Below are 115,343 nucleotides of genomic sequence, written 5' to 3'. Positions count from 1 at the left end.
TCATCATACTTATAAGTTCCCTCATAAATATAGCCATACATCATACCCATAGGCAATCCTACCTGAGCAATGTAACTGGGCTGTGAGTTATAATTCTGGTCAAATGAGGCTGCCGTCAGTAAGCTGTTCTGCCCTTCAGACAATGCTAATACTTCATTCTTATTGAACGCGATGTTAAAATCGGTTGACCAGGTAAAGTCCTTTGTCTGAATATTCACTGTATTCAAGCTCAATTCCAATCCGTCATTACGTACCTTACCAATATTCTTCGTTGCACTGTAGAAACCGGAAGTCAACGGAAGAGAAGCCTCTAAGAGCAAATCTCGCGTAGTTTTACGATAAATATCTGCTGTAAAATTCAAACGTTCCTTGAAGAAACTTAAATCCAATCCCACATTCCACTGTTCCGTGGTTTCCCATTTCAAGTTGCTATTACCAATAGAAGTAGGAACCGTTCCTACATTGGTAGTACTACCATTAATAGGATAAACACCACTTGGAATACTTCCGTTAGAAATATAATCTCCCACTTTCGACTTCAGCGCCTGCAACAAGGCATAATATTCATATTCACCAATTCGGTTGTTACCGGTCAATCCCCAGCTCGCACGAAGCTTACCAGCATCAAGTACCTTTTTCAACGGTTTCATAAACTCTTCTTCCATAAAATTCCAGGCCAAAGAACCAGAAGGGAAATAACCGTAACGGTTCTTTTTACTAAATTTAGAAGAGCCATCGGCACGGAATGAGGCCGTTGCATAGTATTTCGATTTGTAATTATAATTAAAACGGGCAAGATAAGACATCATTGACCATGAAGTCTTGTATGAATTGGTCGTACTTGCCTGTCCTTCATTCATACCCGCCATACCTAATGACTCGTTAGGTATATGAATGGTCTTAAATGAATAATATTCATAATCCGAATTCTGGAATGTAATACCGACTAATGTATTAAAGAAGTGTTTTTTCTTGATATTAGTCTGATAAGTCAATGTATTTTCGTTCAACCAGGTCAGACGTTCATTACGAACAACTTGGGCATTTACCTTATCTGTTGAAGTAGGACCACCATAACGTGTCTTGGAGTTATTAAACTGGTCATTCTTACGTGCATCATATGTATAACCACCCGAAACTTTCAACTTCAAGCCTTTAATAAATTCATATTCCACAAAACCGTTCAACTGCAAGTTATTGATATAATTTTTGCGGTATTCGTTCTTTAACGACATAATCGGGTTGAAACGGTAGTCGTTGCTGTTATCCACTGCATCATCCATTACGTTATCCATCAAAGAGCTAAGCGGTTTGTTCGGGAAAGTAACCGGACGATACCCCCACACGCTATAGAACAAGTTGTTCATACCACTGTAAGAGTTCTCTGAAGGAGTGGAACCAGTCTGAATAGAACGAGAATAGTTGGCTGTCAAACTCATATTCAGTTTGTCACGACGAACTACCGTGTTCATACGGCCCTGCAAACGCTCATAACCAGAATTCAGCAATATACCCTCCTGATTATAATAAGAAAGAGAAGCATTATAACGAACTCCTTCCGTACCACCACTCAAACGCAGGTTGTGGTTGTGCTGCAAAGCGGTACGGAAAATTTCATCCTGCCAGTTATACTGGTCAATATTACGGTAATCTTCCAGTGTCCATTGTTTACCCTCCCATTCCATCAAATAACCACCATTGGATGAAGTCATCTGTTCCGGATACATTTCGGCTTGCAATTTTACAAATTCGTATGCATCCATCATCGGAATAGTACGCGTTACATGTTGCATGGTTACGCTACCATCATAACTCAATTGCGCCTTACCAACCTTTCCTTTCTTTGTAGTAATGATAACAACACCATTCGCACCACGGGCACCGTAAATAGCCGTAGCTGATGCATCCTTCAAAATATCCAACGATTCAATATCCGAAGGGTTGATAGTGCTGGCAATAGCTGCATCTTCTACGGGGAAACCATCAATCACATAAAGCGGAGAGTTATCCTGTGTCAACGAGTTGTTACCACGAATCACGATGTTCATGGTTCCGCCCGGCGTACCTTCGCTGGAAGACACGTTCACACCGGCAATACGTCCTCCCAGGTTCTGGTCGAACGAGCCGACCGGCGTATTCAGCAATTCATTCATATCTGCCTTAGCCACGGAACCGGTCAAGTCTTTCTTTCTTACTTCCTGGTAACCTACTACTACTACTTCATCCAATACCTTCGTATCTTCTTCCAATACGATAGACATCGGCTTAGAGGTATCCACCTGCAGTTCTTTTGTGGCATAGCCAATAAAAGAGACCACAATAACGGATTTTTTGTCGGGTACTCCCAATGAGAACTTACCATCAATATCAGTAATAGTTCCCTGAGTAGTCCCTTTCACTTGGATACTGGCACCAATAACGCTTTCACCCGTCTGGTCAACCACAGTACCCCTCACGAGTACCTGGGCCATAGCCACAGTTACAGAGAACAAGACGAACAACATCATGCTCAATCCCCTTCTCCATAGAATAGTTCGGAATTCGGTTTGCATACAAGAATTTAGATTAAATTTAGATTTTAAAGTTTTCGTCACAAATGTACAGTTTAATTATAGAAAGAGGTGACAAAATAGTTCATTTAAGGGTGCAAAAATATTCATCACCTTAATTTCTATAAAAAAGAAAAAATCATAAGATATTAATTTACAATGACATACAAAATATAATATGATAAAGAACATCTATTAAACGCCACTAATTTCACCTTTCAAAAAACGCTTCGACGTTTAGTCCAAAACGCAAGTACGTTTTAGTTAAAACGCAAGTGCGTTTGACTTCAAACACAAGGACGTTTTAATCCAAACGCACTTGCGTTTTCAAAAGATACCAAAAATCATCTTTTTTTCCTCTTTTAAAAGAGGAAATACGTATTCGGAATAGTTTTTCTGTTTCTATTATTTGCAGAGTTCTCAAATTAGCCCTATCTTCGCACGATAAAACATTCAACTTTGTTATGACCCGAATGAACAAAATAAAGAAACTAAAAAAAATCCGTCTCCATCATGAAGGAACTCCCATTCTGATTACCAGTGCAATCTTGCTGCTTCTTGTAAACGCTGCTTTATACTGGGGGATAGAGTGCCGGATTCCATTTTATATTGTGGCAGCAGTAAGTATCGTAGTGTACTTGCTGATGGTCAATTTTTTCCGCTGTCCCATCCGATTGTTCAAAGGAGATACGGAAAAAACCGTAGTCGCTCCTGCCGATGGACGTATCGTGGTAATTGAGGAGGTGGATGAGCATGAATATTTCCATGACCGCCGACTAATGATTTCCATCTTTATGGACATCACCAATGTACATGCCAACTGGTATCCTGTAGACGGGGTGGTAAAACATGTAGACCATCATAACGGACGGTTCATGAAGGCGTGGCTTCCCAAAGCCAGTACGGAAAACGAGCGTTCTATGGTGGTAATTGAAACGCCTGAGGGTCATACGGTTATGGCACGGCAGATTGCCGGTGCGGTGGCAAGACGCATCGTAACATACGCCGTACCGGGTGAAGACTGTTACATTGACGAACACATGGGATTCATTAAATTTGGTTCGCGAGTGGATGTGTACCTGCCGTTAGGTACGAAAGTTTGCGTCAGCATGGGGCAAAAGACAACCGGTAACGAAACGGTAATTGCCCGCTTGCCTTAATCCTGCAATACAATATTTACACCTTATTATATTTATACCTTTTATATATAGGATATGGCTAATGTGATAACCCGGAATATTCCCAATACGATTACGAGCTGCAACTTGTTTTGCGGATGCATAGCCAGCTACATGGCTTTCCATAGCAAATATGAATTAGCCCTGCTTTTCATCGTGTTAGGAGCTACATTCGACTTTTTCGACGGGATGACTGCCCGTCTGCTGCGTGTTTCTTCTCCCATCGGAAAAGAACTTGACTCTCTGGCAGACGACATCACGTTCGGACTGGCACCGGCTGCCATTGCTTTTTCCTTGTTTAAAGAGGTACATTACCCGGATTTTCTACAGCCGTTGTCAGGAATCATGCCTTATACGGCTTTCCTGATAGCAGTCTTCTCTGCCCTACGACTGGCCAAGTTTAACCTGGATGAACGGCAGACCTCTTCCTTTATCGGAATGCCAACTCCGGCTAACGCATTATTCTGGGGCTCACTGACCGTAGGTGCACACAGTTTTTTGGTGTCCGACCATTTCAACGCTTTATACTTGTTCATCTTGGTAGTAGTCATGTCACTGCTGCTGGTGGCAGAACTCCCGATGTTCTCTCTGAAGTTCAAGGACCTGTCGTGGGGACATAACAAGATAAGCTATATATTCCTGATAGTCAGCATTCCTCTGTTAATCATCTTCCAACTGAGCGGATTTGCAGCTGTCATTGTCTGGTATATCATTCTGTCATTACTGACATATAAGAAATAGCTGAGAAATCGTATGGCACATTTTTTGCATATATCACATTAAAAACAAAAGACAATGTTCCATATTTTAGGCTTTCTATTTTTTATCATACTGGTTGTTCTGGTGATTGGATTGCTCATTCTTTCCAAAGTCGTCAGTCTGGTATTCGGATTCAAGCGTCGTATGCAAGGTAAGAATTCGGGTCAGAGAACAACTTACTCTTCTCAAAATTATCAGTCGAACCCTCGTCAGGAAGAGACAACAGATTCTTACTCCACACAAGGAGATGTACCTGTGCGTCAACGCAAAAAGATTTTCGATAAAGACGAAGGGGAATACGTGGAATTCGAAGAAATCAAATAAATCTTCATCTTCTCTTTCGGAAGAAATCTTTCATCAGCCCGGCACATTCATCGGCCAGCACTCCTTTCACGACCACGGTCTTCGGATGCAGGGCTTGAGGTGCATAGCGCTGGTAACCTCTTTTCTCGTCTTCTGCACCGAAAACGAGGCGACCGACCTGTGACCAGGCAATGGCACCGGCACACATCACACAAGGCTCCACCGTAACGTAGAGCGTGCAATCAGTCAAATATTTTGCTCCTAACGAATTGGCAGCGGCAGTAAGTGCCTGCATCTCGGCATGAGCTGTCACATCGTGCAGTGTTTCGGTCAGGTTATGCGCACGTGCCAGAATACGGTCACGACAGACCACCACGGCTCCCACCGGAACCTCTCCTCTTTCGGCTGCCCGTGCGGCCTCAGCCAGAGCCTGTTTCATGTAAAAAGAATCGTCTGCCATAACTTATCTGCGCATATCGTGTTCCTTGAAAAGTGTAGGATAATCTTCCTCCATATTCTGATGGATAAAAGCCAATACGGTCTCGCGAAGCCAACGTGCCTTGTTGGTTATCTGGTATTTCTCCAGATAACGGTCTACAATTCGCACCTCTTCTTCGCTCATCAGACAAACCATCCGCTGGCGGCGGGGAGGATCACTGACTGGTACTTTTTTTCTTTTTTTTCCGCTATTTACCATCTTCGGTGCAAAATTAGCGTATTCTGTTAAAATGGAAGCATAAAAATGCGTATTTTTGCGAAAAAGCGGAAAAATGGCATCACATAATGAACTGGGAAAAGAAGGAGAAAATGCGGCCGTGAAGTACCTGCTGGAAAAAGGATATGAAATCAGGCACCGAAACTGGCACTCCGGACACCGCGACCTGGACATCGTGGCACAGAAAGACGGTGAGCTGGTCATTGTGGAGGTAAAGACGCGAAGCGATGCCTGTTTCGGACAGCCGGAGGATGCGGTGGACAGGCGTAAGATAAGAAGCATCGTAGCCTCTACGGATGCGTACGTCCGAAAGTTTGCCATTGACCTTCCGGTTCGCTTTGATATTATCACGGTAGTAGGAAACCGCCCTCCCTTCCACATAGCACACATTGAGGACGCCTTTTTCCCGCCCGTGTGGAACTAACTTTGAAACAGAAAAGAACAATGACATATCCTGAACCTATTGTATTGGCAGAAACGACTTCTACCAACACGTATCTGGCGGCACTCTGCCAGAAAGAAGCGTGTGCGGAACTGACCACCGTGTATTCATCTTTTCAGTCGGCTGGGCGCGGCCAGCGCGGCAACAGCTGGGAGTCGGAAGCCGGAAAGAACCTGCTCTTCAGTTTTGTAGTTTATCCGGAGTTTCTGGAGGCACACCGCCAGTTCTATCTTTCACAGGTGACTGCCTTGGCACTACATGATGTATTGTCCTCTTACACGGAGGGCATTTCCATCAAATGGCCTAACGATATTTACTGGAAAGACAAAAAGATTTGTGGCACACTGATTGAGAATGACCTGACAGGCATCCATATCAGCCGTTCCATTTCGGGTACGGGCGTAAACCTGAACCAGGAACGTTTCCTCAGCGATGCTCCCAATCCGGTCTCATTATGCCAGATTACGGGCAACCAATATAACCCGAGGGAGATACTGGAACAGATTATGGAAAAAGTGACGGAGTACTATCAACTTCTGAAAGAGAACCGGACAGAGGTACAGGAAACACGCTACAAGGAGGCGCTTTACCGAAAAGAAGGACTGCATCTGTTCCGCGATAAAGACGGTGACTTCCGGGCACGCATTGCCGACATTGAACCGAACGGACGACTGATACTGGAAGACGAGGACGGACAGACAAGGGGGTATTTATTTAAGGAAGTGGAATACATCTTATGACACGTACTGACCGACAGATTCTTCACATCGCCCTTCCTTCCATTGTTTCTAATATTACGGTTCCCTTGTTAGGCCTGATTGATGTCAGCATTGTAGGGCACTTGGGAGCCGCATCTTACATCGGTGCCATTGCAGTGGGAGGCATGCTGTTCAATATGATTTACTGGTTGTTCGGTTTCCTCCGCATGGGAACCGGGGGATTGACCGCACAGGCCTACGGCAGACATGACCTGCAGGAAGTGACGCGTATCCTGCTTCGTTCACTGAGCATCAGCCTGCTGCTGGCGCTTGCCTTGCTGTTACTGCAATATCCGATACGAAATATCGCATTTATGTGCATGGACACCAGTAAGGAAGTCCGGCAATTAGCTACATTGTATTTCCACATCTGTATCTGGGGGGCACCGGCCACTTTAGGCCTCTATGGCTTCACGGGGTGGTACATCGGCATGCAGAATTCCCGCTTTCCGATGTTCATCGCCATCACCCAGAACATTGTTAATATTGCGGCCAGCCTGTTCTTTGTATTCGTACTGAAGATGAAGGTAGAAGGCGTGGCCTTAGGCACGCTCGTGGCACAATATGCCGGACTGGGCATGGCCTGTCTGCTCTGGCTGGCTTATTACCGTCCACTCCGGAAATACCTTCGCCAGAAAGCCTTGTTCGACCGTATGGAAATGAAGCGTTTCTTCCAGGTAAACCGGGATATTTTTTTCCGCACGCTCTGCCTGATTGCAGTTACCGTCTTCTTCACTTCCACAGGTGCGGCTTACGGGGATGTGGTATTGGCCGTGAATGCCCTGCTGATGCAGCTATTTACACTCTATTCTTATTTCATGGATGGATTTGCCTACGCAGGAGAGGCACTGACCGGGAAATACATCGGGGCCAAAGACAACCAGTCGCTAAGACTGACCATACGGCATCTTTTCAAGTGCGGAATCGCCTTGTCACTGCTGTTCACGTTACTCTACGGAGCAGGAGGAAAAAGCTTTCTCGGCTTGCTCACCAACGACACTTCTGTCATTTCGGCTTCTGAAGAATATATCTATTGGGTACTGGCCATTCCGCTGGCAGGATTCTCAGCCTTTCTGCTCGATGGAATCTGTATCGGTGCCACAGCTACTCGCGTAATGCTCCGCTCCATGTTAGTGGCTTCGGCCAGCTTCTTCCTACTCTATTATGGATTCCATACCACGTTAGGAAATCATGCATTGTGGATGGCTTTTATTGTGTACCTGGCATTACGAGGCATTGTGCAGGGAGGAATACTCTACCGGATGCCACACACCAACCTCCACCGACAGGTATAGTTTTAACGACAAGCCTCGGGATATATGCAAATTATTACTAACTTTGTAGCAATCTAAAAACAAATACGATTATGGCAAAATTCAAACGCATCCTGTTAAAACTCAGCGGCGAAAGCTTGATGGGAGAAAAGAAATACGGTATTGACGAAAAACGTCTGGGCGAATATGCACAGCAAATCAAGGAAATCCACGACATGGGGGTACAGATTGGTATCGTGATTGGTGGCGGTAACATCTTCCGCGGATTGTCTGGAGCCGGAAAAGGTTTCGACCGTGTGAAAGGTGACCAGATGGGTATGCTGGCTACGGTTATCAACAGCCTGGGATTAAGTTCTGCCTTGGTAGCAGCCGGTGTAAAGGCCCGCGTGCTGACAGCCATCCGCATGGAACCCATCGGTGAGTTCTACACCAAATGGAAAGCCATTGAAGCCATGGAAAACGGAGAAGTAGTGATTATGTCAGCCGGAACAGGTAATCCGTTCTTTACTACAGACACTGGTTCTTCTTTGAGAGGTATTGAAATTGAAGCCGACGTGATGCTGAAGGGTACGCGCGTGGACGGTATCTATACTGCCGACCCGGAAAAAGATCCGACTGCCACCAAGTTCGATGACATCACTTACGATGAAGTACTGGCAAGAGGACTGAAAGTAATGGACCTGACCGCTACTTGTATGTGCAAGGAAAACAACCTGCCGATTATTGTATTCGACATGGATACAGTGGGCAACCTGAAAAAGGTAATGTCTGGCGAAAACATCGGTACGCTGGTACACAACTGATTATTCATTTGAATCAAAAAATATACGGCAAGACTGGAAACGCATCCTGGTCTTGCCGTTTTTGTTTATTCACGTGTCAGTTCATAACGGTGAAGTTCTGCATTTTTCATCAGTGGAACCGTACGCAGTTCCTCCAGCGGAACGCCTGTAATACGGGCTTCCAGGCAACGGTTGATTTGTCCGTGTGCCACCACTAATACCCGCTTCCCGTCATAATGCTGCCACAGATAGTCCAAGAAAGCACCGGCCCGGTCGTACATCATCTGGCGAGTTTCCACTCCAGCAGGAGGATTGCTTAAATCGACACTCCCCACGGGCAGCCCGGTCCAAGGTCCCCAGTCTATTTCCCTCAACAACGTAGTCTGCTGCCAAGGCAGCTGCCGGTCGCCTACAGCCAGTTGCACGGTATCCACCACCCGTTGCAGATCACTGCTGACCACTGCATCCAGTGCAATATTCCGCAGGGACTCTCCTAAATCCATCGCCTGCTTTTTTCCTTCTTCTGTCAATGTGCCGGGCAAGTGCCCTTGAAAAATACGGCTCAGGTTTTCCACCGTCTGCCCGTGGCGCGCCAAATAAAGTGTAATCATACAACCGTGCTGTTTTATAGTGATAAAACAAAGATAAGAAGTTTTTCAGGATATTTCCGAAACCGGAAGACACAAACTTATTTTCAGAAGTATTGCAAGGAAATAAAAAATAGCTTATTTTTGTTCACATAAATACTTATCAACGAATATAAAACCTATAAATGCAAGAAATATATGGCAGATTCTAAAACAATTATCAGCGAAGCTGAAGAGAAAATGGATATGGCAGTCATGTACCTGGATGAGTCACTGGCTCACATCCGTGCCGGAAAGGCTGACGTACGTTTGTTGGACGGTATCCGCGTAGATTCTTACGGAAGCATGGTGCCCATCAACAATGTAGCGGCAGTAACTACTCCTGATGCGCGCAGCATCGCCATCAAGCCGTGGGACAAGAGCATGTTTCGCGTAATTGAAAAGGCTATCATCGACTCTGAACTGGGTATCATGCCGGAAAACAACGGTGAAATCATCCGTATCGGTATCCCGCCGTTGACAGAGGAACGCCGTAAACAGTTGAGCAAGCAGTGCAAGGGTGAAGGTGAAACTGCAAAAGTAAGTGTGCGCAACGCACGCCGCGACGCCATCGACGCTCTGAAAAAGGCTGTGAAAGATGGTATGCCGGAAGATGAACAGAAGAACTCGGAAGCCAAACTGCAGAAAGTACACGACAAGTACATCAAGCAGATTGACGACATGCTGGCTGCCAAGGACAAAGAAATCATGACAGTATAATCTTATTCACCATACACGAGGAGAGAGGAGGCCTTATGGTCTCTTCCCTCCTCTTTTTAATTTTGCACATATTCATTTTGGAAAAAGGTCTGGTCATTAAAAATACGGGAAGCTGGTACCTGGTCAAGACGGACGAGGGAAAGCTGATTGAATGTAAGATAAAAGGAAATTTCCGCCTGAAAGGAATACGCAGCACGAACCCCATTGCGGTGGGCGACCGTGTACAAATCAATGTCAATGCGGAGGGAACCGCATTCATTACTGAAATTGAAGACCGGAAAAATTACATCATCCGCCGTTCTTCCAATCTTTCCAAACAGTCACACATCATTGCAGCCAATCTGGACCAGTGCATGCTGGTGGTTACGGTGAACTATCCGGAGACTTCGACAGTCTTCATCGACCGCTTTCTGGCCTCTGCAGAAGCCTATCGTGTACCAGTATGCCTGGTTTTCAACAAGGTAGACCGCTATACGGAAGAAGAACTGCATTACTTGGATGGCTTGACAAACTTATACACGCACATCGGCTACCCGTGTTACCAGATTTCTGCCTTGGACGGTACGGGAGTAGACGAAATCAAACAGGCATTAGAAGGAAAAGTAACCTTATTTTCCGGCCATTCTGGTGTGGGAAAATCCACCCTCATCAATGCCATCCTGCCCGAACAGAACATCAAGACGGGAGAAATCTCTACCGCACATAACAAAGGTATGCACACCACCACATTCTCAGAAATGTTTCCGGTGGCAAGCGACGGTTACATCATTGATACACCGGGTATCAAGGGGTTTGGTACGTTCGACATGAAAGACGAAGAAGTGGGACACTATTTCAAGGAAATCTTTGAATTCTCTGCCCAATGCAAATATGGCAACTGTACCCACCGCCATGAACCGGGATGTGCCGTACGGGAAGCCGTAGAAAATCACTACATCAGTGAATCAAGGTATGCTTCTTACCTGAATATCTTAGAAGATAAAGAAGAAGGAAAATACCGTTCCGCATACTAATATGCCACTAAAATACACAGCCCCGCTCTGACGCCAACGACTGTCAAAGCGGGGCTATTTTTTTATAATAAAGAATGGTATCAGAAACGTCCTCCTCCCAAAGAACGGTAAAGAAGAGTATGAAGCTGACAATAAGCTACATTCAAGTCGATACGTTCCAGCTCGCAATCCAGATAACGTTCATCGGCAGACAACACATCCAGATAGCCCACAAAACCGGTACGGAACAATTCGTTCGCATTCTCAATGGAACGGCGATGCACGCGACTTTCCTTGGCTTTCAACAATTTACGTTCGTCCATCCGTTCAGATGCCTCCAGCAAATCGGCTACTTCCTGATAAGACTTCAACGCCACCCGGTGATATTCCAGCAATGCCATACGCTGACGTGCTTTCGATTCATTCCACAAAGCCCTGATTTCATGCCGCTTGAATAAAGGAGCACTGATACCAGCTGCTAAGTCGTAGACCAAAGAGGCCGGTGAGACAAACCATTTGCTCAAATCAAAGGCATTGAATCCGCCTCCTCCCCCGATAAGCAAGGAAGGGAAGAAAGTCTTACGGGCTGCAGAAGCATCGGCCTTACAAGCCAACAGTTCCAGTTCGGCCGCTTTCACATCCGGACGGTTACACAGCAACTGGGCCGGTATACCGGAAGCAGCAGGGAGCTGCGATGCAGAAATTTCCTCAAAAGTGGAACGTTTGATTTCAAAAGGCAGCTTTCCCAGCAACAATGCCAGTGCGCGTTCTGCTTCTGCAATCTGCTGACGCGTGTCGAGAAGCATCTCTTCCAGCTTCAGTCCACGCGACTGGAACTGGTCGACTGACAAACGGAAAACTTCGCCTTCCTTCATCAGCTCATTGGTCAGTTCATAAGCTTCCTGTGCCTTATGGATTTCTTCTTTCAGAATGACACATTTCTTATCCAGTCCTACCAAGTGATAATACTGTACGGCCACTTCGGAAACCAACATGGCTTGTGCCAAGCGTGCAGCCTCCACCGAGTTCATCCAGCGAAGCGCTGCTGCACGTTTTTTATCTGTCAGTTTTCCCCATACGTCGGCTTCCCATTGAAAGCTTACGCCTAAATTCAGATTTTTATAAGGATCAGGGATATGCTTGTCTTTAGCCAAATCGGGGGTATTGGTCGTACTGTTTCCTACCCCATCCATGGTGTATTCACCAAAACGCTGTACACCGGCACTCAAGCCTAAAGATACTTCAGGCAGCAAAGCTCCCCGGCCCACCCGTAATTGTTCACGGGCAAGCGACACCCTCTCCAACGTTTGCAAGAAACTATGATTTCTTACCAGTGCCGTATCGATATACGCCTTTAAATAGGTATCCGGAAAGAATTCTTTCCATGACAAATTGGCCATACTCAGCGTGTCCGAGGTTCCCCCGACAAAAGTCTCAGGCAGAGTCGCCTTCTCTTCCGAAAGGAGAGAAGGCGACTTACAGCCACTAGACAACAGTATAACAACGGCAATTGCGATATAATTTCGTAAATGATTAGTCTTCATCTTCATCATATTTTTTATCGGTCTTTAAACGAGACGACCAGGTTTCAAACAAGATATACAAACCGGGGACTAGGAAGATTCCTACAAAGGTTCCAATAAACATACCTCCGGCAGCGGCTGTACCGATAGAACGGTTTCCTAACGCACCTGCTCCAGTGGCTACTAGCAACGGAATCAATCCGCAGATAAAAGCAAACGAAGTCATCAAGATAGGACGCAGACGGCTTACCGCTCCCTTTACTGCGGCCTCCATAATCGAAAGTCCGCTCTGACGATATTGGTTGGCCATCTCGATAATCAAAATCGCATTCTTACCCAACAAACCAATCAACATGACCAGAGCCACCTGTGCATAAATATTGTTCTCAAGTCCGGCCAGTTGCAGGAAGAAATAAGAACCGAAGATTCCCGCAGGCAACGAAAGGATGACAGGGAAAGGCAACAGCAGACTTTCGTATTGTGCCGCCAACAGCAAATACACGAACAACAGACAGATTCCGAAAATCAATATGGTCTGTCCGCCCGAATCCTTTTCCTCACGGGTAATACCCGACCATTCCACGTCGTAACCACGGGGAAGCACTTCCTTGCTGATTTCTTCTACGGCCTGTATCACCTCACCCGAACTGATTCCTCCTTCTCCTTCACCTGTAATCAAAGCAGAAGTAAACATGTTGTAACGGGTAATCTGGCTGGGGCCGAACACACGGTCCATGGTCATGAAGTTTGAATAAGGTACCACATTACCGTCGTTGTTCTTCGCATACAGGCGATACAAATCCTCCGGATTCATACGATACTCCGGTGAAGCCTGAATCATCACCTTATACATCTGTCCGAAACGGATAAAGTTGGACGAATAGAAACTTCCGATATACGCCTGAAGTGTTTCCATGGCCTTATCCAAGTCTACACCTAACTTGGCAGCTTTTGCCAAATCCACTTTCAACAAATACTGTGGGAAGTTCGGATTAAAACCAGACGTCACTCCCTGAAGACGCGGGTCGGCATTCAACTTCTCCACCAATGTATTGGCCACTTCCGCAAAATCATGGAAATCGCCTGCCGTCTTGTCCTGCAAACGAAGCTCAAAACCACTGGCGTTACCGAAACCGGGCACGGAAGGTGGCAAGAAGAACTGTATGTCGGCGTCTTTGATATGAGAAGTACGCTCCTTATACAGTTGCATCAACTCCTCTACTCCCTTATCACGCTCATCCCAAGCTTTCAGGTTGATCATACCCATACCGTAACTGGCTCCTTCTGTCTCCGTCATCAAACTGTAGCCGGCCAGTGTAGAGATGCTTTCAATCTCATCAAAAGGCAGCAAAGCAGCCTGAATCTGATTCAGCACCTTTTCGCTTCGTTCCACTGTCGCTCCCGGAGGAGCATCCACGTTTACATAAATCATACCCTGGTCTTCATTCGGAATAAATCCGGTAGGAAGCACTAAATTGATGCCATACGTAGCCAGGAAGAACAACACTAACGTAGCGTAAGTAAAAGATTTCCGTCCTAAATACTTGTGTAATCCTAACTGATAGCTGCGTTCAAAGCGGTCGTAACGGCGGTTGAACACCACAAAGAACTTACGGAGCCAGGTAGCTTTCTTGCGTCCGTGACCTGCCGGTCGGAGCAGCAAGGCACAAAGTGCAGGCGAAAGCGTAAGCGCATTGATACCCGAAATCACAATAGCCACAGCCAGGGTCAAAGAGAACTGACGGTAGAAAATACCTACCGTACCTTCCATAAAGCCCACCGGCACAAATACCGCCGACATGACCAGTGTAATGGCAATGATAGCTCCACCAATTTCTTTAATAGCGGCCACAGATGCCTTATAAGGACTCAGCTTTTCTTCGTGCATCTTGACATGGACAGCCTCGACCACCACAATCGCATTATCGACCACAATACCAATGGCCAGTACCAGTGCAAACAAGGTCAGCATGTTAATGGAGAAACCTAACATCTGCATGAAGAAGAAGGTTCCAATCAAAGACACCGGTACGGCAATGGCCGGAATCAGTGTAGAACGTAAATCCTGCAAGAAAAGATACACCACGACAAATACTAACAAGAAAGCTTCCAGCAAGGTCTTCAACACGGAAGTAATGGAAGCATCCAGAAAGCGGGATACGTCGTATGCAATATTATAGTCCATACCGGGAGCAAAACTGCTTTCCTTGATTTCCTCCATGCGCTGCTTAATGTTTTCAATGACTTCACGTGCATTGGAACCCGGACGCTGCTTAATCATAATAGAGGCAGAAGGACGTCCGTCGGTCATGGACACCATGTTATAGTCTTCTGAGTCAAACTCGATGGTAGCCACATCCCTCAGACGCAGCAACGAACCGTCGGGTAAGGCCTTGAGCACAATTTCCCCGTACTCTTCGGGGGTGCTGAACTTCCCAGTGTACTGCAATACGTACTGCAACTGCTGGGGTAATTTATCGGAACTGATACCTGTCTTTCCGGGAGCCGCCTCAATGTTCTGCCGACGGATAGCATCTGTCACATCCTGGGGCACCAGATTATAGGCCGCCATACGAGCCGGATTCAACCATACACGCATGGCATAGTCACGGCTTCCCATGATTTCTACCAGCCCCACTCCGTCAATACGTTTCAACTCACGAAGCACATTGATGTCGGCAAAGTTATACACAAACTTCTCCGTATGCGTGGTATCTGTACTGAACACATTCAAGTACATCAACATACTGTTCACTTCTTTCTCTGTCACCACGCCGGCACGAATTACCTCTTCGGGCAATTCATCCAGTACGGTGGTCACACGGTTCTGCACATTTACCGCAGCTACATCAGGGTCGGTTCCAACCTTGAAATAAACGGTTGTGAGCGACATACCGTCATTCGTACATACCGTGGTCATATAGGTCATGCCCGGTACGCCATTGATGGCACGTTCCAGCGGAGTAGCTACCGTCTTCGCCATCACATCGGCACTGGCTCCTGTATAACGGGTTGTCACTGTTACCGAAGGAGGTACAATATCCGGGAACTGCGTAATAGGCAACGATACCAATGCCAGTCCTCCCAAACAAACGATGATGACAGAGATAACTGCCGAAAGAATCGGGCGACGAATAAACAACTTAAACATAGGCCCTTATCTTTGCAACATGTTCAACTTCAATTCCTTTCTCACATCTTCAAACGGAATGGTGTCTGCCTTAATCTGCATACCGTCCTTCACCAACTGTACGCCCTCGTACACGATTGTCGTACCCGCCGGGAAATCCTGCGTCACATAATAGTTCTGGAAACGCTCAATCGGATTAAAGCTGCGCACCTCCACCTTTCCTTCTTCATTAAACAAATACACATACGTAAAGTCCTGAATTTCAAAGGTAGATTTCTGAGGAATCATGTACACATCCTCCATGTGAGTCATCATACGTACCTTTCCGGTTACTCCATGTTTCAACAGTCCGTCTGGATTCGGAAAGCGTACACGGAATGCGATAGAACCGGTTCCCCGTTCAAAGTCCCCTTCCACGGTTTCCTGCTTTCCTTTATGTGAATACACCGAACCATCAGGCAAAATCAGTTCCACGTTATCCAGCTGCTGCAGATTTTCTCCGCTTAACTGCGCACGCTTCAAGCGCAAGTATTCGCTTTCGTTCACTTTGTAATAGGCAAAGATTTCCGAAATATCACTCACGGTAGTCAACAGACTTTCCGGGTTCACCAGACTTCCCACTTTATAAGGTATACGGTCTACATAACCGGTAAAAGGAGCGGTAATCGTGGTGTAACTATATTCCATCTGTGCCCGTTGCATCTCTGCACGTGCCTGCTCCACTTTCATCCGAGCCACTTCCCGTTCACGCCTCACCTGGTCCAAACGGATAGAAGAAATAATCTGCTTGTCGACCAGACGTTGCACGCGTTCCGTTTCATAATTGGCCATCTCCAGCTGCGCCTGGGTCTGTTTGTAGTTAGCCTCGGCTGCTTTTAATACTTCCATATAATTCTCTGAATTCAAACGGAACATGGGTTGTCCTTTTTTTACCAACTGACCTTCGTCAACCAGTACCTGCTGAATAAAGCCCTCTACACGAGCTTTTATTTCTACAAACTGAATCGCCTGAATATCGGCCACATACGACCGTGGCAAGTCAATGGTAGTAGGCTGAAGTACCGTCACCGGTATGGTTTCCTTACTCTTTACTTGTTTTTCGCCTGATGACTGACAGGCAGGCAACAGTCCGGCCACACATGACCAGATTGCAACCTTGTGAAGAAAATTTTTCATAAGATGACAAAATAAAGATTACTATGTAATTTGATTTTTAAAAACAAGAATAACCTTCCGATCAGGTATCACACCAAACCGGAACAGACTTTTTTTTTACGCAGTGTGCGAAAAGACTAAATCAATAAGGTACAAAAAGTCACATACGGGCGTACAGGAAATACGCGTAAGGATACAGTACGGACTATTACAGAAATATCAGCAATAAAGTTTCGAAAGCAAATGAAAAATAAAGGAAGCGAACCTAATATAAACCACCAGAAAAAAGAACGCACAGAGGTTTTTGAATAAGATAAATCTTCCCACTCAAGGACATTCACATCTTCTTCCTGAAAAGTATCAGCAGCAGAAGGTATCGCCATTTCGTCCTGTGTATCAACCTGGCATGCACTGATTACCTCATACGCATACGCATCCAAATGTATGAGTAACAACATCATCATACATAAGGCACGGAAAAGCTTATTTTTTCTGACAATATGAGATAACATAGTATAAATACACAATCGGTATGCAAAGATAGTAGTACAATAACTAATATAAAAAAGCCTTTCTCAGTTTTCCATAAAATTAACAACCTAAGCCTCTGTTTTTTACAAATCCCTTTCCGATAATTATGATTTCGCTTCTCTAAAAGGGTTCTTTTAACTATAAAAAATATAAAAAACATGGTATTCTTTCAATAAATCAATATGTTTGCCAAATAATTAATTAACCAGACTCTAATAAACACATGGACAAACGAATTAAATGGGGAATTATCGTTTTGGCAGGTGCAGGGCTGACCGCCTTGGGCATTCATACATTTACTCCCGGAGAGAACAAGGAACTGGCTGCTGCCGAGAAGAAATCGCCAGTCGACAAAAATAAGGCGCTAAATGTAAATGCGAAGATTATCAAGCCTCATCTGCTTACGGACCAGTTGTTCGTAAGCGGAAAGCTGATGCCGGACGAAGAGGTGGACCTTTCATTTGAAACCTCCGGAAAAATTACCAGCATCGAATTTACAGAAGGTAGTTTCGTATCAAAGGGACAGTTGCTGGCCAAGGTGAACGACAGTCAGTTACAAGCTCAATTGAAACGCCTGGAAGCTCAGATGCCACTGGCCGAAGACCGCGTGTTCCGTCAAAATGCCTTGCTGCAACGCGATGCGGTCAGTAAGGAAGCCTACGAACAGGTAAAAACGGAACTGGCCACCCTCAATGCCGACATCGAAAATGTGAAGGCCAATATTGCCATGACGGAACTCCGTGCCCCATTCGACGGCATCATCGGATTGCGACAGGTCAGCTTGGGAGCCTACGCCTCTCCGACTACAGTCATTGCCAAACTGACTAAAATCACCCCGTTGAAAGTAGAGTTTGCCGTGCCGGAACGTTATGCCCGACAGATTCAGAAAGGTACCAACCTGACCTTTAAAATTGAAGGCCGGCTGGAAACCTTCAATTCGCAAGTATATGCCACTGAGTCACGTATCAACGAGGAAACACATACCCTGACCGTACGTGCCCTCTATCCGAACCGGAACGGAGAATTGCTCCCCGGACGTTATGCGGACATCGCACTGAAACAACAGGAAATTCAAGATGCCATTGCTATCCCCTCGGAAGCCATCGTGCCGGAAATGGGAAAAAACAAGGTATTCTTGTATCGTTCGGGACTGGCTGAACCGGTGGATGTAGAAATAGGTATCCGCACGGAAGCAGAAGTACAAGTCTTGAAAGGCCTGTCTGCCGGAGATACCATACTGACCTCCGGTACCCTGCAGTTACGTACCGGCATGCCGGTAATTCTTGACCAAATCAACTAACCTTCTGCCGTATGAACATATCCGAACTTAGTATACGAAGGCCGGTACTGGCCACCGTACTCACCATCATCATCCTGCTATTCGGACTGATTGGTTATACAACTTTGGGAGTACGTGAATATCCGTCGGTAGATAACCCGATTATCTCTGTGACATGCAGTTATCCGGGAGCGAATGCAGAAGTTATTGAAAACCAGATTACTGAACCTCTGGAGCAGAACATCAACGGTATTCCTGGTATCCGTTCCCTGTCGAGTACCAGCCAGCAGGGACAATGCCGTATTACGGTAGAATTTGAGTTGTCTGTAGATCTGGAAACAGCCGCCAACGACGTGCGTGACAAGGTATCACGTGCGCAGCGTTACCTGCCACGCGACTGTGACCCTCCTACCGTTTCCAAAGCCGATGCGGATGCCAGCCCCATCCTGATGGTAGCCATCCAAAGCAATACCCGCTCACTGCTGGAGCTAAGTGAAATAGCCGATTTAACGGTCAAGGAGCAGTTGCAGACCATTCCGGATGTCAGCAGTGTATCCATCTGGGGAGAAAAACGTTACTCCATGCGTCTGTGGCTGGACCCGGTAAAAATGGCTGGTTACGGAATCACGCCTGTAGACGTCAAGAATGCCATCAACGACCAGAACCTGGAACTTCCTTCAGGAAGTATCGAAGGAAATACCATGGAACTTACCCTGCGTACCATGGGACAGATGCACACGGCTAAAGAATTCAACAACATCATCTTAAAGGAACAGAATGGACAGGTAGTACGCTTCAGCGACATCGGTTATGCCGAGTTGGGACCGGCCGACATCAAAAGCTACATGAAGATGAACGGTGTGCCCATGGTCGGTGTGGTAGTTATCCCTCAGCCGGGTGCCAACCACATTGATATTGCAGATGCCGTATACGAACGTATGGAGCAGATGCAGAAGGACTTGCCTGATGACGTGGAATATACCTACGGCTTCGATAATACCCGTTTCATCCGCGCCTCCATTGCGGAAGTAGAGAGCACGGTATACGAAGCTTTTGTACTGGTTATCATCATCATTTTCCTTTTCCTGCGCGACTGGCGCGTGACACTGATTCCTTGTATCGTAATCCCAGTCTCTCTGATTGGAGCGTTCTTTGTGATGTACGTGGCAGGCTTCTCCATCAATGTGCTTACGATGCTGGCTGTCGTACTGTCCGTGGGACTCGTAGTGGATGATGCCATTGTTATGACGGAAAATATTTATATTCGCATCGAACGGGGAATGAAGCCTTTTGAAGCCGGTATTGAAGGAGCCAAGGAAATCTTCTTTGCCGTCATCTCTACTACCATTACGCTGGCGGCTGTATTTATCCCGATTGTGTTCATGGAAGGAACTAGCGGACGTCTGTTCAGGGAATTCAGTTTCGTGGTAGCCGGTTCGGTTATCATCTCTTCTTTTGCAGCCCTGACATTCACCCCGATGCTTGCTACCAAGCTTTTGAAGCACAGGGAAAAACAGAACTGGTTCTACCGGAAGACAGAGCCTTTCTTTGAAGGAATGAACCGTGTCTACTCCCGTTCACTCAACGCCTTCCTACGAAAACGTGTCATTGCTATTCCGTTTACCATCATCACGCTCGTGCTCATCGGTTATTTATGGGGAGAAATACCTGCCGAAATGGCCCCATTGGAGGACCGTTCGCAAATCAATATCCGAACCCGTGCGGCGGAAGGTTCCAGCTATGAATACATACGCGATTATACGGAAGAAATCAACACATTAGTAGATTCTATCGTACCGGATGCCGCTTTCGTCTCTGCCCGCGTATCCAGTGGTAGCGGAAACATTCAGATTACCTTGAAAGATATCAAAGAACGCGACTATACACAGATGCAGGTGGCCGAACAGATTTCGAAAGCTATCCGTACCCATACCAAAGCACGTTCTTTCGTGCAGCAGCAGTCTTCTTTCGGTGGACGAAGAGCCAGTATGCCGGTGCAATACGTACTGCAGGCTGTCAGCATCGAAAAGCTACAGGAGGTACTGCCGGAGTTTCTGGCACAAGTGTACGACAACCCGACCTTCCAAATGGCCGACGTAGACTTGAAGTTCAGCAGTCCCGAAATGCGTGTCACCATCAACCGCGACAAGGCGGGTACCATGGGAGTAAGCGTACGCGACATTGGAGAAACCTTACAATACGGATTGAGCGGACAGCGTATGGGATATTTCTATATGAACGGGAAACAATATGAAATTCTCGGTCAGATTAACCGACAGCAACGCAACCAGCCTGCCAATATCAAATCCATCTATATCCGCAGCGACAAGGGTGAAATGATTCAGCTGGATAACCTGGTGGAATTCATAGAAGCCGTAGCGCCTCCCAAACTGTATCACTACAACCGTTTTATCTCAGCTACGATTTCTGCCGGACTGGCTGAAGGAAAAACCATTGGTGACGGTCTGGACGAGATGGACAAGATTGCAGCCAACGTACTGGATGATACCTTCCGTACGGCTTTGTCGGGCGACTCAAAGGAATACCGTGAAAGTTCCTCTAGTCTGATGTTCGCCTTTATTCTGGCACTCGTGCTGATTTACCTGATACTTTCTGCACAGTTTGAAAGTTTCAAGGACCCGTTCATCATCATGCTGACTGTCCCTCTGGCCATTGCCGGAGCATTGGTCTTCATGTATTTTGGAGACATTACCATGAACATTTTCAGTCAGATTGGTATCATCATGCTGATTGGTCTGGTAGCCAAGAACGGTATTTTGATTGTAGAGTTTGCCAACCAAAAACAAGAAGCAGGCGAAGACAAGATGCAGGCCATCCGCGATGCCGCCCTTCAGCGTTTACGCCCCATCCTGATGACAAGTGCTTCTACCATCCTGGGCTTGCTGCCGCTGGCTTTTGCCTCGGGAGAAGGAGCCAATCAGCGCATTGCCATGGGAGTAGCTGTAGTGGGTGGTATGTTGGTATCTACCTTCCTGACCATGTACATTGTACCTGCTATCTATTCGTATATTTCGACAAACCGTGCTAAAAAAGAAAGAAAATGAAGAAACGGCTTATTTATTTCATGATATGTCTGCTGGGAGGTGGAATAACCGCACAAGCCCAGTACACCTATACGCTAAAACAGTGCCTGGAAGAGGGACTGGCAAACAACTATTCACTCCGCATCACCCGCAACGAGGAGCAGATAAGTAAAAACAATGCGACGTTAGGGAATGCCGGCTACTTGCCCACGGTGGATTTGACTGCCGGATATACCGGAAATGCAGACAACAGCAATACGAAGGCACGGGCAACGGGTGAAACCACCAAGCTTCGTGGCGTGTATGACCAGACCTTGGATGCTGGAGTAGATTTGAACTGGACCATCTTTGACGGTTTCAATATCAGCACCACTTACAAGCAATTGAAAGAACTGGAACGTCAAGGTGCCACCAATACCCGAATTGCCATTGAAGATTTCATTGCCAGTCTTACTGCGGAGTATTATAATTACATCCAGCAGGAAATCCGTTTGAAAAACTTCCGCTATGCCGTGTCGCTGTCCAGAGAACGCCTGCGTATCGTAGAAGAACGTTATCATATCGGGAATTTCTCCCGACTGGATTATCAGCAGGCCACCGTCGACTTTAATGCTGACCGGGCACAATATATCAAACAAAGGGAACTGGTGCACACTTCACGCATCAACCTCAATGAACTGATGGCCGCCAAAGACATGGACCGCCCACTCAGTGTAAAAGATTCTGTGATTGACGTAAACGAGAACTTGGAATTCAATGACTTGTGGGAAGGGGCTCTTCAGACCAATGCTTCTTTATTGCAAGCGGACCAAAACACCGTATTGGCTCAGTTGGATTATAAAAAGGTTTTGTCGCGCAATTATCCGTACGTACGACTGAATGCAGGTTACGGATACACCCTCAACAAATACGACGTAAATGCCACACGCCAACGAAGCAACTGGGGGTTCAGCGGAGGCGTCACTATCGGATTCAATATCTTCGACGGTAACCGGAAACGGGAAAAACGAAATGCCAGCCTGGCCATCCGCAATGCACAATTTGCCCGCGATGAACTGGAACAAAGCTTACGGGCCGACCTGAGCAACCTGTGGCAGGCTTACCGAAACAACCTTCGCCTGCTGGAACTGGAACGCCAAAACCTGGTTTCTGCCAAGGAAAACCATGAAATCGCCAAGGAACGCTACCTGCTGGGCGATTTATCAGGTATTGAAATGCGTGAAGCACAAAAAAGTCTGCTTGACGCCGAAGAACGCATTCTTTCTGCCGAATACGATACCAAGATGTGCGAAATCTCTTTACTGCAGCTCAGCGGAAAGGTTACACAATATCTGAAATAAGATATTCAGTAATTTTTCCTACCTTTGTCGGACAATAAAAAAACAGACAAAGAAATGGGGCTTTTTATTCGAAAAAGTATAGAGGCTTTACAAGCAGAAGCCAAAGAAACTGGAAGTGGTACCCTTAAACGAGTGCTGGGCCCTGTCAGCCTGGTAGCTCTCGGGGTAGGTGTAATTATCGGAGCCGGATTATTTTCCATTACCGGAACCGTAGCTGCATCGTATACCGGACCAGCTATCACACTTTCCTTTATCATTGCAGCCATCGGCTGTTGTTTTGCCGGACTCTGTTATGCAGAATTTGCTTCCATGATTCCGGTATCCGGGAGTGCCTATACCTACTCCTACGCCACCATGGGAGAACTTATTGCCTGGATTATCGGATGGGACTTAGTATTGGAATATACCGTAGCAGCCACTACTGTCAGTATCAGCTGGAGCCGTTACATGACCGTATTCCTGCAAGGAGTAGGCATTGAGCTACCCCATGCATTTACAGCATGTCCATGGGATGGAGGTATTGTCAACATTCCAGCCATGATAATTGTGGTCCTCATGAGCTTGATTCTGATGCGAGGCACCGCCGGAAGTTCTTTCTTTAACGGACTGATTGTATTTCTGAAAATAGCTGTCATCCTGATTTTTGTGGTACTCGGCTGGCAGTTTATTCAAAATGACAACTATACTCCTTACATTCCAGCTAATACCGGTACATTGGGAGAGTTCGGAATTTCCGGCATTTTCCGTGGAGCAGCGATTGTCTTTTTTGCCTTTTTGGGATTCGATGCGGTAAGCACGGCAGCTCAGGAAACCAAAAATCCGAAACGGGATATGCCCATCGGTATTTTAGTATCCTTGCTGGTCTGCACCATCTTATATATTCTCTTTGCCCATGTCATGACAGGAGTAGCCCATTACACTGACTTCAGTGGACAGGTGGGTATTGCTCCGGTAGCTGTAGCCATTGAAAAGATGGGGCATCCCGATGCTGCGGGTGTCATACAACCCGCTTATCCGTGGTTGAACAAGGCCATTATCCTGGCCATTCTGTTCGGATACTGCTCGGTAATCATGGTCACCCTGCTCGGACAAAGCCGTGTATTCCTGAGTATGAGCCGCGACGGTCTTTTGCCACCGTTCTTTTCCAAAATCAACCAGCGTTTCCGTACACCGGTACACAGCAACTGCTTGTTTATGGTACTTGTCAGCCTGTTGGCCGGATTTATCCCGGCACAAGTAGCAGGTGAAATGACTAGTATCGGTACACTTCTGGCATTCACCTTAGTCTGTGCAGCCATCCTGATTGTACGCAAGACCATGCCCGATGTGCCCCGTGCCTTCAAGACTCCCTTCGTACCCTTCGTTCCGATTATGGGTATCCTCACCTGCTTGTGCATGATGAGCTTCCTTCCGGCCGATACCTGGATACGTCTGGTGCTGTGGATGCTTATCGGACTGGATGTCTATGCTTCATACGGAATTCATCACAGCAAACTGGAGTATGGTCAAAAACACCGGAAGGGAGATATTGTATTAAACCTGACCGGACTTATTTTGTCTATTCTGAGTGTGATTACCGGACTATGGCATCAGCAGACCGTAGGATGGGACGCAGACAAGACCCTGCTGACCATCTCTTTTGTGTTTGCCTTCACACACTGCGCTTTTTACATGTGGCGAATCTGGAAACATCCGCACAATCGGACCAAGGTTTCTTAAAAGAAGTTATAAAAAATCGTCAGGAACAGAAAAAACGAATAATAAACCACAACCAACATATAAAAAAGCAGTTATTTTACAGCGATTTATACTATTATGGATAAGAATATATTGTACACGGCCATCCAGGCCGCCCTTGCTGCGGGAGCAGAAATTATGTCTGTCTACACAGACCCGAAAGCAGATTTTGAAATAGAAAAGAAAGCGGACAATTCTCCGCTGACCATTGCCGACCGCAAGTCGCATGCAATTATAGCCCAAGCACTGGCTGCGACTCCTTACCCCGTTTTGAGCGAAGAAGGGGCTAAAATCGCTCCAGAAGAAAGACAACAATGGAAAGAGCTGTGGGTAGTCGACCCACTAGACGGCACCAAGGAATTCATCAAGCGTAATGGAGAATTTACCGTAAACATTGCCTATGTGAAAAATGGTTGTCCTGAAGCGGGAGTCATTTACATTCCGGTAAAGCAGGAACTCTATTTTGCCGACATTGAGCTGGGAGCCTACAAAATCAAAGACATTACCGATACAAAAGCTTATCCGTCACTGGATGCACTGATGGAGCAAGCCGAACGTCTGCCGTATGCCAACCGGACAGACGATACGTTCGTTATCGTGGCTTCACGTTCACACCTGACTCCCGAAACGGAAGCTTACATCCATGAAATGCAGCAAAAACATGCACACGTGGAAACAATTTCAAAGGGAAGTTCGTTAAAGCTGTGTCTCATTGCCGAAGGAAATGCCGACGTATATCCTCGTTTTGCTCCTACTATGGAGTGGGATACAGCAGCCGGACATGCCATTATCCGTGCTTCCGGGAAGGAAGTATACCAAGCAGGAAAGACAGAACCGCTACAATACAATAAAACAGACCTGCTGAACCCCTGGTTCATCGCAGAATAACCCACTAATTTATGTCTATCGAGATTATCATCGTACTTCTTTCACTTGTGGCCATGCTGACCGCATTGATTATGGATAAGATGCGTCCGGGAATGATTCTGTTCTCGGTGGTCGTCATTTTCCTTTGCACGGGTATTCTTACCCCAAAAGAAATGCTGGAGGGCTTCAGCAACAAAGGAATGATTACCGTTGCCATGCTGTTCCTGGTAAGTGAAGGTGTCCGCCAAAGCGGTGCCTTGACCCAGCTTATCAAGAAACTGCTTCCTCAGGAAAAGACTTCCGTATTCAAGGCACAAGTACGCATGTTGCCCAGTATCGCCTTCATCTCGGCCTTTCTGAACAACACACCGGTTGTAGTCATTTTTGCCCCTATCATCAAACGGTGGGCCAACTATGTCAAGCTTCCGGCTACCTACTTTCTGATACCTCTTTCGTATGTAACAATTTTAGGAGGTATCTGTACCCTGATAGGAACCTCTACCAACCTGGTGGTACACAGCATGATTCTTGATGCGGGAATGAAAGGATTCAGCATGTTCGAATTAGGAAAGGTCGGTATCTTCATTGCATTGGCAGGTATTATCTACCTATTTCTGTTTTCCAAGAAACTATTGCCCGCCACTCGTCCGGAAACGACAAATGAAGAAGATGGCGATTCCTCCCTACACCTTGTAGAAGCCGTTATCGGTCCCCGATTTCCAGGTATCAACAAGACAGTCGGTGAGTTCGATTTCAAGCGCCATTATGGAGCCGAAATCAAGGAACTTCGCCGTAGCGGACGTACCTATACCAACCTAAGCGAAGTCAGCTTCCGAGAAGGAGATACACTGGTGGTACTGACCGACGACAGCTTTATCCAGACATGGGGAGAATCATCCGTCTTCCTGATGCTGGCCAACGGAAAGGAATACGAACCCGCCGGAAAAAAGAAGCGCTGGTTTACCCTTTTCCTGCTCTTGTTCATGATTGTGGGAGCCACGGTAGGTGAACTGCCGGGCATCGAGAAATACCTTCCTGAAGGCATCAAGCTGGATATGTTCTTCTTCGTATCCATCACGACGGTCATCATGGCCTGGAGCAAGATATTCCCTCCGCAGAAGTATACCAAATATATTTCATGGGATATTCTGATTACGATTGCCTGTGCTTTTGCCATCAGCAAGGCCATGGAAAACTCGGGAGTCGCGGATTTACTGGCCGGATACATCATCAGCCTGAGTCACGACTATGGCCCCTATGTATTGCTGGCCGTATTGTTTATCATTACGAATATCTTTACGGAGCTGATAACCAACAATGCAGCGGCGGCACTGGCTTTCCCTATAGCCTTGTCCCTGTCCACCCAGTTAGGTGTCAACCCGATGCCTTTCTTCGTGGTCATTTGCATGGCAGCCTCAGCCAGTTTCTCCACCCCTATCGGCTATCAGACCAACCTGATTGTACAAGGTATCGGAAACTACAAGTTCACCGACTTCGTCCGTATCGGATTGCCGCTGAACATCATCACGTTCCTGATTTCCGTTTTCCTCATCCCGCTGATATGGCCGTTTTAAAACAGATTTAAATACGCTTTAAAATATGAACAACCAAGAAACAAATCATATCTATCCGATATTCGACCGCATGTTAGGGCGTGCCGACAAAGAAGAATTGCTGAAACAACACGGACTCATGATCTGGTTTACCGGACTGAGCGGTTCTGGTAAAAGTACCATCGCCATTGCCCTGGAACGTGAGCTACAGCAGCGCGGCCTGCTGTGCCGTATTCTGGATGGCGACAACATCCGCAGCGGCATCAACAATAACTTAGGATTCTCAGCAGAAGACCGAGTGGAAAACATTCGCCGCATTGCAGAAGTCGGCAAGCTGTTCGTCGATACCGGTATCATCACTCTGGCTGCTTTCATCAGTCCCAACAATGAAATACGTGAAATGGCTGCCGGAATTATCGGAAAAGAAGATTTCTTAGAAATCTACGTCAGCACGCCGTTAGAAGAGTGCGAGCGCCGCGACGTAAAAGGCCTTTATGCCAAGGCACGCCGTGGAGAAATCAAAAACTTCACCGGTATCTCTGCTCCGTTCGAAGCTCCGGCTCATCCGGCTCTTTCGCTTGACACATCAAAATTATCCCTTAAAGAATCTGTCGACCAGCTGCTCGACCTGATTCTTCCGAAAGTAATCAAAAAATAAACATATATAACCATGCAAGAAGAATACAATTTAAGCCACCTGAAAGAACTCGAAGCCGAGTCTATTCACATTATTCGTGAGGTGGCTGCCGAATTTGAAAATCCGGTGATGCTCTACAGTATCGGAAAAGACTCATCCGTCATGGTCCGTCTGGCTGAAAAAGCCTTCGCTCCGGGAAAAGTACCTTTCCCACTGATGCACATCGACTCCAAATGGAAATTCAAGGAAATGATTCAGTTCCGCGATGAATATGCCAAGAAATACGGCTGGAACCTGATTGTAGAAAGCAACATGGAAGCTTTCAAGGCAGGCGTAGGCCCCTTCACTCACGGAAGTAAGGTACATACCGACCTGATGAAGACACAGGCCCTGCTCCATGCCCTCGACAAATATAAATTTGACGCTGCCTTCGGTGGCGCACGCCGCGACGAAGAGAAATCACGTGCCAAAGAACGTATCTTCTCTTTCCGTAACGAATTCCACCAGTGGGACCCCAAAAACCAGCGTCCTGAACTCTGGGACATCTACAATGCCCGCATTCGCAAAGGAGAAAGCATCCGTGTGTTCCCGCTAAGCAACTGGACAGAACTGGACATCTGGCAGTATATCCGTCTTGAAAATATTCCAATCGTACCGCTGTATTTCGCTAAAGAACGCCCGGTAGTCAACATGGACGGACAGCTGATTATGCCCGACGACGACCGTCTGCCGGAAAAATACCGCGACAAGATTGAAATGAAGAAAATCCGTTTCCGTACCTTGGGATGCTGGCCGCTGACAGGAGCTATTGAAAGCGAAGCCGATACCATCGAAAAGATTGTAGAGGAAATGATGACCACCACCAAGAGTGAACGTACTACCCGTGTCATCGACTTCGACCAGGAAGCCAGTATGGAACAAAAGAAACGTGAAGGATATTTTTAATTACGCAACAACATGGAAGAATTAGATAAAAGTAAATCAGGCAACCCGATGGAAGGAGAAGCCAGAGGCAAGATGTCCATCGAAGAATTCCTGGCAAAAGATGAACAAAAAGACCTGCTCCGTTTCCTGACCGCAGGTTCAGTAGACGACGGTAAATCTACACTAATCGGTCGCCTGCTGTTCGATAGTAAGAAATTGTATGAAGACCAGCTCGACGCTTTGGAACGCGACAGCAAACGTATGGGAAATGCCGGTGAACACATCGACTATGCCCTGCTGCTCGACGGGCTGAAAGCTGAACGTGAACAAGGTATCACTATCGATGTGGCTTACCGTTATTTCTCTACCAACAACCGTAAGTTCATCATTGCCGACACTCCGGGACACGAACAATACACCCGTAACATGATTACCGGTGGTTCTACCGCCAACTTGGCAGTCATCCTGGTCGATGCCCGCACCGGTGTCATCACACAGACCCGCCGCCACACTTACCTGGTATCTCTGTTAGGTATCAAGCACGTGGTATTGGCTGTCAACAAAATGGACTTGGTTGACTACTCAAAAGAAATATTCGACAAGATTGTAGCCGAATATACCGCTTTCATCTCCCCGTTAGGAGTTCCCGACGTACAGTGCATTCCGCTTTCAGCCCTTGAAGGTGACAATGTAGTAGAAAAATCAGACCGTACTCCATGGTACGAAGGCCCAGCCTTGCTGGAATTCCTTGAAACCGTACACATCGGTAACGACCATAACCTGAACGACTTCCGCTATCCGGTACAGTATGTACTCCGCCCAAACCTCGACTTCCGTGGTTTCTGTGGGAAGGTAGCTTCCGGCGTCATCCGCAAAGGCGATGAAGTGGTAGCTCTTCCTTCCGGCAAGCGTTCTCATGTAAAAAGCATCGTGACCTACGACGGCGAACTCGACTATGCCTTCCCGCCTATGTCTGTAACCCTGACACTGGAAGACGAAATCGACGTATCCCGTGGCGAAATGCTGGTACACCCGGACAACATGCCGCTGATTGGACGTAACTTCGAAGCCATGCTCGTATGGATGGACGAAGAAAAGATGGACATGGAAAAATCTTTCTTCCTGAAACAAACCACCAATACCAGCCGTACCCGTATCGACAGCATCAAGTACAAGGTAGATATCAACACCATGGAACACCTGTCAGTAGAAAACGGACGTCTGACCAAGGAAGATGTTCCTATGCAGCTCAACCAGATAGCCCATGTGGTACTGACTTCTTCCAAGGAGCTGTTCTTTGATCCTTATACCAAGAACAAAGCTACCGGTGCCTTCATCCTGATTGATCCGATTACCAACAACACCAGTGCAGTAGGTATGATTATCAATCAGGTGGCCGACAAAGACATGCACAACCAGATGGAACTGCCTGTCCTCAATCTGCCGAAACTGGGAATCGCTCCAGAGCACTACGATGCCATTAAACGTGCCGTAAAAGAACTGGAACGTCAAGGTATCGCAATTGAATTAAAAGTTTAATTGACAAGTTGAGTTATTCAACCGTCAATTGCCAATTATTAATTATCAATTAAAAGAAATGGGATTACTTGAATTCAACAAACTCCCCATCAATACTTTAGTGGGAGCCGACTGGAAGACCTTCAACCAGATAACCGCTGGTCGTACCATTGATTCTGCGTATAAAGGAAAATACCGCCTGACCAAGGCTGTATGCCGCTTGTTATCTACACTGGCTCCTCTGCAGGACAAACGTTACGAAAAGCTGTTGGTCAACAAGCCACTGGAACACGATCCTGTATTTATCCTCGGGCACTGGCGCAGTGGAACCACGTTCATGCACAACGTATTCTCTTGCGACAAGCACTTCGGCTATAATACTACCTATCAAACAGTATTCCCACACCTGATGATGTGGGGACAGCCTTTTTTCAAGAAGAACATGAGCTGGCTGATGCCGGACAAACGCCCGACCGATAACATGGAACTGGCCGTAGATCTTCCGCAAGAAGAAGAATTTGCCTTGGCTAACATGATGCCCTACACGTACTATAACTTCTGGTTCCTGCCTAAACACATGCAGGAATATGCCGACAAGTACCTGTTGTTCGATGACATCAGCGAGGCCGAATTGAAAGTGTTTGAAGAAACCTTTACCAAACTCATCAAGATTTCTTTGTGGAACACCCACGGTACACAGTTCCTCAGCAAAAATCCGCCGCATACCGGACGCGTAAAAGAGCTGGTAAAAATGTTTCCTAACGCTAAATTCATCTACCTGATGCGTAACCCGTACACCGTATTTGAATCTACACGCAGCTTCTTCACCAACACCATCCAGCCACTGAAATTGCAGGACATCAGCAACGAAGAACTGCAAGAGAACATCCTTTCGGTTTATGCCAAATTGTACCACAAGTACGAAGCCGATAAGAAGTTCATTCCGGAAGGCAATCTGGTAGAAGTCCGCTTCGAAGACTACGAAACCAATGCTTTTGACATGACGCAGGAAATCTACCAAAAACTCCAGATTCCAGGCTTTGAGGATGCTCGTGCCGACATTGAAGCTTACGTCAACAAAAAGAAAGGTTACAAGAAAAACAAATACCAATACAAACCTGAGACGGTAGAACTGGTGGAAAAGAACTGGTCATTCGCTTTGGAACAGTGGGGGTATAAATTGTAAGACTAAACTCAATAGAACAAAAAATGCGGGACATACGTTCCGCATTTTTTGTTACACATTCTCAATCTGTTTACTTACATACGATTCGGAATCCTACAGCTGTTTTCAGATGAGCAGAATCAGGATAAACAATACTCAATCCATCAGCCTCTTGCTTCCATTCTATCTTATTCTTCTCTCCCAACAATTCCACAGAAGTCACCTGCTTTTGTCCTGTACCCGCATCACTTCCTAAAGAAAGGATTTTCAGTTTATCACCAGCCTTTGGCACAGTCATACACCAAGCATAGATTGCTCCATCTTTGCCTACTGTAAAACGAAAGTCGGTGGTATAGAAGCTTTCCCCATCGATCCAGCGTCTTATTATAAAAATCCGCTATTACCCGTTGCATGGCATCACATTTGTATCCAGTACCTGTTCCTGAGCCACTGAAAGGTTGCTGGTCCGTACCGTCTGTATAAATGAAATCCGGATTGTATTTATCTACGGCATCCATCATTCTCAACGCCCACCATTTGGCATACCATTCGGCATACTCCAGATGGCCGCTAAAGATACCAGCCTGAGGAGGAGACCATCTTGAGTTAGCCGCCTCAGCCACCGTTTCATACTCCCTCAAATTAATCCCATAGAGATATTTAGGGTCTAATCCTTCCCACCATTTACCTTTGCCGTCGGCCAGTGTCAGGTTTCCGTCGTATGGCACTCCTTTCTTATCACCTTTTGTATCACTTTGAAAAGCTGTCTGCCACCACCAGGAATACTCATGATGGAAGGTAAGACCAAAACGGATTCCAGCCTTTCTTGCAGCCTTCTCCCATTCGCCAATCAAATCACACTTCGATCCCAGACGCGTGGAGTTCCAAGGCTGATATTTAGAATTCCACATATCAAACTGGTCATGATGCACACTGCGGGTTAAACTTCTTCGGATTCCAGTCGCGCAATGCCTCCTTGTATCCCACTTCCGAGGGATTCTCATAATTTTTCAGATGATTTTCATACGCCGGTATCCCCTCCACGTACATTTTTCGGGCATACCAGTCGCCACTTTCTCCTCCGACTGCGGTCCAAAATGTATCCAGATTCCGAATTTGGAATCCCGCAACCATTCCGGTGTAACCCGGATAATTTGTCTCAATCGACCTCCACGTAGGTTCATACGGTCCGGAAGTTATCGGCAAATCTAATTTTACCTCTTCAAAAGTCTGAATATTCCCCATCGGAACAGAATTTTCCGCCAGCGGTTTATGCACTGACGGTATCGGTCCTAACTGATAATTCACTCCATTAGTCTGCTGCTGGGAAAAAGCCGTCGCACAAGCCCCCAACCACAAACAACCTAACATTATAAATTGGTTCATATCTATTCCTATTTTTATAAAATCACATAATTCCTTTTACAAATATAGATGGGAAATTAAGCGAAAAATAGGATAAAAATGTAGGATTATAGGAAGAAATCGATGATTTAATATAAGTAAGGTATATTCAGAATCGAAATTCTTAGAAACAAACATAACCACTCCATAAACCCGACAATCTCATAATCAAGGCATACGATTAAAATCCTCCGCGTTTATAACCCATGAGCCATCTTGTGGAAAACCGGGAAACTTTCCAGCAGAACCATCCCATCCCTCGACCATCATGGCTATAGCTGTCAGCAAAGCCCCATTGGAAGGCAGATACGGGAAAGGACCTCCAGTAGCCAGTCCATGCTCATCAAACTGAAAATTAGGAGATGGGTGCAACAAATACTCTAACGCTAACTGAGGTTTTCCGCATCGAGCTGCTGCCATAGCCAACATTGGAAAATCCCATCCCCATACATGATTAAAATTCCATGAGGAAGAAACCTTCTCCAGCGTATTCAGGAAAATCTGTTTATCTGAACCGCACCCAAAAAGTTAAGCACAAAACTTTTTGAGTGCAGTTCACTTTTAGAGGTCATCACTTCAAATCAAAATGGACTTTTCTTTTATCATCTACTGTTCATTCAACAAACTGATAACTCTTTTAATATCCGAAGATGCTGTTCCTTCTTTTGCCAAATCTTGTATATTAAAAGCATTTATACATTGTTCAACTTTACGTATAAGATGTTTATTCCTTTTAAAGTCTTCTCTTAATTTTTGAAGTTTTTCATATTGTTGGATTCCTTCAATCATTTTCTCAAATCTAACAGAAGAACGAAAACCTGGATAAACTAAATATGTATCTCCAGCAGGCCATTGCCGAAATCGTGAATCTCGTAAAGGATCTTCTCCCCAACTATTATATGCCCATCTTAAGTACCCACAAAGTCCCAGCTTTATCGAATATAATGGAATCCATGCGGCTTCTGCAGGATCCGAAAATGTAAATGTGTTAGGCTTACAATCAGCACAATATGTATAATATGTGGTAACAAGATGTTGTTTCTTCCTTTTTTCTATTACATTTTTAGGTAGCACTTGATCAGTTGAAATACAATAATCATACAATTCCGGTTCTATTTCTTCATAATATAATCCAGCAAGAGCAACTTTAAACTCTTTATCTGCTTTACGTATCAAATCAAGAACTGTTTTCATTATAGGCAAAGGCCTCTCATCCATAGCAATACAAGTCTTTGAGAACCAACCTTTTTCTTTTAAGTGACTAGAGAACTGAGTCAGAAAGGCAATCCACATATCATTATACTCTTTATCACCAGGTTTAGTTTTAATATATTCCATAGAATTAGTTCGTTCATCAAAATATTTAAAAGAATAATTCCAAGGAACCATAGAATAGCAATTTATCTGTTTATCAATTCCTAAAGACATCATAAAATTCACCCACTTATCAAAGATATCAAAGCCAAATGTCCACTCTCCATCCAAAGTTCTTTTCCATGTAACCATAGACTCAAAATAATCATAGGTCTGTCCATTCCATGGTTTATGCATAATACTTGCTGTTATAACTTTCTGCCCAGCTTCTGCCAAAGCTTTCATAATAGGGCGCATAACTTCAAAGTGTTTCTCAGTCCAAACACTAACATTATAATATCGAGCTACGGCATACGGATTTTGCCACAAATCCAAATGAAATTTCCATTGAGAAACAACAGGAAGTTCACGGTCTACAATCTGAGTTTGAAGTTTCAGTCTTTTATATTCTTTTCCATCAAGGTTGACTATAATTTCACCATAATATTTACCAGCCGTAATATCACGAGGTACATTTATACTAACCCATACTGGAGTAACATGCATCTTGCGCAACAAAAAATCTTTTTTTATATCTATTACATCTGCCACTAAAGAAGAATCCCATTCTGTTTTATCATATCGAAAGCCACAGCTCGTTTTTCCTTCCCTCACAAACTCATCAGTCATCACATATCTTACAAAGCCAACAGAAAGATTCTCTTTAGAAATAATACCTCCATTTTTTTGATGCAAATCTGTTATCTCAACTGATACATTACAATCCCGTAATTTACTCCATATTAAAAATAATGCATTCAATTTCTCTCCTTTCCATCCCTTTAGTTTATGCTTCAAACAAATAGGCACATCTGGAACGTTTTGAGAAGAATAGTGTTTATTTGCATCCCCCCATGAAATACACAAATCGTCCTTTTGTTTCCTCCAAACTTCTAAATCAACATATTTACTATCTGATAATTCGTTATAATCATCCTGTCCAAACAATAAAAATGAATTTAAAACGACACAGCACAAAAATATAAATCTCATATTATTCATAATATATAAATATAAATCAGAGATGGCAGTAAGAAACCACCATCTCATTAAAACCCCACTTAAATCTCATTCTGTACAAGATTACCTTGAGCGTTAATCTGATTCAATGGAATAAGTTCAATAATATTCTTATCTGACCACTTTATTTCCTTGTAAGAATCTTTATTCACTAAATGACTTCCTGGATAATTCCGATTAAGATTTCTCTTATTTCTAAACAAATCCAAAGCTCGATGCCCTTCATATGCTAATTCTATACGTCTTTCCTCCAACAATATATCTAACAAATCAGTATATCCTCTACCACTAATAACATCATTATTATAATCAGGACAATCTCTATTAGCCCTTATAGAATTTAAAATAGTAATAGCCTCAGAGTTTCTATCCAATTTACAAAGAGCCTCAGCCTTATTTAATAAGACTTCTGAATAACGAATAATACACGGAGACCATGCATGATTCTTTTCTTCTTGTAATGAGCATTTTGTAATAAAATATAATGGATAATTACCTCTTTTTTTCATTTTTTTATCAACATATACAACATAAGTTTGACCAGCATCTTGGAATGAATATTGTACTACACCTGTAGGAGTTATAGTTTTATCCAATACGACCTCACTATTATCTTTTGTCATTACATAAGTCGAGCCATCTAACCTACAAGCTCCATATTGATAAGAAGGGATTAAAGTACCATCTTCAGCCATAATCATTGAGACCCACACACCTTCCATTTGATCACCATCTTCATACTGAGGAACGATAAACGCCTTTCTTGCATCATTGGGAAAATAAGAAACAGCATCTATATAGGTCCTTGATGCATACATTTCTCCCCATCCTAAGCCATCAATTGTACAATAAAATCCTCCTACTACGTCATTAAGAGAACCTTCTTCTATTCCTGATAAATATTTAATGGAGAAAATAGCCTCTGGATTTGCTTCCGGTAATAATGTATTCATTTTTCGATATTCATTGGCACTCAACAAATGAAAACGCTCACTATCTATTACTTTATCTGCATATTCTATACATTTCTCATTTTGCTCCATATATAAATATATACGAGACAATAAAGCATAGGCAGCCTCACGATTAGCATAAAATACCGGCTTTTGTATAGTCATCAACTTAGCAGCCTTAATTAAGTCTTTTTCAATTTGTTCAAAAACTTGCTTTACAGTTGCACGAGGAGGTTGATTATTTATATCTGTATCCAATTTTAAAGGAACGCTCAGATTTGTTTCAAGAGCTTGGTTATAAGGCTTTCCAAAAACATTTGTAAGATACAAATACATTAATGCTCTCAAATAATAAGCTTCACCAAGGAAATTATCAGTCTCAGCACTTTGCCCTTCCTTTATATTCTCAATAGCCGAATTAGTTCCATAAATAACTTGATAAGATTTTATCCAAAAGTTATTAATACGAGCCCCATTATCTATATGATGATAGTTATAAATATAAAACAAATCATCTCCCGTTGTTCCACTTAAAGACACATTATCACCATTGTATTCCATCAAGCGATGGGCCTCATTTATCCAAGAATCTGACAATTTACTTTTTAAATTCCCATAAATACCTATTAATGCATTATTCGCATAATCAGGATCATTAATTGCCTGACTACTATCAACTGCATCATAAGGTAAGCGTTCCACATCACAAGAAGCAATTGAACACAATATTGCTATAGCATATAATATTCTTTTCATATCATTTAAAAATTAATATTCAACCCAAATACAATTTTTCTAATATTAGGATAACTATATGTATCCTCTCCACTCTCGCCTACTTCAGGATCGCGACCTGGATATTTTGTAAATGTCAATAAATTATCTCCACTAACATAAATTGAAGTAGATTTTAAACCAATCTTAGATAAAAATTTATCTGGCAACCTGTATGATAATTGTATATTTCTCAATCGAATATAAGACCCATCTTCCAGATACCTAGAAGAGTTTCTTTGAGAATTCAAATTTCCACCATCAACTAAACGAGGATGGGTTGCAATATCTCCAGGTTTTTCCCATCTAACCCAATCATCCATAGGTACCATTTGATTATAAGTAGGGTAAGCTCCATTTGAATCAAAATTTTCCCGATAATGATAGACATCATTTCCAACAACAAAATTCCAATTCATAGAAAGCGTAAAATCCTTATATTGCATTGTTGAATTAATAGAGCCCGTAAAATCAGGAGTTGCTTTTCCTACAACTTGTAAGGTCGCTTCATTATAATTATTTGTCGTTGTTACTGTACCATCTTCATTTACTTTTTCCCACAAAGGGTCACCATTATCAGGATCAACTCCAGCCCACTTTCTTAAATAAAAAGTATTAATATCCTCACCCTCTCTACGAATCTGCCATGAAGATATAACATCCTTACCTTGATACAACTCTACAATTTTATTACGATTCAAACTATAATTAAATCCTAAGTTCCATTTAAATGGAGTATCTTTTAAAACCTGTGCATCCAAACTAAGTTCAAACCCTTTATTACGAACAGCACCAATATTATCCCAATAACCAGTAAAACCTGTCGTAGCTGGCAGAGTCACAAAATATACAAGCCCAGAAGTATTTTTAATATAATAATCTAAAGATACATTAACCCGATTTATAAATGTCAAATCTAAACCAATATTAGTTTCATAAGATTTTTCCCATGATAAACTAGAATTCCCTAATTGAGAAGGGAAAGCGCCATTAACCCCATTATATGTACCTTTTATATCGTATAAATTGAGATGAGGATAATAATCCTTTGGTAAATTTCCTACACCACCATAACTAATTCTCAATTTTGCCTCATTTAAAATTGATGCAAGAACCGAACGTTTATAAAAATCTTCCTGCGCAATATTCCATCCACCGCTTACAGAGAAGAAGGTACCATTCCTCTTATCCTTACCAAAACGAGAAGAGGCATCATTTCGAATAGAAGCTTGCAAAAAATATTTTGAATCATAGGCAAAATTTACATTACACAAGAAAGACGATAAAGCCCACTCCATCTTTTCTCCATTTATAGCATTTAAATTTGCAGCATTATCAAGGACAGAGGAGCCAGGGAAGAAACCTTGTTTTATAACATCAGTGGTTTCCAACGAATAATCATTAAACTCGTAGGCTGCTAATGCTATAACATTTAATTTACCAAAAGTTTTATTGTATCTCAGCATCTGATTAGAAAATCTCGATAAAGACTTAGTCCAAGTTTCTTCCATCTCACCTTTTACAGCTGAACCTGCAACAGAACGAGGATCTTCATAATTAAAATACTTCTTATTGCTAAAACGAACACTATTTGTTGAAGAGAATGTGAAATTATCATTAAATCTAATTTCAAAATCAAATCCACCTTCTGTTGTCAGAGTCTTAGTCTTGCTATAATTCCATTGAGAATCATAAAAACTATTAGTTAAATCACGGCCATACCAAGTATAACCAGATCTTAACTCACGTGGGTTTATCAATGTTCCATCCTCATAATACGGGTAATCCCATGGCATCTGCGCATACAACTCATGTAAATCAGGAGTATTATGATCTACATCATCGTCATAAGATGCTCGTATTCTAGGCTTAATTGTCAACCATTTTGCAGCCTTATAGGTAATATTTGTCAATGCCTTAAAACGCTGAATTTTTAATCCTTTTATCGTTGCATCTTCAGAATAATATCCACCAGAAATATATGCTTGAATTTTATCATTACCACCAGAAAATGAAATATTATAATCTTGAGTGAAGCTTGTCTGCGTAGCGGCATCCCACCAGTCAAAATCAACCTTTCTCGCTTGTTCCGGGACCTCAAGTCCCATCTTTTCCCACTCTGCAGCCAATTGTTCTGAATTCATCATCTTAAAGTTTCCTTCATTGATATTGCCAATGCCCCAATTAGCTGAAATATTTATATTCCTACTATTTTCTTTAGCTCTTTTGGTTGTAACCACAATAACACCACTGGTAGCTCTCGAACCGTACAAAGAAGTTGCTGCTGCATCCTTTAATACTGTTAAAGACTCTATATCTTGTGGATTAATGTCTGGATTTTCAACCTGAATAACTCCATCCACTACCCATAAAGGATCTACACTACTACCTAAAGAGCTTTTTCCTCGCACACGAATTGTAGCCTTTTCACCAGGTTTTCCTCCTGACTGATATACCTGAACACCTGCAATTTTCCCTTGAAGCATATTTTCGACATTCGGTGTTGAAACCCCTAATATCTGCTCGGATTTAATACTTTTTACAGCAGATGTAATATTAGATTTTTTTTGAGAACCATACCCCACAACAACGACTTCATCCATCACTTCTGTATCTTCCTTCAATGTAACGGCTAATGCTCCCTGCTTAATCTGAGAGGCAACAAATTCTTGACTTTTATAACCAATATAACTAATAGCTAGTATTCCATTGTCAGAAAGCTCCAGTGTATAATTTCCGTCAAAATCAGTTACAGTACCATTAGCAGTTCCTTTCTCAATAACTGTTGCTCCAATTATCGGTTCCCCATTAGAATCCTTAACCGTTCCTGTTACCTTTTTCTTCTTTTCAGAAGAAGTAACCTGCTGCTGGCTTCCTTTTTTGATTACAATATTTTTACCTTGAATTTCATACGATACATTCTGCCCCTTCAAAATCTGAGCAACCGCATCCTTCAGCTGACTGGCATTAATTGAAACCGTACGGTCTGTATCTACATCACCAGCTATATATACGAAAGAATAACCACTCTTAGTTTGAAGTTCTGTCATCGCCTTCTTCACCGATACATTGCTCATTTTCAACGATATACTCTGTGAGTATATGCTTAGATTAAGGCATAGCAAAGCCCCGGCCATTAACATGGCTTTTTTTCTGTAATTCATAAGCTTAAATTTTAAGATTAAAAATTTCTGATAAAAGGCGTTTTACAAGGAATGTTTTATTACTTTTGCCGCATCCCTTAGAAAACATCTTAAAAACTAACAAGTTAGAAAGAACTAAGGTCTTCGCCGGAGGAACTTCCCCTTCTTCCGGCTTTTTTATGTTCTTTCACCAAATGCTAAATTAAGTATCCACATTCTGCATAATTTTAAGGTCTTAGTGTATTTAACAAACGGTTAATATAAGGTTATTTCCCGGTCTTTCTGCTTATAGCGTACTTTTCCGGTTTTTTCTAATGCTTCCAAAATATCTTTAATACCTTGTTCACCCCGACCAAAACTTCCATAAAAACGGAATTCTCGAAGAGAATCTGTAGCAAAGGTTATATGTACATCATAACTGCGTTCCAGTATCTTTACAACTTCCGGCAACGGCAATTCATCAAAGAACAACTTGCCGGAAGTCCACTCCAACACATTCTTTACTTCTTTTGTTTCCTTTTTCATGTGACCTTCCGCCTTATCCAGCGTAACTTGCTCATTCGGAAGCAGAATCATCTCTGCTTCTGCCCGCAAGCGATTATCCAACACCACTTTTCCTTCCAGCAAAGACACTACTGCTTCTTCATCGTTCGGATAGTCGCGGAAATTAAACTTGGTACCCAATACTCTGACCGATAAAGAAGGAGTCTGTACATGAAAAGGAAGTTTCTCATTACGCTCTACCTCAAAATATCCTTCTCCACTTAATTCCACCTCACGGTTGTCCACTCCAAAATCCTGCGGATAGACCAGACGAGAACCAGCATTCAGGACTACCAGTGTACCATCGGGTAAACGAAGACGTGTCTGCGCACCGAGAGGAGCTTCTACCTCTACCTGGGTCAACGCATTTTGCAGGTTGCTTTCTCCCTGACGGTAAGAGAAGAAGGAAATAAGTCCTACCACCAACACAGCAGCTGCATATTTATAGATTGTTTTCCAATCTATAACTTTCTTAGATTGCTTCTGAGCTGTACTTGCAGCCACCCGTTTCCGGAAGGTTTCAAAAGCGCGGTCGGCATCGTAGCGCGTACGTTCTTCCTCCTGCACGGCAGAAAACCAGATTTCCTGCTGCTGCATGAAATAACGTCGGTTTGCTTCAGAACTGGCAATCCATGCATCCAGCTCCTCACGTGCTTCCTTGCTCAGACCTTTACTCAGAAAAGCGGCAATCAGTTCGTCGATATGTGAATTTCTTTCTTCCATTTTCAGGGTTTCTATAGGTGAGACGAAATTTTCGCCTGAGCGGGTAGGCGAAAAACGTAATTTTTTTATTTGAAAGTCGAAAAAAATAAAATCAGGATAATCAGATACTTCCCGAGTTCTGAATGAAGAGATGATAATGCGCTCTTTATGTGATACTTGACTGTATTCACAGAAATATTCAGCTCTGTAGCAATTTCTTCGTATTTTTTCCCTTCGAAACGACTTTTGATAAAAACTTTCCGGCAGACTTCCGGCAAATTCCGGATGGCATGATGAATTTCTTCCTCCAGTTCATGTTCCAGCAGACTTCCCAAAGGGTAATCGTCCGAGAGCAAATAACGCATCTCTCCTTCTTCCGGAATAGAAGAAAAAGCCACTTCCGTACGCTCTTTCTTGGAGGACAGATAATCCATGCAGTGATTCCGCACGGCACGTACTAAGTAACTGCGCAAGGAAACTTGAATGTCGAGTGCCTCATGTATCTCCCACAGATGAAAAATCACATCACCGACCAGTGTTTCGGCCAGAAAATCATCTCCCACATATTCACGCGCTATATGACACAACAAGGCATAATGATGACGGTAGAGGTATTTATAAGCCTCTTCATTTCCTCGCTTCAGTTGTTCTATGATAATCCGTTCCGTAATTTCCATCTGTTACTGCTGCGTAATTTCAAATCATTCAAACATTTTCCGATAATAAGTGGCTTTATCTGATATTTGTTTCCATTGTTCAATCCCATTGATAGAGGAAGAATGCACGCGTTCATAAAACGCAATTTCCTCCCGAAGCGGACGGAAATCATTTTGCATCAGTGACAGGTTCAGCGCTTTTTCGATTCGGGCAAAACCATACATCAGAGAATCCTGTGCTACCTGCTGAATTTTTATCGTATAGGCAGAATCAGCTCGCAGGAAATCTCTTCGGGCGGTAAGCGTATCTCCCTTGTAATCTTCGAGTACGGCTTTCAGGTGCAACAATTCGGACGACATGGAATCGCTCATACATCCATCCATTTCACGCAATAAGTCCAATACTTCCAACAGACGCCAGCTCTGCAACAAATAACGGTATTTCAACAAATAAGTCTGCTTGTCAGGACGTAAAGCCAATGCACTGTCCAGTTTCTGACGGATGAGTGAATCATGGATGCATACTTGCGGATGCGACTTGTCAATTGGCTGATTCCAAAATAAAGAATCACTTTGCATCAAGCTGTCAGCTTCGAGTACGAGTGTATGCACAGCCTGCTGAATATCAGATGCGCTATCCGATTTTTCATGCATACACGCAGAAACGATTCCAGCCAGACAACCAGCCATTAAAAAGAGTTTTGCATCCATAGTTCAAAGATTGGGTTTGCGCAAAGTTAATTTTTTTCATTTATACCAAACACAAAAATGCAAAAGAATCTAAACAAAAACAGAAATCTCCCTACGAAAAAAGTTATTCGCCAGTAACAAATTCTCTGTTTCACACTGTGGGATACAAAAACCACAGTGTGGGATATATATTTCACAGTGTGGGATACAAATCCCGCACTGTGAAACAGAGAATATAACAAGACAAAATGGAGTATTCACAGAAGCATCTGAAAACTATATCTGGTGAGATTCAGATTATTTCTTCAGACTTCTTTTTACTACTGCAGGTATGCCGGCTGCCAGAGAATCATCGGGAATATCTTTGGTTACGACACTACCTGCTGCAATGATACAGCGATTGCCAATGGTCACTCCCGGACATACTACCACATTTCCACCCAACCAGCAGTCCTCACCTATCGTAATGGGATAGGCGGTTTCTTTTTCTTCACGGCGCTCCACATAATCCATGGGATGCTGAGGTGTATAAAACTGACAATGGGGACCTATCAGAGTATGTTTCCCGATACGGATATAGCCTCCGTCGAGCATGATACAGTCATAGTTCATAAACACATTTTCCCCTAAAATGATACCTGTACCATGGTCACAATGGAAAGGCGGACAGATGGTAGTGCTTTGCGGAATACCGGGAATCAGTTCTTCTATCACCTGACGGTAGTCTTCATCGTAGATGGTCATGGAACGCAAACAGGCACAGACTTTCTTGGCGTGTACCAGACTGGCATGTATTTCAGGGTCGGAAAAATAATAGAGTTCCTGACTGCGCATTTTTTCGTATTCTGTTTTCATAGGCTTTAATTGCTAAAATTACCAGACTCAAAGGTAGAAGGATTTTTGTTTATCTGCAACGAGATTTGATACTCATTAATTTTACTACATATAGGTAAAAACAAGAAAAGCCCTGAAAATGCGAATACACACACTTCAAGGCTTATACTTATATGTTGAGAATCTTTTACAAGCTATAATATCTTTAGTAAAAACAAGAAACTCTTGCAAGTTATCACTTACAAGGGTTATTCTTTTCTTCGTACCCAAACACCACATGTCCATCCTATGTCTTTCTCTTTTCACAGGCAATCTGCCACCAAGCCGAGTTTCCAGCAGCTTGACATCGTACAGCTGTCTTCTCCTGCCCTGCTCTCTTACCTGCAGGAAAGGGGGATAAATACGGCACTGGCGAAAAGAGAATGCCGTGAGGCACACTTCACCAACAACGACAAACGGTACTTCGCCATTGCTTTTCCGAACATATCGGGCAGATATGAAATCCGCAACCGATATTTCAAGGGCTGCATCGCACCGAAAGAAATATCACATATCAGACAATCGGGAGAGCAGAGAAAAGCATGTTACGTTTTGAGGGATTCATAGATTGCCTTTCCTTTCTGACACTAAGGCTTGAAAACTGTCCGCAATCCCCCGATTTCAACAGACAGGACTACATGGTTGTGAACTCTGTTGGCAATGTTTCCAAGGCACTCTATGCTATGAGCGCATCCACTGCTTCCTTGACAATGACCGTGCAGGAATGGAAGCCCTGCAGCAAATCAAAAAGGAATATAACAATACCAGACATATACGTAACGTTTCACACATATACGGCGGATGCAAGGATTTGAACGAATACCTGCAAAAACAGGCAGCGGCAAAGAAACAGGCTCAATCCATCAAAGTGAAGACACCGCCCAATAAACCGGGAGGCTTTCGGTTATAGCCCACTATAACTACACGCTTCGCTTACGTAGTTGTGGGCTCTCCCGAGGGGATTAGGGCTTTACCCTAATGACCCACTTAAGGCGTTTCTCCCCTGAGAACCCAGAGCAAAGAGTGACCCTCTCTTTGAAATCTCCGCTTATGGGTGCACCCCTAAGCCCCCCATACGTTTACGAACTGCGGAAAAGCAAACAATAAAGTACAAACCAAAAAACAAGTATTTATGGCAACAAAATCAAGCATACATATCAAGCCCTGCAACATCGCATCGAGCGAGGCTCACAACAGGAGGACTGCCGAGTATATGCGTAATATCGGAGAGTCCAGAATCTATGTCGTTCCTGAACTCTCCACCGATAACGAACAGTGGATAAATCCCGACTTCGGCAGTCCGGATTTGCGGACGCATTATGACAATATCGACAGATGGTAAAGGAAAAGACCGGACGTGCCATGCAGGAAAAGGAACGGGAACGCAAAGGCAAGAACGGCAAGACAGTCAAGATTGCGGGATGCTCCCCCATACGTGAAGGAGTGCTGCTTGTCAGGTCGAACACCACACTGGCAGACGTGCGTAAATTCGGTGAGGAGTGTCAAAGACGGTGGGGAATCACACCGCTGCAAATCTTCCTGCACAAGGACGAAGGGCATTGGCTGAACGGTCAGCCGGAAGCGGAAGACAAGGAAAGTTTCAAGGTCGGGGACAGATGGTTCAAGCCGAACTATCATGCTCATATCGTTTTCGACTGGATGAACCACGAAACCGGAAAGAGCCGAAAGCTCAATGACGATGACATGATGCAGATGCAGACCTTGGCATCCGACATTCTGCTGATGGAACGTGGACAGTCAAAGGCTGTCACGGGTAAGGAGCATCTGGAACGGAACGATTTTATCATAGAGAAACAGAAAGCCGAGCTGCAACGCATGGATGCTGCCAAACGGCACAAAGAAGAACAGATAAATCTTGCCGAGCAGGAACTGAAACAGGTAAAATCAGAAATACGCACTGACAAATTAAAGAAGACAGCCACCACAGCAGCGACAGCCATAACAAGCGGAGTTGCTTCTCTTTTCGGAAGCGGAAAACTGAAAGAACTGGAACGTGCCAACGAAAAACTGCAAGACGAGGTTTCAAAACGGGACACCAGTATTGAAAAATTGCAGAGCCAGATACAGCAGATGCAGAAACAGCATGATACGCAGATACACAATCTCAGAGAAATGCACAGACAGGAACTTGACATGAAGGAAAAAGAACTGTCACGGCTCGCCAGAATCATAGACAAGGCTTTCAGGTGGTTTCCGATGTTCAAGGAAATGCTGCGCATGGAAAAGTTCTGTGCCATGCTGGGATTCTCTAAAGAAATGACAGAAAGTCTTTTGGTCAAGAAAGAAGCCTTGAAATGCAGCGGTAAAATCTATTCAGAACAGCACAGACGGAACTTTGATATAAAGGATGATATTTTAAGGGTGGAAAATGACCCTGACGATGAAAGCAGGCTGAGCCTGACAATAAACAGGAAGCCGATTGCCGACTGGTTCAGGGAGCAATGGCACAGGCTTAGATACGGAACAAGACTGTCGCAACAGGAAGAAAAGAAAAGTAGAGGAATTAAGATGTAACTTGATAGTTTGCGACTCTAGATTCCCGATTATCAATTAAATTGTGTATCTTTGCCAATGGATTGAGGAAACTCTTTCCAAGACATGTTAGAATTAGAAGAAGCGTTATGCTGGTCGTGGTATCGGAAACCTGGGAAATTTCTTAAGACATACAAACGATGATGGCATAGTGGTTCTCACGCTATAGCGTGGGCTGCTATTGTTATATCTGTTTGTATGGGTTTTCCTAGGACCTCCGACACAGGTGAACGATTTGTGGTTCACGCTTCGTGCGTTAGGAATGACAATTAACCAATAAACATAGTTCATATGAACATTAAGCAATGCATCTATTTATTTGCCACAATCGCATTTTCACTCTCATCTTGTAGCGATGACAGCGGCATGGAAAATGATTTTGAGCCTAAGACTCATCTCTAGAAAAAAGGCAAAAATGAATATTATCTTCTTAAAAGTGAATATTGCCCTATTTGGATATCCCTCTATCTTTGCAGTTGATTATGAAAGTATTGATATGAAACAACTAATATTCATTTTTACCGTTGCATGGGGTGCTGTAGTAGGCAGCCGTGCGCAAGAGGTGCTTACTTTGGATGATTGTCTTCGTTGGGGTATTGAAAATAACCTTTCTCTCCGGGGACAGCGCAATGAGATTCAAAAAAGCAAATATGCTATTTCTGAAAACCGTGCCAAGTTATTACCGCAAATTAATGGAGTGGCTAATTTTAACGACAACTTCGATCCTCCAGTGTCCGTAACAGATGGTTCTGCTTATGACAAACCTTATAATGTAACCCAGACGCTGCAGTATAATGCCGCAGCCGGATTGCAGCTTCAAATGCCACTCTATAATCAGACGGTTTATACCGCTCTTTCCATTTCGAAGGTATTGGATGAAATCAGCCGTCTGTCTTATGAAAAAGCGCGCGAGGACTTGATGATGCAGATTGCTAAGATGTACTATCTGGGACAGGCCACGGCCGAGCAGATAACGCTGGTTAAAGCCAATATTGCGCGTCTGGAGGAATTGCGTGACATTACGGTGGCTTTCTATGACAATGGCATGGCTATGGAGGTGGATGTGAAGCGTGTCAATATAAACCTGGAAAACTTGCAGGTACAGTATGACAATGCACAGGCCATGCTGGCTCAACAGCTGAATATGCTGAAATATGTGATGGATTATCCGGCAGAGAAAGATATAACGCTGGAACCGGTGAATGCTGAAACTATTGCTCCGATTGAATTGACCGGCTTGTCAGAAAATCTGTATGAGCTTCAGTTGCTTCAGTCGAAGAGCGACTTGGCAGAACGGCAGAAAAAGATGATTTCCCATGGATACATTCCTTCACTTACATTGACGGGCAACTGGATGTATACGGCTTATACGGATAAGCTTCATCATTGGTTTCATTCCGGACCCTCCAATCATTGGTATCGTTCTTATGGTTTAGGCTTGGCACTGCGTGTCCCTATTTTTGATGGATTGGATAAGAGGTATAAAATTCGCAAGGCGAAAATTGATCTGGAGAATATTCGTTTGGCGCAAGAGAATACGCGGAAGAATCTGGAGACACAATATGTCAACGCTACGAACGATTTGATGAATAACCAACGCAATTTCAAGAAACAAAAGGATAATTATCTTTTGGCAGAGGATGTCTATGAGGTAACATCTGACCGCTATCGGGAGGGTATTGCCTCCATGACAGAGGTTTTACAGGATGAAATGCGTATGAGTGAAGCGCAGAACAACTATATCAGTGCGCATTATAACTATCGTGTAACTCACCTTTCTTTGCTGAAGTTGACTGGACGTGTAGAAAGTCTGCTGAAGTAAGTTCTCAATTATTTTATTCATAGTCAATGATCAGCTATCAATTTTAAACATATGGAAACAACAGATAAAAACAGTGCTGCAATGAGCACACATCACGAACAGGCTAAGAAATTGAGAAAATTGCGCACCCGCCAGCGTGTGGTAAGCCTGATTGGTATAGCTATTTTAGTTTGGGGGATTATTCAGGTTACTTTCTTGTTTCTGGATTATAAAAATACAGAATCCAGTAATGATGCTCAAATAGAGCAATATATCTCGCCGGTTAATCTGCGTGCTTCAGGTTATATCAAGAAAATCTATTTCACCGAACATCAGGAAGTGCACAAAGGTGATACGCTGTTGGTGCTGGATGACCGTGAATACAAGATCCGTGTGATGGAAACTGAGGCTGCCTTGAAGGATGCATTGGCCGGAGCTACTGTAATTGGTGCCACACTTCAGACGACACAAACCACAGCTTCGGTGTATGATGCTTCTATTTCTGAAATTGAAATTCGTCTGGCAAAATTGGAAAAAGACCGTCAGCGTTATGAAAATCTGGTGAAACGTAATGCTGCTACGCCCATACAGCTGGAGCAGATTGAAACTGAATATTCTGCTCTACAACGCAAACTGGAAGCTACGAAACGTCAGCGCAGTGCAGCCTTGTCCGGTGTGAATGAAGTTTCGCATCGTCGTGAAAATGTGGAAGCCGGTATTCAGCGTGCCACAGCGGCGTTGGAGATGGCCAAATTGAATCTGTCTTATACTGTAGTCGTGGCTCCGTGTGACGGTAAGCTGGGACGTCGAGCTTTAGAGGAAGGTCAATACATTACTGCCGGGCAGACCATTACATATATCTTGCCGGATACTCAGAAGTGGGTGATTGCCAATTACAAAGAGACTCAAGTGGAAAATCTGGCTATCGGTCAGGAAGTAAGGATAAAGGTGGATGCAGTAAGTAATAAAGAGTTTACGGGTAAGATTACTGCTATTTCCGGTGCAACTGGAGCCAAGTATTCTTTAGTTCCTACTGATAATTCTGCCGGTAATTTTGTAAAAATTCAACAGCGTATTCCGGTTCGCATTGATTTTATCAATCTTTCTGAAGAAGACAATGATCGCCTGGCTGCAGGTATGATGGTGGTTGTGAAAACTAAACTCTGATGTTATGTCCTCTTATCCAAGAAATTATCCGTTCTACAATTGGGTGCCCAAGTGGTTGGGCATTCTGATATTGGTGTTGATGTTCATCCCCATTCTTACTGTGGGTGGTGTGTATTCTGTGAACAGTACTGAGATGATGAGCGGGCTGGGTATCATCTCAGAACATATCACTTTTACCAATTTTGCCACCTCCATCGGGATGGCTGCTTTTTGTCCGTTTTTATACCGGCTGGTGGTGATTCGAAGAGAAAAAATGATGTGTCTGGCCGGTTTTTCCATGATGTATGTGCTCAGCTATATTTGTGCCGAAACCGACAGTATCTTTTTGTTGGCTCTCTGTAGTGTGTTGATGGGTTTCCTTCGCATGGTACTGATGATGGTCAACCTGTTCACCTTAATCCTTTATGCAGGGCGCATTGAGGCCTATTTGAAAATTAAGCCGGGGCTGGAGCCGGCAGACGGTGAGGGCTGGGATAAGCTTGATATTGAACGAAGCATAGCGCAGCCTGGCATTTATCTGTTCTTTATGATATTAGGACAGCTGGGAACATCGCTGACTGCCTGGCTGGCTTATGAATATGAATGGCAGTATGTGTATTACTATATGATGGGGATGCTGTTGGTATGTATCCTGGTTATTTTCGTAACCATGCCATACCATCGCTTTCAAAACAAGCGTTTCCCCATTAATTTCCGTCAGTTTGGCAATGCTACCTTGTTCTGCATTCCGCTGGTGTGTTTTACATATGTCATGGTGTATGGAAAGGTGCTGGACTGGTGGGATGATCCTACTATCCGCATGGCTGCGATTACTGCAGTTCTTACGGGTGCTTTATTCTTTTATATGGAATCCACACACCGCAGTCCGTATTATCAGGTGGGCGTGCTGAAGTTGCGCACCATTCGTATGGGAGTATTGTTCTATTTTTTGCTAATGTTTCTCAATTCCAGCGCCATGTTTGTCAATGTGTTTGCCGGCATTGGCATGAAATTGGATAACTGGCAGAATGCTTCGCTGGGCAACTGGACCATGTTGGGCTATTTCATCGGGGGGATGATTACCATCTTTCTCAGCATGAAGAAGGTGCATTTCAAATATATCTTTGCAGGCGGATTTGTCATGTTGGGCTTGGCTGCTCTTTTTATGTATTTTGAGGTGCAGACGGATGGTCTGTATGAACGGATGAAATATCCGGTTATTATCCGTTCCACAGGCATGATGATGCTCTATTCGCTCATTCCCACTTATGCCACTCAGCGGATGCCTTATAAATTTCTGTCATCATGGATTTGTACCATGATTACCATCCGTATGGTCATTGCTCCCAGTTTGGGCGCGGCAGTATATACCAATGCCCTGCAGGAGCGTCAGCAGAACTATGTTACCCGTTATGCACAAGATATTGATTTGCTACATCCTGACGCTTCCGCTTCTTTTATGAGTACCGTACGTGGCATGAGTTATCAGGGAAAAAGTAAGGCTGAAGCAGTGAACATGGCAGCCATGTCCGTCAAGGGACGTGTTCAGATACAGGCCACTTTGGTTGCAGTCAAGGAAATGGCAGGCTGGACACTCTATGCCTGTCTGGCATGTGCAATATTTGTGCTGGTTGTGCCTTATTCTAAGAGAAAATTAGTATCTTAGTCGCTTGAAAGTGCCTAATGCACACGGACAAGCATGTATGAAGACAGTTCAAGAACGTATTACATTATTAGGAAAGGCTTTGTTTAGGCGAGATGACATATGCAGTTCGGAAGGAAGTATTTCCTCCTTCCCAATTCTCTTTCACACCCCATTTTTGGTCAGTGGGGTGGGAATAGTGATTTGTATGCAAGGTTTTTTTACTTTTGCCCTGAATCGTTGTGTGATGCGAGCATCTGCCGGAGAAACCTTGTTTATTCCTGATGGAGCGGAGTTTCGGGTTATGGAAGAGTCTTCTGATTTGGATGTGCATTTCCTGCTGTATCAGGTTGAACCTATCCGTGATATTTTAGGGAATCAGGTCGTATCTATGTACCTTTATTCTCAGTTAGTGCCCAAACCTTGTTATGTTTGGCAGACTGGCGAAGAGGATGAGTTACTCCGTTATATGATGCAGCTTGATGCTACCCTTCTTCAAAATGATACTTTCCGTCAGTATGAGCAGAAACTGTTGCTGCTGGCACTGACCCATCGGCTCTGTTCGCTCTATAATCGTAAGTTGATGAACAATCAGAATGCGATGGGACATCGTAATGAGGTGTTCTTAAAGCTTATTTCGCTGATTGAACAGTATTATATGCAGGAACGTGGAGTGGAGTTTTATGCCGATAAATTATGTCTCTCACCTAAATACCTTTCTGTCATATGCAAATCAATATGCGGATATACAGTAAAGGATTTGGTGTCTAAGTCCATTATACGGAAGAGTATTTCTCTTTTAAAAAATACACAGAAAAACATACAAGAAATTGCAGATATGTTCAATTTTCCTAATGCCTCTTTTTTTGGAACTTTCTTCAAAAAGCAAATGGGCATGTCTCCTGGACAATATCGCAAGAACATCGCTTTTTAATTCGCCTTCATTATGGCTAAGATCTGTATAAAAAAGCAACTACTAAGTGCGAAATGGATGATTTCGTACGACTTCACCGCAAGTTATATGAGACAGCCTCTTTCTATATTAACTAACAACACGATCACAACTAAAACATAAAACTAAAAATTTTCTTTTGAGAAGTCTTAAATCGTTCAATTTCCAAAGAGAGCGATTTCTTTAATTGAACAGCCATAAAGCCCAGAAAAGGCAGATTTGTTTCTTCTTCCTGTGATTGACGTAAGGCAGAAATATACTCTTCCCTATCTTCCTTAAATATCTTAGTCGGAAAAAGGTTGTAGCAGAACTGAATATAATTCATCAGTAGGCGGGCGGTTCTTCCGTTGCCATCGACCCACGGATGAATGGTCACTAAGTTAAGATGGGCATTGAAACTTAGTTCGTATTGTTCCCGAAATGTTCCCACTGCCTTCTGTTTTTCCTGTAATAAAGCGCAAAGTTCCTCTACTTTGGCAGGGACTTTCTGATAACTCATATAAGAACGTCCATCAATACCAGCCGTCACGCCACACAAGCGAAATTCACCTTTGGAAGAATCAAAAGAGCCACCCATAACGTTATAAATACTGCCTGTCGTACGCATCAATGTCGAATTCAACTTTTGCAAGAATGCTGAATTAATTGGTTTCTTACTTTTGGCTTCCTCTTTGGCAAGCTCATATGCCTTCTTTAAGTCCTCATTCATCAAATGATACACCAAAGGTTTCCCTTTAGCTGTCAATCCCTCATCGAAAAGCATTTGTGCCTCCGCTTCGGTGAGTGTAGAACCCTCAATTGCTGTAGAATGGGTAATAAGAGAATAGAGGTAGTACTTTTCATAGTCCACCACTTCACTAATACCAAGTTGCTGAAACTTTTGGTATAACCGTTCAATCTCTTGCCAAACACCTTGTTCCATTGACTTTTATTTAATTGGATTTATCTCTTTTCAAAGGTAGTGTTTTTGTATTGCGTAGCCAAAGAAAATAATGACTTACTACTATATTTTTGCGCCTGTGGGGAAAATGTGGGGAAAAATCAGGCAAAAAAAGGATAAGCGATTGACAATTAATCACTTAGCCTTTCATTCAGTACCCAGACCCGGGGTCGAACCGGGATGGATGTTACTCCACTGGTGTTTGAGACCAGCGCGTCTACCGATTCCGCCATCTGGGCATCATTTCTGATTGCGAGTGCAAAAGTACACATATTTTTCAATAGTGCAAGGAATACGGACAAAAAAGTTGAAAAAAAGTTTTCTAACACTATTTAGAATCCTTTTCGGGGGTTTCTTACAAAATAAACCCTATCTTAGCATCAAACTTTAATGCCAGCATTAACCATGGACAGTAAAAATTTTTATTGCATCATCATGGCCGGAGGAACCGGGCGTCGGTTCTGGCCATACAGCCGGAAAGCCTTACCCAAACAATTTCTAGACTTTTTTGGAACTGGCCAGACACTCTTGCAGCAAACTTACGAAAGATATAGGCAGATTCTTCCTGCTGAGAATATTTTCATTACGACTAACCAGCATTATAAGGAACTGGTACTAAACTCGCTTCCCGGTTTCAGCGAATCTAACCTGATTGTGGAAGAAGAACACCGGAATACGGCACCTGCCATTGCATACGCATCGTATGTCATTCAAAAAATCAATCCGGATGCCAGCATCGTGGTAGCTCCTTCTGATCACCTGATCCTAAAAATGGACGAGTTCAAACAGGATATTCTGAAATCGCTGGAATTTGCATCCCACTCGGACAAGCTCCTGACATTGGGTATTAAACCCAGCTATCCGGAAACGGGTTATGGCTATATTCAGGTTTCCGAAGAAAAAGAAGAAGATTTCTACAAAGTCAAGACATTCATCGAGAAGCCGTTACGGGAATTTGCCGAGGTATTTGTACAAAGCAATGAGTTCTACTGGAATTCCGGCATCTTTGTATGGCACGTCAAAACGATAATGAAGGCATTCCATGAAATGATGGCGGAAGTATGTCCGCAAGTGGAATGTGACATGCCGAAATTCAGTACCTGCCCCAACAGCTCCATTGATTATAGCATCATGGAAAAGGCAGACAATGTATATGTACTGCTTTGTGACTTCGGGTGGGCAGACATAGGTACATGGAACGCATTGTATGATGCTTCTCCCAAAGACGAAAATCAGAATGTGACGACGCACAGTAATGCGTTGCTATATAACTGTAAGGACAATATCATCATGACTCCCAAAGATAAATTAGTGGTTGTACAAGACTTGGAAGGGTATCTGGTGGCAGAACAGGGGAATGCCCTGCTCATCTGCAAAAAGGATGATCAGAATGCCATCCGGAAATTTGTCAACGATGCAGAAATGAAATTTGGTGAGTTGTATTCATGAGTTACGGTAAACCTTCTCACACATAAAAAGAATGGCTTGTCTTTCCACAAACAGAGAGACAGGCCATTCTTTTTATAGCGACCAGACTTAATACTCAAAGGTAATTCCCAACGTAGGGAGTAACGTGCCACTCTCCTGCCGGATGGATTTCATGACATATCGCTGCTCACTCAGCGGTGCGGAAGGATTTTCAATCTGTCCCGTACTCATCAGGGCATCGGGCTGACGCAGCTTACTGGCCGTAATGTTCTGGATGTCGAGATAAAAGCCTAACATACATTTTTTCAGATAGAAGGTTTTATCTACCCGCACATCCAGTTGTCCGAAGACCGGCAAACGCTCCTGATTATAGCGGCTATAATCATAGTAAGCACGTCTCTGCACATTCCAAGCTTCCACCAGCGAAGATTTTTCCACATCGTAAGGCGTATAAGGAGAACCACCTATGCAACTGACTTTAGCTCCTAAACTCCAATGTTTGGGGAAGTTATAGGTTCCACTCATATTCAGAATAAAACGATTATCCCAGGCGGAAGGTACATAGCTTCCTTGCTCGCCATCCTTGAATTCACTCTTGAAAATGGTCAGCGAGGAAGAGAGATTCAGCTTTTGTGCCAGCAGCCACTTGAACATCAGTTCCACCCCGTACGAGCGACCTTTTGCTTCGGAAGAGAGTGCTTCATTTCCGATGGTTCCATAATCATTTCCTTTGCAGGAGAGTGGTATCTGGTCGGACAAGGAGAAAAGCATGTGCCCGTATAATTTATAGAAGCCTTCCACTGACAGCTCCATATTTTCGTTGGGTGTCCATGACAATCCCAGACTTTCCTGTGACACGGAGATGTAATCCAAGTGACGGTTGACATACTCTCCTTCTTCCCCTTTGAAGCCTAAGGCGGTATAAGAAGGAAGCTGATAATACAGTCCCACATGACCACTCAAAGTAAGCCCCTCAATCAACCGGTAGGATACTGACAAACGGGGGGAAAGCTGACGCCACAATTCCTTCATTTTATCGCTATAGTTATTTCCGTCGGTACGTACGCCCATGGAAGCCGTGAAACTTTTATCAGGAGCGGCATAATCGACTGAGGCAAACATTCCCCAACGCCAGAGAGACAAATCGGTATGGTAATCATATTCCCGCAGGGCATTGGTAAAGACCTTACGGTATTCATTGCTTTTGTAACGGGAGTAATTCAGGTCGAACCCGGCTTTTACTTTCCACACGCTCCATGAAGAGGTGTTTTCCATACGCAATTTGGTTTCCTGCTCGATAGAGCCCAGCCGCAGCGTCAGATTTTCTTCGCTACTTTCGTCATTGTCACGATATTTTACATTACGGTTGTTCAGATAGCTTTGACTTAATACGATTGACTGCACATGCCGCTGGGAATAATGACGGTACACACCTCCTACGGTATAGGTTTCCTGATTGATTTCGGGAAGGTAACTGAGCATATATTCAGCATCTTCTCCTTCAATTCCCAAATTGAGTTTCATGCGGTCAATTCCTCCAAGACCAAGCAAAGTCAGTTCGTTGTGGCTGTCAAAACGGGTTTTAATTTTAAAGGAAGCATCGGTATAGGCCGGAAGGAAAGGCAGACCCAAGATTTTAAACAATGCCTGCAAATAAGACCGGCGTACCGACACCAAATAAGAAGTCTTGTTGCCAATATGTCCGTTGGAACTGAGTGAGACCTCTGAGGCACCTAAAGTTGCTTTCAGGGAATTGCGCTCCATGTCTCCATCACGCAGACTAAAGTCGAGCACACTACTCAACGCATTACCTTTGTCGGCTGGGAATGCCCCACTATAAAACTTCACACTACGAATCAAATCGGCATCAATCAGTCCGACAGGACCTCCGGAAGCTCCTTGTGTACTGAAGTGATTGATATTCGGAATCTCTACCCCATCCAGGTAGAAACGGTTTTCGGAAGGACCACCTCCCCGCACAATCAGGTCATTGCGATAGCCTATAGGAGAAAAGGCTACCCCCGGATAGTTTTGTACAACTTTTGAAATATCCCGGTTGGCACCCGGAGCTTTTTCAATCTCCTGCAAGCCAATCACCCGAAGGCTGACAGGGCTCTCTGGTACCTTCTGAAAAGGAGAAGCTGTCACAATCACCTCATTCAACGACGCATTTTCTTCCTCCAGTTCAATCTGTACATAAGGTGTCACGTGGTTCACCCGATATTCCGGAGTCAATTCTGTTTTATACCCAAGGAAAGAAGCTTGCAGACGGTAAATACCCGGTGGCACCTGAGTGATGAGAAAATTTCCGTTGGCATCGGTAGAAGCCCCGATACCCAGTCCCACTACGAGCACATTCACAAACTCCAACGGCTGACGGGTAGACTTGTCAATCACTACTCCTTTTATCTGATATTCAGCTGCAAAAACATTCCAGCACAGACAGCAAAGAAGAATGAAGAAAGAAATTCGTCTAATACGCATAGGCTACAATTCTAAAAGAAAACAGGCATGGTTTTCATGGAATCTGCCCAACTGAAAACCACGCCTGAAAATACGAAGAATCCTTTATATCAAAGGTATTTTTGAGAAGAAAATTATTTGCTTTCAGCTTTCCAAGCAGAATTTATTGCATTGGCGACTTCAGTAAATTCTTCCTGAGAAAGTTTAAGTTTCGGATTAGAGAACAACATGTCTGATTCTTTCTGGATAGGAATCAGGTGAATGTGTGCATGAGGAACTTCCAGACCAATCACAGCTTCACCTACTTTCTTGCAAGGGAAAGCTTTCTGGATAGCCAGCGCCACATGCTTGGCAAACACATGCATCTGAGCCAGCTCCTCATCGCTTAAATCGTAGATATAGTCTACTTCCCGCTTGGGAACTACCAGCGTATGTCCTTTCACCAAAGGATTGATGTCAAGAAACGCATAAAAATTGGCATCTTCGGCTACCTTGTAGCTCGGAATTTCGCCCGCAATGATTTTACTGAATATTGTTGCCATATTGTTTAGATATTAAATAAGGCAAGCCCGCCAAAGCGGACCTGCCTTATACATTAAAATGATATACCCATAATTTCCAAAGAGATCTTTCCCTGTGGAATAGTGATTTCTGCTACATCGCCTACCTTCTTTCCTAACAGGCCCTGCGCAATCGGTGTATTCACTGAAATCTTACCCTGCTTCAAGTTAGCTTCACTTTCTGATACGATAGTGTAAGCCATCTTCATACCTGTTTTCACATTTTTCAGTTCCACACGGCTCAGAATCTGAACAGTGTCGGTCTTCAGTTTAGATGTATCAATAATCTTGGCATCACCGATGGTTGCCTTCAACTGGTTGATTTTCATTTCCAGCAAGCCTTGTGCCTCTTTTGCGGCATCGTATTCTGCATTCTCTGACAAATCGCCTTTATCACGTGCTTCTGCAATAGCAGCCACAATCTTCGGACGTTCCACCGATTCCAAATGTTTCAATTCAGCTACCAGTTTCTGATAGCCTTCTTCTGACATGTAAGCCATAATTTTTCTCCTTAAATATTCGTTATTAAATTATTTATTTTCAACAAAAGTAAAGGGCTGTTCAAAATAAGAACCGTTTATCACAAAAGTAAAGTCATTCTGAACGAAGAGTGAACCCTCCACAGGATGGGAAACAAACGGGTTCTTCACTTTGTTCAGAATGACAATCTGACAAATCAATTTTTATTTTGATACAGCCTCTCTTTCTCAGAGTCTTATATCTTGCGACAAAGATAAATCTTTTTACAATACCAGTCAAGTTTATCCGTACATGCTTTTCAACATGTTACAACAAATTCTTGATGGCTTCTTCCATATTTGTCTTTTCCTCCACACGCAAGCTCAACTCATTATTACGGTTAACCAGGAATGCAGTAGGCAACTGGGTTACACCGTACAAGCTAAGATAGGTAGAATAAGGTCCTTGCGGGTCGCGGACACATATCCAAGGAAGATTATCTGCAGCTGTCTTCCAGAAATGTTCGTCTGCATCCAAAGAAATCTGATAAATCACCAGTCCCTGAGAAGCATATTTGTTATACAATTCACGCAAAGCTAAGTTACGCACACCCGAAGCGGCAGAAGAATAGGCTGTAAAATCAATCAAGACAACTTTACCTTTCAAGTCTGTCAGGCGATGTGTCTTACCGTTCAAGTCCTTCAGCTCAATATCAATGATAGAAGCTTCCTGAATCTTGTCAGCCGGAAGTGTCACATCTTTTACCTGGGGCGTACGGGTATTCTTCATACCTTTTATTACCATATTATAAAGGTTGCGTGAACGGTCGGCATGAGGATACAAGTTGTTCAAACTGGTAGCTACTGCCGCAAAGCATTTCACATCTTCCTTACTGGTCAACGGATCAAAAATCATATAGCCGTTCAACTGCTGGAACAAAGCAAAATAAGCGTATGCCTTGTTAGGAGCTGCAAAAATATAATTGCGTTTTACCTGATCTTTATATGCATTCACCAATGAAAACAGACTGTCTTGAGCTACTCCGGCAGGAAGTCCGGACTGTCCTAATTTATTCACCTGCTCCTGCAAATTTGCCTGAAGCAGTACCAGTTCCTTTATCTTCTGGTTATTTTCTGAACCCTCCACCTGATAAGCGGTAGCAAAACCGGAATTATCGGCTTTCACCGTCACTGTTTCAGTAGAGTCAACAGAGAAATTAATCACCTGATTATCCAGTCGAAGCCGATAAAAATCAGGAGAATCCGGACGAGCACCCGAAAAGTGAAACGTTCCACTCTCGTCCAATTTGACAGAATCGACTTTTACTATACCTTCCAGGCTGGTATGCTCCAGATACAGCATCTTGTCGGCTGCACCCGATACCGTTCCCTCTACCTTGAAAGCAGGCTCATTGTGACATGCCATCAGTCCGGCCGACAGCAATGCCGTTAACAGATAAGTATTTCTTCTCATACCTGATTTTCTTTAATCTCACATTCTTATGTAAATTCAAGGTGCAAAGATACGGCTTTTCATGACGTCACAAAGTTTTTAAAAGATAAATCCATCATCCAACCGACGAAAACCGTTGTTTTTACGACAAATTATTATATAAAAAGCACTTCATACTGAAACTTTTACATAAATACCCGCTTTTATCCATAATAAAACATTATCTTTGTACGCTTTTTTAGATGAAATAATATTAAATCAATTTTTATGATCAATCCTATTGTTAAGACGATCGAGCTGAATGATGGAAGAACCATCACACTCGAAACGGGAAAGCTGGCAAAACAGGCAGATGGTGCTGTTATGCTACGCATGGGTAACACCATGTTGCTGGCTACTGTTTGTGCAGCAAAAGATGCAGTTCCCGGTACAGATTTTATGCCTCTCCAGGTAGAGTACAGAGAAAAATACTCCGCATTCGGACGTTTCCCCGGTGGCTTTACCAAACGTGAAGGAAAGGCTTCAGATTACGAAATCCTCACTTGCCGTCTGGTAGACCGCGCATTGCGCCCTCTGTTCCCGGACAATTATCATGCTGAAGTTTACGTAAATATCATACTTTATTCTGCTGATGGCGTAGATATGCCGGATGCACTGGCTGGTCTGGCTGCTTCTGCCGCACTGGCTGTTTCTGACATTCCGTTCGGAGGTCCGATTTCTGAAGTACGTGTAGCACGTATCGACGGTCAGTTTGTCATCAACCCGACATTCGAAGCATTGGAACGTGCTGACATGGACATCATGGTTGCCGCTACTTATGAAAACATCATGATGGTGGAAGGCGAAATGAAGGAAGTTTCAGAACAAGACTTGCTGGAGGCCATGAAGTTTGCTCACGAAGCAATCAAGGTTCACTGCAAGGCTCAGATGGAACTGATGGAAGAAGTCGGCAAGACTGTAAAACGTGAATACTGTCACGAAGAAAATGACGAAGACCTGCGCAAGGCTGTACACGATGCTTGCTACGAAAAAGCATACGCCATTGCAAAATCAGGCAACAAGAACAAACACGAAAGAGGAGATGCTTTCGATGCTGTTTGCGAAGAATTCAAGGCTCAGTTCTCTGAAGAAGAACTGGAAGAAAAGGGTCCGATGATTGACCGCTACTATCACGACGTAGAAAAAGAAGCAATGCGTCGTTGTATCCTTGATGAAGGCAAACGTCTGGACGGTCGTGCTACTACAGAAATCCGTCCTATCTGGTGCGAAACCAGTCCGCTGCCAGGTCCTCACGGTTCTTCTATCTTTACTCGTGGTGAAACTCAGTCTCTGAGTACTGTTACACTGGGTACAAAGATGGACGAAAAGATTGTAGACGATGTACTCGACCAGCACAAAGAACGCTTCCTGCTTCACTACAACTTCCCTCCTTTCTCTACAGGAGAAGCAAAAGCACAGCGTGGCGTAGGCCGTCGTGAAATTGGTCACGGTCACCTGGCATGGCGTGCATTGAAAGGACAAATTCCTGCAGATTATCCTTACTGCGTACGCGTAGTTTCTGATATTCTTGAATCTAACGGTTCTTCTTCTATGGCTACAGTTTGTGCCGGAACATTGGCTTTGATGGATGCAGGTGTACCTATCAAGAAGCCGGTTTCAGGTATTGCGATGGGATTGATCAAGAATGCCGGCGAAGATAAATACGCTGTATTGTCAGATATTTTGGGAGACGAAGACCACCTGGGTGACATGGACTTCAAGGTTACAGGTACATGCGACGGTATCACAGCCACTCAGATGGATATCAAGTGTGACGGTCTGACTTACGATATTCTGGAAAAAGCATTGATGCAGGCTAAACAAGGACGTGAATACATCCTCGGCAAACTGACTGAATGCATTGCAGAACCTCGTGCAGAACTCAAGCCTCATGCTCCACGCATTGAAACTCTGACTATTCCGAAAGAATTCATCGGAGCTGTAATCGGCCCGGGCGGAAAGATTATCCAGGGTATGCAGGAAGAAACCGGTGCTACTATCACTATTGAAGAAGTAGACGGTGCAGGCCGCATCGAAATTGCAGGAACAAACAAGAAATGCATCGACGATGCAATGCGTATGATCAAGGCTATCGTAGCTGTTCCTGAAGTAGGTGAAGTATACACTGGTAAGGTTCGTTCTATCATGCCTTACGGTGCATTCGTAGAATTCCTGCCGGGAAAAGACGGATTGTTGCACATCTCTGAAATCGACTGGAAACGCTTTGAAACAATCGAAGAAACCGGATTGAAAGAAGGTGATGAAATTGAAGTGAAGTTGCTGGACATCGACCCGAAAACTGGTAAGTTCAAGTTGTCACACAAGGTATTGCTTCCGAAACCGGAAGGAATGACTGAAAATCATCCGAAGCGCGAACGTCGTCCGCAGAACAACCACAAGGATAAAGAATAATCTACTTATATATCCTTTAACCCCAAAGGCTGCCCTCACCGGCAGCCTTTTTTATTTGATACCACCACACACAAAAAGACATTTTTAACATCCCTCCTGAACCATTCTGTTTTTATTTTCGTACTTTTGGGTAAATGAACTTTAAATAGCTATATTATGAACGCAAATCCTGTATTCAGTTTGCACATCCCGACCAAAATTTTGTTCGGATGCGGAGAGTTAAGAAAGTTGGCGACAGAAAAGTTACCCGGCAAGAAAGCCCTGATTGTCATCTCGTCAGGAACCTCCATGAAGAAATACGGCTACCTAGACAAAGTCGTTGAACTGTTGCAAGAAAACAATACAGAATCTATTGTCTATGACAAGATTCTGCCCAACCCGATTAAATCTCACGTAATGGAAGCTGCATCTGTCTGTCGTGAACAGAAATGCGATTTCATCGTTGGACTTGGCGGAGGAAGCAGCATTGACTCTGCGAAAGCCATTGCCGTCATGGCCTGCAACGACGGAGATTACTGGGATTACATCCCGGCAGGCAGCGGAAAAGGACGTCCTGTAACCAAGGCACTGCCCGTAATTGCCATTCCTACCACTGCAGGAACAGGTACGGAAGCTGACCCGTGGAGCGTGATTACCAATGAAGAAGCAAAAGAAAAAATCGGCTTCGGAAGCACACTGACTTTCCCTGTACTTTCTATTATCGATCCGGAATTGATGGTTTCCATCCCTCCGCATCTTACAGCTTATCAGGGATTTGATGCCTTCTTCCATGCAGCCGAAGGTTTCTTAGCAAACTGCGCCACTCCTATCAGCGACTTGTATGCCCTTGAAGCCATTCGTTTATTGTACAAATACCTTCCGGTAGCTGTAAAAGACGGACGTAACCTCAAGGCACGCGCCAAAGTAGCATGGGCCAGCACATTGGCCGGACTAGTAGAAGCCACTTCCTGCTGCATTTCCGAGCACTCAATGGAACATGCCATGAGTGCCTTCCATCCAGAACTGCCGCACGGATCCGGACTGATTGCCATCAGCGAAGCATATTTCGAAACATTCCGTAACGACTGCATGAAACGTTACATGAAAATGGCCGAAATCATGACTCAGCAGAAGAGTAACCGTCCCAGCGATTTTATTGATGCACTGGTACGCATGCAGAAAGAATGCAACGTATACCAATTGAAGCTGAGCGACTGGGGAGTGAAAGAAGAAGAACTCCCTCTCATGGTACAAAATGCACGCGACACCATGGGTTCATTGTTTACCCTCGACCCGCGTCCGTTGACCGACGAAGAAGTGTTACAGATTTATCAGAAATCTTTCCGATAAATACCGGAGTCAGATACAAAAAAAGGAGGAATGTTTGTTCCTCCTTTTTTTGTATCTCAGTTTTAAAACTTTTAAACCTGTGCCATAGCCTGTTCCAGGTCGGCAATAATATCGTTGACATTTTCAATACCGACAGACAAGCGAATCAAATCAGGGGCCACACCCGCTTCAATCAGCTGTTCATCTGTCAACTGACGATGTGTATGGCTGGCCGGATGCAACACACAAGTACGTGCATCTGCCACGTGAGTCACAATACAAGCCAGCTTCAGACTATCCATAAATTTGATAGCCTCTTCACGAGTTCCTTCCAAGCCGAAAGCAATCACGCCACAAGAACCGTTAGGCATATATTTCTGAGCCAGTTCATAATACTTGTTGCTCTTCAATCCGCAATAGTTTACCCATTTCACTTTCGGATTTGCTTCCAGCCATTCCGCTATTTTCTGCGCATTTTCACAGTGACGCGGTACACGCAAATGCAATGTTTCCAGTCCCAGGTTCAACAGGAACGCATTCTCCGGTGACTGTATAGAACCCAAATCGCGCATCAGCTGAGCAGTAGCCTTCGTCATATAAGCCATCTTTCCAAAAGCTTTTGTGTAAGTAAGTCCATGATAAGACTCATCGGGCTGCGTCAATCCCGGGAATTTGTCGGCATGTGCATCCCAGTCAAAATTACCGCTATCTACAATGGCACCTCCCACACAAGTAGCATGTCCATCCATGTATTTCGTAGTAGAATGTGTCACGATATCTGCTCCCCATTCAAAAGGACGGCAGTTAATCGGAGTAGCAAAAGTATTATCCACAATCAAAGGCACTCCGTGTTTATGGGCAATACGGGCAAATTTCTCAATATCGATCACATTGATACCCGGATTAGAGATTGTTTCTCCGAACAAACATTTGGTATTCGGACGGAAAGCCTTTTCTATTTCTTCTTCCGGAGCATCTGCATCAATAAAGGTACACTCAATACCCAGTTTCTTCATCGTTACAGCGAACAGATTGAATGTACCTCCATAAATGGTAGACGAGCAGACAAAATGGTCGCCTGCCTCGCAAATATTAAATACGGCATAGAAGTTAGCTGCCTGACCCGATGAAGTCAGCATAGCTCCTACCCCTCCTTCCAATGCCGCAATCTTGGCAGCTACGGCATCATTCGTCGGGTTCTGCAAGCGAGTATAAAAATAGCCGCTGTCTTCCAAATCAAAAAGACGAGCCATCTGTTCACTGGTATCATACTTAAACGTTGTACTTTGATAAATAGGCAATACACGAGGTTCTCCTTTTTTCGGAGTCCATCCAGCCTGTACACAAAGTGTCTCTTTGTTGAATTTCTGTTCCATCTTATATAATATTATTTATCTACAAATCATTCTGACGGACAAAAGTAAGAAATATTCCACCATTGATAGCAGATTTATGAAAAAAAGATGTACATTTGGCGAAAACTTAAAAGCATTACTATGAACGCAGAATTCCAATTCAAGCACGAAATCCCAGTACAAATCCGTTTCAGCGATGTAGACCAGTACGGTCACATGAATAATTCCGTGTATTTTTCGTTGTACGACCTGGCTAAAACATCCTATTTCCGCGATGTGTTTGGGGAAGAAGAACGCGACAAATTCAATGTGGTAGTAGTCAATATCAATGCAGACTTTTTAGCACCTGTATTCTTTTCTGACGAACTCATGATTGAAACGACTGTGATCCACCTCGGGCATAAGAGTTTAACCATGCTACAACGAGCCTTCAATAAGGCCAGCGGTGTATTGAAGTGCCAGTGCCGTACCGTATTGGTGGGATATGATATACTGACCAAAGAACCCATGGAAATTCCGATGGCATATAAACAAGCTATCTGTGATTATGAAGGAAAAACATTAAGCGAACTATCCCAGCCTATTCAATAAAAAAATCCTGCCCTTAGGGCAGGATTTTTTTATTTACTTAACCAATATTATTCCTCCATCCGGTTGGAGTACCACTTTCACCTCTACCGGATTCTTGATTTTCAGTTCCTCCAGCTGCGGCTGACGTTTCTTGTCGTCCAGATAATAGGAAACCGTTTCGCCTTTCTCCCACATCGGCAGGTTCAGGCTTAGTTTCAATGGTTCTTTCTGCGCATTTACACCCACTACATACCAGCGGTCGCCATGACGGCGGGCCAGTACACAGTATTTGCCGGGATAACCGTCAAGGAACACCGTTTCATCCCACGTAGTAGGTACCTGCTTCATAAAATCGATAGCCAGTGCCGGTGCATCTGTCAGGTTGTTCGGAGCCAGCGCAAAGTTCTGAATCGGGTTCTGATACAGCACTGCCGTAGCCAGCTGGAACACGTCCGTCGTCTTGCGGATGGTACCTCCGTCGTTCGTACGGTTGTGACGCTTGTTCAGCAGTGTACCGCCAAACTCCATACAGCCGATGGTATTGCGGATAAACGGATGTAGGCAGGCATTGTAAGCCTCCATGTCATCGAAGTGCTGGTTGAATATCAGGTTCTCAGAAGCAAGTACCGCCTCACTGCCCACATAGTTCGGATACATGCGTTCCCAACCGCGGGGAATGGTACAGCCATGGAAGATTATCATCAGGCCATATTCATTGGCATCGGTCAGAATGTCTTCGTATAAGCCCATCATCTGCTGCTTGTCACTGCCGAAGAAATCTACCTTCAGTCCCTTCACGCCGCACTTCTGCAACCATTTCATCTCTTTCTTGCGGGCTACCGAGTTGCTCATGCACTGCTTGGCATCCTGCGGAGCGTCGTTCCAGTAACCGTTGGAGTTGTACCACACGAATACATCCACGTTCTTCTGGTGAGCATACTTGAACAGCTCTTCCATGCGGTCGCGGCCGATGTTCTTTTCCCAGCCTCCGTCAATCAGCGTATATTCATACCCCATTTCACTGGCAAGGTCAATGAAACGAATCTGGTCATCGTAGTTGATGCTAGGGTCCTGCCACATAATCCAGCTCCACGTAGAACGGCCGAACTTGTATTCCTGCGAAGGCTCATACAGCGGTTCCACCACATCAAACGGAACGGTAGTCTCCACTATCGGCTTCAGTCCGCTGCCCACCGTAATCGTACGCCACGGAGTTGCACCCGGAAGGGCCAGTCCCGGAGTAGAAGAACCCAGACCGTTCATCTCGCCCGGATTTGGGAAAGCAATAGTGTAAAGACCATCTTTAGTAGCATCACTCAGATGAGAAGCACAATACAGGCTGCGCACACCTGTCTCCGATACCAGCGCCCAATTGTCACCCACATGAAACAGTGCCGGGAAAGTATAGCCTTCACCGTACTTGGAAGGAGTAGCCACCGGTTCATCGGGTACATATTCCTCCTCGTAGCTCGGCTTGGTACGCATCCAGCCTATCATCGGGTCACTCTGTGGAGAAAGGAACGTGGTGGTAGACGAAGGAAAATCAAAGCCGGTCGCTTCCTTTTCAATTACCATACAGGCCGTTTCGCCATACTGAGGCATCTCGTAGCGGAAGGCAATGTCGTTATTACTCAACTGGAACACGATGTCCAGTTTCTTCTTCTCCGCATTTTCAAGGGTTACAGTCAGCTTATTGGCAGAATAGTTTACCGTAGAACACTTGATACGGTCCTGCGTGTACGTCTTTTCCACCTTGTCTGCCTGCTGACCGACAAAGCTCATCTGACGGCTGAAGTCGCCAATATTGGATACAAAGCCGAGAGGAGAATTCTCCAAGACGGTTTTTCCGTCGTATGTCACCGAATAGACAGGCTTGCCGTCCTGCAACTGAAAATCGAGTTTCAAACGAGAATCAGGGCCGGTGACTGCCGCCTGCTGGGCAAATGTCTGTACCACCCCTGCAAATAATAAAGAAAATAAAGTAAGCTGCTTCATAAACAGTTTATATCATAAAACAATAACCTATCTCAAACTAATATTCCAAATTAGGGAGCCGACAAAATCAGCCCCCTAATTTTATTTATTTTCCGTAAGCATAGACCTCAGACAATGAACAGTTCTGATCACGATAACTGCTAAGGATCCTGATTTTCACATACCGTCCTGTCGTCGGAATTATACCAAACACTTGCTTGTCAGTATTTTGCTTCATCGTGAAGCGTCCTACCGGTTCTCCCCAGTCATTTCCATCTGTACTAACATAGAACTCACCCGATCCAGTATCTGTAAATCCACCTCCACGCTGTACCATGGCAAACTGAGTAAACGTATAATTCTGTTTTGCATCCAATACAATCTCATACGGAAGTCCTCTTTGTCCACTACCGTTCTGCCAAATTGAATGCCAATATGTACCTAAATCTCCATCCAAGACTTTATTTGCTGCTCCATTAGAACCTTCACCAGTAGTTTCCTCCGAGTTTGCCGTACCTGTCCACCCCGTGCGGTCCAGTTCTTTCGCCATAACACGAATCTTAATTGGGTACACATTCATTGTAGCAGAAACCGCGAACTGAGAGACACTCTTTATTTTCACGGGCAACATATAATCACCAGGAATGGTAAATTTAGAGCCATCAATTGTCACATTCAACTTAGAAGTCGTTGTTCCTGCTGGAAGAGAAACTAATTCATCAAAAGAATAGCTACCTTCCGGCATCATCTGGAAAACAGTTCCATTTTCGTCATTATAATCCGCTATAAAGTCTGCACTTTCAATTTCTAATTCACATGACAAATCCCATTTGTTTTCCGTATCCAGTCCGATTTCTATTTCTTCCGTAATCGAAGGAACTTCCCCAAACAGAAACTCTTTCACTTCTTCGCTCTGAACAAAGAATCCCACATTCGGAGTCACCACACCTGTAATCTGAAGAAACAATTCATTCTTTGCTGCATTCACAGAGTCAGTCTGACTAGTCACTCTCAGCGGCAATACCCACTTTGCTTCTGGATTACTTTCAATCAGCGCTTTCACCTTGGTTGAGTTAACAGACACATTTACCGATTTTGAATGATCTTCAGATGTAAATACCAAGTCAGCAGTCTCCAAAGAAAAACTTTCTTCAGAAAGTACCTTATAGTTTACGGCTTCAGGATTACTATACAACTGATCCACTTCTTCCTGACTTAACACGTTTATCTGTGCATTCGCAGTCAGAGTAGGATCACTTCCTGTCTTAATCACCGACAAGGTATAAGTGTAATCCTCACCTGTATCATATAACGTCATTTCTTGTTTTCCACTATTATTTACATACAAAATTTTATGATATTCTTGTGGCACAAGATTTTCCAAGTCATACTTGGAGTTATTGCAGGCACTCAACAACATAAGACATCCTGCCAAATAAATTATATTCTTTCTCATCAGATTCATTTCTTAAAACATTAATAACCTGGAGCCTGTACTAACTGAGGATTGCTATACAGTTCATCCATTCCTTGTCTAGACCAAATCGGCATCAAGTAAAGACGGTTATCCCATTTAAAGGGCTGATCAATCAAGGTTGGCTGATTGAACTCTTCAAAACTAGGATTTTCAACTAATCCATTCAAACCGTATCTGACTCCAGCTTTCAACATAGTCGGAGCAATCATCCAGCGGCGCACATCATAATAGCGGAAGCCTTCTTCGTACAATTCCACAAAGCGCTCATTACGAACCCAGTCCATCAATGTCATATCACCAGTCAAATCTGCATCCGTCAATTCTTTCAAGCCCGCTCTTTCTCTTATCTCATTCAGGTTGGCAAGCGATTCCGTTGTATTATCCAATGCCGCATAGCATTCAGCTAAATTCAAATATAATTCAGCCATACGGATATAAGGACGTCGAGCCGCACGATGAGTTCTTGTTCCATTTGCCCCAAAACGGATGTTAGGATCAATGAATTTCTTAGACAGATATCCAGTTCCTGCACAGTTACGAGTATTACTCTGACTCCATCCATTCGTATTGGTATTCTTTAAATTCAACCAAAGAGAGTTTCCGTCATTAATTTTCTTCGCATATTCACATCCATCAAATGCAATCCAAGCATAAAAACGAGCTTCACGCTTTGCATTCAATTTTATGATATCATTCTTCACATCCTCTCCATCCAAACGGTCTGTAACCAATTCCGGACTTTGAACGGCATCATTAAAACGTTCATACCAACCAGATTCCGGATAGAAATTCGCATCCTGACTAGGCAATTTGCCATTTTCTGTATAGAAATGCTGCACTGCATACAAGGTAGGAGCCATTCCCGACCATCCACCGGCATATTGTCCATCGCTTTTCTTCACCACTCTACTCGGCAGACGAGAATCTGTAGCTTCTCCTCCATTATTCACATCAGAATCAATACGGTTTGCCCAAATCAATTCTTTGTTGCCCTGACCTTCATTAGCAGTCACCAGATACTGGAACATACGTACTCTTCTCTTGAAAAGGTCATTTTCCTCTGTCTCCGTTTCTTTTCCAGGTATATAAGGTAAGCCTAATCCATCATTTTCTGCTATCTGATCTGCAGCCTCTATACTGAACAGCTCATAACCAGCCGCTTTTGCAGCAGCCAATGCCTCCTGCGCAGCTGTCAACGCCCGCTCCCACTTACTACGGTCATAAGTAGTGCTTACCAGATCCATTCCATATCCAGGAGTTTCAAAATTTACATTCTTCCAGTTTGGATAAGGGAATGAACCGTTCCACAAAGGAGATGCCGCACACAGCAATACTCTTGCTTTCAAAGCCTTACAAATGGTAGAAGTAGCACGTCCCAAATCATCCGTTTCTCTGACAGCAGGCAAAATCGTTGCAGCCGTATCCAACTTCTGTACAATATAATCTACACAATAATCAAAGTGAGAACGACCCGGAATCTGGCTGTTCGTTATATTCGGGTCCACTTTTTCTGTGATAATCGGACAGGGGCCCATAGCCTGAAGAATCCGGAAATGATAATACGCCTCCAAGAACCAGCATTCAGCCTTGTATTCATCCTTATCCTCTTCAGTAACTCCCACAGGCTGAAGTTCATCTATTAAACTTAAAAAATGATGTACATATCCTATCCAGTTATACCCCGGTACCCAGAATCCGAAATCATCAAAATTCTTACCGTTTCCCCAAGTCATATAAGTAGAAGCAGAAACTGTTCCCCAAGCAATTTGCTGTTGAAAATCATTCCAAGCCTTCGGTGCTACAATTTCATCTGCAGACTGTTCAAAAGCATTGAAGTCATAAGGCTGACAACGAGGTACATAGCCATAACAGGTAAACAAAAAGTTTTCTACTGCATTTTGATCTTTCATGGTGTCCTCAAAATCGGCCTGTGCGGGAGGAATCACATCTAGATAATTACAGGCAGTCAACATACAGCAAGGTATTACTATCATCCGTGCTGTCTTATATATATTTTTTATCAAATTCATAGTTTCATGTATTATTCATTAAAATGTAAGTTGAACTCCCAAGTTAAAAGTACGTTGCAAAGGATAAGCATTCCAACTTAATTCTGGATCCCACAATTTAAACGGACTGAACACAGCCAGGTTGTCTCCACTCAGGTATACACGGCAATAAGGGAAACGATAACCAATTTCCAGTGTCTTAAAGCGCAAGAAATTTCCATTTCTTAACCAATACGAACTAGGCTGAGTATTATTAGAAACATCTGCTTCAGTAATACCTAAACGAGGATATTCTGCATTAGGATTCGGATTATCTACTGACCAGTGATCGTCTGCAATCCACTGCATCAAGTTTCTTTCCAGCGTTTCCACTGTGATACCATCACCACCACCGGCAAGGAATGGAGTGTATCCACTATTAATCATAATTTTACGTTTGGCAGAACCGTTAAAGAATACTCCAAAATCAAATTTCTTATATGATATATTCAAACCGAAACCGTATTGGATGCGAGGCACTCCATTGTAAGGAGAAAGCATCACCTGGTCTTCTGTCGTAATCTGTCCATCTCCGTTTATATCCCGATACTTGATATCTCCCGGCATAATGTTAGAGCCCAGCTGAGACTGGTCTGCCCATTGATCAATTTCCTCCTGGCTAGTGAATAATCCTTCTGCGACATACCCGGTAAGTGTATTCAGCGGCTTGCCTGTTTTAGTCTGCCAAGTATATGGATAGTTAGGTTCGTCTACATATTTATATTCGTTCTGGTTATAGGTAAAGTTTCCACGCAAATCAATAGACCAGTCCTTTCCAAACTGTTTAGACCAGTTCACACTCAATTCATATCCCTGATTCACTACTTCTCCAATATTACTCCAAGGCAATGATCCCCAGTAACCCAACATATAAGGCCAGGAAGCACGCGCCATCAAGATTCTGTCTCGCTTATCGTGGAAATAATCAAAGGTGATATTCAACTGGTTAAACAGTGACATATCAAAACCAATATCAAACTTCTTGACATGTTCCCATCCAGCATTCTGCACAGCCAATACATAAAAGGCAGGACCTTTTCTGTTTATCTCACTAGTAGGCAAACCAGTCCAGAAATCATGAGCACTTCCTATACTGATATTATTTTGATACAAGAAATGAGGAGCCCCTCCGTTAAACTCATCACTACCTACCAAACCATAAGAAGTTCTCACCTTCAAATGGCTAACATAGTTACTAATTGGTTCCCAGAACTTTTCTGAACTGACTACCCACCCCAAAGAAGCAGCCGGGAAGAATTCGAAACGCTCTCCTTTTGCCAAACGTTCAGAGCCATTGTAACCAAAGTTAAATTCCAGCAAGTACTTATTAGCAAAATCGTACGTCAAGCGTCCTGAATACCCCTGGTTTCTATTAGGTAACACATCATTTCTGTATTCACGCATCATGTACATCAACATGGCTGACAAGTTATGGTCGCCAAAACTACGCTTCCAGTCCAAACGTGCGTCAAAATAGAAGGTCTGATCAGAATTACGGCTAATTCCCGACTGACTAAGATATTGATCACCTGTTTGTAACAATTGAAGTTCGTACTCATCGGTATCCGGTAAATAACTACCGTCTTTTACCTTATAATAATAAGGTTTGATAGAACGATTATAAGAAGACTCTGACCAGTTCTTGAAGTTCACCAAAGCTTTTAAACTCAATCCTTCCGTGATAAAGTCCAGTTTCTGATTTAAACTGATAGAAGTATTCAGTGTATTGTAGTTCGTTTCTTTAAATGAACCTAACATTTCTGCATAAGGGTTCTTTCCGAGTACATTTGGTTTTATTTCTGCATTACCGAAGCGAATAAAACCATCATCCCCTTCCTGACTGGGGAAATAAGCAGGAAAAGCCACTGGATTCGCTCTCATTACAGTCTGGTACATATCCGACACACTGTAGTTAGGCCCCTGACGATTTCCAATCTGTGCCATCATACGAAGGTCAATCGTAGTCGTATTGGTTACCTTATAAGATATATTATTCTGGAAGTTATACTCCCAGTTATTGATGTTGGTATCATAATAATAATTCTTCGGTGCATCCAGCAAACCAGTATCATGATTGGCTTGCAAACTCATATAATATGTCACACGAGAACCACCACCTTGAAGATTAATATTGGCACGCTGATTGTAGTTTCCTTCCTTAAAAATCAAATCATACCAATCCACATTCGGGTATACATACGGATTCAATCCTTTTTCAGTATTCAGAATCTGTTCTTCCGTATATTTCGGATTCGTGATAGGAGTCAGACTTCTAGCCTGAGCCGCTTCATTGTAAGTACGCATAAAGGTCGGTCCGTCTGCAAATTCCACTACATTCATCGGACGGAAGTAAGATGCCTCCAAAGAAACATTTATCTTCGCTTTTGAGTTTTCCGTACCACTTTTTGTAGTAACCAGCATCACACCATTCGCACCTCGGTTACCGTAAATAGCCGTTGCCGAAGCATCTTTCAACAAAGAAAAACTTTCGATAGATTCTGCCGGAATACGGTTCAAGTCAGAGGATGAAATTTCCACTCCATCCAACAGAATCAATGGGGTAGAACGTCCTCCGAATGTATTGATACCACGGATATAAAATTCAGAAGAAGATCCAGGTTCTCCACTGCTTGTCATAGACATAATACCAGCTAACTTACCAGCCAAAGAACTAGTCAGCGAAGAAGAAGGAACCTTTAGAGTAGAACCTTTTACAGTAGCAATAGATCCAGTTACAGAAACTTTCTTCTGTGTTCCCTGTCCTACAACCACTACCTCAGCCAGCATTTCATTATCCGGTACAAGCTTCACATTTACAAGTCCCTGATCAGTAATATAAACTTCCTGTTTTTTATAACCTACATAACTAACCTCCAGGGTGCAACTTTTCCCAGAAAAAGTAAGTGAGAAGTTACCATCCAAGTCAGTAATAACACCATTAGTAGTGCCTTTTACAACTACATTGGCACCTATCACTGTCGAACCATCGGTAGCATCAGTTACTACACCAGAAATAGTACGCTGCTGTTTCACCGATTTAGCAGAGGCCTTACTTAAAATAATTTCTTTTCCATTTACTTTATATACAATTCCACTACCTTCAAATACTTCTGAAAGCACTTCCTCAATATCCCCGTTGAGATTATAGTTTTTCTTAGCACTTCCTTCCAAATCACTGGATTTATAAAAGAAAGAATAATCAGTGGTTTCTTCTATTTCTCTTACCACTTCCAACAAAGACATTGAATTTCCCCGTAAAGGAATCTGCCCGGTAAAAGGTGCAGACCAAGCATCCGACGAAGGATACAACAAGAGCGAAAGAATCAAACTCCTACAAAACAAACTTCTCTTTTTCATTTTTCATGTGTTTAATTTATAGTTAACCATCATTCAAGAATTAGGTTTTGTAATAAATACACTTATCATGAAAAAAAGACTACATGGGTAATAAGATTTTTTCTAAAAATATTTTTATCTGTAGAAATAAAAAATCCCCGTGAGACTTACAAACACAAAGTTTCACGGGGAATATACATCTATTATATATCAGCAATAAATTCTATTTCATCAACAAATAATGGGAACCATTTTTCTTATAAGTCAGTTGTGAAGAAAAACATATTTTTTCTATCACAGCTTCCATGCTTTCATCATTTCGTATAGTACCAGTCAGCAATAAGCCATGATTTACAGCTTTATCCAATTCTACCTCTACCCGATATTTTTTTCTGATAAAATCCATCAAATTATCAAGTCGGATATCCGTAAAACGATAATTTCCATCTACCCATTGTATGTTTTCTGGAAAATTCTCGACCAAAGTAGAACCGGTATGTACATCATATACTAAACGTTGAGAAGGTGCCATACTAATTAATGACTGGTTTTTACCAACAAAATCAATGGCTCCCTCATATAAGGCTATAATTGAAGTATCTAACGTAGGTTGATTTACAGAAAAGACTGTACCTTTAACCTCTATACAAGCTGTATTGATATAGACCTTGAAATCTGTATTGGCTTTCTTTTTTACTTCGAAGACAGAACTTCCTGTCAGCCAAACTTCACGTTTACTCAGGAAGTCTGAAGAAATTCGTATCTTACTCTCTGGTTCCAACCAAACAGTTGAACTATCTGGCAATATATACATACGGCCTTCTACATAAGAATGCTCTATATAAGCCACACTCTTTATTTCATGTTTTTCAGGTATCTTATATCCCCAATAAAGCATAACCCCTACTAATGCTGCAGCAACCGCCCATCCTGCCCGCAAAATATAACGACGAGGAGAGAATATTTTTCTATCTACCCTTTTCCAAGTCTTTTCTTTAAGTTCCAGATTCTCATCCACCTGTTCACTTTTTACTTTTTCCCATTCCTTGTGTAACTGTTCCACAAAAGGTTTCCAATTTCCCAAATCTTCTGTTTTATGTTTTTTCTGGTTCATGCACCTAAACTTATTTTATTTACTATAAATACACGCCATAAAAAGAATTGACTACAAAGCTATATCACTTTATTGTTATTTTTTACATTCGTATTCATTTTATTCAAAAGATTTTCAATAATAAGATTATTTATCTACATTTGCACACATAGAATATTTAAAGAACGCTAATAATTTTTTTCGACCTCGCAGTATGATTAATACTATCCGTCAAATTAAACAAGGGAATTCCAAGGCCTTTAAAGCAATTTTTGACCGATATTGGAACATCGTATATCGTTTTACAGGCCTGTATCTCATGGATAACTACGAGAAGGAAGAAATTACACAGCAAGTATTTATTAAACTTTGGGAAAAGCGCGAACTGCTGGACGAAGAAAAAGATTTAGACGGGTTACTTTTCATTATCACAAGAAATTTGATATTCAACCATATCCGCAAATCTATCAATGAAGAAAAACTAGCTGAGACATTACAGCTGGCAACAGAAGCCTCAAATGAAATTGAACAAGGAATAGAAGCTGAAGATTTAAAAAAGTACATAGACAAACTTGTTCACATGCTTCCTGAACGGCAACGAACCGCATTCATTTTAAGTAAAAAAAGAGGATTAAAGGTAAAAGAGATTGCAGAAGAAATGCATATCTCCGAAAAAGGAGTTGCCAGAAACCTGTATCTGGCAACAAAATTCCTAAAAAAACATATCTTGTTCTTCTGGCTCGCATATTCTGTATTCTCGCATTCTAATTTTTCCTTTCAATCATTGGAAGACATCTCTCTAAGGTTCTGGAGTACTATTCCTGAATGCCGTTTAAAGAATTTGCTGAATGAGGCTTGATTGACAAGCTTAGTATTACCCTAATTATTGAATACTTAATTATCAACCATATCCGCAAAAAAGCAAAAAGCCGGACAGATACACGAAGTATCCTTCCGGCTTTCACTTTTTCCGTCTTATCAGACAATATTTACAATTAATTCTGCATTCTATTATTCTTCCGTATTCTCTTCCATCTTCCGTTTCACAAACTTGATTTTCAAGTTGGCCTCTTTCTGCTCTTTCTTGATTTCTTCGATGGCAGACAACACACGTGCCAGCTCACTCAGTTCTGCGACTGCCTTCACGTCATTCGGATGCATCACTGTCTTATAATTCCGGTCGCCGATAAATTCCAGACGGATGTTTTTCTTATCACGATTGGCTACCAGAAATGCAATCACCCCTCCATCATTACCCAGTTTATAGTCGGCTTTTTCTACCGGACGTCCTAAATCTGTAGTTTCATAACTATCTATTGACGTAGGAGTTTCCGCAAAAGTATCATCCACAGAAACCTTTACAGCCGTATGATGAATACTCCCTCCCGCACAATAAATAGAGGTCAGCGACATCTCGCCTAATTCGCTCACCTGTGCACGCAAGAACGAACGGCCGATGTTTTTTTCGACCACCTGAGTGGGATAGAAATAATTTCCTACTTCCTGATAGGCCGTGTCCTTCTCCAGGACAAACTTTCCCTTGATGGAGTCAAGCGCAGCCTGCTTCACCGTCATCATGCTGTCCAGATAAGCCAAAGTCTTGGTCTGTTCTGCCAGGTCAATCTGCTGCATCAGTTTGATACCCGCCTTGCGCACTTCAAATGCCTTGGGATACAGGGTACGAATACTATCTATCTGCAATTTAGCCAGGCTGTACTCACCTGCCGCATACGCAGCTTCCGCACGCTGAAACAACTGGCCAGCCTGCTTCTCACCGTTCTGGCAAGCAGAAAGTGCCAGTGCCATCGGAACGAGCAATAATCCTATCTTTTTCATACGTTTATCTATCATTCTATGCAGGCAAAAATACAACTATTTTCGGAACTCCTCCGCACATTCCTGCTTTTTTCCACGCATTTTCTATGTTTCCCTCACCGGAAACCTACGTTTTGCGGAAGGGAAACCTACGTTTCGGCCTTGAGAAACATAGGGTTCGCACAAGCGAAACGTAAAACATGCAGAAAGGTTTGTTTCTTAACAGCCTGATGTTTCCTCAATGTCTTTCCACAACCAGAAAAACGAATGCAAGATTTCAAGCAAGCGGCAAAAAATGGACAAAGGGATTTTTTTTGTAACTTTGCGGCAAATTGAAAAAATGCATACAATGGAACTGAAAGAACACTTCGCTGGCAGAATTTTTAGTCTGATATCAGAAACGGCCGATGAGCTGGGACTGGAATGCTATGTTGTAGGTGGATATGTAAGAGATATTTTCCTGAACAGACCTTCCAAGGACATAGATGTAGTGGTGGTAGGAAGCGGAATTGAAATGGCTCAGGCTTTCGGCAAAAAGCTGGGACGAGGTGCGCATGTATCTGTTTTCAAGAACTTCGGTACGGCACAAGTCAAGTTCAAGGATACGGAAGTGGAGTTTGTGGGTGCACGCAAGGAGTCGTATAGCCACGACAGCCGCAAGCCGATAGTGGAAGACGGCACGCTGGAAGACGACCAGAACCGCAGAGACTTCACCATCAATGCCATGGCAGTCTGCCTGAACAAGGCACGCTTCGGAGAACTGGTAGACCCTTTCGACGGTCTGGATGACCTGAAGGAACGTACCATCCGTACTCCGCTTGATCCGGACATCACGTTCAGCGACGACCCGCTGCGCATGATGCGCTGCATACGGTTTGCCACGCAATTGAATTTCTATATAGACGATGAAACGTTCGAAGCACTGGAGCGCAACAAGGAACGCATCAAGATTATTTCGCGCGAACGTATCGCCGACGAACTGAACAAGATTTTGCTGTCACCTGTGCCTTCAAAGGGCTTTATTGATCTGGACCGCTGCGGACTGCTGGAACTGATTTTCCCGGAACTGGTGGCACTGCAGGGAGTGGAAGTGCGCAACGGACGCGGTCACAAAGACAATTTCTACCACACGCTTGAAGTGGTGGATAATATTTCACGCGTAAGTAATGACTTGTGGCTGCGCTGGGCTACCCTGCTGCACGATATTGGCAAACCGAGAACCAAACGCTGGGAACCTAAGGCGGGATGGACTTTCCATAACCACAATTTCATCGGTGAGAAAATGATTCCGGAAATCTTCCGCAAGATGAAACTTCCGATGAACGAGAAAATGAAGTACGTACAGAAACTCGTCGGTCTGCACATGCGTCCGATTGTAATTGCCGATGAAGAAGTGACCGACTCGGCCGTACGCCGCCTGCTCTTCGAAGCCGGTGATGATATCGACGACCTGATGATGCTTTGCGAAGCAGACATTACTTCCAAAAACGAAGCCCGCAAGCAACGCTTCCTGGATAATTTCAAGCTGGTGCGACAGAAGTTGAAAGATTTGGAAGAAAAAGACCGTATCCGGAACTTCCAACCGCCCGTAGACGGAGCCGAAATCATGCAGGTATTCAATTTGCAGCCTTGCCGTGAAATCGGAAGTCTGAAAAGCTCTATCAAGGATGCCATTCTGGATGGTGCCATCCCGAACGAGCACGATGCCGCCTTTGAATATATGCTGAAAAAGGCGGAACAGATGGGCTTGAAGCCTGTAAATCTGCCTGAAAAGAAATAACCTAACCTCATCTTCCGGAACTTCTGTCAGCCTATTCTGATGGAAATTCCGGAGAATTTTTTCTTCATACTTTTGGCGAGCAGATAAGCTATAAAAATATTTCAAGATTTTCAATATCAGGCAGGAATTATAAATTAGAGTTTTCCACTTTACTGCCCTACAGCATACTACAGCGCATATTTTATCATTAAAAGTTTCCTGAATTTAGAAACATCCGGAAAATCTCATTTTTTATTTTTCTCCCAAATCTCTATCTTTGTCCTGCTTTTCAAAAGGTAACCTAACCGTTTCAAAAGGGAATGCCGTGGAAATCGGCAACAGTACCTGCTGCTGTGATTCTTGCGTAAACCTGGACATGCATTGCAAGCCACTGTGAATCGAACTCATGGGAAGGCGTCTGTGGGGAAAGATCAGTCAGAAGACCTGCCCGGAAAAGCACAAGTATAATTTATGTTTTACCTCATTTAACTGAAAGAAATGAATTTGACAGAAATCCGCATCATCAAACGCGACGGAAAGCAGGAAAACTTTTCAGCCGCTAAAATCACCAACGCCATCGGAAAGGCTTTCGAAGCAACCGGTATTCCTCAGCAGAGAGAGGAACTGGACCTGATTACCCGGCAGGTGGTGTCACACTTCTCACAGCCAACCATCGGTGTGGAAGAAATTCAGGACCTCGTGGAAAACGAATTAATGAAGGTGCAGCCGGAAGTGGCCAAGAAATACATTATCTACCGTCAGTGGAGAAATACGGAAAGAGACCGGAAGACGCACATCAAGCATATCATGGATGGCATTGTGGCCATCGACAAGAATGATGTAAACCTGAGCAATGCCAACATGTCAAGCCATACACCGGCCGGACAGATGATGACTTTTGCTTCAGAAATCACCAAGGACTATACTTACAAATATCTTCTTCCGAAAAAATATGCAGAAGCACATCAGATGGGTGACATACACATCCACGACCTGGATTATTATCCCACAAAGACGACTACCTGCATACAGTATGACTTAGATGATTTGTTCGAACGCGGATTTCACACCAAGAACGGAAGCATCCGTACGCCGCAGTCCATCCAGAGTTACGCAACACTGGCTACCATCATTTTCCAGACGAACCAGAATGAACAGCACGGAGGACAGGCAATTCCGGCCTTCGACTTTTTCATGGCCAAGGGAGTGCTGAAAAGTTTCCAGAAAATCATGGCTACTCATTTAGGTTTGCTGCTCGACATCAAGGGACACACAACGGACGAGAAAGAAATCCTGAAAGGGATACGTGCCCATTTCCACAGCATCGCTCCTAACGAAGAAACAGAAAAGGCTTACCTGGATTCTTTGCAAGCGGCAGGTATCAACCTGACAGCAGACGAATTGAAGTATGTGCTCCGCAAAACGCTGGCACAAACCCGCAAAGATACACATCAGGCCATGGAGGGCTTCATCCACAACTTGAACACCATGCATTCCAGAGGGGGTAATCAGGTGGTATTCAGCTCCATCAATTACGGTACGGATACCTCGGCAGAAGGAAGAATGGTGATTCAGGAATTATTGAAGGCTACCATCGAAGGCTTGGGAAATCATGGAGAAGTTCCGGTCTTCCCTATCCAGATTTTTAAGGTAAAAGACGGAGTGAGCTATTCTGAAGCCGATTATCAACTGGCTATGAAAGATTTTGAAGCAGCTCTCTCAGGAGAAGTGAAGTTTGAATGCCCGAATTTCGACCTCTTCCTGCAAGCATGTCGTACGACGGCCAAAGCGTTGTTCCCCAACTTTATGTTCCTGGATACTCCGTTCAACAAACACGAGAAATGGAGTGCCGATGACCCGAAACGTTACCGTTACGAACTGGCGACCATGGGATGCCGCACACGCGTATTCGAGAACCTGAATGGAGAAAAGACTTCATTGGGAAGAGGTAACCTTTCATTCACGACCATGAACCTGCCTCGTCTGGCCATCGAAGCGCACCGGAAAGCAGAAAGTCTGACTAACGAGACTCCGGAAGGCAAGCTTCAGAAAGCAAAGGAATTTTTCCTCCAGTCAGTACACTCCATGGCTGAATTCATCGCAGAACAGTTGTATATCCGTTACCAGTACCAGCGTACCGCTCTTGCACGTCAGTTCCCGTTCATGATGGGCAATAATGTATGGAAAGGTGGAGGTACCCTTCATCCCAACGAAGAAGTAGGAGATGTGTTGAAACAAGGTACTTTAGGTATCGGTTTTATCGGAGGACACAATGCCATGATGGCATTATACGGCCAAGGACATGGACACAACCAGCAGGCGTGGAACACACTTTACGAAGCTATTGAAGAGATGAACAAGGTGGCCGAAGACTATAAAAGGAAATACGGCTTGAATTATTCGGTACTGGCAACTCCCGCCGAAGGATTGTCAGGTAGATTTACCCGTATGGACAAACGGAAATATGGAATCATTGAAGGGGTAAACGACCGTGATTATTATGTCAACTCCTTCCATGTGGACGTAAAAGAACCGATTACTATTGTTGAGAAAATCAAGCGGGAGGCTCCTTTCCATGCGCTGACACGTGGCGGACACATCACCTACGTAGAGCTGGATGGCGAGGCGCAGAAAAACGTAAAGGCCATTGCGAAGATTGTAAAGGTGATGCACGACGAACAGATTGGATACGGTTCTATCAACCACCCGGTAGATACTTGTCACGATTGTGGCTACAAGGGAGTCATCTATAGCCGTTGTCCGGTGTGCAACAGTGAGAATATCCTGCGCATGCGCCGTATCACCGGTTACCTGACAGGCGACCTTAGCAGCTGGAACTCTGCCAAGAGAGCGGAAGAGCACGACCGTGTAAAGCATGCATAAGCCGAAAGGAAACGTACATGTTACATTATTTATATACATATCCTGAAACGATTGTCGACGGTGAGGGCATCCGGTATTCCATCTATCTGGCTGGATGTTCCCATCGTTGCAAGGGATGTCACAATCCGGAATCATGGAACCCGAAAGCTGGCAAACCTCTCACGCAGGAGGTGCTGGAGCAAATCATTCAGGAAATCAATGCCAATCCTCTGCTGGACGGAGTGACCTTTTCAGGCGGTGACCCTTTTTACAATCCGGAAGAGTTTCTGCCTGTCCTGAAAGAAGTCAGCCAGCGAACAGGCATGAATATCTGGTGTTACACTGGATATACGTACGAACAACTGAAAGAGGACCCTATCCGCCAGAAACTACTCCCCTACATCGACATACTCGTGGACGGCCCTTTTATCGAATCGCTCTACTCTCCTTTTCTGGACTTTTGCGGGAGCAGTAACCAGCGAATCCTTAAACTGAAATAGCAAAACATTGGTTCGTTAGCATATCCCCCGATTTTAGTTAATAAATTCGTAACTAAAATCGAGGGATATATTTTATACCCGTTTCCCGTTTCGTTATATTGTTATCGCACACGGAGAAAAACGTTGTCGTACACGGTCACCGTTTCCGTGCACAAAGACTAAAAATAGCCCTTTTCTTGATTTATATCATGAAAACAACTATTTATTAAAAAAACATCTTGCAAGTTCTTGCTATCAATCAAAAAAGAATTACCTTTGCAATGTGGTTGTGAAACCAATAGGTAAAAAGAGAAAAACATTTAGGTATTAGAATACATAAGGTAAAAAAGTAATATTTATTTAAGGTATTAGCTAGACTATTTAAGGTATTAGGATTAAGGTATTTAGATTAGATTTAAGTTTAGGTATTAGATTTTAAAGGTAAAAGTTTTCAGGAATTAGGTTTGAGAAGGTATTGGGAATATCTTCAGGTAAAAAGAAAGAAAAAGTAAGGATAACAGGAAACACAAAAAGTATGTAGATGAAAAGAACCCTTAAATGGGGGTTCTTTAGGAAGGCAGCGGAGGTTCAGCAAACTCTCGCTTTTTTTGTATCCGTACGTAACCTCTAATCATTTGTAACTGACCAGATACAATTACGGCGGAACAGCCTACACCATCCCGCCGCTATCAATATGTAAGGTTATCTTATCGCTGAGGAATATCTACTGATGATTCTTTCTTCCCTTTCAAATGTTCTGAGAAGAAATCAACCATTCTCCAATAGAAATATTCATCCATATCGCCGAAACCATGACGCTGTCCTGGCAATGTCAGCATATCAAAACGCTTGTTGGCGCGAATCAGTGCATTAACCACGCGAATGGTATTTCCCGGATGCACGTTGTTGTCTATATCTCCATGTACCAACATCAAATGTCCTTTCAACTGCTTTACAATCTCTGGATTGGTGGCAATCTTATAGGCAAAAGTAGTGTCTCCCTTTTCTGAAACTTCTTCTTTTACCCCATGGTGTGTTTCACTCCACCAGCGGTTGTAGATACGGTTATCATGATTACCGGCACAAGAAACTGCAGCCTTGTAGAAATCAGGATACTGGCAGATTGCTGCTGTCGACATAAAGCCACCTCCCGAGTGTCCGTGGATTCCCACACGCGTAATATCAATAAAAGCATAACGGTCGGCAAGCTGCTCTACTGCTGCCTTATGGTCGGCCAACGGATAGTCCCGCATATTTCCATATCCGTAATTATGGTACCATTTGGAACGGCTGGGGTGGCCACCTCGCTGCCCCACCGTAATCACGATAAATCCGGCTTGTGCCAGACGGTCTGTCCGGACACTCATGCGTCGGAACGGATAATCCACTGCCTCTACCTGAGGTCCCGGATACACATAATCAATAATGGGATATACCTTGGTAGAATCAAAGTCAAAAGGTTTGTACATCACTCCATACAAATCAGTCACCCCATCGGCGGCTTTCACCTTGAAAGGTTCTGGGAATTTGTAACCGGCAGCTTTCAGAGAAGAAAAATCACTTTCCTGTATGGTCATCACCTTTTTCCCGTTATTGTCCAACAGGTCAGCACAAGGAACGGTATTGGCACGTGAATAATTATCGACAAAGAAACGGGCATCGTCATCCAGCTCTACATCATGGAAGAATTCACCATGCGTAAGCTGTTTCAGACCGCTCCCATCCACATTTACTTTATAAAAATGCTCGTAATAGGGATTTTCACCTGCTTCCCGGCCATTGGCCACAAAATAGACTGTCCGTGTAGCCTCATCTACTTTTACCACACGTTCCACATGCCAGGGACCTTCTGTGATACGATTTTTCAAGTTTCCTTTATCATCATATAAGTAAAGGTGTGCCCATCCGTCACGTTCGCTCCACTGAATAAACTCTTTTCCTCCCTTCAGCACATGAATAGGACGTGTTTCCTGGTAGGTGTTCATTCTTTCCTTTACTATAGGTACAATAGAATCAGCACCCAATGTATAAGTACATACATCAATACGATGTAGGTCACGACTGCTGCGTGTCAGGAAGAAACGGTTGTTATCCCCTTGCCAGATTCTTGGAATCAGTTCCATATCGCGCTGTTTCTGTTCAAAGGGTTTACCTTCCAAGTCAATCGACTGATTCTTCCACGCCGCTGTCTTGATTTCTTTCCGTGTACCTGCCTGCACATCGAACAAATACAGATGATATTCCGGCATACCTGTCTCTCCCGGCATCTCATATTTATAAGTTTCCAGAGTAGGACGTGGCTCTGCAATGGAGTTTATCACCCACAACGGTTTCACATTCCGCTGGTCCGCAATAATCGTAGCAAAATATTTGGAGTCCGGCGACCAGTATCCCCACACTTCCCGACGTTTTCCATTGCACAGCGTATCTGTGTTCAAGGTACTGTATGGAATACCATACCCAAAATCCGGTGTACCATCCGTTGTCAGACGGACCTCCACAATCGTACTATCTTTCTCATCCTTACGAGCCTTCTGGTAATCAGCGATGCTCATATAGTACAAATCGCAATCCTTGGCATAAATAACACGCTGGCCATCGGGCGATACAGAAGCCCAATCCGGCTTATCCAGTTCCATCTTTTTGTCTTTCAGGTGTGTCAGCTTACGAGACGGATAGTCGTACGAGAAATAAAACGTGGAATCAGCCTTTGAAACGACTTTAAATGTAAAGGTACGTCCGTCTTCTCCCGCCTTCAATTCTGCAATAGGTAACTGACGTGCTTCAAAAGGGTCCTGTACAATTTCGGTGAGCTGTGAGGCTATCTGTTCACGGTCGAACAATAATTCTTTACGCTTAGCTGACGGATTCACCACATACCAGAACTTTCCTTCACTGGTTTTATACTCAAACCAGAAATTGTTTCCCTGTTGAAACCAATGTGGGTCCACGGTGGTAGAAAACAACATTTTGTCCAGCTTACTTTTGGTAAATTTCTCGGCCTGCAAGTAGCCTGGCAGACGTTCTTCCGCCTGCTGGGCAGAAACAGACGTCAATCCGAGACCACCACACAGCACTACAGCCAATAGGATTTTTTTCATCATATTTTCTTTTTATTTATCGATTAAACAAAACAGACACAAGGAGACAAAGCCGACAATCCCGCTTCGTATCTCCTTGTGTCTGTTTATACTATACTTTCTATAAATTCATCAGAACAAGAACCTCAGTACATCATTAAAGTTTGCCCAGATAAGCAAACCGAACAGCAGGAACATACCTACCATCTGCGCATATTCCAGGAACTTGTCACTTGGCTTGCGACGAGCAATAATCTCATAAAGCAAGAACAACACATGTCCTCCGTCGAGTGCCGGTATCGGCAAGATATTCATGAAGGCCAGAATGATAGACAAGAATGCAGTCATCTCCCAGAAACGCTGCCAGTCCCAGACTTTCGGGAAGATACTTCCAATAGTCGCAAATCCGCCCACACTCTTGGCTCCTTCCTTGGTAAACACATATTTCATGTCATTCACATAGCCTTTCAACGTATTGACGCCCAAAGCTACTCCTGCCGGGAAAGATTCAAAGAAGCCATAGCTCAACGTACGTTGCTTATAGTCCACCAGTCCACCTATTACGGCAACCTTGAATTTATCATCCGTCTGCACATCTACGGTATCACGCACTCCTGCACGTGAGTAAACCAGCGTAAAGGCAGCCGAAGTCTTCTTATCCAACTCAGCCTTTGCCTTCAACTCAGCCATGTTGTCCAGAAATTCATTCCATGAAGTCATCTCTTTGCCATTAAATGCAACCAAAGAGTCTCCTTTCTGAATACCCACTTTCGCGAATCCACCGTCCGGAAGTACAGAATCGACCACATTCGGATAGAACACATCCACAAACATTGGGTCTTCTTTTGCCACATCCAACAAGCTTAACTCAGGCAGCAAAATCTTTTTCTCTTCTCCCTGACGCAAGACAGTCACCTCACGAGCTTCTACGATGCTACGAATCATATCCATATTGAAGCGAGTCAGTTCCTTGCCATCGGCACTCTTTAGAATATCGCCGTCACGGAAACCGATTTCCTGCGCATGTTCATTGAACTTCATACCCATCGTCATGTCGCTTAAGGCCGTATAACGGTCGCCCCATGTAAAGAGAATCATGGAATAGATGAACAACGCTAACAGGAAATTCATCAAGACGCCTCCTACCATCACCAGCAGACGCTGCCACGCCGGTTTGGAACGGAACTCCCACGGCTGAGCCGGCTGTTTCATCTGCTCGGTATCCATTGATTCATCAATCATTCCCGAGATTTTGCAGTATCCTCCCAAGGGCAACCAGCCTACTCCATATTCCGTATCACTGTTCTTGGGTTTATACTTGAACAGCGAAAACCAAGGGTCGAAAAATATATAAAACTTTTCTACGCGAATCTTAAACAGACGAGCGAAGAAAAAATGTCCTCCTTCGTGAATGATGACCAACAGCGACAAGCTGAGAATCAACTGAAGGGCACGAATCAAAAATGTTTCCATTTCTACTTAACTTCTTACTTTTTTATAATTAGACATTGTTTATTTCATTCCATTAATCACCAGTTCTGCCGCAATACGACGGGTTTCCGCATCGGTCGATACATAATCTCCGTAAGTAGGTGTCTTTATAAAAGGAACCTTCGCCATAGATTTTTCAATCACCTCACTCATTCCCAAGAAAGAAATCTGGTCTTTCAAGAACGCAGCCACCACGACTTCATTCGCCGCATTGACAATACAAGGCATGTTTCCTCCCTGATGCAGGGCTTCATAGGCCAGAGCCAAGTTACGGAAGCGTGTCGTATCCGGCTTTTCGAACGTCAAGGTGTGGTACTTAGCAAAATCCAGCCGCTCGCCCGAAAGCGATTCCCGTTTCGGATAAGAAAAAGCATACTGAATAGGCAGACGCATATCGGGTACGCCCAACTGAGCCTTTACTGCTCCGTCTTCGAACTCCACCATAGAGTGAATGACCGACTGCGGATGCACCACCACTTCAATCTGTTCCGGAGTAACTCCAAACAGCCATTTAGCTTCCATCACCTCAAACCCCTTGTTCATCATGGAAGCAGAATCGATGGTAATCTTCGCTCCCATCGACCAGTTGGGATGTTTCAATGCCTGCTCCTTAGTCACCGTTTGAAGCTGTTCCATGGTAAAGGTACGGAAAGGACCTCCCGATGCTGTCAGAATCACCTTATGCACAGGGTTGTTCATTTCCAGACACTGGAAAATAGCCGAATGCTCAGAATCTACCGGTAAAATCGGTGTCTGATACTGGCTGGCCAGCGCAGTAATCAGTTCACCAGCCACCACTAACGTTTCCTTATTGGCCAGTGCAATGGTTTTTCGAGCTTTTATGGCATTGATGGTCGGCTTCAGACCGGCATAGCCCACCATCGCGGTCAGTACAATGTCAATAGGCTGTGCCTCTACCACCTGACACAACGCTTCAGCTCCGGCATACACCTTAATCGGCAAATCAGCCAGTGCTTCCTTCAAAATTCCATACTTATCCTCGTTGGCTATAACCACCACTTCCGGTTGGAACTTACGAGCCTGTTCGGCCAGCAAATCCACTTTATTGTTCGCTGTAAGGGCATATACCTCATACAAATCAGGATGCTCCTCTATTACCTGAAGAGCCTGAGTACCGATTGATCCGGTAGAACCTAATATGGCAATCTGTTTCTTCATAAGCTTAAAATACAACATATTTCGCCGGGTCAATCGGGGTGCCATCATGCCACAGTTCGAAATGCACATGCGACACATGCTTGCCCTCGTCCGATGTTCCGGCCAATGCGATTACTTCTCCCCCTTTCACCTGGTCACCTTCTTTTTTCCGGGAAGGGCCACAATGTTTATATACGGATATAAAATTCTGTTCATGCTGAATCTGAATGAGTACCCCGCTGTCGGCAGTCTGCACCACCAGCATTACCGTACCATCCAGAGCCGCCAGTACACTCTCATCGACAGAGGCTGCCATATCCACTCCATAATGATGACGCGAAGGCGCAAAGTCCTTCACCACCATTCCACGAGTAGGACGGAAAAACAACAAGTCCGGCAATGTATGCTCATCCGTTCCCGCCATTGCTGCCGCCCGTTCCCGTTCTTCGTACTTCCGGCGAAAATCATCTTCCTCCTTGGAACGGTTCATCAATTCCTCCGTACGGATGGTAGTCAGCGAGTCAATCGACTGCACCGTATCCACATTCACCTTCCCGCTGAAAATATCCTGAATATTCATGATATAGCGGTTCTGGCGTTCCAATGCCTCAACCAACGAATCGGCTTTCAATGCATTGGTCACCACCTGCGAACGCACCTCACTGTTCATATATCCCGGCAAGTAGTTCCGTAAAGGAGTAAACACAATAATGATGGCAGCCAAAAGAAAGATTACCGTACAAGCAGCCAGCAACACCGAAAAACCATTCAGTTTCGACACATGAATGCCAATTACCTCTTCCAGTGTATTCTCATTAATGACGGTCAGCTTATACTTAAACTTAATGTTCCGCCAGAATGCTTTACGACCTTTCTTTTTCATACCTAATCTGGTTTTTAATCCAACAATCCCTCGGGAATATCCACCGTCAACACTTTCTGTACCTTGTCAATATCCAGTATAAATTCTTCGTGAGCAGGAAGCAGCAGTTCTTCCCCCTCCTTCTCAATGACAAACAGCACATTCATCGTCGCATCATCCACATCTACCACTTCACCCAAGTCGCCATGATGCACATCGTGCACCTTGAACCCGACAAAGAAATTCCAGGAAGTGATTTCATCCTGTTCTTCCATATACTTCTTCGGGAAATACACTTCCACATTGGTAAAACCACGTGCCTTTTCGGCCGTGTCTATCCCTTCGAATTTCACCAGCGCCGCATTGTCGGAGCGGAAGCGATATTCCTCTATAAAGAACGGAACCAGAATCCCGTCGAGCAACAGAATCAGGTAGTCGCAGTCCACCCGGTCGAAAATATCATCGGTAAACGTAAACGACACCTCACCCTTCACTCCGTGGGGCTTGTTGATGATTCCTATTTTAAATACTTCTTCTTTTCTAATCATATTTATTCAATACGTGTGATACGTGCACCGAGTGCAGTCAATCGCTGTTCGATATGCTGGTATCCTCGGTCAATCTGCTCAATGTTATGGATGCGGCTGTTTCCTTCTGCTCCCAGTGCTGCAATCAGCAAGGCAATACCGGCACGAATATCCGGCGAAGTCATGTTGCCGCCCCGCAGACAGAAATTGCGGTCATGACCGATTACCACCGCACGGTGCGGGTCGCATAAGATAATCTGTGCTCCCATGTCAATCAATTTGTCCACAAAGAACAGACGGCTTTCAAACATCTTCTGATGAATCAGCACACTGCCCTTGGCCTGAGTAGCCACAACGAGCATCACACTCAGCAGGTCAGGAGTCAATCCCGGCCACGGTGCATCGGCAATGGTCATAATGGAGCCGTCAATAAACGACTCTATCTGATAATGTTCCTGCGCAGGCACAAATATATCGTCACCCCGCTGTTCCAGGCGGATACCCAAACGACGGAAACTGTCGGGAATGATTCCCAGATTCTGGTAGGATACATCCTTGATGGTAATTTCACTTCCCGTCATGGCAGCCATTCCGATGAAACTGCCGACCTCAATCATATCTGGAAGCACCCGATGCGAACAACCTTTCAAGCTGGATACGCCTTCGATGGTAAGCAAGTTCGATGCGATACCCGAAATCTTAGCTCCCATGCGATTCAGCATCCGGCACAACTGCTGCAAATAAGGTTCACAGGCTGCATTGTAAATCGTTGTCACCCCTTCGGCCAATACAGCAGCCATCACAATATTGGCCGTACCGGTCACAGAAGCCTCATCCAGCAACATATAAGCGCCTTTCAGCTTCTCGGCATTGATACAAAAACGACCATTCACGGCATCATATTCAAACGAGGCACCCAATTTCTGAATACCCAGGAAGTGCGTATCCAGACGGCGGCGTCCGATTTTATCACCACCCGGTTTCGGAATCATTGCCTTTCCGAAGCGAGCTACCAAAGGGCCTACCAGCATCACCGAACCACGCAATTTAGAGCAACGGTTCAAGAAGTCATCACTCTCCAGGTAAGCCAGATTCAGATTATCTGCCTGAAAAGTGTAGGTATCACTTCCCGACTTAGAGACCTTCATCCCCATGTCACGGAGCAACTGTATCAGGTTGTTCACATCCAGAATGTTCGGAATGTTTTCAATAGTCACTTCCTCATCTGTCAGCAATGTGGCACAAAGTACCTGTAATACTTCGTTTTTAGCACCCTGAGGCACAATCTCGCCATGCAGTTTGTGTCCTCCTTCGATTACAAATGAAGCCATAGTATCCGATTTTGATTAATATTTCTTTTTCTGCTGATTGTTATTGTTCATCTGACGGCGACGTGGACCGAACGAACGCTGTTCCACCAGCTTCAAGTCATCCGTCGTCAGCTTGATACGTCCTTCTGACAGCTCGCACAAATCCTCCAGGATTTTCTGGTCTTCCACCCCGTCTTTGTTGAAGTTGATGTAATCCTTCTTCATGTGGTTGGCGATATATTTTATCAGCTGTTTTTTCTCATCACCTTCCGGATAGTCTACTGCTATCTTAATCAAGTCCTGAATGAACCGTCCGTAATGACGGAAACGAATGACGTTCGGAGAATAGGGAATTCTGTCCGGTTTCACTTCCAAACTTTCCTTCTTCACAATTTCCACCGGATAGTCAATATCCAGTTTGAAGTCGGACATAATGGCCAGATGATCCCACAGCTTATGACGGAAATCCTCCATGTCGCGCAATTGCGGGAACATGCCTCCCATTATGTTTACAATCGTATTGGCACACCGCTGACGCTCTTCACGGTCTTCGATGGTCAATGCATGGTCTACCATGTTCTGCACACTTCGTCCATACTCCGGAAGTGGCAATTTTCGTTGCTGGGTATTATATTCCATATAAAATTCTGTTATTCTACAAATCAAATCTTTTTACGCCTCACCCTCTCCGGCCATACGCCCTTACAGCAGTTTCTTCGGAGTGGAAGCCACGAATTCCTTCAGATAGAACGGCTCGAAATAGGCCACATCCTTGAAATCTTCCACTGCCATAGCTTTCTCGGCCAGCGGGAACATCCATTTGGCTACCGGATGAATATTCTCAATGAAGTGTGCGTTGGGGTGCGAAAGTTTTTCCTTGCACTTGGCTGCTCCGTTACCAAAGAAATACACCGGATGTTTCTCCAAATATTCGGCATACGAATTTTCGTCAATAATATCTGCTCCAATGGCACGCTGCACCTTCAAAGCACGGTCATACACGGCCGCATATACTTCCATACGGCGGGCATCAATCATCGGACAAAGCAAAGCATCTTCCGGCAGGTCATGCGCAAGCAGTACCGGCACACACATCACCTCCAGTGTGGGCAATCCTATCAGCGGAATGTTCCGCCCGTAACAGATACCTTTCGCCATCGACACACCAATACGCAGCCCCGTGTACGAACCAGGACCACAGCTTACTGCCACCGCATCCAACGGAATGGCATGGTTATCAATGAACGACAAGGCTTCATCCACAAATACCCCCAATACAGTGGCATGCGAAGGGCCGTTAAAATCTTCTTTTGAGAAAATGGAAGCTCCATCCTGGCTTACAGCCACAGAACAAACTTCCGTAGATGTTTCAATATGTAAAATGCATGACATAATTAAACTCGATACAATTATTATAGTCTGCAAATATACACTTTTCTTCTCACTATCTCATGAAAAAAGAGACAGAAAGTGAAGAAGCTGTTCTGAAAGATTCTCACTTCAAAGCATTTTTCATATACCTAACCACGAAAACAAAAAAGACACTAAAAAATTCTTTTTAAGTTCCTGACAAATTCTCTGTTTCACAGTGTGAAATATAAAAACCACAGTGTGGGATACATATTTCACAGTGCGGGATACAAATCCTGCACTGTGAAACAGAGAATATACAAGGAGATTGCAAAGAATAAACAAGACCATAAATATTTATCCAAAGAAGCAATCCTTATTTTCATAAACTGCATCTGAGTTTTCACACGTTTTTTTAACAGCTGCTTATTCTTTATTTAGATTTTTCCTACCTTTGTATCCAAATTATCAAAAAAACAGAAGGAGTTATGATACAGTCAATGACCGGATACGGAAAAGCAGTCACAGTGTTCGGAGACAAAAAAATCAACGTGGAAATCAAATCGTTGAACAGCAAAGCAATGGACTTATCCACACGCATCGCTCCATTGTATCGTGAAAAAGAAATGGAAATCCGCAACCTGATTGCCCAGACACTGGAACGCGGGAAAGTGGACTTCTCTATATGGGTGGAAAAAGACGCCGCCGAATCGGCTACTCCCATCAATACAGCCTTGGTAGAAAACTATTACAACCAGATAAAAACCATTTCTGAAACTTGCCATATTCCGTTGCCGGAAGACTGGTTTGCCACTTTGTTGCGCATGCCCGACGTGCTGACCCGCGTAGACGTGCAGGAACTGTCGGACGAAGAATGGACTGCAGCCAAACAAACCATCGAAACCGCTCTGCAACATCTGGTTGACTTCCGCAAGCAGGAAGGAGCAGCTCTCGAAAAGAAATTTACAGAAAAAATCGACAACATCGAACAGTTGATGAAATCCATCGAGCCTTACGAGAAAGAACGTGTGGCCAAGATACGGGAGCGCATTACCGATGCACTGGAAAAAACGCTGAGCATCGACTATGACAAGAACCGTCTGGAGCAGGAGTTGATTTATTACATCGAAAAACTGGACATCAACGAAGAGAAGCAGCGTCTGGCCAACCACCTGAAATATTTCCGCGAAACCATGGCTGGCGGACACGGACAAGGCAAGAAACTGGGATTCATCGCTCAGGAAATGGGACGTGAAATCAATACCACCGGCAGCAAGTCGAACCATGCCGAAATGCAGAACATCGTGGTGCAGATGAAAGACGAACTGGAACAGATTAAGGAACAAGTGTTGAACGTAATGTAAAAAAGAATATGGCAGGCAAACTTATTATTTTTTCAGCCCCCTCCGGCTCTGGTAAATCCACCATTATCAATTACTTGCTGACACAGAACCTGAATCTGTCCTTCTCCATCTCTGCCACCAGCCGCGCGCCCCGTGGCACAGAGCAGAACGGAGTGGAATACTTCTTCCTGACACCAGAAGAATTCAAGCAGCGTATCGCCAACAATGAGTTTCTGGAATACGAAGAAGTGTACAAGGACCGTTTCTATGGCACACTGAAAGCACAGGTAGAAAAACAGCTAGCAGCCGGACAGAATGTAATTTTCGATGTCGACGTAGTAGGCGGATGCAATATCAAGAAATTCTACGGCGACCGCGCACTGTCTGTATTTATCCAGCCGCCTTCACTCGAAGAGCTCCGCAAGCGACTGACCGGCCGTGGTACCGACGCGCCCGAAGTTATCGAAAGCCGTCTGGCAAAAGCGACCTTCGAGCTGAGCTATGCCGAAAAATTCGATGTAGTGATTGTCAACGACAATTTGGAAAAGGCTCAAGCAGAAGCCTTGAAGACCATTCGCGATTTTATTCAACAATAAATTTGCTGATATGCCTAAAGACCCAAAGAAAATCATGTTCATGATGACCATACTTTGTATCGTCATCGGGCTGGCAGCCATTGCCGTAGGGGTGGTGGCCGTAGCAAAAGAAGAATACATCATTGCCGTAGCCATGCTGCTGGTAGCTGCCTGGCAGATAATCAACTACAGACAATGGAAGAAAAGCCTCAAATAAAAACCGGACTTTTCGGAGGTTCCTTCAACCCTATCCATACAGGCCATCTGGCACTTGCCAACTACCTGTGTGAATATGGGGGACTGGAGGAGGTATGGTTTTTAGTCACCCCTCAGAACCCGTTTAAACAGAACGAGACTTTGCTCGACGACCATCTGCGGCTGAAAATGGTAGAAGCTGCCGTGGCAGGATACCCCCGTTTCCGCGCATCCGACTTTGAGTTCCAACTTCCACGTCCCTCATACACTATCCATACCCTTGATAAACTGGCCGAGTGTTATCCTGACCGGGAGTTTCACCTGATTATCGGTGCCGACAACTGGCAGGCTTTCGACCGCTGGCGGTCGCCCGAAGAAATCATCCGCCGCCACCACATTCTGGTCTATCCTCGCCAGGGTTATCCCTTGGAGGATACAGCCAGTCTGCCTCCTCATGTCAGAGTCGTACAAACTCCCCTTATCGAGATCAGTTCGACCTTTATCCGCAAAGGTATCCGGGAAGGAAAAGACCTGCGCTATTTCCTGCATCCGGAAGTATTCAGAATTATTCAGGAAAAAGGATTGTACCGGTAATCATTTCTTTTTGTGCAGTACCACCAGCACCACCTCGCTCGGTGTAAACAAGCGCACATCCTTGCGGGAAGTGCCCAGTCCATTGGTAACAATAACCGGAATACCCGCACTGTTATACTTCAACCCCGTCAGGAAACGGTTGCCGTATTTGGAAAAATGTGCCGGCGTCCATCGGCGGAACAAACTGACTTGTCCCCCGTGCGTATGTCCGGCCAGTGCCAAATCGGTGTGCGCCACATTCACATCCTCCACATAATCGGGTGTATGCACCAACATCAGCACGAAATCTTCTTCCTGCAATGCCAAGGTAGGTGACACCCCGTTCTGTTTCAGGTCAAACGGGTTACGAATGCCACACAGCAAAATGTACTCCTTTCCCCTCCACAAGGTATCCACCTTGTGCTCCAGTAAGTGTACCCCAGTTTCCTGCATGGCCTTCCGTGCCAGCGAGTCAGCCTGCCCACGCTCGTGGTTTCCCATCACGGCATACGTTCCGCAGGGTGTCTCCACCGTCTTCAGCGCCTGAAAGAGTTGCGTCACATCTCCTCCGTTACGCCCCCGATAGTCACCTCCCAGTAGCAACACATCCGCATCCAGCGAACGAAGTGCCTGGCACATGCCTGGCAAACGACGGGCGGTAAACCGACTCTCGTAATGAAAATCGGAAGCAAAAGCCACACGGAAACCATCGAAAGAATCGGGCAACTGGGCACTGTAGAAATCATAGCGCTTTACACGCCCCACGCCTTTATATTTGGAAAAAGAAGCCGTAGCACAAGAAGAAAGCAGGACACATAGCACCACCAGGCAACCTGCCAGCAAGTTCAATCGTTTCATCATTTTAAAATACATATAACTATCCGGTCGTGACAAAGGTCGTAAAAAAATACCTAACTTTGCCGGACGAAAAACTAAAAATCAATCCACAATGACAAACGTCAAAACCAATTCCATAAAAGCCTGGTTGTTGGCTGCCCGCCCCAAGACATTGACCGGTGCTGCCATACCCGTCATGCTGGGCTGTGCGCTGGCCTTTATTTACGGTCACTTTCAATTAACGCCTGCCTTGCTTTGCTTTCTGTTTGCGTTTCTGATGCAAATTGACGCCAATTTCATCAACGACTTGTTTGATTTTCTGAAAGGCAGCGACCGCGAAGACCGGCTGGGCCCGGAACGCGCCTGTGCACAAGGATGGATCAGCGCCAAGGCCATGAAAGCCGGAATTGCCTGTACCACCCTGTTAGCAGGAATCACCGGACTTTGCCTGCTTTACTACGGAGGACTGGAAATGATTCCGGTTGGTATTGCCTGCATGATTTTTGCCTTCCTCTATACCGCCGGACCGTATCCGCTGGCTTATCACGGATGGGGCGACTTGCTGGTACTTGTTTTCTTCGGCTTCGTACCCGTGGGATGTACCTACTATGTCATGGCGCACGACTGGAACATGTCTGTCACCATGGCTTCACTGGCCTGCGGCCTCATCATCGATACCCTGCTGATGATTAATAACTTCCGCGACCGTGAACAGGATGCTATCAGCGGCAAGAAAACCATCGTGGTACGCCTGGGTACCAAAGCCGGACTGATTCTTTACTTTCTGTTAGGACTGGCGGCCTGCTGGTGCTGCTTCTACTTCCTGGAAATCGGGAAAATCTATGCCGTACTGCTACCCCAGCTGTACCTGATTCCACACATCCTGACTACCCAGCACATGGCCCGTATCTACCGCGGGAAAGCCCTGAACGGAATTTTGGGAGAAACCTCCCGCAATATGCTTATTTTTGGATTATTACTCACCCTCGGCTTAATACTTTAATATGATTCGAAAGGTACGCAAAGAAGATACATCGGCCATCACTGCCATCTATAATCATTACATCGCCCACACTACCATCACCTTTGAACTGGAACCGGTGAGCGAAGAGGAAATGTGGACACGTATCCAGCACATCAATGAGAAGTATCCGTACTTTGTATATGAGACGGAAGGGCAGATTGCTGGCTACTGCTATGTGCACGGATGGAAAGAAAAGGCTGCTTACAACCAAAGTGCAGAGACCACCATCTACCTGGCTCCTTCGCATACCGGGAAAGGTATCGGAAAAGAACTGATGCTGCATCTAATAGAAGAATGCCGCCGCTACGAACTGCATGCCCTGATAGCCTGCATCACCGAAGGTAACGAAGCCAGCTACGCCCTGCACGAAAAGTTAGGGTTTGAAAAGGTATCTTATTTTCGGGAAGTAGGCCGTAAATTCGGGAAGTGGTTAGGAATCGTAGATTATGAACTGATTCTATAAGAGAGTATAGTATTATAAAAACAAGCAGGGCGATACCTTTATTTCTCAGGTACCGCCCTGCCTGTTATATAGGGAAATTCACATCACTTCAGCTGTATTGCATACTTGCTTAACGCTTTCTCATCCGAACTACCTCCAATCCATACCTGATATTCTCCCGGACAGAACTGGATGCTGTGTGTGCCTTCATTCCACCATTCCAAATCTTTCTTTGACAAGGTAATGTGTACATTGACTGTCTTTCCGGCGGGAACGGATACACGCTTGAATGCACGCAGAGTCTTGACCGGACCAGCCTCATCTCCCACCTTACTCAGGTAGACTTGCACCACTTCTTCTCCATCCCGGCTGCCCGTATTCGAAACCGGAACCACCAGAGAGAGATTATCCTCACTGCCTACCGTCTGCTTGCTGAAAGTGGCTGCCCCGTATGTAAACGTCGTATAGCTCAAGCCATATCCGAACGGGAACAGCGGGCGTTCTTTCATGAAACGATAAGTTCGTCCTGTCATATTATAATCTTCAAAATCGGGTAACTGCTCGATGCTTCGGTAAAAAGTAACCGGCAATCTTCCGGCCGGATTGTAATCACCAAACAAGACATCGGCTACCGCCCGACCACCCTGCTGTCCTGGATACCAGGCCTGCAAGATAGCCTCACAAGTCTCAGTTTCAGGAACCAGTCCGACAGGTGAACCGGAGCAGTTCACTAAAATTACCTTTTTCCCTGCACGATGCAAGGCAGCAAGCAAATTCCGCTGTACTTCCGGCAGCTCAATGCTGGTACGGTCTCCCTTCTTAAAGCCAGGCAAATCAACTCCCATTTCCTCACCTTCCAGGCTCGGGGAGATACCTCCCACGAAAACAACGACATCGGCATTCCGGACCGCATTGACAGATTGGGCAATATCCACTTTCTTCTTAAAGCCCATATCGAAATTCAGCTGCGCATCACCCTGCAGATATTCAAACTGCAATTCAATGTCATACTTCTTCCCTGCTTCCACTTGTAAAGCATACGATTGCTTGTTTCCGCCATGACTATTATAAAATGACATGGCTTCTTTCTGATTCACCAGCAACCGTCCTTTGCCAAAGCTGTACACATCGAAGATAACCTCACCGGAAGCCTTTGGTACATAAGTCGCATTGTAGGTTGCAGAGAAATCCGTCAGATTCACACCCGGTGCAAACACCGTAGCCCCTGAAGTACAGAAGTTGAACGGAGTCATCACCCGTGTTTCTACATCCACTTTTCCTTCGTGGTTCACATTGTTCCAGTAACGGGCACTGAATCCAGGTCTGCCTTCCGACTTGCACTCACTGAACACACTCTCCAGCAAATCATCACCTACACAAGGACACCCCTGTTCATAAATCAGTTTATCTCCTTTTCCAAGAGCTGCACGAATACCATCCAATACGGTCACCGTGTGGGCCGGTACTCCATTATAGTTTCCCCACATCATGACAGAATCTTTGGCATTGGGTCCCATTACAGCAACCGTCAAATTGCCACGTTTCAATGGAAGCACATTTTGTTTGTTGAGCAACAATGTCATCGATTCACGAGCCATTTTCAATGCCAACGAATCATGTGTGGCAGAAGCCACTACAGAGAAAGGAATCTTTGTCCAGGACACTTTGGAGGGATCGTCCATTTCTCCCAAATCAAAACGGGCCTTCAGCAATTTCTTCACGGAACGGTCTATTGCTTTTTCATCTATCATCCCCTTCTTTGCAGCTTCTATCAACGATTCATAAGTTGAACCACATTCCAGGTCTGTACCACTCAACACAGCCGCAGAAGCTGCAGAAGGAGCGTCTTTATGAGTTCGATGTCCTTTTTCCTCAAAAAAATCATTGATTGCCCAGCAGTCACTTAATATGATACCATCAAATCCCCACTCTTCTCTCAGAATCTGAGTCAGCAGACGTTTGTTTCCACAACACGGTTCTCCTTCAAACCGATTATAGGCGCACATCACTTCTTTCACATCTGCATCCTGTACCAAGGCTTTGAAAGCAGGCAAATAAGTTTCATATAAATCACGAAGCGGCAAATCTTCTACATCAAAAGAATGGCGGTTCCACTCCGGTCCGGAATGCACGGCAAAATGTTTGGCGCAGGCATGCAACTTATCGTATTTTCCGTCATTGACACCTTGCAGCCCTTTTACTACATTTACCCCCATACAAGTAGTCAGATACGGGTCTTCTCCGTATGTTTCTATTCCGCGGCCCCAACGAGGATCTCTATAAATATTCACATTTGGGGTCCACATCGTAAGCCCTTGGTACCTTTCATAACTTCCCTTCGACGCATAATATACATTTTTAGCTCGAGCCTCATCCGACACTGCCGTAAATACCTCATATACCAACGAGTCATTAAAAGAGGCTGCCATACCGATTGACTGCGGAAATACCGTAGCCAATCCAGCACGTGCCACTCCGTGCAATGCTTCATTCCACCAGTTATATGGCTTTATACCTAACCGTTCCACCGGCTTTGATACATCCATCATTAAGGAAATCTTTTCTTCCAGCGTCAGTTCCTGTAACAACAGCTCTGCCCTCTGTTCGGAAGGTAAGGAAGAGTCACGGAAATCGGGACGAGCACAGCCTAAAAAAGCTAAACCCAATAATAAAATACCATACCTCATAAAGTTACTTATTAGCAGTTTCCCATAGTTTTGTTTCAGAACATTTTATATCTGCCCACAAGTTACCACATTTTATTTTAAAATCTCCCTTTTCAAGACGCCATTTGCCATCATAGCCAACGAAAGCGAGATCACTGCCTTTTATCTTCATTGTAACTGTCTTTGTTTCACCCGGTTTTAAGTATACCTTCTCAAAATTACGCAAACGAATATTATCAGGAGTACTACTTGCCACCAAATCTTTTGAGAACAACAAAACCGCTTCTTTCCCTGCAACCTTTCCGGTATTCGTTACATCTACAGAGATTGTCAGTTCATCTTCAGCAGTAAAAGAAGTTTTATCAACTTTCAGGTTATTGTATACATAAGTTGTATAACTAAGTCCAAAACCAAACGGCCATTGTACATCCATTACAGAATCGTAATTATAGTTTCCTGCCATCTGTCCCAAGTTTTCACAAGGTTTGTAATCATACGTGGCAATTGCATTAATATACTTCGGATAAGTGAAAGGCATTTTGGCACTAAAATTCGCATCACCAGACATCAGATTTGCCAACGCATCTGCTCCATAGTTACTAGGAAGCATAATATTAATCACTCCCTGAGCTAAAGGTTCAATATCATTAATGATACGCGGACGTCCCTGATTTAACACTAAAATAACAGGTTTTCCCGTTTTTGCTAATGCTTTTACCAGGTTGCGCTGATTTTCTGAAAGTGTCAGGTCTGTCAAATTTCCCGGGGTTTCACAGTAAGAGTTTTCACCAATACAAGCTACAATAACATCAACCTTTGCTGCAGCAGCCACAACTTTTTCTATTTCCGGCTCATTTTCCTGCCACCAGTTATCATTTTGATTCGTTATGGCATTAGGGTCTGATGCTGCATAAGTTACCCCCGGCTCATAAACCACATTTTCTTTTCCATATTTATGGCAGAACGCTTCATAAATCGTATTATAGGCTCCGGCATATTCATCTGCCTTATTTCCCTGCCAACTATAAGACCAGCCTCCGTTCAAACAACGCATAGAGTTTGCATTAGGACCTGTCAGAAGAATTTTTTTACCTTTGGCTACCGGTAATACATTCTGTTCATTCTTCAACAATACCTCTGATTCTTCAGCAGCCTGGAGAGCAACTTTTGCAAATTCTTCCGATCCAAACTTATCATATTTTTTAATATCCCAATATGGATTTTCAAACAACCCCAGACGATATTTTAAACGTAACACACGGGCTACAGCATCATCAATACGGCTCATCGGTACTTCTCCTTCTTCTACCAGCTCTTTCAAATAAGTACAGAAACTGACTTCATACGGAACCATTGACATATCAATACCCGCATTAATAGCTATCTTTATTGCTTCTTTTTTAGTAGCTGCAATATGGTCACGGGTACAAAGGTTATTAATATCTGCCCAGTCGGTCACTATCATGCCATCCCAGTTCAATCCTTCTTTCAACCACTCTGTCAACAACTCATGATTGGCATGGAAAGGTATTCCGTTATCGACTCCAGAATTCACCATGACACTCAAGGCTCCATGACGAATCGCCTCCAGGAAAGGAGCAAAATGTTTCTCACGCATATCGCTACGAGAAATAGAAGACGGTGTACGATCCTTTCCTGATACTGGGACTCCATATCCCATATAATGCTTCATACAGGCAGCCACATTGTATTCACCAATATGATTGGGATCCTCTCCCTGAAATCCTTCTACAGCAGCCTTTCCCATTTCTGCATTCACGTAGCAGTCTTCTCCATAATTTTCCCACATTCGAGGCCAACGCGGATCTCTTCCTAAATCAACCACTGGAGCGTATGTCCAAGGAATACAACTGGCCTTTGTTTCGTAAGCTGATATTTCAGCCCCCTTCTTCGTCAGTTCGCGATTGAAAGAAGCTCCCATATTAATGCCCTGTGGGAACATGGTACCATCAAGAGTATAAGTCGTTCCATGAATCTGGTCTACACCATAAATACAAGGAATACCTATTTCTTTCATGGAAATTTCCTGTATCCGTTTGATTGCTTTGGCCCAAACTTCTTTCTTCTGTGCCACACTCAACGGAACATTCAAGAGTGATCCTACTTTATATTTCCCGATGACCGTATCGAGCATAGCTTCGCTCATTGTAAAGCCATGCTTCTTACTCGCCTCAAAATCAGTTACTACATCAATAGTAATTTCGCACATCTGTCCGATTTTTTCCTCCAGCGTCATTTTATTCAGCCATTTCTGAATATTTGCCTCTATATTCTTATCTACTGGGATAGCCGGTGTCACGCTCTGCACGTTTTGTGCCATACACATGCCAGATCCAAGCACTGAGGCCAAAACTACGTTCTTTATCAAATTCATGGTATTTCTTTTTTAATTATTAATATCAGTATTAATTCTTATAGTCAAACTCTACAACTCCCTTTATATCTTTTGATGAACTGCCTATATAAATCTTGAATTTGCCTGATTCTGCCACCCATTTATGCTGCGTATCATCAAAAAATTTCAAGTCTTCCTCATCTATCGTAAACAGTACCTCTTTTTCTTCACCTGGTTGGAGTGTTACTTTATAAAAATCTTTCAATTCTTTCAACGGACGCAATACACTGCATTTTTCATCTCCGATATACAATTGTACAACTTCTTTTCCTGCTACTTTTCCTACATTTCTTACAGTACATTTGATTTCCAATACATCTCCGGATTGCATCTGAGAAGAAGAAACAACCGGCTTTCCGTATTCAAATTGTGTATAACTCAATCCATACCCAAATGGGAAAAGAGGTTTGATTTTTTTTGTATCATACCAGCGATAACCCACCAAGATATCTTCTTTGTATTCCTGTCGGATACCGTCTCCAGGATAACTGATTTCTCCATAATAGTGAGCTGGGCAGTCTTCTAATTTAGCCGGATAAGAGAAAGGCAATTTACCACTCGGAGTGACCTCACCTGTAATCACATCGGCAAGTGCCTTTCCACCAATAGAGCCCAGATACCATGATTGTATAACTGAAGGGACCTCCTTCAGCCAAGGCATATCCACAGCATTTCCACTTGTCAACACCACTACCACTTTCTTATTAGCCTTCAAAAGGCCTTTGATAAGCCGATCCTGTTCAAATGGCAATTGGAATGTTTTCCGATCATCTCCTTCGCAATCCTGCTGAAAATTCTTATTAAGTCCACCCATAAAAATAACCAGATCCGCTTTCTGGGCTTCATTAACAGCTGCCGTATAAAGAGAATCAATCACTGACTGAGAAAATGTATCGGCCCGATCAAACATAGGTCGTCCAGCTACATACCCCTGAGTAAATTTCACACATTCTTTTCCCAATTTCTCTGTCAATGCTTCAAGAGGAGTAATCACCATCTTAGGCTTTAATTCAGAGGAACCTCCTCCCTGCATCAAATTCCGAATAGCATTATCTCCTACCACTAAGACACGCTTGTACTTTCCTTGACTTAAAGGTAAAAGAGACTCTCCCTTAAATGTAGCCTCATTTTTCAACAAAACAATCCCTTCTGTTGCTATCTGATAGGCTGTTTCATAATGAGAATCATTAGACATAGCACCTAACTTTCCATTATCATTCATGGCCGTTCTGAATATTAATCTCAACACGCGAGCTGCTTTGTCATTTACTACTTCCATCGGAACTTTACCCTCTTTCACCATCTGCAAGTACGCATTTCCTAAATAATAACTATCATACCCCAAGCTTGAATTAGAGGTCAAACCATTTGTAAAAGTACCAAGCTCAAGATCTAATCCATACATAGCAGCTTCATACGTATCATGCGCAGCTCCCCAGTCTGTAACCACACATCCGTCAAAACCCCATTCACCCTTCAGTATATCATTATTCAGTAATTTATTATGAGCGGCATGTGTTCCACGAACTTTATTATAAGCTCCCATAATAGTCCATGATTTTCCTTCTTCTATCGCAGCTTTGAATGCAGGAAGATAAATCTCATACAATGCACGATCACTCACCTGCACATCAATATGATTACGCCAATGTTCCTGATTGTTAAGTGCATAATGCTTTACACAAGCTGCAACCCCATTTTCCTGTACTCCCTGAATATAAGGAACACACATACGTGCAGCCAAAAAAGGATCTTCACCCATATATTCAAAGTTACGTCCATTCAACGGAGTACGGTAAATATTCACTCCAGGTCCTAACAATACATTTTTATGACGATAACGTGCCTCTTCCCCGATAGCTGTTCCATACGCCTTCGACAAAGAGGGATTCCAAGTAGAAGCCAAACAAGTCAAGGCTGGAAAAGCAGTGCAACTGTCATTAGTCCATCCAGCATAATCCCAGCTATTCCAGCAAATTTCTGCACGTACTCCATGAGGGCCATCGGAATACATCAACCCAGGAATACCCAAACGAGCACATCCAGGTGTACTGAAACGGCCATCCGCATAACTTAAACGCGTCTTCTCTTCTACAGTCATTCTGTTCAATGCATCTTTCACACGAAGCTCCAAAGGTTTTCGAGTATCCAGATAAACAGGTGTCTCTCCTACGACCACCTTCTTCCCACTACCAGACATCAGCACTTTAAGCAAATCTTTTTTCTGCTGATTTTGAGATGTATATATTCCAAATCCTCCTTTATAATCCCATTTAGCCCAAGCTATATTAAGACTATCAAATACACTAATTACGTCTGCATACCATTTCAATGCTGATTCTATCGGAGCTTTTTCATAAATTCCAAATTCTCCACAATATAAATTCAGCCCCTTTTCATCTGCTACCCTTTTAGCCTTACTTAAAAATGCAGACAGTGTTTCCCGGTTCCAAGGAGTTGTACGCCAACGTGCAACCAATTTTTTATCATCTGCTGATAAAGAATCAAATTCATCTTTCGACACCAAATAACCAGGATAATGTACATTGCCCTGATACTTACCAAATTCAGTCCAACCTGCCTGATAGTGACTCAACAGGAAAGGTTCATAGAAATGACAGCTCAACAAAATGAACTCATCTCCTTGGGGAACCTTCAAATATTGAAAAGTATCTACCCCTTGCCACATATTGGAACCGATGACAATAACTCTTTCCTTTTCAACCTTTCTAATTATCTGATAGGCTTTCTCAACCAGTTTATTCCAGTCCTCATGATTTGGAGCAGTCGGCTCATTCATTATCTCATAAGCCACATCTGAAGTTGAATAGCCCTTTAATTCTTGTACTAAATCCTGCCAGAGTGCAAGAAAATGAGTTTGCGCTTCCGGCTTTTCCCACAAACTATTTTTCTTTCCTTCATTCCCTGCATTAAAATAATGTGATCGTACAATATGCAAATCCACAATGACTCTTAAATCATTTTTTAAAGCCCACTCAATACCTTTATGAAGATAAGAAAAAGCTTCTTTATTTTTCTGACCATTTTCCTGCCACAACACTTCTTCATCAATGGGCAATCGTACATGGTCAAAACCAGCCCGAGCTATTCGGGAAAAATCAGTTGCACTCATTCCGTCTTGTATGGAAGGAGTATTTTCTCCCCGTTGAGACAACCAATGGCTCAGGTTTACCCCTCTCTTTATCTCAAACGACTTTTTAGGAGAAGCATATCCTCCCACAGACAAAACAATTATTAAAATAAAAGTTATAAGTTTTCTCATACAATCAATCTTTAAAATGGATATTCAGTATTAGCCCCTTCCATAATGCCTTCCAAAATGGGTCTAGAGTAGATGTTTACTTCCATCTGATACCATCTATTAAACAAGCCAAAATATTCTTTTCCTTCTACAAATGGGCCATCATATAAAGGATTATAGAAAGTACCATTGTCCCAAACAATTGGAACGATACCATTCTTTTTGGCAGCAGAAGTGATATAACTCATATAATATCTTTTAGTATCTGCTAAGTCATTTACATTCCCATCCGACTTATCTTTAGGAGGTGTAACCACCCCATATTCACCCATAACAACCGGATAGCCTTTATCCACCCAAAGCTGTTTAATCTTTCCAAACAGTTCATCTACATAGTCTTCCTGTTCTCCTGATACAACTGTATTATACTGAATATAGTCCTGCCCCCAATAATATACAGTCTCTGTATAATCTGCAAAATCCATGTAAGAGAAACCTGCCGGGCGATAATAATGAAACTCAATTGCCATTCGCTTATCCACTACATCAGTCGGGAAAAGAAGTCCATCAAATGCATAATCAGGATTGGTGGCATAAGTTTGAATAATCAAATTTCGATAATAATTCTTACCTCCAGTAGCACGTACAGCATCTACAAAGCACTGATTAAAACGATTCTGCACTTCTAAATTAGCAGCAGTAGGTGCCTGCCAATTTATTTCGACTTCATTAGTGCCAGAAAAAATCAAACGCTCATCGTAATCCCTGAAATAAGATGCGATTGCATGCCATAGATTCTTTTCTTTCATCAATACCGTTTCCGCTTCTGATTTCAGAGGGTGGCTTTCCAGCCAGTCTTCATGATGCGTATTTAAAATGACATACATGTCATTATCTATACAATAGTCTACCACCTCCTTTACACGAGCCAACCAATCAAGACGTATTTCAGCCATCGTATTCTGATCCACGACATGAGGATACCATCTGACCGGTATTCGTACAGCATTAAATCCTGCATTTTTCACTGCATCAATCATCTCCTTTGTCACAATTGGATTCCCCCATGAAGTCTCTGAATCCATGTGATTGGCCAATCCATCTTCATAACTCTCCAAGGAGTTACCCAAATTCCATCCAACCTTTATTTTCTTAAACAACGCATAAGCATCGTTTTCCATACCAACATTATCCGGCGCTTTGTCAACCGGTAAAGCTTTGGTCTTAAAAAGTATTTTAATCTCACCTACAGAATTATTGTCATCATCAATCAATAATCCACCAGGTATAGTCAAAGTATACTGCGTTTCTGGAGTTAATCCTGAAATCTGCACTGTGACAATCTCATCAGAAAATGAGATATTCTCTATTTGAGCACTTGGGCTTAACTGTAACTTTTCCAAGTCCGAAGCAGACATACAGACTTTCTTATTAAACGTCAGCACAATCTCAGAAAGTGCAAAATCAACCTCTTGAGCTTCATTTTCAGGATTACTTTGCAAAAGCACCGGCATGATTACAGATTTCTCTTCGCTTGAACATGAGGATAGTAATGAGCTAAGCACCAATATCATCAAACTTCCATATAATAATATATGCTTCATACATAATTTTAATTAGGGTTAACATAGAAACCTTTAAGAAACACAATCTTGTCCAAGTAAAAATACAAGGACAAGATTGTGACATAAGATATTACTTAATAGTTATCCGATCCACATAATATCCGTGACCTACACAAATAAATCCTCCCTTTTCCTCGATTGTATTCAAAATTTCCTGAGTTAAAACAAACTCGTAAACTCCGTCTTCTTGTACATCTATCGGGTCGGTAAAATAGGGTTCCCAAGCTGCATGTGTCAGTCGAATCTGATGATATTCATCGTCAGCCTTAATCGAATAACTTACATACATTGTTGTACCCGGATAAATCGATTCAAAAGTTTCCAAAGGAATAAGGTTAAAAGTCTTATGAGGATCACCGTCTGGCAAATCCCAGGATACATAATGATGTCCTTCCCAGAGCAATGTTTCTGAAGAAACAGCGAACGAGATTTCAGACTCCATTTTTTGTGAAGAATAGAACAAGACTTCTGCTCCATTATCACTCTCTCCTTTCAATACATACATACCATCCTCTAATTCTGGACAGGTAAGTACTATTTCGTCATAACTTTGTCTGATAAACTCAGTCACTGTGGTTCCATTAATACTAAGAGAGGCAATCTTATCCAATCCGATACCAGTCATAACCCATTCACTATGTGAGGTTGCATGTGCAAATCCGCCAGTGATGACCGGAACATTAACTACCGTTACAAGATTTCCACCATAGCTATTTCCTTCTACATCTACAAGGCTGATACGATATTCTCCCACCTCCAAGTTTGAAGGAACCTCATATTCTACATAGTTACCCAAATCTGAACTTCCCATCGATACAATAGGAACCGTCTGTTCGCCTATCACTACACCTGTGACCAAAGACAAATTATTTCCATAAAGACGAGCACGAGCCCCATTAGATACAATTCGTTCAAAGCCAACAGCCTCCGACCATGGTTCGCCCTGAAGAGGACTGACCACAATCTTTCCTTCCCTGGAAGTGGATTGTCCTTTTGTAGTCGTTGCCACAACCTTTAAAGAGTAAGTTCCTGCTTCCAGTGGAATATCTATTTCATTTCCTTTTTGAACCTCCACTCCGTCTATTAACCAAGTTACTTCTGTATAATCAGAAGGAGTAACTGTCAATTTCATTGTAAAATTGGCATCATGAGTTATCTGTGAGACCACAGCTGGTTCTCCATCTACCCAATCAGGAAATACAGGATCCAATATCTTAGGATAATCATCTTCTGTAATAGTTGAAAAAGGCTCATCCTCTTTACATGAAACTCCCAATAAACTTACAGCAACAAAAGCCATAAGCATCAAATATATTTTTTTCATATTCTTCTCTTTATTTAATCTACAATTAATCTACAGAATCCCACCAAACATGAGTATACCAGCTATCCTTACCTCCCATTCTTTGTAAAGCTTCTTCATAGTTATCTTTATTATACGAAGACTCAAGAGTAGGATAACAGAAACGTACTGGAATTTCCTTACCATCCGTCAGATACTGTTCAAAACCATACTCAACAGGCGATTTTAAAACTGGATAACCAGAACGCCGTACATTAGCCCAGCACTCTGCCGGATTCAGAAAATGTAAAATCCATGCTTGGGTATTGATAGAACTTTTTTTCTGTTCGTCTGTATAACCTATAGGATTAGCATTATAATAAGTTTCAAACTCTTCATCAGTAATCTCCTCACAATCATAATTATTTGAAAGGAAATTCATTGCTTCTCTTACACCTTTCTTATAATACTCTTCTACTGATGCTGACCCTACATTCCATCCTTTCAATGCAGCTTCAGCCATTAAAAACATAACCTCTGAATATGTCATTACCACTCCAGGATTATCACTCATCAAGAAAGTTGTTGCCAGCTTCGGTTCTACTTCACGTGCTACTGAATACACAATATTCGGATTGGTTTCAGCTATTTCCTTCAAAATATCACTATCATATCCCGTAGGCCATGGTTCCCATGAGAATGCTCCGGGCACACAAGGCTGAAATGCAATACCTTTTTCTATCATTTCTTCAGTCAAGTCAATACGATTGTCAGGACTTGAAGTACTCATAAGACCATCATAATAGCAACGGGCTATTCTAAATGTACGTGGGTCACCGGTATTATACAACTGATTAAAGAAAGTGGAACACAGATAAGTCGGATTATTGGCAGGGTCATTTCCATAAAGGACTTTTGACAAAGCATTTCCTCTATAATCTGTATATGATTCTGATCCGAAGCTATATGAAATTTCCATATATTTAATCAAAGCATCATCACTTGAGCTTTCAAAGACTCCTCCGTCTGCCTGCAACGCGCTTTCAAACTCTTGTTTTGCCCTTTCCGGATCAACATTGGAGATTCTCATTGCAAAACGCAAGCGAAGAGAATTTGCAAACTTCTTCCATTTCTGAATATCTCCATCGTAAATCACATCACTTGTTATCTCATCCTTAGCAGGGTCAAACTGATCAACAGCCTTACTTAACACCTTAAAGAAACTATCATATATATCTTTCTGCTCGTCATAACGGGGAGTAAAGATACTTTCCAGATAACCTTTTCCTGCCTCACTGTAAGGAACATCTCCATACAGGTCTGTCATAACTGACATTGTATATACATAAAAAATATTCAATGCCGCATTGATATTCACTTTTTCCGGATCGTCTTTTGTTCGATATTCTGCATCTACCAAATTTGAAACAGCTCCTGTATAACCTAATGTCCAGCCATATCCCATAATATTATTATCAATAAAATGGCGACCACCATGGAATGTAGTATTCCAGCATCCCATGAACTGCTGGTTAAAAGCATATAAATAGTTTCTGAATATATCGACCATATCCAATCTGCCATACGTCTGTAATTCCGCAGTAGTAAGCTGGGCATTAGGGTCAATTATATCTGCTTTAGAAGGGTCTGTATTCATATCTTCCATATAACTATCACTACAAGCACTAAATGAAAAAGTACATGCGGTCAATAGCATTGCCAAAATTGATTTATTGTATTTCATATCTATTTTATTTTAGGTAACGAGTCTACTCAGATTAGAATTTAATATTCACATTGAATCCATAACTTTTGCGTGAAGGCAAAGAACCATATTCCAATCCCATACCTGTAGTATTATTATAGTTAGAGTCTGGGTCTATGTTAGGAATATTTTTATACACGATGAACGGGTTACGTGCTACAAATGAAATGGTCAAGTTATCTACTACATTCTTCAGAAGCTTTTTCGGGAACTGGTAAGTTAATGTCAGCTCACGGCATTTCACATACGAGTTATCATAGATAAACATTGAAGGGGCATTTCGACAAACACTCATCCAATAATCTTCAGGATTAATGTATATATCATTCGGACGATAAGTTCCATCGCCATTGTCTATTACTCCCGGAGCAATAAATCCACCAGTAGGTTTCCAGTCAGGAGAACCTTTCGGGAATCCGGCTGCCTTACGCTGTTCTTCAGAACGATACCACTCTTCACGGCCCTGCAGTGTTTCCAAAGCCTTACCGGACTCATAAGCAGAACGAGCAGACATAGAATAGAGATCTGCACCCACTTTCACATCAAACACAGCAGACAATGATAAATTCTTATAAGCCAAAGTTGTAACAAGACCACCTGTCCAGTCCCATGATGCATTACCTAATATATGTGAGCTCTTATCATACATAGGCAGACCTGTCGACGGATCAATAAGAATATCTCCATTCTCGTTACGCTGGAAGTCCGGGCCAATGATAGATCCATAATTTTCACCCACCTTAGCCGCTACCTGCACATCAAGCCATGACGCTTTTTCAAGTTCAAACATATCCACTCCATCTACCAGCTCTTTTACCTTATTTTGGTTTTTAGAGAAGTTTAAGTTCAAATCCCAAGAGAAGTCTTTTGTTTGAATCAAACGAGTATTCAAAGCTATTTCAATACCCTTATTCTCTATTTCACCCGCATTAATCAAACGATAGTTGTAGCCTGAACTCCAGGAACTGGCCATACCCATAATTTGATCCTTACTAATCTGAGAATAATAGGTGAAATCCAAACCAATCCGGTTATTCAGGAATTTTGTTTCCAAACCTACTTCAAAAGAATTCGTTCTAGTGGGTTTCAAATTCTTATTAGGCACTGTATTATTATTTATATAACCTATTGTATAACCTGGATATGTATATTTAGACTTTGTATAAACCAGTCCCAACTGATACGGATTGGTATCGCTACCAACTTGTGCCCACGACATACGGATTTTTCCATAAGGTAATGCGTTCTTCTTATTGATTATCTCTGAGAAGATAAAGCTACCTGAGAATGAAGGGTACAAATAAGAGTTATTATTCAAAGGCAAGGTAGAAGACTGGTCAGCACGTAAAGTTGCATCAAAATAAACCATGTGCTTCCAACCTAAGTTTACAGCTCCATAAAGTGAATTAATCTGTTTACGATATGTATTTTGCTCTACACTAATTTCATTAAAACTAAGTAAAGCGATTACATCACGAATCTGCATATCCTGCGCTGTAGTAATAGTAGTCAGATTATCCACTTTAAAGATATTACCTCCCAAAGTTCCATTAAAATCAAAATCACCCCATGTATTGTTATACAAGGCCAACAACTCAAAGTTATACATACGATTTTCGAAGGTACTATTCTGCAAACGGCCAGCCTCGAATCCTGGAGTAGTCGGAGCCTGATAATCTTCAAAAGTGAACCAGTTCATTTCAGTACCCAATGTACCTTGCAACTTCAAGTGGGGATTAATATTCCAAATAGCCTTACCGTTCAAACGGAACTGGTCTTTTTGGGAAATATTCTGATTTTTATATACGCCCCAATATGGATTTACATTATAAGGGTCCATTCCGTTCCAGTTGCTATATTCTCCATTTTCATCCTGATAAGTCTTTAACCATGCCTGATCATAAGTTGTGGCTAATGTCATCAGGTTCTTTCCGATATTAGCTTTACTGTCTCCCATAGCAGGACGGTTTTTCACATCTTCACGTGTATAGTTCACGCTAAAATCCAAATCAACTTTTGATAAAGAAGTATTTGCACGCAAAGAGAAATTATTACGGCTCATATGAGTTTTAGGAACAATATCCTTATTTCTCATATCTGTATATGAAAAACGTACCCCCGTTTTACCATGACTAGCACTGATTACCGCTGTATTAGTAGCTGTCAAACCGGTACGGAAAAATCCTGAAGTATTGTCTGGAATAATCAAATACGGACGTGATACCCCATCAAAATAAGTCAGCATGTTATTTCCATCTGCTTTTGGTCCCCAACTCGTATTGGTATTTGATATTGCATCAATACTATATGTACCATTGCTACCCATACCATATATTTGCTGAATATCATTCCACTTAGACAATTGTGTATCAATAGTCAAAGTTCCATTATATTCTACACTGAATTTTTCTTTCCCATCCGCTTTCTTTGTGGTAATAAGGATAACTCCATGGCTCGCACGGCTACCATACAAGGCTGAAGCAGCAGGACCTTTCAAGACAGAAATATTTTCAATATCATCTGGGTTAATACTCGAAATGCCATCACCCAAATCATATCCGCCATAAGTTCCAGCACTTCCATAATTCGTATTATCCAAAGGTACCCCATCAATCACATATAATGGCTGATTATTACCAGTCATTTCTGTACTACCACGTAAAATAACACGCGTAGATCCAGAAGGGCCACTGGCTGTCTGGCTTACTACCAAACCAGGTACACGTCCTGCCATAGAATTGATTACATTCGTTTCTTTCGCCTTAGTAAGAGATTCTCCTTTAACTTCTGCAACTCCGTATCCTAAAGCCTTTCTCTCTCTCTTAATACCCAAAGCTGTCACTACAACTTCATCCAATACCTGGTTATCTTCCTTCAAGGTAATTCTCATCGTTCCAGTCGTTGCTTTTACTTCTTGTGAGGCATATCCCACATAGCTGACTACAAGAATTGCACCTGGTTTTACATCTAAAGAGAAACGGCCATCTAAATCCGTAATTGTTCCGTTACTCGTACCTTTTTCAACTACGGAAGCTCCAATAATCGGACCTTCGGAATCTGTTATAACACCTGAAATTTTAGCTCCTTGCTGAACCGCTAACAAACAATCTGGAGCATCTGCCTGTACATACGGAACTCCTCCCAACATAGATAAGGAAAAAGCTCCACACATTAAAACTTTTTTACTTACTGTTTTCATAGATTTATGAATTTAATAAAACTTATTGTTCCCAAAAAGCAAACCATTTACCTATAGATAAACAGAAACTACCAAGAACACAGAAAACAAAGATTTTTTACACATGCAAATGTAAATACAAACAATTTACTCCAAGGTCTGATATGTATTACAGTATACCTTCAATTGTAGAATCAACATTTCATACCCTATTTTTAGACATAAGACACCCCTGCCTATATAGCAGGAATTCAAATGAATATTATCTTTGCAAATAGAATATAACAAGAATATTTTACTATTTTTGTTATATGATTAATTAAAATGAGTAGTCCTTTATTTAAACCTAGTAATTCTATATTAAAGATACAATTAAATGAAAGCACAGATATTGTTCATACTTTGTTTTATATTTAATGTAACAATTGCGAAAGAGCATTATCAATTCCGACATCTCACTACTTCTGACGGTTTAGCTGATAATGAAGTAATAGATATGCTAAAAGACAACGAAGGCTTTCTTTGGTGTGTGACAAGCAGTGCCATAAACCGTTTTGATGGATACAATGTAAAGCAATATTTAAAAACTGAAGATGGAACAGATTTATCAACTTCTGTCAGTCAGATTTTAATTGATAAAGATAATAATATCTGGATAGAACGTTTTGGCTATTACTTCACATACAATAGGGAAAAAGACTTATTTGTCAATGCACAACCCTTACTTCAGAAATATCAATTGCACAGCGGCGCAAATCCACAAACAATTATTACTGACGATCACAATAATTTATGGTCATACAATGGAGAAACAATGAAAGTATATTCTTTCAGTACCCAACAATCTCATACCATAAAAGATTTGCCCGAGAACATAACTTTTTTCAGTGTAAAAAAAGATAAACTATTTTACATCGACGGAGAGAATAAATTTCATATAACAGATCTATTACATAAGCATACAAATGCCATTATTCCACTAAACGAAGCATTAGGTGCAGAAAAATTCTTGAGCTATAAATTTTATGTAGACGACAACCTCGACATTTGGGTATATAGTTCCAACACAGAAGGACTTTGGCTGTTCTCTCAAAATACAAATAACACATGGAAGTTAAGTACAATAGGAAAAAATACCCTCCTTCTAAAAAATAAGGTTATCAGTATTTGTGAAGATAACTTCCATAAAATATGGATTGGATTAGAATATGACGGTATCAGTATTTATGATAAAGAGAAACAACAACATACCCATATTTCACAAAACCTGTCCCCTTACTCATTAGGAAGCAACAAAGTATGGTGCTTTTACTATGATGATGAAAACACTATGTGGGTAGGTACAATGCGAAACGGAATATCCTACTACAACCCACACTTCTTCTCTTTCTCTAAAACCATGCTCCCTTCCACTTACGATACTTCATGTCAAGTGGAAGATCATGAGCATAATTTATGGATTGGTACAGACGGAGATGGAATCTATAAAGTAGATCCTAATGGGAATATTACCACTTTTAAGAAAGAGCAAAATAATTCATTTAGCAATAAGATTATTTGCATGCACGTAGATGCCCAAAACAGAATATGGATTGGCACCTATCTGGATGGATTCGGCTATTATCAGAATAATTGTTTCCATCAACAACCTTTTTCTGATAAATTTCCAAGAAATCCCGTCAACAACAGTATATGGAGCATCACTGAAGATAATAAAGGAAATCTCTATTTAGGGAACTTAAAATGTGGCCTGCATATATTTAATCCTAAAACAGGATATTTTCACACATTTACTCCACAAAATTCCAGTCTTGTCGATCCGCATATCATGAACGTATTTTTTGACAAAAAGAACTCCATATATATGGCAACCTGTAATGGTGTTCACGTCATAAATACAGAGAATCATGAAATAAAAAATATACGCCACAACTATAAGAACTCACAATTCATCCAAGATACAATACAGAATAACGTCTACATAGACAGCCGAAATCTTTTGTGGATGGGAGGAAGAGAAGGGCTTACTATATTCGACACACGTCTTGATACGATTTACTATTTGAATAAGAGCCACAGACTGGAAGGAAATTTTGTACGAGGCATCACCGAAGATAACAACCAAAATATTTGGGTAGTAACTACAGATGGAGTTACTAAAATAGAGATACAAGTAGATCAACATGGACATGGCTATACATTTCATTGCCTCCCATACGCCAAAAACGACGGGTTACAAACCTCTGATTTCGTACATAACTCCATATATAAGTCACAAAACGGTCATATCATAGTAGGAGGAAATGGAGGATATTACGATATTAATCCTAATATAAAATACAACAAAAACATATCCAAAGTCATCTTTACAGAATTAAAAGTTCTGGACACAACTATTAATGTAGATTCCTTATATAATCATCACAAAATATTAAGCCAGAATATTGAACTTACAGACAAAATAACGCTCAAGTACAATCAAAATACTTTTAAATTAAGTTTCTCAACCATGGAGTACGTACGTACTCATGATATTCGGTTCTCCTACCGATTGAGTGGAACGAACAATCAATGGATTTCACTCGAAAGCAACTATATTGCTTTTAACAATATGGCTCCAGGAATATATGAGCTAGAAGTTCGAGCTACCAACTCTGGAGGACTATGGAGTAATCCCTCCACACTTCTCATCAATATTGAACCTCCTATATGGTTAAGTATTTATGCCAAAATTTTATATTTACTCTTGGTTATCACACTATTCTCCTATGTATGGTATCGAAAGGAACAAAAGCACAAACGAAGAATGCACTATAAGGAAATGGAGTTTGAAGCTAAAAAACAACA

General features: G+C 43.3%; 85 protein-coding genes, 1 tRNA gene, 3 pseudogenes and 1 riboswitch (2 of these 90 cut by a window edge). Of the genes and pseudogenes, 40 read left to right on the top strand and 49 right to left on the bottom strand.

The features are described 5' to 3' along the window. Positions 1–2,552 carry the 5' portion of a SusC/RagA family TonB-linked outer membrane protein gene (locus DXD04_RS02035; RefSeq protein WP_117670405.1) on the bottom strand. 655 nt of this gene lie to the left of the window's left edge, so only the first 2,552 of its 3,207 coding nucleotides appear in the window; it begins with the start codon at positions 2,550–2,552; the stop codon falls past the left edge of the window. A gap of 470 nt (positions 2,553–3,022) precedes the next feature. Between DXD04_RS02035 and DXD04_RS02030 the strand changes: the two genes are divergently transcribed. The 3 genes from DXD04_RS02030 to DXD04_RS02020 are packed head-to-tail and all read left to right on the top strand — an operon-like array spanning position 3,023 to position 4,810. Next, entirely contained in the window at positions 3,023–3,709 is a 687-nt protein-coding gene (locus DXD04_RS02030) for a phosphatidylserine decarboxylase family protein (protein ID WP_117670403.1), read from the top strand. A 54-nt stretch (positions 3,710–3,763) separates the two neighbouring features. After that, positions 3,764–4,468, top strand: coding sequence for a CDP-alcohol phosphatidyltransferase family protein (locus tag DXD04_RS02025; protein WP_117670402.1), 705 nt, complete (start codon positions 3,764–3,766; stop codon positions 4,466–4,468). 54 nt (positions 4,469–4,522) lie between these two features. Then, on the top strand, positions 4,523–4,810 hold the full coding sequence (locus DXD04_RS02020) for a DUF4834 family protein (protein ID WP_117670400.1): 288 nt from the start codon (positions 4,523–4,525) through the stop codon (positions 4,808–4,810). A 4-nt stretch (positions 4,811–4,814) separates the two neighbouring features. Here DXD04_RS02020 and DXD04_RS02015 read toward each other — a convergent pair whose 3' ends face one another. Together DXD04_RS02015 and DXD04_RS02010 are read right to left on the bottom strand one after the other, a co-directional pair. Beyond that, a complete protein-coding gene (locus tag DXD04_RS02015; RefSeq protein WP_007559773.1) occupies positions 4,815–5,249 on the bottom strand; it encodes a nucleoside deaminase in 435 nt (144 codons plus the stop codon). 3 nt (positions 5,250–5,252) lie between these two features. After that, the gene (locus tag DXD04_RS02010) at positions 5,253–5,486 is read right to left on the bottom strand and encodes a hypothetical protein (RefSeq protein WP_117670398.1); all 234 of its coding nucleotides are present in this window, start codon (positions 5,484–5,486) and stop codon (positions 5,253–5,255) included. 73 nt (positions 5,487–5,559) lie between these two features. On the opposite strand from DXD04_RS02010, the gene DXD04_RS02005 reads away from it, so the two are divergent. From DXD04_RS02005 to pyrH, 4 genes are all read left to right on the top strand, one after another. Then, positions 5,560–5,928, top strand: coding sequence for a YraN family protein (locus DXD04_RS02005; protein WP_117670396.1), 369 nt, complete (start codon positions 5,560–5,562; stop codon positions 5,926–5,928). A 20-nt stretch (positions 5,929–5,948) separates the two neighbouring features. Further along, positions 5,949–6,686, top strand: a complete 738-nt coding sequence (locus DXD04_RS02000; protein ID WP_117670508.1) for a biotin--[acetyl-CoA-carboxylase] ligase — start codon at positions 5,949–5,951, stop codon at positions 6,684–6,686. Further along, positions 6,683–7,999: an MATE family efflux transporter gene (locus tag DXD04_RS01995; protein WP_117670394.1), complete on the top strand. Its 1,317-nt coding sequence runs from the start codon at positions 6,683–6,685 to the stop codon at positions 7,997–7,999. Before DXD04_RS02000 ends, DXD04_RS01995 begins: the two co-directional genes overlap by 4 nt. 71 nt (positions 8,000–8,070) lie before the next feature. Further along, entirely contained in the window at positions 8,071–8,781 is a 711-nt protein-coding gene (gene pyrH, locus DXD04_RS01990; RefSeq protein WP_007559787.1) for a UMP kinase, read from the top strand. A 65-nt stretch (positions 8,782–8,846) separates the two neighbouring features. Here pyrH and DXD04_RS01985 read toward each other — a convergent pair whose 3' ends face one another. After that, positions 8,847–9,371 (bottom strand): histidine phosphatase family protein, encoded by a 525-nt coding sequence (locus DXD04_RS01985; RefSeq protein WP_117670392.1) that lies wholly within the window; start codon positions 9,369–9,371, stop codon positions 8,847–8,849. A gap of 174 nt (positions 9,372–9,545) precedes the next feature. On the opposite strand from DXD04_RS01985, the gene frr reads away from it, so the two are divergent. Further along, positions 9,546–10,106 (top strand): ribosome recycling factor, encoded by a 561-nt coding sequence (frr, locus tag DXD04_RS01980; RefSeq protein WP_007559793.1) that lies wholly within the window; start codon positions 9,546–9,548, stop codon positions 10,104–10,106. 35 nt (positions 10,107–10,141) lie between these two features. Next, positions 10,142–11,119: a ribosome small subunit-dependent GTPase A gene (gene rsgA, locus DXD04_RS01975; protein WP_117670390.1), complete on the top strand. Its 978-nt coding sequence runs from the start codon at positions 10,142–10,144 to the stop codon at positions 11,117–11,119. 80 nt (positions 11,120–11,199) lie between these two features. Here rsgA and DXD04_RS01970 read toward each other — a convergent pair whose 3' ends face one another. The 4 genes from DXD04_RS01970 to DXD04_RS01955 form a co-directional block, all read right to left on the bottom strand. Continuing rightward, positions 11,200–12,651, bottom strand: a complete 1,452-nt coding sequence (locus DXD04_RS01970; protein WP_373103186.1) for an efflux transporter outer membrane subunit — start codon at positions 12,649–12,651, stop codon at positions 11,200–11,202. Further along, the gene (locus DXD04_RS01965; RefSeq protein ID WP_117670388.1) at positions 12,632–15,772 is read right to left on the bottom strand and encodes an efflux RND transporter permease subunit; all 3,141 of its coding nucleotides are present in this window, start codon (positions 15,770–15,772) and stop codon (positions 12,632–12,634) included. Before DXD04_RS01965 ends, DXD04_RS01970 begins: the two co-directional genes overlap by 20 nt. Before the next feature lie 6 nt (positions 15,773–15,778). Then, positions 15,779–16,927 (bottom strand): efflux RND transporter periplasmic adaptor subunit, encoded by a 1,149-nt coding sequence (locus DXD04_RS01960; RefSeq protein ID WP_117670386.1) that lies wholly within the window; start codon positions 16,925–16,927, stop codon positions 15,779–15,781. A gap of 116 nt (positions 16,928–17,043) precedes the next feature. Further along, positions 17,044–17,370 carry a hypothetical protein gene (locus DXD04_RS01955; RefSeq protein ID WP_147330735.1) on the bottom strand — a complete coding sequence of 109 codons (327 nt, stop codon included), beginning with the start codon at positions 17,368–17,370 and terminating at the stop codon, positions 17,044–17,046. A gap of 290 nt (positions 17,371–17,660) precedes the next feature. Between DXD04_RS01955 and DXD04_RS01950 the strand changes: the two genes are divergently transcribed. The 10 genes from DXD04_RS01950 (at position 17,661) to DXD04_RS01905 (ending at position 31,522) form a co-directional block, all read left to right on the top strand. Further along, a complete protein-coding gene (locus tag DXD04_RS01950; RefSeq protein WP_117670382.1) occupies positions 17,661–18,737 on the top strand; it encodes an efflux RND transporter periplasmic adaptor subunit in 1,077 nt (358 codons plus the stop codon). A gap of 11 nt (positions 18,738–18,748) precedes the next feature. Further along, entirely contained in the window at positions 18,749–21,781 is a 3,033-nt protein-coding gene (locus DXD04_RS01945) for an efflux RND transporter permease subunit (RefSeq protein ID WP_117670380.1), read from the top strand. Beyond that, positions 21,778–23,100, top strand: a complete 1,323-nt coding sequence (locus tag DXD04_RS01940) for a TolC family protein (protein WP_117670378.1) — start codon at positions 21,778–21,780, stop codon at positions 23,098–23,100. The genes DXD04_RS01945 and DXD04_RS01940 overlap by 4 nt, the downstream gene beginning before the upstream one ends. Positions 23,101–23,154: 54 nt before the next feature. After that, the gene (locus DXD04_RS01935) at positions 23,155–24,819 is read left to right on the top strand and encodes an amino acid permease (protein ID WP_117670376.1); all 1,665 of its coding nucleotides are present in this window, start codon (positions 23,155–23,157) and stop codon (positions 24,817–24,819) included. Between the two features lie 96 nt (positions 24,820–24,915). Next, positions 24,916–25,725 (top strand): 3'(2'),5'-bisphosphate nucleotidase CysQ, encoded by an 810-nt coding sequence (gene cysQ, locus DXD04_RS01930; RefSeq protein WP_117670374.1) that lies wholly within the window; start codon positions 24,916–24,918, stop codon positions 25,723–25,725. An 11-nt stretch (positions 25,726–25,736) separates the two neighbouring features. Next, positions 25,737–27,278: an SLC13 family permease gene (locus DXD04_RS01925; protein ID WP_117670371.1), complete on the top strand. Its 1,542-nt coding sequence runs from the start codon at positions 25,737–25,739 to the stop codon at positions 27,276–27,278. Between the two features lie 25 nt (positions 27,279–27,303). After that, positions 27,304–27,915, top strand: coding sequence for an adenylyl-sulfate kinase (gene cysC / locus DXD04_RS01920; RefSeq protein WP_022054053.1), 612 nt, complete (start codon positions 27,304–27,306; stop codon positions 27,913–27,915). A 12-nt stretch (positions 27,916–27,927) separates the two neighbouring features. Beyond that, positions 27,928–28,839, top strand: coding sequence for a sulfate adenylyltransferase subunit CysD (gene cysD / locus DXD04_RS01915; RefSeq protein ID WP_007559812.1), 912 nt, complete (start codon positions 27,928–27,930; stop codon positions 28,837–28,839). 72 nt (positions 28,840–28,911) lie between these two features. After that, positions 28,912–30,357 (top strand): sulfate adenylyltransferase subunit CysN, encoded by a 1,446-nt coding sequence (gene cysN / locus DXD04_RS01910; RefSeq protein ID WP_409034793.1) that lies wholly within the window; start codon positions 28,912–28,914, stop codon positions 30,355–30,357. 58 nt (positions 30,358–30,415) lie between these two features. Next, the gene (locus tag DXD04_RS01905) at positions 30,416–31,522 is read left to right on the top strand and encodes a sulfotransferase family protein (RefSeq protein WP_117670367.1); all 1,107 of its coding nucleotides are present in this window, start codon (positions 30,416–30,418) and stop codon (positions 31,520–31,522) included. A 70-nt stretch (positions 31,523–31,592) separates the two neighbouring features. Here the strand turns inward: DXD04_RS01905 and DXD04_RS16760 are convergent, their stop codons facing one another. The 11 genes from DXD04_RS16760 to DXD04_RS01860 form a co-directional block, all read right to left on the bottom strand. Next, positions 31,593–31,799, bottom strand: a complete 207-nt coding sequence (locus DXD04_RS16760; RefSeq protein WP_259299491.1) for an alpha-L-fucosidase C-terminal domain-containing protein — start codon at positions 31,797–31,799, stop codon at positions 31,593–31,595. Then, positions 31,777–32,412, bottom strand: a complete 636-nt coding sequence (locus DXD04_RS16755; protein ID WP_476445220.1) for an alpha-L-fucosidase — start codon at positions 32,410–32,412, stop codon at positions 31,777–31,779. The genes DXD04_RS16760 and DXD04_RS16755 overlap by 23 nt, the downstream gene beginning before the upstream one ends. A gap of 10 nt (positions 32,413–32,422) precedes the next feature. Beyond that, positions 32,423–32,887 carry a hypothetical protein gene (locus DXD04_RS17135; RefSeq protein ID WP_476445219.1) on the bottom strand — a complete coding sequence of 155 codons (465 nt, stop codon included), beginning with the start codon at positions 32,885–32,887 and terminating at the stop codon, positions 32,423–32,425. Between the two features lie 186 nt (positions 32,888–33,073). Continuing rightward, the gene (locus tag DXD04_RS01895) at positions 33,074–33,325 is read right to left on the bottom strand and encodes a hypothetical protein (protein ID WP_259299490.1); all 252 of its coding nucleotides are present in this window, start codon (positions 33,323–33,325) and stop codon (positions 33,074–33,076) included. 186 nt (positions 33,326–33,511) lie between these two features. After that, positions 33,512–35,260: a DUF4091 domain-containing protein gene (locus DXD04_RS01890; protein WP_181977438.1), complete on the bottom strand. Its 1,749-nt coding sequence runs from the start codon at positions 35,258–35,260 to the stop codon at positions 33,512–33,514. 59 nt (positions 35,261–35,319) lie between these two features. Further along, the gene (locus DXD04_RS01885; RefSeq protein WP_117670363.1) at positions 35,320–36,987 is read right to left on the bottom strand and encodes a RagB/SusD family nutrient uptake outer membrane protein; all 1,668 of its coding nucleotides are present in this window, start codon (positions 36,985–36,987) and stop codon (positions 35,320–35,322) included. Positions 36,988–36,992: 5 nt separating this feature from the next. Then, positions 36,993–40,169: a TonB-dependent receptor gene (locus DXD04_RS01880; RefSeq protein ID WP_117670360.1), complete on the bottom strand. Its 3,177-nt coding sequence runs from the start codon at positions 40,167–40,169 to the stop codon at positions 36,993–36,995. Positions 40,170–40,403: 234 nt separating this feature from the next. Then, a complete protein-coding gene (locus tag DXD04_RS01875) occupies positions 40,404–41,414 on the bottom strand; it encodes a FecR family protein (protein WP_117670358.1) in 1,011 nt (336 codons plus the stop codon). 65 nt (positions 41,415–41,479) lie between these two features. Further along, positions 41,480–42,070: an RNA polymerase sigma-70 factor gene (locus tag DXD04_RS01870; RefSeq protein WP_007559832.1), complete on the bottom strand. Its 591-nt coding sequence runs from the start codon at positions 42,068–42,070 to the stop codon at positions 41,480–41,482. 24 nt (positions 42,071–42,094) lie between these two features. Then, positions 42,095–42,760, bottom strand: a complete 666-nt coding sequence (locus DXD04_RS01865; RefSeq protein ID WP_117670356.1) for a hypothetical protein — start codon at positions 42,758–42,760, stop codon at positions 42,095–42,097. A 276-nt stretch (positions 42,761–43,036) separates the two neighbouring features. After that, the gene (locus tag DXD04_RS01860) at positions 43,037–43,594 is read right to left on the bottom strand and encodes a sugar O-acetyltransferase (RefSeq protein ID WP_117670354.1); all 558 of its coding nucleotides are present in this window, start codon (positions 43,592–43,594) and stop codon (positions 43,037–43,039) included. A 237-nt stretch (positions 43,595–43,831) separates the two neighbouring features. Here DXD04_RS01860 and DXD04_RS01855 point away from each other — a divergent pair. The 6 genes and pseudogenes from DXD04_RS01855 to DXD04_RS01825 all read left to right on the top strand — a co-directional run. Then, a pseudogene (locus DXD04_RS01855) lies at positions 43,832–44,522 on the top strand (toprim domain-containing protein); the annotation flags it as partial. A gap of 222 nt (positions 44,523–44,744) precedes the next feature. Beyond that, positions 44,745–46,147, top strand: a pseudogene (locus DXD04_RS01850) (mobilization protein). Positions 46,148–46,661: 514 nt separating this feature from the next. Further along, positions 46,662–47,987 (top strand): TolC family protein, encoded by a 1,326-nt coding sequence (locus DXD04_RS01840; RefSeq protein WP_117670504.1) that lies wholly within the window; start codon positions 46,662–46,664, stop codon positions 47,985–47,987. Between the two features lie 51 nt (positions 47,988–48,038). Next, positions 48,039–49,133, top strand: a complete 1,095-nt coding sequence (locus DXD04_RS01835; RefSeq protein ID WP_117670352.1) for an HlyD family secretion protein — start codon at positions 48,039–48,041, stop codon at positions 49,131–49,133. Positions 49,134–49,137: 4 nt separating this feature from the next. Further along, positions 49,138–50,778, top strand: a complete 1,641-nt coding sequence (locus DXD04_RS01830) for an MFS transporter (protein ID WP_117670350.1) — start codon at positions 49,138–49,140, stop codon at positions 50,776–50,778. A 37-nt stretch (positions 50,779–50,815) separates the two neighbouring features. Continuing rightward, positions 50,816–51,688 carry a helix-turn-helix domain-containing protein gene (locus tag DXD04_RS01825; protein ID WP_117670502.1) on the top strand — a complete coding sequence of 291 codons (873 nt, stop codon included), beginning with the start codon at positions 50,816–50,818 and terminating at the stop codon, positions 51,686–51,688. A gap of 130 nt (positions 51,689–51,818) precedes the next feature. On the opposite strand, the gene DXD04_RS01820 is transcribed toward DXD04_RS01825, so the two are convergent. Beyond that, positions 51,819–52,628 carry a Fic family protein gene (locus DXD04_RS01820; protein ID WP_117670348.1) on the bottom strand — a complete coding sequence of 270 codons (810 nt, stop codon included), beginning with the start codon at positions 52,626–52,628 and terminating at the stop codon, positions 51,819–51,821. Between the two features lie 173 nt (positions 52,629–52,801). Then, positions 52,802–52,885, bottom strand: a tRNA-Leu gene (locus DXD04_RS01815). 166 nt (positions 52,886–53,051) lie between these two features. Here DXD04_RS01815 and DXD04_RS01810 point away from each other — a divergent pair. After that, positions 53,052–54,095, top strand: coding sequence for a mannose-1-phosphate guanylyltransferase (locus tag DXD04_RS01810; RefSeq protein ID WP_117670346.1), 1,044 nt, complete (start codon positions 53,052–53,054; stop codon positions 54,093–54,095). Positions 54,096–54,182: 87 nt separating this feature from the next. Here DXD04_RS01810 and DXD04_RS01805 read toward each other — a convergent pair whose 3' ends face one another. From DXD04_RS01805 to DXD04_RS01790, 4 genes are all read right to left on the bottom strand, one after another. Next, complete coding sequence (locus DXD04_RS01805; protein WP_409034792.1) at positions 54,183–56,552, bottom strand: TonB-dependent receptor; 2,370 nt, start codon at positions 56,550–56,552, stop codon at positions 54,183–54,185. A 119-nt stretch (positions 56,553–56,671) separates the two neighbouring features. Continuing rightward, on the bottom strand, positions 56,672–57,079 hold the full coding sequence (locus tag DXD04_RS01800) for an HIT family protein (protein WP_117670342.1): 408 nt from the start codon (positions 57,077–57,079) through the stop codon (positions 56,672–56,674). Positions 57,080–57,132: 53 nt separating this feature from the next. Further along, complete coding sequence (greA, locus tag DXD04_RS01795; protein ID WP_007559849.1) at positions 57,133–57,597, bottom strand: transcription elongation factor GreA; 465 nt, start codon at positions 57,595–57,597, stop codon at positions 57,133–57,135. Positions 57,598–57,883: 286 nt separating this feature from the next. Continuing rightward, positions 57,884–59,029 carry a TlpA disulfide reductase family protein gene (locus DXD04_RS01790; RefSeq protein WP_117670340.1) on the bottom strand — a complete coding sequence of 382 codons (1,146 nt, stop codon included), beginning with the start codon at positions 59,027–59,029 and terminating at the stop codon, positions 57,884–57,886. Positions 59,030–59,275: 246 nt separating this feature from the next. Here DXD04_RS01790 and pnp point away from each other — a divergent pair, with 246 nt between their 5' ends. After that, on the top strand, positions 59,276–61,459 hold the full coding sequence (gene pnp, locus DXD04_RS01785) for a polyribonucleotide nucleotidyltransferase (protein WP_117670338.1): 2,184 nt from the start codon (positions 59,276–59,278) through the stop codon (positions 61,457–61,459). 156 nt (positions 61,460–61,615) lie between these two features. Continuing rightward, on the top strand, positions 61,616–62,788 hold the full coding sequence (locus tag DXD04_RS01780; RefSeq protein WP_117670336.1) for an iron-containing alcohol dehydrogenase: 1,173 nt from the start codon (positions 61,616–61,618) through the stop codon (positions 62,786–62,788). A gap of 71 nt (positions 62,789–62,859) precedes the next feature. Here the strand turns inward: DXD04_RS01780 and DXD04_RS01775 are convergent, their stop codons facing one another. Beyond that, positions 62,860–64,143 carry an O-acetylhomoserine aminocarboxypropyltransferase/cysteine synthase family protein gene (locus DXD04_RS01775; RefSeq protein ID WP_117670334.1) on the bottom strand — a complete coding sequence of 428 codons (1,284 nt, stop codon included), beginning with the start codon at positions 64,141–64,143 and terminating at the stop codon, positions 62,860–62,862. A gap of 120 nt (positions 64,144–64,263) precedes the next feature. Between DXD04_RS01775 and DXD04_RS01770 the strand changes: the two genes are divergently transcribed. Then, a complete protein-coding gene (locus DXD04_RS01770; protein WP_040312501.1) occupies positions 64,264–64,713 on the top strand; it encodes an acyl-CoA thioesterase in 450 nt (149 codons plus the stop codon). 33 nt (positions 64,714–64,746) lie between these two features. On the opposite strand, the gene DXD04_RS01765 is transcribed toward DXD04_RS01770, so the two are convergent. The 5 genes from DXD04_RS01765 to DXD04_RS01745 form a co-directional block, all read right to left on the bottom strand. Next, the gene (locus DXD04_RS01765; protein ID WP_117670332.1) at positions 64,747–66,687 is read right to left on the bottom strand and encodes a glycoside hydrolase family 97 protein; all 1,941 of its coding nucleotides are present in this window, start codon (positions 66,685–66,687) and stop codon (positions 64,747–64,749) included. A gap of 85 nt (positions 66,688–66,772) precedes the next feature. After that, positions 66,773–68,122 (bottom strand): BT_3987 domain-containing protein, encoded by a 1,350-nt coding sequence (locus tag DXD04_RS01760; RefSeq protein ID WP_259295964.1) that lies wholly within the window; start codon positions 68,120–68,122, stop codon positions 66,773–66,775. Between the two features lie 20 nt (positions 68,123–68,142). Then, positions 68,143–70,173, bottom strand: coding sequence for a RagB/SusD family nutrient uptake outer membrane protein (locus DXD04_RS01755; RefSeq protein WP_181977149.1), 2,031 nt, complete (start codon positions 70,171–70,173; stop codon positions 68,143–68,145). Positions 70,174–70,191: 18 nt separating this feature from the next. Continuing rightward, the gene (locus DXD04_RS01750) at positions 70,192–73,548 is read right to left on the bottom strand and encodes a TonB-dependent receptor (protein WP_259295963.1); all 3,357 of its coding nucleotides are present in this window, start codon (positions 73,546–73,548) and stop codon (positions 70,192–70,194) included. Between the two features lie 202 nt (positions 73,549–73,750). Continuing rightward, positions 73,751–74,641, bottom strand: a complete 891-nt coding sequence (locus DXD04_RS01745; RefSeq protein WP_117670328.1) for a FecR family protein — start codon at positions 74,639–74,641, stop codon at positions 73,751–73,753. 193 nt (positions 74,642–74,834) lie between these two features. On the opposite strand from DXD04_RS01745, the gene DXD04_RS01740 reads away from it, so the two are divergent. Further along, a complete protein-coding gene (locus DXD04_RS01740; protein ID WP_117670326.1) occupies positions 74,835–75,479 on the top strand; it encodes an RNA polymerase sigma-70 factor in 645 nt (214 codons plus the stop codon). A gap of 152 nt (positions 75,480–75,631) precedes the next feature. On the opposite strand, the gene DXD04_RS01735 is transcribed toward DXD04_RS01740, so the two are convergent. Further along, on the bottom strand, positions 75,632–76,456 hold the full coding sequence (locus DXD04_RS01735) for a hypothetical protein (protein WP_022054639.1): 825 nt from the start codon (positions 76,454–76,456) through the stop codon (positions 75,632–75,634). A gap of 328 nt (positions 76,457–76,784) precedes the next feature. Between DXD04_RS01735 and DXD04_RS01730 the strand changes: the two genes are divergently transcribed. The 3 genes from DXD04_RS01730 (at position 76,785) to nrdG (ending at position 81,556) form a co-directional block, all read left to right on the top strand. Further along, entirely contained in the window at positions 76,785–78,215 is a 1,431-nt protein-coding gene (locus tag DXD04_RS01730) for a CCA tRNA nucleotidyltransferase (protein WP_117670496.1), read from the top strand. Between the two features lie 254 nt (positions 78,216–78,469). Continuing rightward, a riboswitch (cobalamin riboswitch) is annotated at positions 78,470–78,660 on the top strand. A 32-nt stretch (positions 78,661–78,692) separates the two neighbouring features. Beyond that, positions 78,693–81,077 (top strand): anaerobic ribonucleoside triphosphate reductase, encoded by a 2,385-nt coding sequence (locus tag DXD04_RS01725; protein ID WP_117670324.1) that lies wholly within the window; start codon positions 78,693–78,695, stop codon positions 81,075–81,077. Between the two features lie 17 nt (positions 81,078–81,094). Further along, positions 81,095–81,556: an anaerobic ribonucleoside-triphosphate reductase activating protein gene (nrdG, locus tag DXD04_RS01720; RefSeq protein WP_117670322.1), complete on the top strand. Its 462-nt coding sequence runs from the start codon at positions 81,095–81,097 to the stop codon at positions 81,554–81,556. 686 nt (positions 81,557–82,242) lie between these two features. On the opposite strand, the gene DXD04_RS01715 is transcribed toward nrdG, so the two are convergent. The 8 genes from DXD04_RS01715 to tsaB all read right to left on the bottom strand — a co-directional run bounded on the left by DXD04_RS01715 (position 82,243) and on the right by tsaB (position 91,355). Further along, on the bottom strand, positions 82,243–84,636 hold the full coding sequence (locus DXD04_RS01715) for a S9 family peptidase (RefSeq protein WP_117670494.1): 2,394 nt from the start codon (positions 84,634–84,636) through the stop codon (positions 82,243–82,245). 111 nt (positions 84,637–84,747) lie between these two features. Beyond that, positions 84,748–86,088: an RIP metalloprotease RseP gene (rseP, locus tag DXD04_RS01710; protein ID WP_117670320.1), complete on the bottom strand. Its 1,341-nt coding sequence runs from the start codon at positions 86,086–86,088 to the stop codon at positions 84,748–84,750. Between the two features lie 39 nt (positions 86,089–86,127). After that, positions 86,128–87,285, bottom strand: a complete 1,158-nt coding sequence (locus DXD04_RS01705) for a 1-deoxy-D-xylulose-5-phosphate reductoisomerase (protein ID WP_117670492.1) — start codon at positions 87,283–87,285, stop codon at positions 86,128–86,130. A gap of 4 nt (positions 87,286–87,289) precedes the next feature. Then, positions 87,290–88,147 (bottom strand): M23 family metallopeptidase, encoded by an 858-nt coding sequence (locus DXD04_RS01700; RefSeq protein ID WP_117670318.1) that lies wholly within the window; start codon positions 88,145–88,147, stop codon positions 87,290–87,292. 14 nt (positions 88,148–88,161) lie between these two features. After that, positions 88,162–88,674 (bottom strand): ribosome maturation factor RimM, encoded by a 513-nt coding sequence (rimM, locus tag DXD04_RS01695; RefSeq protein WP_117670316.1) that lies wholly within the window; start codon positions 88,672–88,674, stop codon positions 88,162–88,164. A gap of 2 nt (positions 88,675–88,676) precedes the next feature. Continuing rightward, on the bottom strand, positions 88,677–89,984 hold the full coding sequence (murA, locus tag DXD04_RS01690; protein ID WP_117670314.1) for a UDP-N-acetylglucosamine 1-carboxyvinyltransferase: 1,308 nt from the start codon (positions 89,982–89,984) through the stop codon (positions 88,677–88,679). A 15-nt stretch (positions 89,985–89,999) separates the two neighbouring features. Continuing rightward, complete coding sequence (locus tag DXD04_RS01685; protein WP_007564447.1) at positions 90,000–90,602, bottom strand: DUF4290 domain-containing protein; 603 nt, start codon at positions 90,600–90,602, stop codon at positions 90,000–90,002. Between the two features lie 63 nt (positions 90,603–90,665). Next, on the bottom strand, positions 90,666–91,355 hold the full coding sequence (tsaB, locus tag DXD04_RS01680; protein ID WP_022054629.1) for a tRNA (adenosine(37)-N6)-threonylcarbamoyltransferase complex dimerization subunit type 1 TsaB: 690 nt from the start codon (positions 91,353–91,355) through the stop codon (positions 90,666–90,668). Positions 91,356–91,801: 446 nt separating this feature from the next. On the opposite strand from tsaB, the gene DXD04_RS01675 reads away from it, so the two are divergent. From DXD04_RS01675 to nadD, 4 genes are read left to right on the top strand one after another with little or no spacing between them, the layout of a single operon-like run. Beyond that, a complete protein-coding gene (locus tag DXD04_RS01675; RefSeq protein WP_117670312.1) occupies positions 91,802–92,677 on the top strand; it encodes a YicC/YloC family endoribonuclease in 876 nt (291 codons plus the stop codon). Positions 92,678–92,685: 8 nt separating this feature from the next. Next, on the top strand, positions 92,686–93,252 hold the full coding sequence (gmk, locus tag DXD04_RS01670; RefSeq protein WP_117670310.1) for a guanylate kinase: 567 nt from the start codon (positions 92,686–92,688) through the stop codon (positions 93,250–93,252). 10 nt (positions 93,253–93,262) lie between these two features. Beyond that, positions 93,263–93,448, top strand: a complete 186-nt coding sequence (locus tag DXD04_RS01665; RefSeq protein WP_117670308.1) for a DUF308 domain-containing protein — start codon at positions 93,263–93,265, stop codon at positions 93,446–93,448. After that, positions 93,427–94,020 (top strand): nicotinate (nicotinamide) nucleotide adenylyltransferase, encoded by a 594-nt coding sequence (gene nadD, locus DXD04_RS01660; RefSeq protein WP_117670306.1) that lies wholly within the window; start codon positions 93,427–93,429, stop codon positions 94,018–94,020. Before DXD04_RS01665 ends, nadD begins: the two co-directional genes overlap by 22 nt. Here the strand turns inward: nadD and DXD04_RS01655 are convergent, their stop codons facing one another. After that, positions 94,021–94,860, bottom strand: coding sequence for a metallophosphoesterase (locus DXD04_RS01655; protein WP_373103206.1), 840 nt, complete (start codon positions 94,858–94,860; stop codon positions 94,021–94,023). It lies immediately after the preceding gene. 88 nt (positions 94,861–94,948) lie between these two features. On the opposite strand from DXD04_RS01655, the gene menA reads away from it, so the two are divergent. Then, complete coding sequence (menA, locus tag DXD04_RS01650; RefSeq protein WP_117670304.1) at positions 94,949–95,839, top strand: 1,4-dihydroxy-2-naphthoate octaprenyltransferase; 891 nt, start codon at positions 94,949–94,951, stop codon at positions 95,837–95,839. 1 nt (position 95,840) lies between these two features. Beyond that, on the top strand, positions 95,841–96,323 hold the full coding sequence (locus tag DXD04_RS01645) for a GNAT family N-acetyltransferase (RefSeq protein WP_117670302.1): 483 nt from the start codon (positions 95,841–95,843) through the stop codon (positions 96,321–96,323). An 83-nt stretch (positions 96,324–96,406) separates the two neighbouring features. Here DXD04_RS01645 and xyl3A read toward each other — a convergent pair whose 3' ends face one another. From xyl3A to DXD04_RS01610, 8 genes and pseudogenes are all read right to left on the bottom strand, one after another. Then, a complete protein-coding gene (gene xyl3A / locus DXD04_RS01640) occupies positions 96,407–98,989 on the bottom strand; it encodes a xylan 1,4-beta-xylosidase (RefSeq protein WP_117670300.1) in 2,583 nt (860 codons plus the stop codon). A gap of 4 nt (positions 98,990–98,993) precedes the next feature. Then, positions 98,994–101,363, bottom strand: a complete 2,370-nt coding sequence (locus tag DXD04_RS01635) for a glycoside hydrolase family 3 protein (protein WP_117670298.1) — start codon at positions 101,361–101,363, stop codon at positions 98,994–98,996. A gap of 31 nt (positions 101,364–101,394) precedes the next feature. After that, positions 101,395–103,584, bottom strand: a complete 2,190-nt coding sequence (locus DXD04_RS01630; protein WP_229035327.1) for a glycoside hydrolase family 3 C-terminal domain-containing protein — start codon at positions 103,582–103,584, stop codon at positions 101,395–101,397. Between the two features lie 72 nt (positions 103,585–103,656). Further along, positions 103,657–104,667 (bottom strand): annotated as a pseudogene (locus tag DXD04_RS16815) (glycoside hydrolase family 5 protein); the annotation flags it as partial. 11 nt (positions 104,668–104,678) lie between these two features. Continuing rightward, the gene (locus tag DXD04_RS01625) at positions 104,679–106,250 is read right to left on the bottom strand and encodes a cellulase family glycosylhydrolase (protein ID WP_117670294.1); all 1,572 of its coding nucleotides are present in this window, start codon (positions 106,248–106,250) and stop codon (positions 104,679–104,681) included. A gap of 91 nt (positions 106,251–106,341) precedes the next feature. Next, complete coding sequence (locus DXD04_RS01620) at positions 106,342–107,595, bottom strand: hypothetical protein (RefSeq protein WP_117670292.1); 1,254 nt, start codon at positions 107,593–107,595, stop codon at positions 106,342–106,344. Positions 107,596–107,620: 25 nt separating this feature from the next. After that, positions 107,621–109,297, bottom strand: coding sequence for a SusD/RagB family nutrient-binding outer membrane lipoprotein (locus tag DXD04_RS01615; RefSeq protein ID WP_117670290.1), 1,677 nt, complete (start codon positions 109,295–109,297; stop codon positions 107,621–107,623). A gap of 34 nt (positions 109,298–109,331) precedes the next feature. Next, the gene (locus DXD04_RS01610) at positions 109,332–112,517 is read right to left on the bottom strand and encodes a SusC/RagA family TonB-linked outer membrane protein (RefSeq protein WP_117670288.1); all 3,186 of its coding nucleotides are present in this window, start codon (positions 112,515–112,517) and stop codon (positions 109,332–109,334) included. A gap of 355 nt (positions 112,518–112,872) precedes the next feature. Here DXD04_RS01610 and DXD04_RS01605 point away from each other — a divergent pair, with 355 nt between their 5' ends. Further along, positions 112,873–115,343: the 5' portion of a hybrid sensor histidine kinase/response regulator transcription factor gene (locus DXD04_RS01605; protein WP_117670286.1), read on the top strand. The gene runs 1,546 nt beyond the window's last position; the window shows 2,471 of its 4,017 coding nt (coding positions 1–2,471); its start codon is at positions 112,873–112,875; its stop codon lies off the right edge, out of view.

Source organism: Phocaeicola plebeius (assembly GCF_003437535.1).
In the GTDB taxonomy this organism is placed as follows: domain Bacteria; phylum Bacteroidota; class Bacteroidia; order Bacteroidales; family Bacteroidaceae; genus Phocaeicola; species Phocaeicola plebeius_A.
Note: the sequence above shows the minus strand (reverse complement) of the source record. Positions and strands in the feature narration are given on the sequence as shown.

Bases quoted from the DNA above. Each gene is read 5' to 3' on its own strand.
- DXD04_RS01705 (WP_117670492.1), bottom strand. From the start codon at position 87,285: ATGAAGAAACAGATTGCCATATTAGGTTCTACCGGATCAATCGGTACT.
- rsgA (WP_117670390.1), top strand. From the start codon at position 10,142: ATGGTCTCTTCCCTCCTCTTTTTAATTTTGCACATATTCATTTTGGAA.
- rseP (WP_117670320.1), bottom strand. From the start codon at position 86,088: ATGGAAACATTTTTGATTCGTGCCCTTCAGTTGATTCTCAGCTTGTCG.
- DXD04_RS01725 (WP_117670324.1), top strand. From the start codon at position 78,693: ATGAATTTGACAGAAATCCGCATCATCAAACGCGACGGAAAGCAGGAA.
- DXD04_RS01635 (WP_117670298.1), bottom strand. From the start codon at position 101,363: ATGAATTTGATAAAGAACGTAGTTTTGGCCTCAGTGCTTGGATCTGGC.
- cysD (WP_007559812.1), top strand. From the start codon at position 27,928: ATGCAAGAAGAATACAATTTAAGCCACCTGAAAGAACTCGAAGCCGAG.
- DXD04_RS01865 (WP_117670356.1), bottom strand. From the start codon at position 42,760: ATGGATGCAAAACTCTTTTTAATGGCTGGTTGTCTGGCTGGAATCGTT.
- DXD04_RS01905 (WP_117670367.1), top strand. From the start codon at position 30,416: ATGGGATTACTTGAATTCAACAAACTCCCCATCAATACTTTAGTGGGA.
- DXD04_RS01790 (WP_117670340.1), bottom strand. From the start codon at position 59,029: ATGAGAAGAAATACTTATCTGTTAACGGCATTGCTGTCGGCCGGACTG.
- pnp (WP_117670338.1), top strand. From the start codon at position 59,276: ATGATCAATCCTATTGTTAAGACGATCGAGCTGAATGATGGAAGAACC.
- DXD04_RS01800 (WP_117670342.1), bottom strand. From the start codon at position 57,079: ATGGCAACAATATTCAGTAAAATCATTGCGGGCGAAATTCCGAGCTAC.
- frr (WP_007559793.1), top strand. From the start codon at position 9,546: ATGGCAGATTCTAAAACAATTATCAGCGAAGCTGAAGAGAAAATGGAT.
- DXD04_RS01995 (WP_117670394.1), top strand. From the start codon at position 6,683: ATGACACGTACTGACCGACAGATTCTTCACATCGCCCTTCCTTCCATT.
- DXD04_RS01940 (WP_117670378.1), top strand. From the start codon at position 21,778: ATGAAGAAACGGCTTATTTATTTCATGATATGTCTGCTGGGAGGTGGA.
- DXD04_RS01620 (WP_117670292.1), bottom strand. From the start codon at position 107,595: ATGAAAAAAATATATTTGATGCTTATGGCTTTTGTTGCTGTAAGTTTA.
- greA (WP_007559849.1), bottom strand. From the start codon at position 57,597: ATGGCTTACATGTCAGAAGAAGGCTATCAGAAACTGGTAGCTGAATTG.
- DXD04_RS02000 (WP_117670508.1), top strand. From the start codon at position 5,949: ATGACATATCCTGAACCTATTGTATTGGCAGAAACGACTTCTACCAAC.
- DXD04_RS01745 (WP_117670328.1), bottom strand. From the start codon at position 74,641: ATGAACCAGAAAAAACATAAAACAGAAGATTTGGGAAATTGGAAACCT.
- DXD04_RS01965 (WP_117670388.1), bottom strand. From the start codon at position 15,772: ATGTTTAAGTTGTTTATTCGTCGCCCGATTCTTTCGGCAGTTATCTCT.
- DXD04_RS01925 (WP_117670371.1), top strand. From the start codon at position 25,737: ATGTCTATCGAGATTATCATCGTACTTCTTTCACTTGTGGCCATGCTG.
- DXD04_RS01945 (WP_117670380.1), top strand. From the start codon at position 18,749: ATGAACATATCCGAACTTAGTATACGAAGGCCGGTACTGGCCACCGTA.
- DXD04_RS01760 (WP_259295964.1), bottom strand. From the start codon at position 68,122: ATGAGAAAGAATATAATTTATTTGGCAGGATGTCTTATGTTGTTGAGT.
- murA (WP_117670314.1), bottom strand. From the start codon at position 89,984: ATGGCTTCATTTGTAATCGAAGGAGGACACAAACTGCATGGCGAGATT.
- DXD04_RS01950 (WP_117670382.1), top strand. From the start codon at position 17,661: ATGGACAAACGAATTAAATGGGGAATTATCGTTTTGGCAGGTGCAGGG.
- DXD04_RS01770 (WP_040312501.1), top strand. From the start codon at position 64,264: ATGAACGCAGAATTCCAATTCAAGCACGAAATCCCAGTACAAATCCGT.
- DXD04_RS01840 (WP_117670504.1), top strand. From the start codon at position 46,662: ATGAAACAACTAATATTCATTTTTACCGTTGCATGGGGTGCTGTAGTA.
- DXD04_RS01820 (WP_117670348.1), bottom strand. From the start codon at position 52,628: ATGGAACAAGGTGTTTGGCAAGAGATTGAACGGTTATACCAAAAGTTT.
- menA (WP_117670304.1), top strand. From the start codon at position 94,949: ATGACAAACGTCAAAACCAATTCCATAAAAGCCTGGTTGTTGGCTGCC.
- DXD04_RS01700 (WP_117670318.1), bottom strand. From the start codon at position 88,147: ATGAAAAAGAAAGGTCGTAAAGCATTCTGGCGGAACATTAAGTTTAAG.
- DXD04_RS02030 (WP_117670403.1), top strand. From the start codon at position 3,023: ATGAACAAAATAAAGAAACTAAAAAAAATCCGTCTCCATCATGAAGGA.
- DXD04_RS01870 (WP_007559832.1), bottom strand. From the start codon at position 42,070: ATGGAAATTACGGAACGGATTATCATAGAACAACTGAAGCGAGGAAAT.
- DXD04_RS01610 (WP_117670288.1), bottom strand. From the start codon at position 112,517: ATGAAAACAGTAAGTAAAAAAGTTTTAATGTGTGGAGCTTTTTCCTTA.
- DXD04_RS01860 (WP_117670354.1), bottom strand. From the start codon at position 43,594: ATGAAAACAGAATACGAAAAAATGCGCAGTCAGGAACTCTATTATTTT.
- DXD04_RS17135 (WP_476445219.1), bottom strand. From the start codon at position 32,887: ATGAACCAATTTATAATGTTAGGTTGTTTGTGGTTGGGGGCTTGTGCG.
- nrdG (WP_117670322.1), top strand. From the start codon at position 81,095: ATGTTACATTATTTATATACATATCCTGAAACGATTGTCGACGGTGAG.
- DXD04_RS01960 (WP_117670386.1), bottom strand. From the start codon at position 16,927: ATGAAAAATTTTCTTCACAAGGTTGCAATCTGGTCATGTGTGGCCGGA.
- DXD04_RS01665 (WP_117670308.1), top strand. From the start codon at position 93,263: ATGCCTAAAGACCCAAAGAAAATCATGTTCATGATGACCATACTTTGT.
- DXD04_RS02020 (WP_117670400.1), top strand. From the start codon at position 4,523: ATGTTCCATATTTTAGGCTTTCTATTTTTTATCATACTGGTTGTTCTG.
- DXD04_RS16755 (WP_476445220.1), bottom strand. From the start codon at position 32,412: ATGTGGAATTCTAAATATCAGCCTTGGAACTCCACGCGTCTGGGATCG.
- DXD04_RS01985 (WP_117670392.1), bottom strand. From the start codon at position 9,371: ATGATTACACTTTATTTGGCGCGCCACGGGCAGACGGTGGAAAACCTG.
- DXD04_RS01765 (WP_117670332.1), bottom strand. From the start codon at position 66,687: ATGAAGCAGCTTACTTTATTTTCTTTATTATTTGCAGGGGTGGTACAG.
- rimM (WP_117670316.1), bottom strand. From the start codon at position 88,674: ATGATTAGAAAAGAAGAAGTATTTAAAATAGGAATCATCAACAAGCCC.
- DXD04_RS01675 (WP_117670312.1), top strand. From the start codon at position 91,802: ATGATACAGTCAATGACCGGATACGGAAAAGCAGTCACAGTGTTCGGA.
- nadD (WP_117670306.1), top strand. From the start codon at position 93,427: ATGGAAGAAAAGCCTCAAATAAAAACCGGACTTTTCGGAGGTTCCTTC.
- DXD04_RS02025 (WP_117670402.1), top strand. From the start codon at position 3,764: ATGGCTAATGTGATAACCCGGAATATTCCCAATACGATTACGAGCTGC.
- gmk (WP_117670310.1), top strand. From the start codon at position 92,686: ATGGCAGGCAAACTTATTATTTTTTCAGCCCCCTCCGGCTCTGGTAAA.
- DXD04_RS01615 (WP_117670290.1), bottom strand. From the start codon at position 109,297: ATGAAATACAATAAATCAATTTTGGCAATGCTATTGACCGCATGTACT.
- DXD04_RS01890 (WP_181977438.1), bottom strand. From the start codon at position 35,260: ATGAATAATATGAGATTTATATTTTTGTGCTGTGTCGTTTTAAATTCA.
- xyl3A (WP_117670300.1), bottom strand. From the start codon at position 98,989: ATGAGGTATGGTATTTTATTATTGGGTTTAGCTTTTTTAGGCTGTGCT.
- DXD04_RS01970 (WP_373103186.1), bottom strand. From the start codon at position 12,651: ATGATGAAGATGAAGACTAATCATTTACGAAATTATATCGCAATTGCC.
- DXD04_RS01955 (WP_147330735.1), bottom strand. From the start codon at position 17,370: ATGATGATGTTGTTACTCATACATTTGGATGCGTATGCGTATGAGGTA.
- DXD04_RS01655 (WP_373103206.1), bottom strand. From the start codon at position 94,860: ATGATGAAACGATTGAACTTGCTGGCAGGTTGCCTGGTGGTGCTATGT.
- DXD04_RS01835 (WP_117670352.1), top strand. From the start codon at position 48,039: ATGGAAACAACAGATAAAAACAGTGCTGCAATGAGCACACATCACGAA.
- cysC (WP_022054053.1), top strand. From the start codon at position 27,304: ATGAACAACCAAGAAACAAATCATATCTATCCGATATTCGACCGCATG.
- DXD04_RS01755 (WP_181977149.1), bottom strand. From the start codon at position 70,173: ATGAATTTGATAAAAAATATATATAAGACAGCACGGATGATAGTAATA.
- DXD04_RS01895 (WP_259299490.1), bottom strand. From the start codon at position 33,325: ATGGCAGCAGCTCGATGCGGAAAACCTCAGTTAGCGTTAGAGTATTTG.
- DXD04_RS01880 (WP_117670360.1), bottom strand. From the start codon at position 40,169: ATGAATTACAGAAAAAAAGCCATGTTAATGGCCGGGGCTTTGCTATGC.
- DXD04_RS01645 (WP_117670302.1), top strand. From the start codon at position 95,841: ATGATTCGAAAGGTACGCAAAGAAGATACATCGGCCATCACTGCCATC.
- DXD04_RS01625 (WP_117670294.1), bottom strand. From the start codon at position 106,250: ATGAAGCATATATTATTATATGGAAGTTTGATGATATTGGTGCTTAGC.
- DXD04_RS01740 (WP_117670326.1), top strand. From the start codon at position 74,835: ATGATTAATACTATCCGTCAAATTAAACAAGGGAATTCCAAGGCCTTT.
- tsaB (WP_022054629.1), bottom strand. From the start codon at position 91,355: ATGTCATGCATTTTACATATTGAAACATCTACGGAAGTTTGTTCTGTG.
- DXD04_RS01630 (WP_229035327.1), bottom strand. From the start codon at position 103,584: ATGTCTGGTAGTGGGAAGAAGGTGGTCGTAGGAGAGACACCTGTTTAT.
- pyrH (WP_007559787.1), top strand. From the start codon at position 8,071: ATGGCAAAATTCAAACGCATCCTGTTAAAACTCAGCGGCGAAAGCTTG.
- DXD04_RS01780 (WP_117670336.1), top strand. From the start codon at position 61,616: ATGAACGCAAATCCTGTATTCAGTTTGCACATCCCGACCAAAATTTTG.
- cysQ (WP_117670374.1), top strand. From the start codon at position 24,916: ATGGATAAGAATATATTGTACACGGCCATCCAGGCCGCCCTTGCTGCG.
- DXD04_RS02010 (WP_117670398.1), bottom strand. From the start codon at position 5,486: ATGGTAAATAGCGGAAAAAAAAGAAAAAAAGTACCAGTCAGTGATCCT.
- DXD04_RS01685 (WP_007564447.1), bottom strand. From the start codon at position 90,602: ATGGAATATAATACCCAGCAACGAAAATTGCCACTTCCGGAGTATGGA.
- DXD04_RS01750 (WP_259295963.1), bottom strand. From the start codon at position 73,548: ATGAAAAAGAGAAGTTTGTTTTGTAGGAGTTTGATTCTTTCGCTCTTG.
- cysN (WP_409034793.1), top strand. From the start codon at position 28,912: ATGTCCATCGAAGAATTCCTGGCAAAAGATGAACAAAAAGACCTGCTC.
- DXD04_RS01730 (WP_117670496.1), top strand. From the start codon at position 76,785: ATGGAACTGAAAGAACACTTCGCTGGCAGAATTTTTAGTCTGATATCA.
- DXD04_RS02015 (WP_007559773.1), bottom strand. From the start codon at position 5,249: ATGGCAGACGATTCTTTTTACATGAAACAGGCTCTGGCTGAGGCCGCA.
- DXD04_RS02005 (WP_117670396.1), top strand. From the start codon at position 5,560: ATGGCATCACATAATGAACTGGGAAAAGAAGGAGAAAATGCGGCCGTG.
- DXD04_RS01735 (WP_022054639.1), bottom strand. From the start codon at position 76,456: ATGAAAAAGATAGGATTATTGCTCGTTCCGATGGCACTGGCACTTTCT.
- DXD04_RS16760 (WP_259299491.1), bottom strand. From the start codon at position 31,799: ATGACTGTGCCAAAGGCTGGTGATAAACTGAAAATCCTTTCTTTAGGA.
- DXD04_RS01830 (WP_117670350.1), top strand. From the start codon at position 49,138: ATGTCCTCTTATCCAAGAAATTATCCGTTCTACAATTGGGTGCCCAAG.
- DXD04_RS01810 (WP_117670346.1), top strand. From the start codon at position 53,052: ATGGACAGTAAAAATTTTTATTGCATCATCATGGCCGGAGGAACCGGG.
- DXD04_RS01715 (WP_117670494.1), bottom strand. From the start codon at position 84,636: ATGAAAAAAATCCTATTGGCTGTAGTGCTGTGTGGTGGTCTCGGATTG.
- DXD04_RS01935 (WP_117670376.1), top strand. From the start codon at position 23,155: ATGGGGCTTTTTATTCGAAAAAGTATAGAGGCTTTACAAGCAGAAGCC.
- DXD04_RS01775 (WP_117670334.1), bottom strand. From the start codon at position 64,143: ATGGAACAGAAATTCAACAAAGAGACACTTTGTGTACAGGCTGGATGG.
- DXD04_RS01875 (WP_117670358.1), bottom strand. From the start codon at position 41,414: ATGGAAGAAAGAAATTCACATATCGACGAACTGATTGCCGCTTTTCTG.
- DXD04_RS01825 (WP_117670502.1), top strand. From the start codon at position 50,816: ATGAAGACAGTTCAAGAACGTATTACATTATTAGGAAAGGCTTTGTTT.
- DXD04_RS01885 (WP_117670363.1), bottom strand. From the start codon at position 36,987: ATGAAAAGAATATTATATGCTATAGCAATATTGTGTTCAATTGCTTCT.